Source organism: Streptosporangium becharense, from assembly GCF_014204985.1.
In the GTDB taxonomy this organism is placed as follows: Bacteria; Actinomycetota; Actinomycetes; order Streptosporangiales; family Streptosporangiaceae; genus Streptosporangium; species Streptosporangium becharense.
The window spans coordinates 4,639,244-4,754,586 of sequence record NZ_JACHMP010000001.1 but is presented as its reverse complement, the minus strand read 5'-3'; the positions used below and the strand labels follow the sequence as shown (position 1 = coordinate 4,754,586).

96 protein-coding genes (2 of these 96 running past the window's edge) are annotated in these 115,343 nt (G+C 71.6%); 47 read left to right on the top strand and 49 right to left on the bottom strand.

Annotation, left to right across the window (positions count from 1 at the left end):
- Both F4562_RS21000 and F4562_RS20995 read left to right on the top strand, forming a co-directional pair.
- Window positions 1–154, top strand: the final stretch of a protein-coding gene (locus tag F4562_RS21000; RefSeq protein ID WP_184544975.1) for a cysteine--tRNA ligase. 1,142 nt of this gene lie to the left of the window's left edge; only the last 154 of its 1,296 coding nucleotides appear in the window; the start codon falls outside the window, past its left edge; the stop codon is at window positions 152–154.
- 149 nt (window positions 155–303) lie between these two features.
- The gene (locus tag F4562_RS20995) at window positions 304–2,829 is read left to right on the top strand and encodes a penicillin acylase family protein (protein ID WP_184545148.1); all 2,526 of its coding nucleotides are present in this window, start codon (window positions 304–306) and stop codon (window positions 2,827–2,829) included.
- Window positions 2,830–3,058: 229 nt separating this feature from the next.
- On the opposite strand, the gene F4562_RS20990 is transcribed toward F4562_RS20995, so the two are convergent.
- The 4 genes from F4562_RS20990 to mshB all read right to left on the bottom strand — a co-directional run bounded on the left by F4562_RS20990 (window position 3,059) and on the right by mshB (window position 6,272).
- A complete protein-coding gene (locus tag F4562_RS20990; protein ID WP_221522790.1) occupies window positions 3,059–4,255 on the bottom strand; it encodes an MBL fold metallo-hydrolase in 1,197 nt (398 codons plus the stop codon).
- A gap of 48 nt (window positions 4,256–4,303) precedes the next feature.
- Window positions 4,304–4,759, bottom strand: a complete 456-nt coding sequence (locus F4562_RS20985) for a hypothetical protein (RefSeq protein WP_184544973.1) — start codon at window positions 4,757–4,759, stop codon at window positions 4,304–4,306.
- Between the two features lie 152 nt (window positions 4,760–4,911).
- Window positions 4,912–5,343, bottom strand: a complete 432-nt coding sequence (locus F4562_RS20980; RefSeq protein ID WP_184544971.1) for a DUF6113 family protein — start codon at window positions 5,341–5,343, stop codon at window positions 4,912–4,914.
- A 23-nt stretch (window positions 5,344–5,366) separates the two neighbouring features.
- Window positions 5,367–6,272 (bottom strand): N-acetyl-1-D-myo-inositol-2-amino-2-deoxy-alpha-D-glucopyranoside deacetylase, encoded by a 906-nt coding sequence (mshB, locus tag F4562_RS20975; RefSeq protein WP_184544969.1) that lies wholly within the window; start codon window positions 6,270–6,272, stop codon window positions 5,367–5,369.
- A gap of 172 nt (window positions 6,273–6,444) precedes the next feature.
- Between mshB and F4562_RS20970 the strand changes: the two genes are divergently transcribed.
- On the top strand, window positions 6,445–8,505 hold the full coding sequence (locus F4562_RS20970) for a S9 family peptidase (protein ID WP_184544967.1): 2,061 nt from the start codon (window positions 6,445–6,447) through the stop codon (window positions 8,503–8,505).
- Window positions 8,506–8,723: 218 nt separating this feature from the next.
- Here F4562_RS20970 and F4562_RS20965 read toward each other — a convergent pair whose 3' ends face one another.
- Both F4562_RS20965 and F4562_RS20960 read right to left on the bottom strand, forming a co-directional pair.
- Window positions 8,724–10,469 carry an ABC transporter ATP-binding protein gene (locus F4562_RS20965; protein WP_184544965.1) on the bottom strand — a complete coding sequence of 582 codons (1,746 nt, stop codon included), beginning with the start codon at window positions 10,467–10,469 and terminating at the stop codon, window positions 8,724–8,726.
- Window positions 10,470–10,533: 64 nt separating this feature from the next.
- On the bottom strand, window positions 10,534–12,225 hold the full coding sequence (locus tag F4562_RS20960; RefSeq protein WP_184544964.1) for an ABC transporter ATP-binding protein: 1,692 nt from the start codon (window positions 12,223–12,225) through the stop codon (window positions 10,534–10,536).
- 160 nt (window positions 12,226–12,385) lie between these two features.
- Here F4562_RS20960 and F4562_RS20955 point away from each other — a divergent pair, with 160 nt between their 5' ends.
- From F4562_RS20955 to F4562_RS20935, 5 genes are all read left to right on the top strand, one after another.
- Window positions 12,386–12,619 (top strand): RNA polymerase subunit sigma-70, encoded by a 234-nt coding sequence (locus F4562_RS20955; RefSeq protein ID WP_184544962.1) that lies wholly within the window; start codon window positions 12,386–12,388, stop codon window positions 12,617–12,619.
- 2 nt (window positions 12,620–12,621) lie between these two features.
- Window positions 12,622–13,179: a Clp protease N-terminal domain-containing protein gene (locus F4562_RS20950; protein ID WP_184544960.1), complete on the top strand. Its 558-nt coding sequence runs from the start codon at window positions 12,622–12,624 to the stop codon at window positions 13,177–13,179.
- A 158-nt stretch (window positions 13,180–13,337) separates the two neighbouring features.
- Window positions 13,338–14,246 carry a helix-turn-helix domain-containing protein gene (locus F4562_RS20945; protein WP_184544958.1) on the top strand — a complete coding sequence of 303 codons (909 nt, stop codon included), beginning with the start codon at window positions 13,338–13,340 and terminating at the stop codon, window positions 14,244–14,246.
- A 180-nt stretch (window positions 14,247–14,426) separates the two neighbouring features.
- Window positions 14,427–14,723: a nucleotidyltransferase family protein gene (locus F4562_RS20940; RefSeq protein ID WP_184544957.1), complete on the top strand. Its 297-nt coding sequence runs from the start codon at window positions 14,427–14,429 to the stop codon at window positions 14,721–14,723.
- Entirely contained in the window at window positions 14,713–15,147 is a 435-nt protein-coding gene (locus F4562_RS20935; RefSeq protein ID WP_184544956.1) for a HepT-like ribonuclease domain-containing protein, read from the top strand. The genes F4562_RS20940 and F4562_RS20935 overlap by 11 nt, the downstream gene beginning before the upstream one ends.
- Before the next feature lie 132 nt (window positions 15,148–15,279).
- Here the strand turns inward: F4562_RS20935 and F4562_RS20930 are convergent, their stop codons facing one another.
- The 3 genes from F4562_RS20930 to F4562_RS20920 form a co-directional block, all read right to left on the bottom strand.
- Window positions 15,280–16,017: a succinate dehydrogenase/fumarate reductase iron-sulfur subunit gene (locus F4562_RS20930; RefSeq protein WP_184545144.1), complete on the bottom strand. Its 738-nt coding sequence runs from the start codon at window positions 16,015–16,017 to the stop codon at window positions 15,280–15,282.
- A 103-nt stretch (window positions 16,018–16,120) separates the two neighbouring features.
- Entirely contained in the window at window positions 16,121–18,049 is a 1,929-nt protein-coding gene (locus tag F4562_RS20925) for a fumarate reductase/succinate dehydrogenase flavoprotein subunit (RefSeq protein WP_184544955.1), read from the bottom strand.
- A 94-nt stretch (window positions 18,050–18,143) separates the two neighbouring features.
- The gene (locus F4562_RS20920; protein WP_184544954.1) at window positions 18,144–18,905 is read right to left on the bottom strand and encodes a succinate dehydrogenase cytochrome b subunit; all 762 of its coding nucleotides are present in this window, start codon (window positions 18,903–18,905) and stop codon (window positions 18,144–18,146) included.
- A gap of 198 nt (window positions 18,906–19,103) precedes the next feature.
- Between F4562_RS20920 and F4562_RS20915 the strand changes: the two genes are divergently transcribed.
- The 7 genes from F4562_RS20915 (at window position 19,104) to F4562_RS20885 (ending at window position 27,459) form a co-directional block, all read left to right on the top strand.
- The gene (locus tag F4562_RS20915) at window positions 19,104–20,039 is read left to right on the top strand and encodes a LysR family transcriptional regulator (RefSeq protein WP_184544953.1); all 936 of its coding nucleotides are present in this window, start codon (window positions 19,104–19,106) and stop codon (window positions 20,037–20,039) included.
- A 186-nt stretch (window positions 20,040–20,225) separates the two neighbouring features.
- On the top strand, window positions 20,226–21,377 hold the full coding sequence (locus tag F4562_RS20910; RefSeq protein ID WP_184544952.1) for a PP2C family protein-serine/threonine phosphatase: 1,152 nt from the start codon (window positions 20,226–20,228) through the stop codon (window positions 21,375–21,377).
- Entirely contained in the window at window positions 21,377–23,107 is a 1,731-nt protein-coding gene (locus F4562_RS35105) for a sensor histidine kinase (RefSeq protein WP_246473495.1), read from the top strand. Before F4562_RS20910 ends, F4562_RS35105 begins: the two co-directional genes overlap by 1 nt.
- Window positions 23,100–23,549 (top strand): response regulator, encoded by a 450-nt coding sequence (locus tag F4562_RS20900; RefSeq protein ID WP_184544950.1) that lies wholly within the window; start codon window positions 23,100–23,102, stop codon window positions 23,547–23,549. Before F4562_RS35105 ends, F4562_RS20900 begins: the two co-directional genes overlap by 8 nt.
- A 458-nt stretch (window positions 23,550–24,007) precedes the next feature.
- Window positions 24,008–24,793, top strand: coding sequence for a succinate dehydrogenase subunit SdhC (gene sdhC, locus F4562_RS20895; RefSeq protein WP_184544948.1), 786 nt, complete (start codon window positions 24,008–24,010; stop codon window positions 24,791–24,793).
- 9 nt (window positions 24,794–24,802) lie between these two features.
- Complete coding sequence (locus tag F4562_RS20890) at window positions 24,803–26,695, top strand: fumarate reductase/succinate dehydrogenase flavoprotein subunit (protein ID WP_184544946.1); 1,893 nt, start codon at window positions 24,803–24,805, stop codon at window positions 26,693–26,695.
- Between the two features lie 2 nt (window positions 26,696–26,697).
- The gene (locus tag F4562_RS20885; protein ID WP_184544944.1) at window positions 26,698–27,459 is read left to right on the top strand and encodes a succinate dehydrogenase/fumarate reductase iron-sulfur subunit; all 762 of its coding nucleotides are present in this window, start codon (window positions 26,698–26,700) and stop codon (window positions 27,457–27,459) included.
- Between the two features lie 177 nt (window positions 27,460–27,636).
- On the opposite strand, the gene F4562_RS20880 is transcribed toward F4562_RS20885, so the two are convergent.
- The 11 genes from F4562_RS20880 to F4562_RS20830 all read right to left on the bottom strand — a co-directional run bounded on the left by F4562_RS20880 (window position 27,637) and on the right by F4562_RS20830 (window position 43,346).
- Window positions 27,637–29,397 carry a PAT1 family protein gene (locus F4562_RS20880; RefSeq protein WP_184544942.1) on the bottom strand — a complete coding sequence of 587 codons (1,761 nt, stop codon included), beginning with the start codon at window positions 29,395–29,397 and terminating at the stop codon, window positions 27,637–27,639.
- Window positions 29,398–29,515: 118 nt separating this feature from the next.
- A complete protein-coding gene (locus tag F4562_RS20875) occupies window positions 29,516–31,225 on the bottom strand; it encodes a hypothetical protein (protein ID WP_184854786.1) in 1,710 nt (569 codons plus the stop codon).
- Window positions 31,226–31,286: 61 nt separating this feature from the next.
- On the bottom strand, window positions 31,287–31,688 hold the full coding sequence (locus F4562_RS20870; RefSeq protein WP_184544938.1) for a (deoxy)nucleoside triphosphate pyrophosphohydrolase: 402 nt from the start codon (window positions 31,686–31,688) through the stop codon (window positions 31,287–31,289).
- Between the two features lie 14 nt (window positions 31,689–31,702).
- Entirely contained in the window at window positions 31,703–32,800 is a 1,098-nt protein-coding gene (locus tag F4562_RS20865) for a C40 family peptidase (RefSeq protein WP_184544936.1), read from the bottom strand.
- Window positions 32,801–32,813: 13 nt separating this feature from the next.
- Window positions 32,814–33,482 carry a hypothetical protein gene (locus F4562_RS20860; protein ID WP_184544934.1) on the bottom strand — a complete coding sequence of 223 codons (669 nt, stop codon included), beginning with the start codon at window positions 33,480–33,482 and terminating at the stop codon, window positions 32,814–32,816.
- A 2-nt stretch (window positions 33,483–33,484) separates the two neighbouring features.
- On the bottom strand, window positions 33,485–35,923 hold the full coding sequence (locus tag F4562_RS35915; RefSeq protein WP_184544932.1) for a type IV secretion system protein: 2,439 nt from the start codon (window positions 35,921–35,923) through the stop codon (window positions 33,485–33,487).
- Window positions 35,920–38,412 carry an ATP-binding protein gene (locus tag F4562_RS20850; RefSeq protein ID WP_184544930.1) on the bottom strand — a complete coding sequence of 831 codons (2,493 nt, stop codon included), beginning with the start codon at window positions 38,410–38,412 and terminating at the stop codon, window positions 35,920–35,922. Before F4562_RS20850 ends, F4562_RS35915 begins: the two co-directional genes overlap by 4 nt.
- 85 nt (window positions 38,413–38,497) lie before the next feature.
- The gene (locus tag F4562_RS20845; RefSeq protein WP_184544928.1) at window positions 38,498–41,221 is read right to left on the bottom strand and encodes a TcpE family conjugal transfer membrane protein; all 2,724 of its coding nucleotides are present in this window, start codon (window positions 41,219–41,221) and stop codon (window positions 38,498–38,500) included.
- Window positions 41,222–41,268: 47 nt separating this feature from the next.
- Window positions 41,269–41,544 carry a hypothetical protein gene (locus F4562_RS20840; RefSeq protein ID WP_311734170.1) on the bottom strand — a complete coding sequence of 92 codons (276 nt, stop codon included), beginning with the start codon at window positions 41,542–41,544 and terminating at the stop codon, window positions 41,269–41,271.
- Window positions 41,545–41,695: 151 nt separating this feature from the next.
- Window positions 41,696–42,724, bottom strand: a complete 1,029-nt coding sequence (locus F4562_RS20835; protein WP_184544924.1) for a conjugal transfer protein — start codon at window positions 42,722–42,724, stop codon at window positions 41,696–41,698.
- Between the two features lie 418 nt (window positions 42,725–43,142).
- A complete protein-coding gene (locus F4562_RS20830; RefSeq protein ID WP_184544922.1) occupies window positions 43,143–43,346 on the bottom strand; it encodes a hypothetical protein in 204 nt (67 codons plus the stop codon).
- A gap of 436 nt (window positions 43,347–43,782) precedes the next feature.
- Between F4562_RS20830 and F4562_RS20825 the strand changes: the two genes are divergently transcribed.
- Both F4562_RS20825 and F4562_RS20820 read left to right on the top strand, forming a co-directional pair.
- Entirely contained in the window at window positions 43,783–44,844 is a 1,062-nt protein-coding gene (locus F4562_RS20825; protein WP_184544920.1) for a TerC/Alx family metal homeostasis membrane protein, read from the top strand.
- 223 nt (window positions 44,845–45,067) lie between these two features.
- On the top strand, window positions 45,068–45,712 hold the full coding sequence (locus F4562_RS20820) for a hemerythrin domain-containing protein (protein ID WP_184544912.1): 645 nt from the start codon (window positions 45,068–45,070) through the stop codon (window positions 45,710–45,712).
- On the opposite strand, the gene F4562_RS20815 is transcribed toward F4562_RS20820, so the two are convergent.
- Entirely contained in the window at window positions 45,684–49,181 is a 3,498-nt protein-coding gene (locus F4562_RS20815) for an ATP-binding protein (protein ID WP_184544910.1), read from the bottom strand. The genes F4562_RS20820 and F4562_RS20815 overlap by 29 nt on opposite strands.
- A gap of 217 nt (window positions 49,182–49,398) precedes the next feature.
- Complete coding sequence (gene ychF / locus F4562_RS20810; protein WP_184544908.1) at window positions 49,399–50,487, bottom strand: redox-regulated ATPase YchF; 1,089 nt, start codon at window positions 50,485–50,487, stop codon at window positions 49,399–49,401.
- Between the two features lie 301 nt (window positions 50,488–50,788).
- Between ychF and F4562_RS20805 the strand changes: the two genes are divergently transcribed.
- A complete protein-coding gene (locus F4562_RS20805) occupies window positions 50,789–52,093 on the top strand; it encodes a DNA recombination protein RmuC (RefSeq protein WP_184545139.1) in 1,305 nt (434 codons plus the stop codon).
- A gap of 122 nt (window positions 52,094–52,215) precedes the next feature.
- The gene (locus F4562_RS20800; protein WP_184544906.1) at window positions 52,216–52,740 is read left to right on the top strand and encodes a DUF6542 domain-containing protein; all 525 of its coding nucleotides are present in this window, start codon (window positions 52,216–52,218) and stop codon (window positions 52,738–52,740) included.
- A gap of 182 nt (window positions 52,741–52,922) precedes the next feature.
- Here the strand turns inward: F4562_RS20800 and F4562_RS20795 are convergent, their stop codons facing one another.
- Complete coding sequence (locus F4562_RS20795) at window positions 52,923–53,894, bottom strand: 4-hydroxy-3-methylbut-2-enyl diphosphate reductase (RefSeq protein ID WP_184544904.1); 972 nt, start codon at window positions 53,892–53,894, stop codon at window positions 52,923–52,925.
- A gap of 110 nt (window positions 53,895–54,004) precedes the next feature.
- Between F4562_RS20795 and F4562_RS20790 the strand changes: the two genes are divergently transcribed.
- From F4562_RS20790 to F4562_RS20780, 3 genes are all read left to right on the top strand, one after another.
- A complete protein-coding gene (locus F4562_RS20790) occupies window positions 54,005–55,036 on the top strand; it encodes a hypothetical protein (protein WP_184544902.1) in 1,032 nt (343 codons plus the stop codon).
- 179 nt (window positions 55,037–55,215) lie between these two features.
- The gene (gene xseA / locus F4562_RS20785) at window positions 55,216–56,424 is read left to right on the top strand and encodes an exodeoxyribonuclease VII large subunit (protein WP_184544900.1); all 1,209 of its coding nucleotides are present in this window, start codon (window positions 55,216–55,218) and stop codon (window positions 56,422–56,424) included.
- Window positions 56,425–56,668: 244 nt separating this feature from the next.
- Window positions 56,669–56,899, top strand: a complete 231-nt coding sequence (locus F4562_RS20780) for an exodeoxyribonuclease VII small subunit (RefSeq protein ID WP_184544898.1) — start codon at window positions 56,669–56,671, stop codon at window positions 56,897–56,899.
- 156 nt (window positions 56,900–57,055) lie between these two features.
- On the opposite strand, the gene F4562_RS20775 is transcribed toward F4562_RS20780, so the two are convergent.
- Window positions 57,056–57,604, bottom strand: a complete 549-nt coding sequence (locus F4562_RS20775; RefSeq protein WP_184544896.1) for a DUF4245 domain-containing protein — start codon at window positions 57,602–57,604, stop codon at window positions 57,056–57,058.
- Window positions 57,605–57,805: 201 nt separating this feature from the next.
- Window positions 57,806–58,411: a TetR/AcrR family transcriptional regulator gene (locus F4562_RS20770; RefSeq protein WP_184544894.1), complete on the bottom strand. Its 606-nt coding sequence runs from the start codon at window positions 58,409–58,411 to the stop codon at window positions 57,806–57,808.
- An 83-nt stretch (window positions 58,412–58,494) separates the two neighbouring features.
- Between F4562_RS20770 and glpX the strand changes: the two genes are divergently transcribed.
- Window positions 58,495–59,529, top strand: a complete 1,035-nt coding sequence (gene glpX, locus F4562_RS20765; protein ID WP_184544892.1) for a class II fructose-bisphosphatase — start codon at window positions 58,495–58,497, stop codon at window positions 59,527–59,529.
- Between the two features lie 66 nt (window positions 59,530–59,595).
- On the opposite strand, the gene F4562_RS20760 is transcribed toward glpX, so the two are convergent.
- Window positions 59,596–60,198 carry a DUF1707 SHOCT-like domain-containing protein gene (locus tag F4562_RS20760; protein ID WP_184544890.1) on the bottom strand — a complete coding sequence of 201 codons (603 nt, stop codon included), beginning with the start codon at window positions 60,196–60,198 and terminating at the stop codon, window positions 59,596–59,598.
- 358 nt (window positions 60,199–60,556) lie between these two features.
- On the opposite strand from F4562_RS20760, the gene F4562_RS20755 reads away from it, so the two are divergent.
- On the top strand, window positions 60,557–61,795 hold the full coding sequence (locus tag F4562_RS20755) for an MFS transporter (RefSeq protein WP_184544888.1): 1,239 nt from the start codon (window positions 60,557–60,559) through the stop codon (window positions 61,793–61,795).
- A gap of 86 nt (window positions 61,796–61,881) precedes the next feature.
- On the opposite strand, the gene iolB is transcribed toward F4562_RS20755, so the two are convergent.
- Both iolB and F4562_RS36815 read right to left on the bottom strand, forming a co-directional pair.
- Window positions 61,882–62,700 carry a 5-deoxy-glucuronate isomerase gene (gene iolB / locus F4562_RS20750; RefSeq protein WP_184544887.1) on the bottom strand — a complete coding sequence of 273 codons (819 nt, stop codon included), beginning with the start codon at window positions 62,698–62,700 and terminating at the stop codon, window positions 61,882–61,884.
- Between the two features lie 67 nt (window positions 62,701–62,767).
- Complete coding sequence (locus F4562_RS36815; protein ID WP_446459029.1) at window positions 62,768–63,001, bottom strand: Cgl0159 family (beta/alpha)8-fold protein; 234 nt, start codon at window positions 62,999–63,001, stop codon at window positions 62,768–62,770.
- Between the two features lie 145 nt (window positions 63,002–63,146).
- Between F4562_RS36815 and F4562_RS20745 the strand changes: the two genes are divergently transcribed.
- Complete coding sequence (locus tag F4562_RS20745) at window positions 63,147–64,820, top strand: fumarate hydratase (protein ID WP_184544885.1); 1,674 nt, start codon at window positions 63,147–63,149, stop codon at window positions 64,818–64,820.
- 152 nt (window positions 64,821–64,972) lie between these two features.
- Here the strand turns inward: F4562_RS20745 and F4562_RS20740 are convergent, their stop codons facing one another.
- The gene (locus F4562_RS20740) at window positions 64,973–65,497 is read right to left on the bottom strand and encodes a hypothetical protein (RefSeq protein ID WP_184544883.1); all 525 of its coding nucleotides are present in this window, start codon (window positions 65,495–65,497) and stop codon (window positions 64,973–64,975) included.
- Window positions 65,498–65,708: 211 nt separating this feature from the next.
- Window positions 65,709–66,251, bottom strand: a complete 543-nt coding sequence (locus F4562_RS20735; RefSeq protein ID WP_184544881.1) for a GNAT family N-acetyltransferase — start codon at window positions 66,249–66,251, stop codon at window positions 65,709–65,711.
- Between the two features lie 148 nt (window positions 66,252–66,399).
- Here F4562_RS20735 and F4562_RS20730 point away from each other — a divergent pair, with 148 nt between their 5' ends.
- From F4562_RS20730 to F4562_RS20690, 9 genes are all read left to right on the top strand, one after another.
- Window positions 66,400–67,008 carry a superoxide dismutase gene (locus F4562_RS20730; protein WP_184544879.1) on the top strand — a complete coding sequence of 203 codons (609 nt, stop codon included), beginning with the start codon at window positions 66,400–66,402 and terminating at the stop codon, window positions 67,006–67,008.
- A 69-nt stretch (window positions 67,009–67,077) separates the two neighbouring features.
- Complete coding sequence (locus tag F4562_RS35090) at window positions 67,078–69,267, top strand: serine/threonine protein kinase (RefSeq protein ID WP_246473494.1); 2,190 nt, start codon at window positions 67,078–67,080, stop codon at window positions 69,265–69,267.
- 35 nt (window positions 69,268–69,302) lie between these two features.
- A complete protein-coding gene (locus F4562_RS20720; protein WP_184544877.1) occupies window positions 69,303–71,024 on the top strand; it encodes a serine/threonine-protein kinase in 1,722 nt (573 codons plus the stop codon).
- 110 nt (window positions 71,025–71,134) lie between these two features.
- A complete protein-coding gene (locus F4562_RS20715) occupies window positions 71,135–72,526 on the top strand; it encodes a class II fumarate hydratase (RefSeq protein WP_184544875.1) in 1,392 nt (463 codons plus the stop codon).
- A gap of 96 nt (window positions 72,527–72,622) precedes the next feature.
- Complete coding sequence (locus F4562_RS20710) at window positions 72,623–73,009, top strand: tautomerase family protein (protein WP_184544872.1); 387 nt, start codon at window positions 72,623–72,625, stop codon at window positions 73,007–73,009.
- Between the two features lie 154 nt (window positions 73,010–73,163).
- Window positions 73,164–73,910, top strand: coding sequence for a 3-hydroxybutyrate dehydrogenase (locus F4562_RS20705; protein WP_184544871.1), 747 nt, complete (start codon window positions 73,164–73,166; stop codon window positions 73,908–73,910).
- Between the two features lie 24 nt (window positions 73,911–73,934).
- Window positions 73,935–75,791, top strand: coding sequence for a helix-turn-helix domain-containing protein (locus F4562_RS20700; protein ID WP_246473493.1), 1,857 nt, complete (start codon window positions 73,935–73,937; stop codon window positions 75,789–75,791).
- Between the two features lie 288 nt (window positions 75,792–76,079).
- A complete protein-coding gene (locus tag F4562_RS20695; RefSeq protein ID WP_184544867.1) occupies window positions 76,080–77,399 on the top strand; it encodes an MFS transporter in 1,320 nt (439 codons plus the stop codon).
- Window positions 77,400–77,418: 19 nt separating this feature from the next.
- Window positions 77,419–78,450, top strand: a complete 1,032-nt coding sequence (locus F4562_RS20690) for an alpha/beta fold hydrolase (RefSeq protein WP_184544865.1) — start codon at window positions 77,419–77,421, stop codon at window positions 78,448–78,450.
- A 140-nt stretch (window positions 78,451–78,590) separates the two neighbouring features.
- Here F4562_RS20690 and F4562_RS20685 read toward each other — a convergent pair whose 3' ends face one another.
- Together F4562_RS20685 and F4562_RS20680 are read right to left on the bottom strand one after the other, a co-directional pair.
- Window positions 78,591–80,567: a glycosyltransferase family 2 protein gene (locus tag F4562_RS20685; protein WP_184544864.1), complete on the bottom strand. Its 1,977-nt coding sequence runs from the start codon at window positions 80,565–80,567 to the stop codon at window positions 78,591–78,593.
- A gap of 60 nt (window positions 80,568–80,627) precedes the next feature.
- Entirely contained in the window at window positions 80,628–81,359 is a 732-nt protein-coding gene (locus F4562_RS20680; protein ID WP_184544862.1) for an aggregation-promoting factor C-terminal-like domain-containing protein, read from the bottom strand.
- A 306-nt stretch (window positions 81,360–81,665) separates the two neighbouring features.
- Between F4562_RS20680 and F4562_RS20675 the strand changes: the two genes are divergently transcribed.
- From F4562_RS20675 to F4562_RS20665, 3 genes are all read left to right on the top strand, one after another.
- A complete protein-coding gene (locus F4562_RS20675) occupies window positions 81,666–82,340 on the top strand; it encodes a response regulator (RefSeq protein WP_184544860.1) in 675 nt (224 codons plus the stop codon).
- Window positions 82,341–82,426: 86 nt separating this feature from the next.
- Window positions 82,427–83,833, top strand: coding sequence for an ATP-binding protein (locus F4562_RS20670; RefSeq protein ID WP_184544858.1), 1,407 nt, complete (start codon window positions 82,427–82,429; stop codon window positions 83,831–83,833).
- Window positions 83,830–84,378 carry a hypothetical protein gene (locus F4562_RS20665; protein ID WP_184544857.1) on the top strand — a complete coding sequence of 183 codons (549 nt, stop codon included), beginning with the start codon at window positions 83,830–83,832 and terminating at the stop codon, window positions 84,376–84,378. The genes F4562_RS20670 and F4562_RS20665 overlap by 4 nt, the downstream gene beginning before the upstream one ends.
- 182 nt (window positions 84,379–84,560) lie before the next feature.
- On the opposite strand, the gene phoH2 is transcribed toward F4562_RS20665, so the two are convergent.
- From phoH2 to F4562_RS20605, 12 genes are all read right to left on the bottom strand, one after another.
- Entirely contained in the window at window positions 84,561–85,883 is a 1,323-nt protein-coding gene (phoH2, locus tag F4562_RS20660; RefSeq protein ID WP_184544855.1) for an RNA 5'-3' helicase PhoH2, read from the bottom strand.
- Between the two features lie 242 nt (window positions 85,884–86,125).
- Window positions 86,126–86,893, bottom strand: coding sequence for an isoprenyl transferase (locus F4562_RS20655; RefSeq protein ID WP_184544853.1), 768 nt, complete (start codon window positions 86,891–86,893; stop codon window positions 86,126–86,128).
- A gap of 168 nt (window positions 86,894–87,061) precedes the next feature.
- A complete protein-coding gene (locus F4562_RS20650; RefSeq protein ID WP_184544851.1) occupies window positions 87,062–88,030 on the bottom strand; it encodes a DUF7064 domain-containing protein in 969 nt (322 codons plus the stop codon).
- Between the two features lie 146 nt (window positions 88,031–88,176).
- On the bottom strand, window positions 88,177–88,950 hold the full coding sequence (locus F4562_RS20645) for a TIGR04222 domain-containing membrane protein (RefSeq protein WP_184544849.1): 774 nt from the start codon (window positions 88,948–88,950) through the stop codon (window positions 88,177–88,179).
- A 69-nt stretch (window positions 88,951–89,019) separates the two neighbouring features.
- On the bottom strand, window positions 89,020–89,427 hold the full coding sequence (locus F4562_RS20640; RefSeq protein WP_184544847.1) for an SCO6045 C-terminal-like domain-containing protein: 408 nt from the start codon (window positions 89,425–89,427) through the stop codon (window positions 89,020–89,022).
- Window positions 89,420–90,232 carry an MbnB/TglH/ChrH family RiPP precursor modification enzyme gene (locus F4562_RS20635; protein ID WP_184544846.1) on the bottom strand — a complete coding sequence of 271 codons (813 nt, stop codon included), beginning with the start codon at window positions 90,230–90,232 and terminating at the stop codon, window positions 89,420–89,422. Before F4562_RS20635 ends, F4562_RS20640 begins: the two co-directional genes overlap by 8 nt.
- On the bottom strand, window positions 90,225–91,202 hold the full coding sequence (locus F4562_RS20630; protein ID WP_184544844.1) for a TIGR04222 domain-containing membrane protein: 978 nt from the start codon (window positions 91,200–91,202) through the stop codon (window positions 90,225–90,227). The genes F4562_RS20635 and F4562_RS20630 overlap by 8 nt, the downstream gene beginning before the upstream one ends.
- A 409-nt stretch (window positions 91,203–91,611) precedes the next feature.
- Window positions 91,612–93,411, bottom strand: a complete 1,800-nt coding sequence (locus F4562_RS20625; RefSeq protein ID WP_184544842.1) for a phosphoenolpyruvate carboxykinase (GTP) — start codon at window positions 93,409–93,411, stop codon at window positions 91,612–91,614.
- Between the two features lie 292 nt (window positions 93,412–93,703).
- Entirely contained in the window at window positions 93,704–94,231 is a 528-nt protein-coding gene (gene abmR / locus F4562_RS20620) for an ATP-binding transcription factor AbmR (protein WP_184544840.1), read from the bottom strand.
- Window positions 94,232–94,397: 166 nt separating this feature from the next.
- Complete coding sequence (locus tag F4562_RS20615) at window positions 94,398–95,780, bottom strand: C40 family peptidase (RefSeq protein WP_311734154.1); 1,383 nt, start codon at window positions 95,778–95,780, stop codon at window positions 94,398–94,400.
- A 196-nt stretch (window positions 95,781–95,976) separates the two neighbouring features.
- Window positions 95,977–96,477: a transcription elongation factor GreA gene (gene greA, locus F4562_RS20610; RefSeq protein ID WP_184544838.1), complete on the bottom strand. Its 501-nt coding sequence runs from the start codon at window positions 96,475–96,477 to the stop codon at window positions 95,977–95,979.
- A 103-nt stretch (window positions 96,478–96,580) separates the two neighbouring features.
- Window positions 96,581–97,009 (bottom strand): DUF4307 domain-containing protein, encoded by a 429-nt coding sequence (locus F4562_RS20605; RefSeq protein ID WP_184544836.1) that lies wholly within the window; start codon window positions 97,007–97,009, stop codon window positions 96,581–96,583.
- Between the two features lie 227 nt (window positions 97,010–97,236).
- Between F4562_RS20605 and mca the strand changes: the two genes are divergently transcribed.
- The 3 genes from mca (at window position 97,237) to F4562_RS20590 (ending at window position 98,770) form a co-directional block, all read left to right on the top strand.
- Complete coding sequence (mca, locus tag F4562_RS20600; RefSeq protein WP_184544834.1) at window positions 97,237–98,121, top strand: mycothiol conjugate amidase Mca; 885 nt, start codon at window positions 97,237–97,239, stop codon at window positions 98,119–98,121.
- Window positions 98,122–98,155: 34 nt separating this feature from the next.
- Window positions 98,156–98,356 (top strand): hypothetical protein, encoded by a 201-nt coding sequence (locus F4562_RS20595; RefSeq protein ID WP_184544832.1) that lies wholly within the window; start codon window positions 98,156–98,158, stop codon window positions 98,354–98,356.
- Window positions 98,357–98,446: 90 nt separating this feature from the next.
- Window positions 98,447–98,770: a GNAT family N-acetyltransferase gene (locus F4562_RS20590; protein ID WP_184544830.1), complete on the top strand. Its 324-nt coding sequence runs from the start codon at window positions 98,447–98,449 to the stop codon at window positions 98,768–98,770.
- A 110-nt stretch (window positions 98,771–98,880) separates the two neighbouring features.
- Here F4562_RS20590 and F4562_RS20585 read toward each other — a convergent pair whose 3' ends face one another.
- On the bottom strand, window positions 98,881–100,035 hold the full coding sequence (locus tag F4562_RS20585) for a hypothetical protein (protein ID WP_184544828.1): 1,155 nt from the start codon (window positions 100,033–100,035) through the stop codon (window positions 98,881–98,883).
- Window positions 100,036–100,295: 260 nt separating this feature from the next.
- Here F4562_RS20585 and F4562_RS20580 point away from each other — a divergent pair, with 260 nt between their 5' ends.
- Complete coding sequence (locus tag F4562_RS20580) at window positions 100,296–102,353, top strand: thioredoxin domain-containing protein (RefSeq protein ID WP_184544826.1); 2,058 nt, start codon at window positions 100,296–100,298, stop codon at window positions 102,351–102,353.
- Between the two features lie 201 nt (window positions 102,354–102,554).
- Here F4562_RS20580 and F4562_RS20575 read toward each other — a convergent pair whose 3' ends face one another.
- Together F4562_RS20575 and F4562_RS20570 are read right to left on the bottom strand one after the other, a co-directional pair.
- Window positions 102,555–104,714, bottom strand: a complete 2,160-nt coding sequence (locus F4562_RS20575) for a transglycosylase domain-containing protein (RefSeq protein WP_184544824.1) — start codon at window positions 104,712–104,714, stop codon at window positions 102,555–102,557.
- 108 nt (window positions 104,715–104,822) lie between these two features.
- Window positions 104,823–105,302, bottom strand: a complete 480-nt coding sequence (locus F4562_RS20570; RefSeq protein WP_184544822.1) for an Lrp/AsnC family transcriptional regulator — start codon at window positions 105,300–105,302, stop codon at window positions 104,823–104,825.
- A gap of 102 nt (window positions 105,303–105,404) precedes the next feature.
- Here F4562_RS20570 and hppD point away from each other — a divergent pair, with 102 nt between their 5' ends.
- The 3 genes from hppD to F4562_RS20555 all read left to right on the top strand — a co-directional run bounded on the left by hppD (window position 105,405) and on the right by F4562_RS20555 (window position 108,851).
- Window positions 105,405–106,514 carry a 4-hydroxyphenylpyruvate dioxygenase gene (hppD, locus tag F4562_RS20565; RefSeq protein WP_184544820.1) on the top strand — a complete coding sequence of 370 codons (1,110 nt, stop codon included), beginning with the start codon at window positions 105,405–105,407 and terminating at the stop codon, window positions 106,512–106,514.
- Between the two features lie 391 nt (window positions 106,515–106,905).
- Window positions 106,906–107,325 (top strand): RDD family protein, encoded by a 420-nt coding sequence (locus tag F4562_RS20560; protein WP_184544818.1) that lies wholly within the window; start codon window positions 106,906–106,908, stop codon window positions 107,323–107,325.
- 80 nt (window positions 107,326–107,405) lie between these two features.
- Window positions 107,406–108,851 (top strand): M1 family metallopeptidase, encoded by a 1,446-nt coding sequence (locus F4562_RS20555; RefSeq protein WP_184544816.1) that lies wholly within the window; start codon window positions 107,406–107,408, stop codon window positions 108,849–108,851.
- A gap of 177 nt (window positions 108,852–109,028) precedes the next feature.
- On the opposite strand, the gene ilvA is transcribed toward F4562_RS20555, so the two are convergent.
- Window positions 109,029–110,237, bottom strand: coding sequence for a threonine ammonia-lyase (gene ilvA / locus F4562_RS20550; protein ID WP_184544814.1), 1,209 nt, complete (start codon window positions 110,235–110,237; stop codon window positions 109,029–109,031).
- Window positions 110,238–110,336: 99 nt separating this feature from the next.
- Between ilvA and F4562_RS20545 the strand changes: the two genes are divergently transcribed.
- Window positions 110,337–111,197, top strand: coding sequence for a neutral zinc metallopeptidase (locus F4562_RS20545; protein ID WP_184544812.1), 861 nt, complete (start codon window positions 110,337–110,339; stop codon window positions 111,195–111,197).
- Between the two features lie 81 nt (window positions 111,198–111,278).
- Here F4562_RS20545 and F4562_RS20540 read toward each other — a convergent pair whose 3' ends face one another.
- Window positions 111,279–112,460 (bottom strand): FIST signal transduction protein, encoded by a 1,182-nt coding sequence (locus F4562_RS20540; protein WP_184545136.1) that lies wholly within the window; start codon window positions 112,458–112,460, stop codon window positions 111,279–111,281.
- A 295-nt stretch (window positions 112,461–112,755) separates the two neighbouring features.
- On the opposite strand from F4562_RS20540, the gene F4562_RS20535 reads away from it, so the two are divergent.
- Complete coding sequence (locus F4562_RS20535) at window positions 112,756–114,153, top strand: sigma 54-interacting transcriptional regulator (RefSeq protein WP_184544810.1); 1,398 nt, start codon at window positions 112,756–112,758, stop codon at window positions 114,151–114,153.
- A 10-nt stretch (window positions 114,154–114,163) separates the two neighbouring features.
- Window positions 114,164–115,343, top strand: the 5' portion of a protein-coding gene (locus tag F4562_RS20530) for a vWA domain-containing protein (RefSeq protein ID WP_184544808.1). 791 nt of this gene lie beyond the right edge of the window; only the first 1,180 of its 1,971 coding nucleotides appear in the window; the start codon lies at window positions 114,164–114,166; its stop codon lies beyond the right edge, outside the window.

Sequence of the window (115,343 nt, the reverse complement as noted above, 5' to 3'; positions counted from 1 at the left end):
CGACACCCCGCTGGCGCTGCGGCTGCTGCGTGAGCTGGAACGCGACGGCTCCGTCGCGCCGGGGGCCCGCTTCGAGACGTTCCTCCATCTCGACCAGGTTCTCGGGCTCGACCTCTCCTGTGACATCGGCAGGGCCGGGAGCCTGCCCGGGTAGCCGCCGGAGCGGCGCCCGAGACGGCGATACGCGGCCCGGCGGGCGCGATGTCCTTGATGCCGGGCACTGCCGAACTCAGCCTCACTCGGCCACACTTGCGGGAGCATGTCGCCTAGGAGGTCTTCGTGAGGTTACGGCCGTACGCCTGGATGCCCCGTCCACTCGCCTGGCTCGCTCAGGCGATCACCCTTCTCGCGGTGTTCGGGCTGTCCCTCGCGGGAGGCGGCGTGTGGGGCGTGCGCGCCTCCTTCCCCCAGCTCGCCGGTGAGCTCACCGTGAAGGGACTGAAGGGAAAAGTCACCGTATATCGCGATAAAAACGGCATCCCGCATATCTACGCCGACTCCCCGGAGGACCTGTTCCTGGCCCAGGGGTACGTGCACGCGCAGGACCGCTTCTTCGAGATGGACTTCCGCCGCCACGTGACCGCCGGACGGCTGTCGGAGATGTTCGGTGCGGCGACCCTCACCGAGGACAAGGTGATCCGCACCATGGGCTGGCGCAGGGTGGCCGAGAAGGAACTGCCCCTGCTCGCCGAGCGAACCCGGCGCTACCTGGACGCCTACGCCGGCGGGGTGAACGCCTGGATGACGGAGAACGACGGTTTCGCCGGCCGGAGTCTCGAATACGTCCTGCTGAAGGCGACCGCCCCCGGATACGAACCCGAGCCGTGGAACCCGGTCGACTCGCTGGCCTGGCTCAAGGCGATGGCCTGGGACCTGCGCTCCAACATGTCCGACGAGATCGGCCGGGCGCTCGTGGCGAGCAGGCTGCCGCGCGACCGGGTGGAACAGCTCTGGCCCGGCTACCCCTATGCGACCCACCAGCCGATCGTCACCCGCGGCTCGGTCACCGGACGCGGGTTCGACCAGGACGAGGAGCCGGACAGCGGCCCCCGCGAGGTGGACACCCGGGCGCTCACCGGAGCGGCCGAGGCCATCCGCGCGGTGCCCGGCCTCATGGGCGACCCGGCGGGCGGCGGCGGCATCGGCTCGAACTCGTGGGTCGTCTCCGGCCGGCACACCACCACCGGCAAGCCGCTGCTCGCCAACGACCCCCACCTGTCGCCGAGCCTTCCCGGCGTCTGGTACCAGGCCGGGCTGCACTGCCTTACCAGGAGTGCCGAGTGCCCGTTCGACGTCACCGGCTTCACCTTCTCCGGCCTGCCGGGAGTGATCATCGGGCACAACGACAGGATCGCCTGGGGGTTCACCAACCTCGGCCCGGACGTCGCCGACCTCTACCTGGAACGGCTCAGGGACGACTCCTACCTGTTCACCGGCGAGTGGAGACCGCTCACCACCAGGACCGAGACGATCAAGGTGGCCGGCGGCGACCCCGTCCCGCTACGGGTCCGCGAGACCATGCACGGACCGGTCATCTCCGACGTCCTGCGGGACGCGCGGAACACGTTGCCCGGCTCGGCCGCGGTCTTCGGCGAACAGGCCGACGCGGTCGCGCTCAAGTGGACCGCCCTGGAACCGGGCCGGACCGCCGACGCGATCTTCGCCATGAACGCCGCGCAGGACTGGTCGCAGTTCCGGGCGGCGGCGAGCGGGTTCGAGGTGCCCGCGCAGAACCTCGTCTACGCCGACACCGAGGGCAACATCGGCTACCAGGCCCCCGGCCGGATCCCGGTCCGCACCCGGGGTGACGGAACCTGGCCGGTGCCCGGCTGGACCGGCGAGTACGCCTGGCGGTCGACGATCCCCTTCGACGAGCTGCCCAGCCTCTACAACCCGCCGGAGGGCTACATCGTGACCGCCAACAACGCGGTCGTCGACCCCGCGCGCTACCCGCACATGCTCACCAAGGACTGGGCGTACGGCTACCGCTCCCAGCGCATCGGCGACCGGCTCCGCGAGGCGCTGAAGAACGGCGGGAAGGTGGACGCGGCGGCGATGGGCACGCTGCAACTGGACACCGGCAACGGCCTCGCGCCGTTCCTGGTGCCCGCGCTGACGGCCCTCGACGTGACCGGCCCGGCCCGAGACGCCCTGGAACTGCTGCGCGGCTGGGACCGGTCCCAGGGGGCCGACTCGGCCCCGGCGGCGTACTTCAACGCCGTCTGGCGGCACCTGCTGGTCGAGACCTTCGACGACGATCTGCCGGAGGAGGCGCAGCCCACCGGCGGCGACCGCTGGTTCGAGGTCGTGCGCGTGATGCTCGGCAAGGCCGACGACCCGTTCTGGGACGACAGGAGCACCCCCGGGAAGGAGACCCGCGACGACATGCTGCGGCGGGCCCTGGCCATCGCGTACGACGAGCTGAGCGCCCGTCTCGGCCCGGACGTCGGGGGCTGGCGCTGGGGTGACCTCCACTCGCTGCGGCTGACCCACCAGAGCCTGGGCACCTCGGGCATCGCCCCGGTCGAGTGGCTGTTCAACCGGGGCCCGTTCCCCGTGGCGGGCAACGACGACGCGGTCAACGCCGCGGGATGGAACGTCCAGGAGGACTACGCGGTGAGCTGGCTGCCGTCCATGCGCATGGTGGTGGACCTCGCGGACCTGGACCGGTCGCGGTGGATCAACCTGACCGGCGCCTCCGGGCACGCCTTCCACGACAACTACTGGGACCAGGCGCCGCTGTGGGCGAGCGGCGGAACCCTCCCCATGCTCTCCCGCGAGGAGTCCGTCAGGAAGGCGGCCGTCCACACCCTGACGCTGAGCCCGTGAGACCGGCGCCGGAAGCGGGCCCCTTGGACCCCGGTGACCACCGTGAGAGGCCGAGGCACCCCGGACCCCGGTGACCACCGCGGGAAACCCGGCCGGCCCGGACCCCGGTGACCACCGCGGGAAACCCGGCCGGCCCGGACCCCGGTGACCACCGCGGGAAACCCGGCCGGCCCGGACCCGGGCGACCGCCGTGAGGGACCCGGGCACCTCGGACTCCGGCGACCGGCTCTCAGGTGCTCAGGACGCGGGACTCGCCGACGGCGAGGTCCCACAGGTCGGCGCGGTCCCGGCCGGCCGCCTCCCAGGCCGCGCGCGCCTGCTCCACCGGGGCCAGCAACGGCTCGCCGGACAGCACGAACGTGCCCCAGTGCATGGTCGCCATCCGCCGCGCACCCACGTCCCGGCACGCCTGCACGGCCTCCTCCGGGTCGACGTGCGAGGCCTTGGTGTACCAGCGGGGTTCGAAGGCGCCCACCGGCATCAGCGCCAGGTCGATGCCCTCCGGGTAGCGCGCCCCGATCTGGGCGAAGCGCTCGCCGTACCCGGTGTCACCGGCGAAGTAGATCGTCTGGTCGGCCGAGGCGACCACCCAGCCGCCCCACAAGGTCTTGCAGGTGTCCCACGGTGCCCGGCGGCTCCAGTGGTGGGCGGGCACGAAGTCGAAGCGCACGTCGCCGACGTACGCGCTCTCCCACCAGTCGAGTTCGACGACGTCGTGGAAGCCGCGCCGGGTGAACCACGACCGCAGTCCGGCCGGGACGAGGATCGGGGTGCTCCTCGGCAGCCGCCGGACGGTCGGCGCGTCCAGGTGGTCGTAGTGGTTGTGGCTGATCACCACGGCGTCGACCGGGGGCAGGTCGGCCCACTCGACGCCGGGCGGGGTGAGCCTCGGGCGGATCCCCGGGATCCTCCTGGACCAGACCGGGTCGGTGAGGACGGTCAGCCCCCCGATCTGGAGCACGTACGTGGCGTGACCCACCCAGGTGACGACCGCGTCGGTGCCCACCACCGGCGGGAGCGCGCCGCGTCGGACCGGGATCCGGCCGGCGTCCTCGATCCTCGGCCGCCGCAGCCCACCGTGCCAGAGCGTGGTCACCAGCTCCTGGAACGCCGGGAGCGGCGTGGTCAGCCGGTCCCGGAAACCTCCCGGCCAGGACCTCTCACCCGGCTCATCCGGTGGCGCGGGCCTTCTCGCGGGGCGGATCCGGCCCTGGGGCGGGAGGCCGGGTCCTGCGGGCGGGAGACCGGATCCGGAAGGAGAGGGGAGGGAGCCCGCCGGGACGCTGATCCGCTCGGGAGTGGGGACGCGTTCGAGGACGGAGACCCGCTCGGGAGTGGGGACGCGTTCGGGGGCGGGGATCCGCTCGGAGACGTCCGGGGTGCCGGGAACACTGATCGAGGTCTCTGGGTGGGATGTCTGCGACATCGGCGGCTCCCTTCGGTCAGCATTGACTCGCCCCTCTTTGATCCCCTTTCAGAGGAATTCATTCCTGTCGCTGGGGTTTTGCCTGCGAGCAGCGCGTGTCCACCGGGGAGAGCGGCGGGCGTAGTTGCCGTCCTCCAGGACGGCCAGCCGCTCGAAGACGTTCCACGCCGCCTGGTCGCCGCAGATCAGGATGGAGACGAGGACCGCGACGAGGTAGAGCGGGAGCATCGGCAGCCCCGCGCAGGCCGCGTACTGCCAGGCGTGCCGGTCTTCGTGCCGGAGCAGGGCACCGGTCAGGTAGCCCTCGTCGTGCCTGGTCAGCACCACGTTGCCGACGGTGAACGCGCCGGCGACGGGGAACGGGATGCGGTAGCCGTGCCCCAGGAGCAGCCCGCCGGGCCCGGCGCTCACCCGGGCCCGGCCGAGGCGTGCCAGCAGCAGCCCCAGCGGTGTGGAGAGGTTGACGTAGTTGAGAACCCGCCGTATCCGGTGCGATCGCCGCATATTCGGATTGTGCGTGATCGAATCGGATGCCGGCGGCGGCCCCGATCAGACGGCGCTACCGCGCGGACGACGAGGCGGCTACCGGGCGGCCGGCGACCAGCCGGTCACGCCACGAACGACGAGACGGTCACGGCACGAACGACGGCGGGCGGTCACGCCGCGGGCGGCCCGTCGGCGCGGGAGCCGAAGGTGTGCGGGGTGAGCAGCCACGACCGGTCCGACTGGGGCGAGAGCATGACCCCCGTCACGAGCGCCACGAGACCGCCGTAGAGGTAGACGTAGCCGGACAGGTCGTTGGCGATGACCAGGTCGCCCTCGGGCCGCCCGGCGATCCAGACCATGGTGACCAACGCCCAGCCCACGGTGAACGCCAGGGCGGTTCCCCTGCCTCGCATCGCCCGGCCCGCTCCGTAGCTGACCCCGAACAGCAGGGCCACGCAGACCAGAGCGGAGACCGGGACGGGCCGGATGTACCACGAGTGCTGGAAGGCGCCCAGAACGCCCGTCAGAAGGCCCAGAAGGGCCAGCACGGCGTACACCGCCGCGGTGACCACCGTGTTCGAGGGCGTTCGGAACGCAGGCACCTTCTCCGTCACGACCATCGAGGTTAGTTGATGCCGGCGAACAGGTCGTCCTCGCGGTCGTACGGCTCGCCGATGCCCCCCACCTCGACCGGCACCCCCGGACCCGCCGGGCCCGGCACCCCGGCGCGCAGGATGTAGTGCTCGACGCCCAGGATCTGCTGGCCGATGTTGTTGGACAGGGCGAACCAGGGGGCGTCCACACTGATCTGGGTGGCGTGTGCCCGCATCGCCTCGACCTTGCGCTCCACGTGGGCACGCGCGTCGATCTCGGTGGTGACGTCCCCGTCCGCGCAGCCGAACGACAGGTCGTCGGCCGACTCGGGGGCGAAGCGGGTGCGGCTCTCACGCATCGCCTCCTCGGCCCTGCGCATCACGGACTTCGGCATGGCGGTGTGGTACAGCTTGGCGATCCGCCACGGCTCGCCCTCGCCGAACCGGGGGTCGGCGGCCAGCTCGAAGGCACGCCAGGAGACGCGGTGGGCCTGGATGTGGTCGGGGTGGCCGTAGAAGCCGTTCTCGTCGTAGGTGACGAGGACCTGGGGACGCACCTCACGGATGATCTTCACCAGTTCTCCCGCCGCCTCGTCCGGGTCGGCCCGCCAGAAGGCGTTCGCCCGGTCGTTGGAGGCGACGCCCATCATGCCGGAGTCGCGCCAGCGGCCGGGGCCGCCCAGGAACCGGTGGTCGGTGACTCCGAGCGCCTTGCAGGCCGCGGCGAGCTCGCCGATGCGGTGCTCGCCCAGGGTGTCGTCCCGGTCGGCGGCCAGGTGGGCGAGCTCCGGCGGGATGACCTCGCCCTCCTCGCCGAGGGTGCAGGTCACCAGCGTGACGTGGGCTCCTTCGGCGGCGTATCTGGCCATGGTGGCCCCGCTGCCGATCGTCTCGTCGTCGGGGTGGGCGTGCACGAGCATGAGGCGCCGATCAGTCATGCGTCAGAGGGTATCCGCGCTCCGCACACCCGGCCCCGCCAGCCCGTGCCTCCGGGCGGAGCACGGGCGAGCGGCCCCGCCGACCGGTGTGCACCCCCGCCGCCCCGTCCCTCCGGGCGAAGCGCGGGCACGGGCGTGGGACACGGGGCGTGAGACTGGCAAGATGACTCGTATGAGTGAGAGTTTCCCTCGCCTGCACGCCAGGACCCGCCGGTTCAGCCTCGGGGTGCCCCGCGGCTTCACCATCGCCCCGGGCGGCGACCGCGTCGTCTTCCTGCGGACGAAGGGCGGCTCCGATCCGGTCACCTGCCTGTGGGAGTACGACGTCCTGAGCGGCACGGAACGGCTGATCGCCGACCCGCGCGTCCTGGCGGCGGACGAGGAGAACCTGCCGCCCGAGGAGCGCGCGCGTCGTGAGCGGAGCCGGGAGCAGGCCGGCGGCATCGTCGGCTACAGCACCGACGCGGCGGTGACGACCGCGGCGTTCGCGCTGGCCGGCGGCCTCTACGTGGTCGAGCTGGCCACCAGGCACGTGCGGCGGCTGAAGACCGCGGGGCCGGTGATCGACCCGCGGATGTCGCCCACCGGCGTGCACGTCGGCTACGTGTCCGGCGGCGCCTTCCACATCCAGGACCTGGAGGACGAGGTCGACCACACGCTGGCCCGTCCCGAGGGGCCGGGGGTCGCCTACGGCCTGGCGGAGTTCGTCGCCGCCGAGGAACTGGACCGGATGCGGGGCTACTGGTGGTCCCCGGCCGGTGACGCGCTCCTGGTCGAGCGGTACGACGAGTCGGGGGTCTGCACCTGGCACGTCGCCGACCCGGCCAATCCGGCCCGCCCGCCCGCCGAGCAGCGCTATCCCGCCGCCGGAACGCCGAACGCCGAGGTCGAGCTCTTCGTGCTGACCCTCGACGGCGGTCGCGTGCCCGTGCCCTTCGACGACGAATACCTCGTCAACGCCGTCTGGGACGCCCACGGACTGTCGATCGTCACCCTGACCCGCGACCAGCGGACCATGCGCCTGTTCGACGTCGCCCCGGCCACCGGCGCCTCCACGCTCGTGCGTGAGGACACCGACCCCGCCTGGGTCGACGTCGTCACCGGAATCCCCGGGCACCTGTCCGACGGCAGCCTGGTCTGGGTCGCCACCGCCGAGGGCGGCCGCCGCCTGTTCGTCGGAGACCGGCCCGTCACCCCGCCCGGCCTCCAGGTCCGCGAGGTCCTCGACGTCGACGGCGAGACCGTGCTGTTCCGGGCCGGCGGCGAGCCCACCGAGATCGCGCTGTGGGCCTACCGCAAGGGTCAGATCGCGCTGGTCAGCCCCACCGAGAGCGGCGTCTACAACGGTCACACGGCGGGCGGCACCCTCGTGGTCACCGGCCAGACTCTCGACAGCGAGGGCTCGGTCGCGCGCGTCCTGCACAACGGCAAGCCCTGCGGCCACATCGCCTCCCACGCCGAGCGGCCCGGCCTGGACCTGCGGGTCTCCCTGATTCGGGCGGGCGAGCGCGACCTGTCCACCGCGGTGATCCTCCCCTCCGGACACGTGCCGGGCTCGGCGAGGCTGCCGGTCCTGATGGACCCGTACGGCGGGCCGCACGCCCAGCGCGTCCTGGCGGCCTCCGGCGCCTACCTGACCAGCCAGTGGTTCGCCGACCAGGGCTTCGCGGTGGTCGTGGCCGACGGCCGCGGCACCCCGGGCCGCGGCCCCGAGTTCGAGCGGGCCATCCTGCACGACCTGGCCACCCCGGTCCTGGAGGACCAGATCGACGCCCTGCACGGCGCCGCCGCGCAGTTCCCCGACGACCTGGACCTGTCGCGGGTCGGCATCCGGGGCTGGTCCTTCGGCGGTTACCTGGCCGCACTGGCCGTGCTGCGCCGCCCGGACGTCTTCCACGCCGCCGTCGCGGGGGCACCGGTGACCGACTGGCGCCTGTACGACACCTGCTACACCGAGCGCTACCTGGGCCACCCCGACGAGGGCCACTACGAGGCGTCCTCGCTGTTCGCCGACGCCGACAAGCTGGAGCGCCCGCTGCTGCTGATCCACGGCCTGGCCGACGACAACGTGGTGGCCGCGCACACCCTCCGCCTGTCGTCCGCGTTGCTGGCCGCGGGCCGCCCGCACAGCGTGCTGCCACTGTCGGGCGTCACCCACATGACGCCGCAGGAGGTCGTCGCGGAGAACCTGCTGCTGCTCCAGGTCGAGTTCCTGAAGAAGGCCCTGTCCTGAGGCCGCCGTCCTGAGACAGTCGTCGTGAGGCGCCCCTCGCAAGGGGCGCCTCCCCGGGCCGCCGTCCTGAGGCCCTCCTCCGGGGCGGTCTGAGGCTTTCCTCCGGGGCGGCGCCTCGGTGCGGATCATCCCGTGCCGCGGTGTCAGGGCGGCGATCTCGCCGGCCCTCGACGGGCTCCCGCGTCACCTTCCGGTCACCAGGCTCCGGTCTCTTCGGTCTACTTCGACGTGCCGTGCCAGCTTCTCCACAGCGCGGCGTAGGAACCGTCGGCGGCGACGAGCTCGTCGTGGGAGCCCAGCTCGCTGATCCGGCCGTCCTCGACCACGGCGACACGGTCGGCGTCGTGCGCGGTGTACAGGCGGTGGGCGATCGCGATCACCGTGCGGTCTCGCAGGACGGCGGCCAGGGAGCGCTCCAGGTTCCGGGCGGCCCGGGGGTCGATCAGCGAGGTGGCCTCGTCCAGCACCAGGGTGTGCGGGTCGGCCAGGACCAGCCGGGCCAGCGCGAGCTGCTGCGCCTCGGCGGCGGAGACGCTCCGGCCGCCCGAGCCGACGGCGGTGTCGAGCCCTTCGGGCAGCGCCTCGACCCACTCCCAGGCGTGCACGGCCTCAAGCGCCTCGCGGACCCGGGCGTCGTCGGCGTCCGGCCGCGCGATCAGCACGTTGTCGCGCAGCGTGCCGCGGAAGACGTGGTGTTCCTGGGTCACCAGGGCGACGTGGCCGCGCAGGTCGTCCAGGGGCAGCTCGACCAGCGAGGCGCCGCCGACGGTGACGGTGCCCTCGCGGGGGCCGTGGACGCCGGCCAGCAGGCGCCCCAGCGTGGACTTGCCCGCGCCGGACGGGCCGACCATGGCCAGCCGTTCCCCCGGCCGGACCACCAGGTCGACGCCGTGCAGCACGTCGTGGCCGTCGCGGTAGGCGTAGTGGACGCCTGCGGCTTCCAGCTCCTCGCCGTCGGGCGTGCCGGAGCCGTTCCCCCGGTCGTCGGGCACTTCGGCGACGCCCAGCAGGCGGGCCATCGAGGCGCCGCCCACCTGGAGTTCGTCGATCCACATCAGCAGCCGGTCGAGCGGGTCGATGAGCTGCTGGACGTACAGGGTGGCCGTGGTGACCTGCTCCAGCGAGACCCAGCCCCGGATGTAGAAGACGCCGCCGATGACCAGTGTCGCCACGATGGGGATCACGTAGCCGAACTCGACCGCCGGGAACCAGACCGTGCGCAGCCCCAGCGTGTAGCGTTCGGCCGCCCACGAGCGGGCGATGTCGCCGTCGGTGCGGCGGTGGCGGCGCTCCTGCAGGCCCAGGGCCTCGACGGCGCGGGCCCCGTCGACGGTCTCGGCGAGGCCGTCGGTCATGTCCGCGTAGGCGGCGCTCTCGCGCAGGTAACCGTCCCTGGCCCGCTTGAGGTACCACCGGGTGGTGAACCACAGCAGCGGCGCGGCCAGCAGCGACGGCAGCATGAGCAGCGGGCCCACCACCAGCAGCGCGCCGACGCTGATCAGGCAGGTGACCAGGGCGATCAGGGTCTCGGGCACGGCGTGCCGCACGGTGCGCGACAGCGCGTCGACGTCGCGCGAGGTGCGGGTGATCAAGTCGCCGGACCCGGCGCGTTCGACCGTGGACAGGGGCAGCCCGAGCACCCGCTCCACGAACTCCTCGCGCAGCTCGGCGAGGACCTTCTCGCCGAGCCGGGAGGAGGCGTACACGGCGAACCTGACCAGCACCGCCTGGGCCGCGAGGAACCCGCCGATGGCCAGCGCCGCCGCGGTGACGTCGACGCCGCCTCCCTCGTCGACCCCCTGGACGAGCCGGCCCAGCAGCCACGGCGCCGCCAGGCCCGCGACGGCGGCCAGGCCGTGCAGGCCCAGCGCGAGGGCCAGCTCACGGGGATACTTCAGGGTGAGCCGGCGGGCGTACGCGCGGACCTGTGCCCGGTCGGCGACCGGCAGGATCTGCCTGCTCACGGGCTCTGCTCCCCCGGCTCGCGGTTCGCGCCCGCGAACCCCCCACGCCCGTCGGGCCGTTCGCTCACGTGTCTTCTCCCCGGGTGACGACGGCGGAGTACGCGGGGTGGGAGGCCAGCAGCTCCCGGTGGGCCCCCTGAGCGCGCACCACGCCTCCTTCGACGTAGATCACATGGTCGGTGCGGTCGAGGACCAGCGGGCTGGACGTGCAGACGAGCGTGGTCCTGCCCGCGCGGGCCTTGGCGAGGCGGTCGGCGATGCGCGCCTCGCTGTGGGCGTCGACGGCGCTGGTCGGCTCGACGAGGATGAGCACCTCGGGATCGAGGACCAGCGCTCTGGCCAGCCGGAGCCGCTGCCGCTGGCCGCCGGAGAACTCCCGGCCCGCCTCGGCGACCCGGCCGTCGAGGCCGTCGGGCAGTGCCTCGACGATGTCCTCGGCGCACGCGGCGTGCAGCGCGGCGGCGATCTCCTCGTCGCCGGCGCGGCCGGTGACGTCGAGCTCGTCGCGGAGCACCCCGGTGAACAGCTTGGCGTCGTTGTCGGCGACGAGGATACGGCGGCGGACCTCGGGGATCGGCAGGGCGTCGAGCGGCACGTCGCCGAAGTCGACGTCGCCGTCGGCGTAGCGGCCGAGCCGACCGGCGATCGCGGCGGCCTCCTCGGGCGTGGCGGTGACGAGGGCGGTGAACACGCCGGGCCGGACCGCCACCCCGGAGGCGACGTCGCGCAGCAGGCCGCCCGGCGAGGCGCCGGTGCCGCCCTCGACGTCGGGCCGCAGCGACAGGATCCGCACCACCCGGCCGGCGGCGACGTGCCCCTTGGTCAGCTTGTCGGCGGCCTCGGTGAGCGCCCGCATCGGGGCGATCAGGAAGGTGGCGTAGCCGTAGAAGGCGACGAGCTGCCCGGGGGTGATCTGCCCGCGCATCGCGAAGGTCGCGCCGAGCCAGGTCACCCCGGCGGTGAGCAGGCCCGGCAGGAGGATCTGCGCACCCTCCAGGGTCGACTCGACGGCGGCGACGCGCACGCCCGCGTGCCGCACACGCTGGGACTCCTCCCGGTAGCGGTCGGCGAAGACCTCCTCGCCGCCGACACCGCGCAGCACCCGCAGCCCGGCGACGATGTCGGCGGCGCGGGTGGACAGGTCGCCCTGCAGGTCACGGTGGGCGTGCTGGCGCCGGTGCAGCGGCCGGAGCAGGGGGGCGACGGCGAACGCCATGGCGGGCACGCCGACCAGCACCGCGAGGCCGAGCGGCAGCGAGGTGCCGATCAGGATGACGGTCACCGTGACGATGGCGACGACCGCGCCGGTACCGCGGAGCAGGATGTCCATCGCGTTGCCGATGTGGGCGATGTCGGAGTTGCCGACGCTGACGACCTCGCCGGTGGACACGCGCCGGGGCAGGGTCGCGCCGAGCCTGGTCGCCTGCCTGACGGTGACCTGGACGGTCCGGTAGGCGGCGGCCAGCCAGGTGTAGACCGCGATCCGGTGACGCAGGATGCCCGCGACGGCCTGCACGACGCCCAGGGCGAACACCACGCCGCCCCAGGTGAGCAGGCCAGGCATGTCCTTGGCCCTGACCGCGTCGATCCCCTTGCCGAGAGCGGCCGGGACGAGCGCCATGGCCAGCCACCAGACGACGGCGTAGGTGATGCCGAGGAGCAGTGTGCCCGCCTGTTTACGGGCCACCCAGCGCAGGTAGGCCGCCGCGCTGCGGGCGTCGGGAACGCCGGGATCGGCGACGGGTAAGGAGCGCATGACTCTGCAAGGTTCACAAACTCTGACCCGGCCCGGCAAACCATTTTCCACTCGGCGTGGCGCGGTCGCACCGGGCTCCGGTCCGCGGTTCCGCCCTTCCCCCACGGAGTTTCGTCAACAGAAGTTGACACAAGGATGCCGTCAACCTACATTGACATCCATGAGCGATACGGCACAGCTGGCCTCCGACGCCGGCAGCCGCGACCCCGCCGTCGGCCTGCGGGCCGTGCGGGCGCTGCGGATGCTGGTCGACCGCCTGGAGGCCCTTCAGGTGGAGAACGCACGCGAACAGGGCTGGTCCTGGCAGGAGATCGCCTACTGCCTGGAGGTCTCCCGGCAGGCGGTGCACAAGAAGTACGCAGGGGGCCGAGGGCTCCTGAGAAGGGAGAGGTAGGCATGTTCGAACGCTTCACCCGCGACGCCCGCCAGAGCGTCAAGCTCGCGCAGGAGAACGCCCGGCGGCTCAACCACCACTTCATCGGGAGCGAGCACGTGCTGCTGGGCCTGCTCGACCAGCCCGAGACCCCCTCCGCGCGGCTGCTGGCCCGGCACGGCCTCGACCACGGGCGGGCCTACCGGACCGTCTTCGACATGATCCCGCCCCGCCAGGGCGACCGGCTCGACGCCGACGCGCTGGAGTCGATCGGCATCGACCTGTCGGCCATCCGGGAACGGGTCGAGGCCGCCTTCGGCCCGGGTGCCCTCGACCGGCCGACGCAGCACACCCGGGGCCGCGTGGTCAGCGGCCGGCACATCCCCTTCACCCCGCCGGCGAAGAAGGCCCTGGAGCTGTCGCTGCGCGAGGCCATCGCGCTGAAGCACAAGCACATCGCCGGCGGCCACATCCTGCTGGGCATCCTGCGCGCGGGCCCCGGGCCCGCCCGGCGGGTCCTGTCACAGGTGGACGTCGACCTGGAGACCCTGCGTCGGGAGATCGTCGCCGAGCTCGGCTGAGACCTCCCCCTCCGCGGCCCGGAACCCGTCCGCCCCGGAACCCGTCCGGCCCGCGACCGGCACGGCTTCGGCCGGGAGCCGCGCGGGAAAACCCGGAAACGAGAAAACCTGGAAAAGGGGCTTGAAGCTCCAGCGACTGGAGGATCGAGACTCATCTCGTGAACGACCGCACCGAGCTGTTCACCATCGGACAGCTCTCCCGCCGCACCGGCCTGCCGGTGCGCACCATCCGCTTCTGGTCCGACATCGGCGTCCTGGAGCCGGCCTGCCGCTCGACCGGCGGCCACCGGCTCTACGACACCGAGGCGGTGGTCCGCCTCGACCTGGTCCGCACCCTGCGCGAGCTGGGGCTGGGCCTGGAAACGGTGCAGCGGGTGCTGCACCGGCAGGTCACGGTGGCCGACGTCGCCAGGACACACGCCGAAGCCCTGGACGCGGAGATCCGCATCCTGCGGCTGCGCCGCGCGGTGCTGCGGTCGGTCGCCCGCAGAGGAAGCACGACCGAGGAGATGAGACTCATGAACGAACTGGCCCGGCTCTCCGCGCAGGAGCGGCAGCGCCTCATCGACGACTTCGTCGAGCGCACCTTCGACGGCATCGACCCCGACGCCCCCGGAGCGCACATCGCGCAGGCGATGCGCACGATGCCCGCCGAGCTACCCGACGATCCGTCCTCCGAGCAGGTGGACGCCTGGATCGAGCTCGCCGGGCTCGTCGCGGACGAGGACTTCCAGCGGCGGGTGCGCCAGATGGCGCTGACGGGTGCGCAACCCGGCCCGCCGTCGCGGGAGTACGACCACCAGAAGGTCCTGGAGCACGCCGGCGGCGCGGTGGCGGCGGGTGTCGCCCCCGACTCCCCGGAGGGCAGGGCCGTGCTGGACCGGATTCTCGACCCGGCGACCCCCGCCGAAGAGCGCGCCAGGCTCGCCGACGACGTGGAGACGTTCACCGACCGGCGGGTGGAGCGTTACTGGCAGCTGATGGGCGTGCTCAGCGGCCGGCCGCCGTTCCCGTCCGCCACCCCCGCCTTCGAGTGGTTCATCGCGGCCCTGCGCGCGCACCGCTGACGGCAGCGGGCCGCACCCTCGTTCCGAAGGTGCGGCCCGCGTCGGCTCACGCCGGAGGCCGGGTCACTCACCGGCCGGGCAACGGGAAGCGGGAAGGAGGCATACGGAAGAAGTCACGCCCCCGAAGCCAACTCCTGCGAGTGGCACCGGGGACATGACAGCATGGAGTCGGGAGGAGCCATGAGCATTGACTTCACAACCATCCGCCCGCAACTGGTCAGGTTGTGCGAGAAGTACGGCATCGTCGAGCTGTCCGTCTTCGGCTCGGTCGCCCGTGACGAAGACCGGGATGGCAGCGACATCGACCTGCTCTACGTTCTGAAACCCGGCACCGACATCGGACTTGAGTTCTTCGCTTTCCAGGAGGAACTGGAAGAGCTGCTCGACCGGAAGGTCGACGTGGTCTCCAAGGAAGGTCTCCACTGGATCATCCGTGATCAGGTGCTCGGCGACGCCCGGGTGCTCTATGCAGCGTGACGGTCTCTACCTGGTGGACATCGTGGAAGCCGCCAAGAAGATCAGCTCCTATCTGGAAGGCGTCTCACCCGAGATGTGGGCCGTCGACTCGATGCGCCGTGACGCGGTCATATGGCAGCTCTCCATCATCGGCGAGGCCGTGGCGGGGATCTCGGAGGAGACCCGGGCGTCCGCTCCCGAGATTCCATGGAAGCTGATCAGGGGGCTTCGCAACAACGTCGTGCACCGCTACTTCAGTGTGGACTGGACGATCGTGCACAATGCCGCGACAACCAACGTTCCCGAACTGGCGCGGCAGGTGCGCGACCTGCTCCGGCGCTCCTACCCGGACATCTTTCAACGTCTCCGGGAAGAGGAGTCCCGCATTCCCGGCATCTCTCCGGGCGACCCGCGCACGGATGCTCCACGTGCCACGGATTCATAGCGGCCCTCACCGACCGTGTGGCCGTTCTCGACGGCCGCGGGCCGCACCCTCGTTCCGAGGGTGCGGCCCGCGTCGGCTCACGCCGGAGGCCGGGTCACTCACCGGCCGGGAGGAGGCGTACGCCCCGGGGTGTTACTTGGCCGCCTTGAGGTAGTCGCGGTTCATCTGGGCGATGGTGTCCAGCGGGATGCCCTTGGGGCAGACCGCGGTGCACTCGCCGGTGTTGGTGCAACCGCCGAAGCCCTCGGCGTCCATCTGCTCGACCATGGCCCTGGCACGCGAGGCGCGCTCGGGCTGACCCTGCGGCAGCAGGCTCAGGTGAGTGATCTTCGCCGCGGTGAACAGGGATGCCGAGCCGTTCGGGCAGGCGGCGACGCAGGCGCCGCAGCCGATGCAGGTGGCCGCGTCGAAGGCCGCGTCGGCGTCGACCTTCTTCACCGGGACGCTGTGCGCGTCGGGCGCCGATCCGGCGGGGACGGAGATGAACCCGCCCGCCTGGATGATCCGGTCGAACGCCGAGCGGTCCACGACCAGGTCCTTGACCACCGGGAACGGCGCGGCACGCCACGGCTCGATGGTGATGACCGCGTTGTCCTCGAAGTGCCGCATGTGCAGCTGGCAGGTGGTGGTGGCCACCTGCTCGCCGTGCGCGACACCGTTGATGACCATGCCGCACATGCCGCAGATGCCCTCGCGGCAGTCGTGGTCGAAGGCGATCGGGTCGTCGCCCTCCAGGATGAGCCGCTCGTTGAGCACGTCGAGCATCTCCAGGAAGGACATGTCGGGAGACACGTCCTCGACCCGGTAGGTGACCATCTTGCCCTTGTCTTCGGGGCCGTTCTGCCGCCAGACCTTGAGGGTGAGGTTCAGGCCCATGGTTCGCTTACCACTTCCTCGTTCGCCGTCCGCGAGCCCACCGGGCACGCCCGCCGCACGGCGTGCCGTGCCGCGTCGCCCGCCACGCGGGGTGCGCTCACTTGTAGCTCCGCTGGCTCATCTTGACGTATTCGTAGTTCAGGTCTTCCTTGTGCAGGATCGGGCCCTGCTCGCCGTACTCCCAGGCCGCGACGTAGGCGAAGTTCTCGTCGTCGCGCAGGGCCTCGCCGTCGGCGTCCTGCGACTCGGCGCGGAAGTGCCCGCCGCACGACTCGGTACGGTGCAGCGCGTCGATGCACATCAGCTCGGCCAGGTCGAAGAAGTCGGCCACCCGGCCGGCCCGCTCCAGCGCCTGGTTGAGCTCCTCGGCCTTGCCGGACACCTTGACGCGCTTCCAGAACTCCTCGCGGAGCTCGGGGATCCGCTCCAGGGCCTTGCGCAGCGACTCCTCGGTGCGCTCCATGCCGCAGTAGTCCCACATGATCTTGCCGAGCTCGCGGTGGAAGGAGTCGGCGGTGCGGTCGCCGTCGTTGGCCAGCAACTTTTCGATCTTGGAGCGGACCGCGGTCTCGGCCTCGGCGACGGCGTCCTCGTCGACCTCCCCGTAGGGGCCGTTCGCGAGGTAGTCGCCGATCGTCGTCGGCAGCACGAAGTAGCCGTCGGCCAGGCCCTGCATCAGCGCGGACGCGCCGAGGCGGTTGGCGCCGTGGTCGGAGAAGTTGGCCTCGCCGATCACGAACAGGCCCGGGATGGTCGACTGGAGGTCGTAGTCGACCCACAGGCCGCCCATCGTGTAGTGCACGGCGGGGTAGATGCGCATCGGCTGGGTGTAGGGGTCCTCACCGGTGATGCGCTCGTACATCTCGAACAGGTTGCCGTACTTCTTCTCCACGGCCTCGCGGCCCAGGCGCCGGATGGCGTCGGCGAAGTCGAGGTAGACGCCCAGCCCGCCGGGGCCGACGCCGCGGCCCTCGTCGCAGACGTTCTTGGCGGCGCGGGAGGCGATGTCACGCGGCACCAGGTTGCCGAACGCCGGGTAGATGCGCTCCAGGTAGTAGTCGCGCTCCGCTTCCGGGATCTCCGAGGCGGGGCGGGTGTCGCCGGCCTTGACCGGGACCCACACGCGGCCGTCGTTGCGCAGCGACTCCGACATCAGGGTCAGCTTCGACTGGTAGTCGCCGCTGACGGGGATGCAGGTGGGGTGGATCTGGGTGTAGCAGGGGTTGGCGAACATCGCGCCGCGCCGGTGTGCCCGCCAGATCGCCGTGGTGTTGCAGCCCTTGGCGTTGGTCGACAGGAAGAACACGTTGCCGTACCCGCCGCTGGCCAGCACGACCGCGTCCGCCGTGTGCCGCTCGATCTCACCGGTGACCATGTCGCGGACGATGACGCCGCGGGCCCGGCCGTCGGAGACGATCAGGTCGAGCATCTCGTGGCGGGTGTTCATCTTCACGGTGCCCGCCGCGATCTGCCGCTCCAGCGCCTGGTAGGCGCCGAGCAGGAGCTGCTGCCCCGTCTGGCCGCGGGCGTAGAAGGTACGGGAGACCTGCGCGCCGCCGAAGGAGCGGGTGTCGAGCAGACCGCCGTACTCGCGGGCGAACGGCACGCCCTGGGCCACGGCCTGGTCGATGATGTTCACGCTGACCTGGGCGAGCCGGTAGACGTTCGACTCGCGGGCGCGGAAGTCGCCGCCCTTGACCGTGTCGTAGAACAGCCGGTAGATCGAGTCGCCGTCGCCGCGGTAGTTCTTGGCCGCGTTGATGCCGCCCTGCGCCGCGATGGAGTGTGCCCGGCGGGGCGAGTCCTGGTAGCAGAACGACGTGACGTTGTAGCCCAGCTCGCCGAGGGTCGCGGCGGCGGAGCCGCCGGCCAGGCCGGTGCCCACCACGATGACGTGAAGCTTGCGCTTGTTGGCCGGGTTGACCAGCTTGGCGCTGAACTTCCGCTTCTCCCAGCGCTCCTCGATCGGGCCGTCGGGCGCCTTGGTGTCGCGGATCGGCTCACCCTCGGTGTACATCGTGGTCATCGCTCGCTCACCGTTCCTCGTTCACCGTGCGGAACCGCCGTGCGGAACCCCTGTCTCGCGGCGCCGGCCGCCGCGCTCACCGCGCCGGACCCGCTCACTTGATCACTCCGGCCATGACCGCGACCGGGACCACGAGGAACCCGATGACCAGCAGCGCCGACAGACCGGCGGCCACGATCTTCAGCGGGCGGTAGCTGCGTCCGCCGGCCAGGCCCAGCGTCTGGAACGCGCTCCACAGACCGTGGCGCAGGTGCAGGCCGACCATGACGACCGCGAGGACGTAGAAGACGGTGACCCACCAGCGGGACGGGGCGAAGCCCTCGACCAGGCGGTCGTACGGCGTGCTGCCGAAGCCCGCCGGGTTGACCACGCCGACCGTCAGGTCGAGCAGGTGGTAGACCACGAACAGCAGGATGATGACGCCGCCGTAGCGCATGGTGTGAACGGCGTACCCGGACGCCTGCGACTTGCGCTTGGCCGCGTACTTGACCGGCCGGGCCTTGCCCGCGCGGCGGGCCAGGGAGATCGCCGCCCACATGTGGAGCCCGACCGCCGCCACCAGGCCGACCTCGACGAGCGTCAGCGCGACCCGGTAGGTGAGGAGCGGCTCGCCCATCGTCCGCAGGAAGCTCGCGTACTCGTTGAAGGAGTCGGCGCCGAGGAACGCCTTCAGGTTCCCGACCATGTGGCCGATCAGGAAGAGCACCATGGCGGCGCCGGTGACGGCCATGACGGCCTTCTTACCGTTGGAGGAGCCCAGGAACCCGCCGGACCTCCTGGGCGCAGGCTTCGCGGGGGTGTCCGCGGAGGTCTTAATCGGCGCGGTGGCGGAACCGCGCTCAATCGTGGCAGTCACACCCGTGACGCTAGGTAGGGAGATTTGACCCCGTCCAAGTCATCGTGGATGTGGTTTCCATAGCCTGCGGCTATCATCTCTGCGTCCACGCCGCTTGCGGCGCGGCGGCCGGGTGGGCAGTGCGAGCAATCTCACATCGTCACCCGCCGCGGGGGCCGTCCTGACTCCGGCACCGAGGGGTCCGTACGCTAAGGAAGCGTGCAGCTTCAGCAACTGGCCTATTTCGTGGCGGTCGCCGAGGCTCGGCATTTCACCCAGGCCGCCGAGCGGATGCGCGTCGCACAGCCGTCGCTGAGCAAACAGATCAAAGCCCTGGAAGCCGAGCTGGGCGCTCCGCTGCTCAGCCGTGCCCGGGGGAACGTCACGCTGACCCCCGCGGGCGAGGCGCTGCTGCCGCTGGCCCGCCGGATGCTCGCCGACGCCGAGACCGCGCGCAGCGAGGTCGGTGAGCTGGCCGGGCTGCGCCGGGGCCGGGTCCGGCTGGGCGCCACGCCCTCGCTGTGCGCCGGGCTGCTGGCCGACGCGCTGGCCAGGTTCCACGACGCCTATCCGGGCATCGAGCTGCTCGTCGAGGAGGGCGGCTCGCGCGACCTGGTCCGTACCCTGGCGCGCGGCCAGCTCGACCTGGCCTTGATCATCATGCCGCTGCACAGCGACGACCCCTCCCTGGTCACCGAGGACATCCTGCGCGAGAACCTGGTCGTCGCCTCGCCGTCCACCGCCTATGTCCGCAAGCCGTACGTGCGGATCGAGGAGCTCCGCGGGCAGCCGATGGTGATGTTCCGGCGCGGGTACGACCTGCGGGAGGCCACGATCAGCGCGTGCCGGCAGGCGGGGTTCGAGCCCAGGTTCGCGGTGGAGGGCGGGGAGATGGACGCCGTGCTGCGTTTCGTGGAGGCGGGGCTGGGGATCGCGCTGGTCCCTTCCATGGTGCTGGACGGGCGGCCGGGGCTGACGGGGACCCCGCTGGCGCCGCCGGGGCTGCGCCGTACCGTCGCCATCGCGCACCGCAAGGACGTCGAACCCACCCGCGCGGCTCAGGCGTTCCGGGCGACGCTGCTGTTCTTCCTCGCCGAGGCCGCCCACGACGGCAGCCTCCCCCAGGGACTGGAGCTGATCGGCCCGGAGACGTGACCCACCCGCCACACAGGGCGGGGACGGGCACGAGGGTGCGGGACGGGGCGGAGTGGGGGCGGGAGCGACCCGCACGGCAGGCGCCACGCGGCGGGCCGCGGGGATCGATCACGCCTGTAGGTCCTGGTGTCACACTATTCTGCATACCGATAAAGCAGGTGCCCCCGATCTCACGAAGAGGCGTCAGTGACCGCCCCTCCCAATGAAACGCTCACGCTCCTCCTGATCGAGGACGACGCGGGCGACGCCTTCCTCGTGGAGGAGCTGCTCGGCGAGACGGAGAACCCGCCGAAGATCATCTGGGTGCGGAGCCTCGCCGAGAGCCTGGAGCGGCTGACCGAGGACGTCCACTGCGTGCTCGTCGACCTCTCCCTGCCCGACGCGACCGGTCTGGAGGCGCTGGAGCAGGTGCTGTCCGCGGCACCGCACGCCGCCGTGCTCGTGCTGACCGGCCTGAACGACACCCACGTCGGGGTGGAGGCCGTCGCCGCGGGTGCCCAGGACTTCCTCGTCAAACAGGACGTGGAGGCCCGGCTGCTGGCGCGGGCGATCCGCTACGCGATCGAGCGCAAGCGCGCCGACCTGGCCCAGCGCAAACTGGTCGAGGTCGAGCTGCTCACCAAGGAGAACTCCCGGCTGGAGCGCGGGCTGCTGCCGGTCCCGCTGCTGACGACGGACTCCCTGGAACACCACGCCCGCTACCTGCCCGGCCGCAGGCGTGCCCTGCTCGCCGGCGACTTCTGGGACACCGTGCAGAGCCCCGACGGCGCCGTGCACGTCGTGGTCGGCGACGTGTGCGGACACGGCCCCGACGAGGCGGCGCTGGGGGTCTCCCTCAGGATCGCCTGGCGGACCCTGGTGCTGGCCGGGCACAGCGGCAACGACCTGCTCGGCACCCTCGACGCGGTGCTCCGCCTGGAACGCAAGTCCGCGGAGATCTTCACCACCCTGTGCATCGCCACGATCGACCCGGCGCTCGACGTCGCGCGGATGCACGTGGTCGGCCATCCGCCGCCGCTGCTGATCCGCGACGGCGAGCTCGGAGTGGTGCCGGGCACGCCCTCCGGCCCCCCGCTCGGGATCTTCAAGGGTGTGGAGTGGTCGGAGATCGAGGTACCGCTCGGCGACGACTGGTCGCTGCTGCTCTACACCGACGGCCTCATCGAGGCCACCGTCGGCGGCGGGCCCGACCTGCTCGGCACCGAAGGACTGCTGCGGATCATCCAGGAGCAGGGCGGGATCAACCTCGACCGCCTCATCGAGCGGGTCACCGAGCTGAACCGCGACGCGCTCAGCGACGACCTGGCCACCGTCCTCATCTCCCGGCGCGAACGGTGATGACCGGCGACCCCGGCACCGCTCCGACCTCCGGCGACGCTCCGGCTCCCGGCAGCGGCCCGGCCACCGGCGGCGGCCCGACCTCCAGTACCGCCCCGGCCTCCGGTGACGCCCCGGCTCCCGGCCCCGCTCCGGCCACCGGCAGTGCCCCGACCTCCGGCCTGCCGCCGCTGCCCAAGCCCGCACCCGCGACGGGATTCGGCAGGCTCCCGGTGGGACGCTGGTTCACGATCGCGGGAGCGGGCATCGCGCTCGCCTTCGTGATCGCGGCGGCCGTCACGATCTCCGTGATCGAGCAGACGCGCGAGACCCGGGAGACGGTGATCGACGTCATCGACCCCGCCGCGCTCCGCATCCTGGAGATCTCCAACGCGCTGACCTCGCAGGAGAGCTCGGTGCGGGCGTACGGCAGGACCAACGACGACGCCTCCCTGCGGGGCTACCGCGACGCGGTCGCCGCCGAGGCGGCCTCGCTGCGGGCACTCACCGGCCTGCTCCCCCGGATGCCGGAGCGGGAGACGGTCACCGCCGAGGTCGCACGGTTGCACCAGGCCGGGGAGTCGTGGCGGCGCGACTACGCCGAGAAGCTCATCGCCTCCGTCCCGACCATGAAGACCGACGCCACCAACAAGCAGAACGCCCCCGTCAACGCCGCCCGGTTCAACGAGATCCGGCAGTCGCTGGCCGCCCTCCAGGGTCACCTCAACGAGTTGCACGCGATGGGCGGCGCGCGGCTCGAACACGACTGGCGCGTCCTCTACCTCGCGCTCGCCGGAGTGGCCGGGGTGCTGCTCCTGGCCGGGGCCGTCGCGGTGGTCGTCGTCCGCTACGCGGTGCTCAACCCGCTGGCCCAGCTGAGCGGCCAGGTCCGCGCGGTCGCGCAGGGAGACTTCGACCACGTGCTCAAGGTCGAACGCCCCGCCGAGCTGGCCGAGCTCTCCGGCCACGTCGACGCCATGCGCCACCGCATGATCGCCGAATGGCACCGGGTCGCCGACACGCAGCGCAAGCTGGAGGAGCAGGCGGCCGAGCTGCGGCGTTCCAACGGAGAGCTGGAGCAGTTCGCCTACGTCGCCAGCCACGACCTGCAGGAGCCGCTGCGCAAGGTGGCCAGCTTCACCCAGATGCTGGAGCAGCGCTACGGCGAGCAGCTCGACGACCGGGCCCGGCAGTACATCGCCTTCGCCGTCGACGGCGCCAAGCGCATGCAGCTACTGATCAACGACCTGCTCGACTTCTCCCGGGTCGGCAGGATCGGCGGCGAGCGCAGTCCCATCGACGCCACCGTCCCCCTCAAGGCCGCGCTGAACAACCTCCAGGCACGGATCGAGGAGGCCGGGGCGGAGGTGACCTTCGACGAGCTGCCCGAGGTGCACGGCAACCGGTCGCAGCTCACCCAGCTGTTCCAGAACCTCATCAGCAACGCGATCAAGTTCCACTCCGGGGAGCCGCCCAGGGTTCACATCGGGGTGCGGCGCACCGGGGAGATGTGGGAGTTCTCCTGCACCGACAACGGCATCGGCATCGAGAGCAAGTACACTGACCGAATCTTCCTGATCTTCCAGCGCCTGCACGGACGGGACGCGTACGCCGGCACCGGCATCGGGCTGGCACTCTGCAAGAAGATCGTCGAATATCACGGTGGCCGGATCTGGGTCGACACCGAGGCTGCCGACGGACCCGGCACGACCTTCCGCTGGACCCTTCCTCCAGGAGAGACCAATGAATGACCTGCGCTGGATCGACGTCCTTCTGGTCGAGGACGACCCGGGCGACGTGCTGCTGACCCGTGAGGCGTTCGAGCTCAACAAGGTCCGCAACAAGTTGCACGTGGTCAACGACGGCGAACAGGCCATGGCCTTCCTCCGCAGGGAGGGCGAGTACGCCGACGCCCCCCGGCCCGACCTGATCCTCCTCGACCTCAACCTGCCCCGCAAGGACGGGCGGGAAGTGCTCCAGGACATCAAGGCCGACGAGAACCTCCGCAGGATCCCGGTGGTGGTGCTGACCACGTCGGAGTCCGAGGAGGACATCCTGCGCAGTTACAACCTGCACGCCAACGCCTACGTCTCCAAGCCGGTCGACTTCGACCAGTTCATCAACGTGGTCCGGCGGATCGACGACTTCTTCGTCACCGTGGTCAAGCTGCCCACCTCCGACCACGGCTACTGACGCCCCCGGGCCGCGGGCACCCTCTCCGTCGCCCCGGCCGGCCTGCCCACCTCCTCCGCCCTCGGCCACCGACGCCTCCGGGCCGCGGCACCTTCACCGTCACCGCGGCCGGACCGCCCGCCTCGGCCACCGGCGCCTTCGGCTCACGACACCCTCCTCGTCACCGCGGCCGGACCGCCCGCCCCGGCCGGCGCCTCCGGCCCGGGCCCGCGGCGCTTCTCACCTGGTGAGACGTCGCGGGCCCGTGACCTCCCCCTGACCAACGTGACAGGAATCACACTTGGCCAGCGAAAATGTGAGTGACCCTTCTCACACAACCCCGGGGGTCAGGCGTAACGTAGCCCCACCAACATGCGCGCGCACGTGTGAGCCGGCGCGACCATGGCCCCGCGTGCCGCCCAACTGAAGCGACCCGGACCCCCTGGCGAGCAGGGTCCGCGGGAGGTGGAGAGGTCTCGATGACCCAGACAGCGGCCGAGAGCCCGGCCAGAAGGCAGCGTGCGCAGATCAAAGAGCGCACTTTGCGTACCGACCAGTGGTGGCGCTATCCACTGGTGACGTTCATCATCTTCACAGCGTTCCTCGTCTACGCCACGTGGGCGATCTTCGATACCAGCTACTTCGTGTCCCCCTACCACGCGCCGTTCGCGTCGCCCTGCCTCGCGACGAGCTGCCCGGAGGAGGCGCGGCTGTTCGGGTTCGCCCCGTTCGGCGACTGGTACACCCTGCCGCCTGGCCTGCTGATCCTCGGCCTGCCCGCGGGGTTCCGCTTCACCTGCTACTACTACCGCAAGGCCTACTACCGCGGGTTCTGGCTGTCGCCGCCCGCGTGCGCGGTGGGCGAGCCGCACAAGAAGTACACCGGTGAGTCGCGCTTCCCGCTCATCCTGCAGAACATCCACCGCTACTTCTTCTACGCGGCGATCGTCATCGGCCTCGTCCTCGCCTACGACGCGGTCAAAGCCCTCATCGCGAAGCCGGCGGGCCTCGGCACCTGGATCCTGATCGTCAACGCGATCCTCATCAACCTGTACACGCTGTCGTGCCACTCCTGCCGCCACATCACCGCCGGGCGCCTGAACCACTTCTCCAAGCACCCGGTCCGGTACCGCGCATGGGGCTTCGTCTCCAAGCTCAACGCCAAGCACCAGGAACTCGCCCTGGTCTCGATGTTCACCGTCATGGGCGCCGACCTCTACGTCCGCCTGGTCGCCAAGGGCATCGTCGCCTTCCCGTTCGCGTAAGGATCACCCGTGGAAATCGAGCGTCACGAATACGACGTCGTCGTCATCGGTGCCGGCGGCGCAGGGCTACGGGCCGCCATCGAGGCCCGCCAGCAGGGCAAACGGACCGCGATCGTCTGCAAGTCGTTGTTCGGCAAGGCGCACACGGTCATGGCCGAGGGCGGTGCCGCCGCGGCCATGGGCAACGTCAACCCCGACGACAACTGGATGGTGCACTTCCGCGACACGATGCGCGGCGGCAAGTTCCTCAACAACTGGCGGATGGCCGAGCTGCACGCCAAGGAGGCCCCCGACCGGGTCTGGGAGCTGGAGGCGTGGGGTGCCCTGTTCGACCGCACCAAGGACGGCAAGATCAGCCAGCGTAACTTCGGCGGGCACGAGTACCCGCGGCTGGCCCACGTCGGCGACCGCACCGGCCTGGAGATGATCCGTACCCTGCAGCAGCGCGTGGTCGCGCTCCAGCAGGAGGACGAGAAGCAGCACGGCGACGCCGAGGCGTTCATCAAGGTCTTCCAGGAGTGCACGATCACCCGCCTGCTGAAGGACGACGGCGTCATCGCCGGGGCCTTCGGCTACTGGCGGGAGAACGGCCGGCTCATCGTGTTCGACGCCCCGGCGGTCGTGCTGGCCACCGGCGGCATCGGCAAGTCGTACGTGGTCACGTCCAACTCCTGGGAGTACACCGGAGACGGGCACGCCCTCGCCCTACTGGCCGGGGCGAAGCTCATCAACATGGAGTTCATCCAGTTCCACCCCACCGGGATGGTCTGGCCCCCGTCCGTCCGCGGCATCCTCGTCACCGAGTCCGTCCGCGGCGACGGCGGGGTGCTGAAGAACTCCGAGGGCCGGCGTTTCATGTTCGACTACATCCCCGAGGTGTTCAAGGACAAGTACGCCACCACCGAGGAGGAGGCCGACCGGTGGTACACCGACCAGGCCAACAACCGGCGACCGCCGGAGCTGTTGCCCCGTGACGAGGTCGCGCGGGCCATCAACTCCGAGGTGAAGGCCGGTCGCGGGTCGCCGCAGGGCGGCGTCTACCTGGACGTCTCCACCCGGCTCCCGGCCGCCGAGATCACCCGGCGGCTGCCGTCGATGTACCACCAGTTCAAGGAGCTGGCCGACGTCGACATCACCAAGGAGGCCATGCAGGTCGGGCCGACCTGCCACTACATCATGGGCGGCGTCGAGGTCGACGCCGACACCGGCGAGGCGGACGTGCCCGGCCTGTTCGCGGCCGGCGAGGTCTCCGGCGGCATGCACGGCTCCAACCGGCTGGGTGGCAACTCGCTGTCCGACCTGCTGGTGTTCGGCCGCCGCGCGGGCGCCGGGGCGGCGGCGTACGTGGACGGGCTGGCCGCCCGTCCCAAGGTCGCCGAGCAGTCGGTGGCCGAGGCGCGGGCCGAGGCGCTGGCCCCGCTGGAGCGTTCGGGCGAGAACCCCTACGAGGTCCACCAAGAGTTGCAGCGGACCATGAACGAGCTGGTCGGCATCATCCGTAAGGCGGAGGAGGTCACCGAGGCGCTGGAGGCGGTGGAGAAGCTCAAGGAACGTGCCCGGGGCGTCGGCGCCGCCGGCACCCGCATCTACAACCCCGGCTGGCACCTCGCGCTCGACCTGCGCAACATGCTCCTGGTCTCCGAGTGCGTGGCCAGGGCCGCGCTGCTCCGCGAGGAGAGCCGTGGCGGTCACACCCGCGACGACTTCCCCTCCATGTCGGCCGAGTGGCGGACCAGGCTCCTGGTCTGCGCGCTCGCACCGGACGGTTCCGGAGTTACCGTCGAAGAGAAGGTCCAGCAGCCGATGCGCGACGACCTGATCAGGCTGTTCGAGCGCGACGAGCTGAAGAAGTACATCACCGACGAAGAGCTGGCCGCCTTCGACGCGCTGGCCGGGGAGTAGCCATGGGTTACAAGGCGAAGTTCCGCGTGTGGCGGGGCGAGGGCGGCGAGGGCAAGCTGGAGGACTTCACCGTGGAGGTGAACGAGGGCGAGGTCGTCCTCGACATCATTCACCGGCTCCAGGCCACCCAGGCCCCCGACCTCGCCGTCCGCTGGAACTGCAAGGCGGGCAAGTGCGGCTCCTGCTCCATGGAGATCAACGGCAAGCCGCGGCTCGGGTGCATGACCCGCATGTCCACCTTCACCGAGGACGAGACGATCACCGTGACGCCCATGCGGGCGTTCCCAGTGATCAAGGACCTGGTCACGGACGTCTCGTTCAACTACCAGAAGGCGAGAGAGATCCCGTCCTTCACCCCTCCGGCCGACGTCAAGCCGGGCGAGTTCCGCATGCAGCAGATCGACGTCGAGCGGTCCCAGGAGTTCCGCAAGTGCATCGAGTGTTTCATGTGCAACAACGTCTGCCACGTGATCCGCGACCACGAGGAGAACAAGACGAACTTCGCCGGCCCGCGTTTCCTCATGCGGATCGCCGAGCTGGACATGCACCCGTACGACGTCGCCGACCGCAAGGACGCGGCGCAGGAGGAGCACGGCCTGGGCTACTGCAACATCACCAAGTGCTGCACCGAGGTCTGCCCCGAACACATCAAGATCACTGACAACGCGCTGATCCCGTTGAAGGAGCGCGTCGTCGACCGCAGGTACGACCCGCTGGTCTGGCTGGGCAACAAGATCTTCAAGCGCTCCCGTACGAAGAGCTGACGCCCCGCACCCGTGCCCCGGCGCCGCCCCGCACCCGCGGGGCGGCGCCGGGGCGTCTCACCGGCCGGTGCACGTGTGCCACAGCGGGTGACCCCGCGGGTCACCCTCCCGGAGAACGGCGCGGCGCCACCGCCCCTTCGCCCCGCCTCACCCGGTCACGTGGAACGGCGGAATCGGTCACTTGGAGCGGCGGAAGAGGCCGCGCTTCTTCTTGTCGATGTCCTGGCCGGGGAGCGGGTAGGTGGCCGTCTGACCCGGCTCCTCGGGAAGACCGGGGCCGCCGGGAGGCTGCGGACCGCCGGGCGGGTAGGGGCCCGGACCGCCGAACGGCTGGGCACCCGGGGCACCGGGTGGGTATGGGCCCGGAGCACCGGGCGGCTGGGGACCCGGGGCACCGGGTGCCCACGGGCCGCCCTGCCCCGGCTCCTGCGGGAACGGTGCACCGGCGAACTCGGTCGTCCCCCGCGCGGGGTGCCCCTCACCCGGCTCCGGGCCGAAGGGACGGAACTCCACACCCGGGCCCGGTGGCGGCGGCACACCCGGACCGCCCTGTTCGGGACCGGGCTGCCCGGAGCCGCCCTGTTCAGGGCCGGCCTGGGGACCATACTGTCCGGGGCCGTGCTGGCCGGGGCCGTGCTGCGGATCCGGCCCGGACGGCTGCGGTCCTTCGGCCGGACGCCCCTGCCACGGCTCCTGAGGCCGGCCGCCCTCGTGCGGCACCGGGCCGGACGGCGAGACGCCGGAATCGTGGAAGGCCGCCGAGGGGCCGCCCTGTCCCGGCTGCCCGGGATGGACCTCATGCCCGGCCTGCTCACCCGGGCCGTACGGGACCTGCCCTGGCTGACCCATGGGGCCATGAGGGGCCTGGCCGGGCTGATCCACGGGAGCGTACGGCACCTGGCCGGGCTGACCCGCCTGACCGTACGGCGCCTGACCGGGATGTCCCATCGGGCCATGCGGAGCCTGACCGTACGCGCCAGGCTGCTGTTCCTGACCGGGCTGAGGCACGAACCCCGTCGTCTGCTGCTCGTATGCGTACTGTGCCGTCTGCTGCCCGTACGGATACTGGGCGGTCGCCTGATCGTACGGGTACTGGAACTGCTCCGGCGGATAGCTCTCCGGATAGACCGGGGAGTACATCTGCATGGGCACCAGGCTGATGATCGGCGCGTAGGCCGTACCGGTCTGGTAGGGCATGCTCGGCCCGTAGGCGGGAGCGGCCGGATACCCGGCGGGAGGCATCGGGTCCGCGTGGTAACCCGTAGGCCGGGGACCGGCGCGCCGGACGGCCGCGGCGTGGGCCAGACGACGAAGCCTGCCCTCGAAGATCAGCACGGCGAACAGCACCAGCAACACCAGGATCAGCGCCGGGAGGGCGAGCTGGCGGCTGAGCGTGGCGCCGTCGAACTCGGACCCCGCGTTGCGCATCTCCAGCGTCGCGCTGGAGGCACCCTCCGGGGACACCGGGCCGAGACTCGGTGTGGTCTCGGCGCTGGGGATGCCCTGGTCCGGTGTGGAGTTGGGGAACTGAGGGTCGCTCTCCGGCGGCGGGGTCACCGGCGGGGTCGCGGTCGGGATGACCGGAGCCTGCGTCGGCTGCACCACCGGGGGCGGAGGCGCGACCGTCTCCTGCGGCGGCGGAGTCTGCGGCGGCGGAGCCTGGGTCGTGGGTGTCTTCGTCTTCGGCGGGACGATGACCGTGGTCGTCACGGTCTGCTGCGGCGCGGGGGTCTCCGTACCGCCTTCCGGGGGCACGGTCGTCGTGACGGTGACGACCGGCGTGGGCTCTTCCGTGTCACAGGGCCCCGCCGGATCGACGTCACACCCGGGAATCTCGGTGAGCTGCGCGACCGCGACCCTCGCGACCGAGTCGGCCTGGGAGAGACCGGCGAACGGCGCCACGGCCAGCAGCACGGCACCGCTGAGACCCAGGGACATGGCAACTGCGGAGACAGCTGCCGCACGTCGTGCACGCGCCACCGATGCCCTCCGCTGTATCCCGCATGAAACACGTCGAGGAAATTCTAGTTGGGCAAAAGTAACAGTAAATCACGTTTTACAAAACGGATCGCGAACGGCTTCGCCGACGGTGCCTGTCCTGTAGCCAGAGGAGGACCAACAGGGCTCCCACCGCACCCGCGACGGCCGGAAGGCCCTGCGCTCCTGTCAGCACCGGACTTGACTGGGCGACCGGTGCGGCGTCCCTCCTCGGTCCGTCGACGTCCCGGGGAAGCGGCGCGCCGGGTGCTCCGGAATCCCGCGCCGGGGCATACGGCTGTGCCGCGGCGTACGGCTGCGCCGTGACGGGGGCGGGCGCCGCCTGAGGCAGCCGCACTCCCGAGCCGCCCCACCTGCCCGGCCCGGTCCCGGACGCCGTGGCGGGCACCTGGTCCGGCATCACCACCTCGGCCCGCACCTCGCCCTGCCCCCCGGCCCACGCCTGCCCCTCCACCTGCGCCGGCGAAGCCATCGCCCCCGCCTGCGCCGGCGGAGCCATCACGCCCGCCTGCGCCGGCGGCTGCGGCACCGCCGCGGTCGCCTGCGCCGGAAGCGACCGCCCGACGGCTTCGTGCCGAGGCCCCCACCGGTCGCCGGCCTGCCCGCCGGAGACCCGGTCGCCGGCCTGCCCGATCAGGGCCCGGTGGGCGGCCGGTCGGTGGGCGGCCCGAGGTGCGGCCACCTGCGGACCCCTGTGGCGCGGCTGGGAAGCGGGCCCGACCCGGGGCCTGGAAGCCGACATCGCGGATGGCCCGGATATGCCGAACGTCCCAGACATCGTGGGCGGCTCGGACACCGCGCTCGGCTGCCCGGCACCGGGAACGGCCGACGGCCCCGATACGGAACCCGGCCCCCGGGAGCCGGGCACGACATCCGGGTGCCCGGAATCGGGAACGGTGGAGGCCGCCCGCGACCCGGTGCCGGGTGCCTCCGACGCCCCGGACGCGGTGGCGGGGGGAGGACCGGCGGGACGGCTGCCCGGAACCTCCGTGTCGCCGCCCGGAACCGCCGCCACCTCCCGCGGGTCCGCGTGCGACCGGACGCCCGGCACACCGGTACCCACAGCGCCTACCCCCGGAACACCGGCACCCGGAACACCGACACCTGCGCCGGAAGCCGCCGGCTCCCCGGGCGGTCGCGCCACCGACGGCGTGAAGGAACGTTCGAGGACCTCCAGCAGGAAGTCGTGGACGGCCTCGCCGGCCCTCCCCCCGGCGGCCGGCCGGACGGGTTCCGCGGCGGCCCCGGCCCGCGCACCGCGGATCGCGCCGCGGGCCTGTTGGGTCACCGTCCGGCCGCCGGGCCCGCGCATCGTGGCCACCGTGGTCACCGTGATGTCGCGTGACCCGTCCGGGACGGTGAGGAGCACGTCGACCGCCCCGCCCTGTGCGGGGAGGTCGCCGACCTCGCACACCGCGGTCCCCTTCGGCGGCAGGACGGCGGGCTCGGTCCTCACCGGGCATTCGACGCCCCGCAGTGCCCCGGCGGGCGTCGTCATGAGCGCCAGACGCACTCCCGTGCCCGGCCCGTCCAGCCGCACCCGGAAGCGGATCGCCTCACCGGGACGGCTCCACGTCGACCACACGCCGTCCCTGACGGCGGCGACCAGATCCAGGGGTGACGGGACGGGCTCGTCGGCCCCGACGGCGTACACCGCCGAGCCCCCGCCGAGGATCAACACCCCCGCCCCGCACACCGACACGATCCGGGCACCACGCCACCACACGGCCACCGCATCTCTCCGTTCCCCGATACGGACACGCGACATCGCTACGCAGAGTAGCAGTTATGTCACGTCGCGGAGTCGATCGCCCCGCGTCGCGACGGCCTCACCCCTCGTTGAGGGCCTTCTGCACGGCCCGCACGATCGGCAGGTCCGCGGGCAGCCACGGTACGTCGTACAGCTCGCCGTCGCTCAGCCAGCGCAGTTCCAGGTGCTCGCGGGCCTCCAGGCTGCCCCCGACGATCTCCGCCAGCCAGACCCGGAGCACGTACCCGCCGTTCAGCGGCCAGTCACCGCCGACCCGGTCACCGACTTTGATCACGACGCCGAGCTCCTCCTGGCATTCGCGGAGCAGCGCTGTGTACTCGTCCTCCCCCGGATCGACCTTCCCGCCGGGCAGTTCCCAGCCGCCGGCCAGCTCGGGCGGCTCGGCGCGCTGGGCGGCGAGCAGCCTCCCGTCACCGTCGACGATGGCGGCACCCACAACGATCGTGTCCACGGGATTCATGGCATGCGATTCTGTCAGCCCTGCTCCTTCAGTTTCAGTTGTTCCAGCACCTGCGGGTTCTGCAGGGGCCGGGTGAACCCCACGATGCCGGTGCGGTCGCGGTAGGTGGTGACCTTGATCGGCCCGCACAGGCGGCACCGGGCCTCGACCATCTTGCCCGGTGAGACCACCATGCCCACGTGCCCGGGATTGTTGAGGCTGGTTCCGGGGCCGGAGTTGAAGAACACGAGGTCTCCCGCCTGCTCCTGACCCGCCTCGATCCGCTCGCCGAACGGCCACTGGCCGAACGTGGTGCGCGGGATGGACAGGCCGGCGTTCCGGTAGGCCATGTAGACGATCCCGGAGCAGTCGTACCCGGCCGGTCCGGTGCCGCCCCAGATGTAGGGCTTGCCGCGCTGGGCGAGGGCGTACTCCAGGATCTCGGCGACCGTGTCGCTGGGCGCCTCCGCCACCAGCGGCTCGTCGCACGTCTCCTCCGACTCCGGCGGGGTGTCGACGTCTCCGTCCTCGGCGTACTTGCCGGCGATCTCCATGACCTGGTCCACGTACCACCAGGCCCGGTTGTAGACGAACAGCGAGCGGCGCACGTTCTCCGGCGCGCCGTTGCGCTTGAGCATCTTCGCCGCGCCGAGGATGGCGTCCGCCGGGTTGTACACGTCGGCCCAGCCGTCCCCGTCGCCGTCGGAGGCGTAGCCGTTGAACGTGGACGGAATCTTGATCTTGGGCTTGCCGCCCCAGGTGCTGATCAGGAACTGCATGGGCCCGGCGGCGCCCGCGTAGTTGGTGCCGCTGCGCACGCCGGGGAGCGTGGAGCGCCCGTGGTCGGTCTCCCGCTTGCCCACCCCGGCGAGCACGTTCCACTGCACGCCGATCTTCTTGCCGTGCTCGCGGTAGAGCTTCAGGTACTCCTCGGGGATGTCCGAGGTCGCGGTCTCCGACTGGTCGTCCGCCGCCTGCGCGAGCCGCTCGCAGTCGGGCAGCCCCGCTCCGGTGATGGACGGGAAGGACGGGAAGCTCCCGACCATCAGCATCGGCGCCATGATCAAGGTGATCAGGCAGGCCGCGGCGACCCCGAGGATCAACGCGAGACGCAGATGCCTGCCGTTCCTCATCCGGTCACGCCGTTCATCCGGTGACACCCTCCTGCGGCTGGTCGTCGCCCTCCTGGCCGGAGTCCGCCGGTTGGAGGTCGTGGACCCGCCACTCGGTTCCGGCCTGGATGAGCGTGACGGCGTACTCGGCGGTCCGCCGGGCCGTCCCGCTCCGGGCCGTGACGTCCTGTGTGCCGACGACCACGAACACCACGGAGGCGCTGTCGATCTGCCGGATCTCGCTGACCTTCGCCGACCCGACCGAGACGATCTCGTCCGCCTTGTTGGCCTCGATCGTCCCGGCCGAGGTGACGGTGCGCAGCAGCACCGCGGCGAACTCCTCGGTGGTGTAGCCCTTCAGGCGGTCGCCGTAGACCGCCGGGTCCTCGTCGTGGCGGAAGGTGCCGTACTCGGCGGTGAAGCGCTGCGCGTAGTCTGCGGCGGCGGCCAGTTCCTGCTTGGTCATCGGCAGGTAGGAGTAGACGTCGAAGGGGGCGTTGCTCGCCGTCGCCGCGGGACGCGCGGGTTCGGCGGGCGGAGCCTGCGCGGACCCGGCCACGGTGCGGTCGGCGCCGGTCGGCCCGGCCCCGGTCCGCGGGTCGTCGCCGGGTCCGGACCACACGGTCAGGTAGATCCCGACCGCGGCGAGCATCGCGACCAGCACCGCGAAGACGGCGCCCCGCCGGGTGCCTCCTTCGGTCATCGTCAGTCCTTGTCCGAGCTCGACGGGCGCAGCCAGAACGGGGCGGCCGTGTCACCGGCCTCCCGGCCCCGGTCGGAGCGCCTGGTGATCCAGAGCGGGGGTGCCTCGGACGACCGGCCGGAGTGCCCGGTGTCGCGGCCCCTCGACCCGCCGGTTCCCCTGGAGGAGCCGCCGGAGGAGCCTCCCGAGCCGCCGAAGACGCCGCCGCCGGAACCGGACGAACTCCGGGAGCCGCCGCGCGAACCGCCGCCCGCCCCCGGGGAGCCGCGCCATGATCCCGAGGAGCCCGAGGAGCCCGAGGTCGAGGACGGCCGGGAGCCGCCGCCGAAGAGGCCGCCACCGCCACCGCCCGAACGGCCACCGCCGCCGCCACCGCCCGACGGGGCCGGTGCGCGGCCGGAGGACGACCGGCCGCCCGCGGAGGACCCGCCGCCCTGCGGGGCCCAGCCGCCACCGGAACGACCGCCGAACCAGCCGCCCGAGCCGCCCGCCGCGGAACCCCCGGACCTGGCCGGGGCCGATCCCGTGCCGCCTGTGCTCCCCGAGCCTCCGGTGCCCGCTGTGCCGCCGGCGCCCCCCGTGCCCGTACGGGAGAGGTTGAGCGGCGGCGCGGCACCGGGACGGGTCGCGACCACCGGGCGGCCCGCCCCCCGCCGCCGCCCGTTGGCCTGCGCGTCGGTGTCGAGCGGCGCGGGCTGCGCGCCGGCCGGGACGCGGGCACCCGAGGGCGTGGCCGCCGCGGCACCCTCCTCCCCGCGGAGCTTGCCCTGGGCGACCGCCGCGGCGGTCGTCGCGGCGGAGACGCCGCCGGCCATCGCGGCCGCCTGCAGCACCGGCTCGGCCTTGCGCATGCCCCAGCGGCCCACCCTGGCCGCCGCGACCGGCGGCAGCACGGACGCGGCCCGTTGCAGGGTCGGCGCGGTGGCCGCCTCGCCGAGCATCCTCGTGGCGATCGTGTGCCCGTCCATGGACGCGAACAGGTGCTGGAACGGCCGCCGGTAGAAGAACACCGCGATCGTCAGCAGTGCCATGAACATGACCTGCATCCCCCACGGCATCGCCGTCGAGATGATCAACGCGTAGCCGTACACGAGCACGCCGAGGACCAACGCCAGCACCGCCTGCCTGAGCAGCGTGCCGATCAGCATCTCCACCCAGCGCATGGCGATGATCCGCCCCGACCCGGGATGGACGCCGATCAGCAGGAAGACCGGCGCCATGATCAGCAACAGCAGGAACCCGACCTTGAGCACCAGCAGCGAGACCGCCACCAGGAAGATCAACAACCCGGCGACCATCGCCGCCATGAAGGCGCCGATCGCGACTCCCAGGCGGTTGGTCCAGTCCTTGCCCTGGAAGAGAAAGAAAAACGGCGTGTTCTGCAGCTTGTCGGCGACCTCTTTCTCGTATCGTTCCTGGTGCGCGCTCGTACTGGCCGTCTGATCCGCCCTCAGCTCGGCTGCGTCGATCGTCTGGATCTCCAGCAGTTTCCGGCCGAAGTCCCTGACCACCGGGGTGTTGGAGTCGGCCAGGCCGAACTGACCCATCAGCCACGGCTTGCAGACCAGCGTCGACCACAGTGCCTCGGAGTTCTGCTCGACGCCGGGCACGCCGTACTGGCCGTACCCGCCGCCCTTGACCTGAGGGTTGGGGTCGTCCTTGCTCGGCAGGCAGGAGGTGCCGCCCGCGCCGGGCAGGCCGGCGAAGGCGGAGTTGACCACCTCGCCGGTCTTGTCGGTGACGACCTTGCCCAGGCTGGTGAAGTCACCCGGCCGGCTGAAGAACCAGACCGCCACCGTGACCGCGAGGACCATCCAGATGACACCCTCGGCGGTGGTGGTGGCACGCTTGCGGATCAGCCCGTACCAGGCCAGCCAGACGGCACCGAGGATGACGATCGGACGCAGGTAGGGCCAGTACATCGCGTTGGCGAGGCTGGTCACGATGTCGTCGACGACGTTCTTGATCGCGTCCAGCGGGCCCTCGGTGGCCGCGGCCTGGTAGGTCGTGATGGTCAGCCGGTCCAGCGCCTTGGCCCAGGTGAAGATCGTGTTTGCCATGGCGTTGCCCATCACGGCCACCACGTCATCACAGCCGAGCTGGTGGGTGTGCCAGAACTGGCCGCTCATGCCGTAGGTGGCGTAACTGCCCTTCGGCGCGGTCGCCGGCCCCGCCTCCGTGACGGCCGCCTGTAGCGCGGTGGGCGTCGCCGGCCTGATCAGGCCGTCCAGGCCGCCGTCCACGACCTCCGGCGACAGGTCCGGGGACAGGTCGCAGGGAGCCGCGGCGACGGCGGTGGACGTCTCCGCCGGGAACACCAGCGGCAGTGCGAGGAAGGCGGCCAGTGCCACCAACGAGATGGCGATCCGCCTGCGTAGTCGTCCCCTGCGGGGAGTCCTCGCGTTGCGGGAACCCTTCAGCCCCTTGCGGGAGCCCTTCATGACCGCACCTCCAGCGCCGCAGTCCCCGGCCTACTTCCTCTGTCTCCCCCGGAAAGATCACGCACGTTCTCGTCGGGCTTGTCGTGCGTCGGATTCGTGTCGAGCCACCGCAGGAGCTCGTCCGAGATCAGGTCCACCCCGATACGGCCCGCCCGGCCGTCCAGATCCCGGAAGACGCACTCGCCGTTGCCCAGCGAGCGCAGCACCGCCTTGTGCTCCTCGGAGGGCTCCACCCCGAGCAGCGCCATCACGTGCTCCACCTCGACCCGTTCGGTGGAGCGGAACGCGAACACCGACGACAGGCAGTTCGTCACCTGCTCGTTCAGCAGGTCGCCCGCGTTCTGCGAGACCAGCACCAGCGCCGTGTTCCTGGAGCGGCCCATCCGGCTGACCTCGGGCACCAGCTTGGCGCCCTCCGGCGTGGAAGTGATCGCCCACGCCTCGTCCAGGAAGATCGCCTTGGGCGCCCTCCGGTCGAGGCCGTTCATCAGCCCCCGCGCGAACTGGGCGACCAGGTAGAGCAGCGCCACCGACAGCCGCTGCTCGTAGGAGTAGTCGTCGCGGCCGGTGGAGGCGTCCGGCAGGGTCAGACCGCCCAGGGTGAAGACCGTGGTCCACCCCTCAGTGTCGATCTTGTCACCGCCCGACGGGTCGAAGCAGAGCCGGGCCAGATGCATGTCCGACATCGAGCGGAGCACCGCACCCAGGTTCTTGGACGCGGCGTCGTCGGCCTGCTCCAGGAACTCCACGACCTTGCCCAGCGACGGGTCCTCGCCGTTGGCGACCGCCGCGACCGCCTGGATCATCGCCGACTCCCGCTCCTCCGACATGCGCGGGAGCAGCAGGCGCAGGGTCTCGGTGGCCATGGTCTTCCTGGCCGCGATGTCGTCGCCGAACGAGAACGGGTCGAGCAGGCCCGGCGCCGCCGAGCCCAGCGGGATGATCCGCGCCTTCCTGCCCCGCTTCCGCAGGAGCTGGACCAGCGAGTCGGCGTCCCCCTTCGGGTCGATCACCGCGACCGTCACGCCGCGCAACGCCATCTGGTAGATCATCAGCAGCGCCAGCGTGGTCTTGCCGCCACCCGGCTCACCGGTGATCGCGATGGCCGTCGGCCGGTTGCGCATCGCCGCCACCAGCGGGTCGAAGTGCACGATGCTGCGGGCACGGCCCAGGGTCTCCCCGATGTACGGGCCCATCCAGCCGGAACCGCCCTCGGCCATGCGGTCGCCCAGGTCGACGGTGGCCGTGGCCATGCCCCCCGCGATGGTGCGCAGCGGCTGCCGCTGCGCGTAGGCGTTGACCCGGACCCGCTCGCCCGGCAGCGTCTCGCAGAACAGCGAGAACTGGTCCCCGGTGGAGTTGACGACGTCGATGCCCATGTCACGGTAGTGCTCGACGACCGCCTCGACCCGCTGCACGCAGATCTCCTCGGTCGGGGCGGACACCATCAGCCGGTGCCAGCCGTAGACGAACGGCAGCCGTTCCTTGGTGATGCCGTGTTCGAGCATCCGGGCCGCGTCGATCTGCTCGGCCAGCGCCAGCGGCGCCTCCGCGCCGGCCTCGCGGATGTGGATGTCCATGTCGCGTGCGTGGGCGAGCTTGCGCGCCACGTCCTTGCTGGCCTTGACCGGGGGGATCAGCCGCATCCTGGAACTGATCTCCACGGGGAAGGGGAGCTGGTCGGCGAAGTGCATCCAGGGCTCGCCGTCCGGGAAGGGCATCAGGTCGGGGAAGCGGGCGAAGGACAGGTACGCCACGTAGGAGTCGCCCTGCGGCTGCTCGATCCGCAGCAGCGACCTGCCGTTGTGGATCTGTCCCTCGACCAGTGACTCGATCTCTCCCCTGCCCCACCGTCGCTTGGGACTGGCCGAGGGCGGCGGGTCGCCGAGCGAGCCGGTCGCCGCGTGCTGGAACAGCCAGGCGATCTCGGTGGAGGTGGCGTGCCTGGCGTACAGGGCACTGGCGGCCAGTGCCCTGCCCAGCCGCTCCGCCTGCTCGGACCACTTGGCGATCTCGGCTTTGGGGACGTGGTCGTCCTCGACGCCCAGGGCCTTCTCACTGCGCTGGTAGATCCCGAAGAGCTGGGAGAGGACCCCGGTGCCCAGCTGACGCCCCCGCGCGCCGAGCCGTACGCCGAGGTAGACCTCCTTGGTCCAGAAGTCCTTGGCCCAGACGTGCCGGTACATCTCCTCCAGGTAGTCGCGCCAGCCGGGCCCCTCGTCGGAGGTGGCGTTCAGCGCCATCGCCCACTCGGCGGCCGGGTAGGTGCGGTGCGCCACCCGCAGGTGCACCTCGGCGTCGGGCATCCGGATCGCGGCCAGCGCGATCGTGATGTTGGTGGCCAGCGCCTCCCGCTCCTCGGGGGTGATGAACTCGTAGCTCACGGTGGGGAGCCGGAAGTAGGCCCAGACCGACGAGTCGGTCAGCAGGATCCGGTCGTCGAAGTATCGGACGGCGAGGCGGCTGCGCGCCCGCGACGAGCGGCTCACCGGCCCTCCCCGACCGGTCGCACGGCCCGGCCGCTCACCCGCACCTCGTCACGCCCGTTCACCACGTCTTCTCGCGCCCGGGGGATCACTGGGCCAGTTCCTCCTCGCTGGGTAGACCCGACTGCACCGTTCCGAAACCCGCCACCACGACTCCGGCCAGCGCCAGGTAGGCCCGGCGACCGGGTGCCCTCAGATGTGACGGCTCCACCCGGCCGGCCCTGCCGGGGGCCAGCTCGTCCTCCCAGGGGATCCGCACGATCGCCCGGCACCTGCCCCGCGCGACCGCCTCGGCCTGCTCGACGTCGGCCATGCTGCGGCGGCTGACCCCGTTGACGACCATGATCGCCCGCTGTCGGAGGTCGGCACAGCCGTGCCCGTCGAGCCACTCGTAGGTCATGGCCACCGCGTCCGGTCCGTCCTCGCTGGCCGGGACGACCAGGACCAGCTGGTCGGCGTAGGGAAGGACCCGCGCGGCCAGTTCCGCCGCCGGGTCCATGACGACCAGCTTGTAGTACCGGTCGAGCACGTCCATCGCCTGGGTGAGCCGCCGGTCGGAGAAGAGCGTGCGGTCGGACAGGCGCTGCTCGGCTCCGGCGTCGCTGTCTCCGGCGAGGACCTCCAGACCGGAGGCGCAGCGGCTGGTGTAGGAACGCATGCCCAGGTAACCGGTGACCCCGTCGAGACCGGCGAGCAGGGAGCTCAGCGTCTCGGGCGACTCGCCCTTGACCCGTCGCGACAGCGCGTGGGCGCCGGTGCTGGCGTCCACCGCGAGCACCCGGTCCTCCCGGTAACGGGCCAGGGTGTGGCCGAGCATGAGCGCCGTCGTGGTCTGCCCGGCGCCTCCGGTGCAGCCGAGCACCACCACCCGGCGGCTGCCACTGAAGACCGCCCTGGTCCTCGTCTCGTCGATCTCCGAGCCGCTCGTCCGGCTTCCGCCGCCCGGTCCGATGACCACCTGGGCCAGCCGCCGCCAGCCGCCGGAGGAATCACGCCCGACGACCGACTCCACCCGGCGGACCCTGGCCTCGTCGGGGGAAGGGGTCTGGGACGGTCTGGGCACCGGCACCGCGGGCACCACGGGATCGGCCTTGGCCGCCCCCGAGGGGACCGCGCGGATGGACATGCCGGTCGGCAGTCCTCCGTTGCCGGAGCCGGCGGTGCCACGCGGGGCCCCCGCCGGCCGCTCGGGCGGCCGCGTCGTCTTCGGCGTGTCGGCCGGCCGCCCGACCGGCGCGGGACGCCCCTTGCGATGCCTGCTCCGTGTGCTCTCGTCCGCCTCCGCCGGCGACTCGGCCGGCAGCTCCGCCGCCTCCGTGCCCCGCCGACCGGCGGGAGCCGGTCCGACGAACCTGGGCACGAAGGAGGGCACGGCCGGGGTCGAGGGCCTCGCCACCGGATCGGGTACGACCTCCGGCCTGCTCGCGGGGGCGATCCGGATCGGCGCGACCGGCTCCCGCTCCGGGGACGCGACCGGCTCCCGGGATGCGACCGCTTCTCGGGGCGGGACCGGCTCCCGAGGCGGGACCGCCTCCCGGGGAGCGACCGCCTCCCGGGGAGCGACCGGCTCCCGGGGAGCGACCGGCTCCGCTTTCCGGAGCGGGATCGGCTCCGGCTCCCGGGGAGCGACCGGCTCCCGAGGCTCGGGGGACGGCACGGCAGGCGCAGCGGGCCCGGGCACGGCGGAGGCCGCGGCACGCTGGGCCTCGGCGGAGGCGGCGAGCCTGCGCAGACGTCGCAGCGCCTCGGTGTCGATGGGGGTGTCCGGCGCGCCGGTCGTCGGCGCCTGCTCCCGCGCGGCGGTGGACCCGGCCCCGTTGCCGGCCGCCGCGGCCTGCTTCCGGCCGGGCGGAACGTCTCCCCGCGCCGGAGCGGACGCGGAACCGCCGGGCGCCGAGACGGTCGACGCGGGATCAGACGTGGGATCACCGTGGGCGGAGGCCGTCGGCGCGGGACCACCGGACACGGAGGCCGCGGCGGCATCGCGGTGCGTGGAGGTCCTCGACGCGGAACCGGCGGCATCACCGTTGCGCGCGGAGGCCGCGGACGCGGCACTTCCGGCGGCGGGGACGGCGGCCGGGGGCCAGATCTGGACATCGGTGGGAACCGCCGGGGCGACGGCCGCCGGAGGCGCCGCGGGGACCGCCTTCGGAGGCATGGCGGGAACGGCGGTGACGGGAACGGCGGTGACGGGCGGCACGGGAGCCGTGACCCGGGGGTCGGCCGCGGGGATGGTGTGGGCGAGGGCCGGAGCAGTGCCCTGCCGGGAGGCCCGGACCCGGTTCCAGGTGGCACGCCCGCGGGCGACCGGGGCGGCGGCGACGGCCGCCGCCGCGGCGGCCACCGCCGGACGGACCTGACGGGTGGGCGAGGAGCCGCGCCGAGGCTGGGCGTGACGGGCCTTGCGGGACGACTTGACCCGTACCCCCGAGGTCTCGGGCTGCGGCGCCGCCCGCCAGACCCGGGCGGTCAGCGTGATCTCGGAAGGCTCGGAGACGGGGGCCATCCGGCACCAGGTGCGCGGCTCGCCCACATAACGCCCCTGCGACTGCAGCAGCTCGGTCAGCCGTTTGCTCTCGATCACCGGCCGGGTGGAGAGCCAGGTGACGACGCCCGGCGGCACGAGGTAGATCACGTGCCAGGGAGCCTCGAACGGCAGGCCGAGCAGGTAGAGCAAGAGCGACCACGGGGCCAGCACTCCCACGAACCCGCCGATCCAGACGATCGGGAGCGGCATCGGCAGCCGTAGGTCGTACAGCTTGTAGAGCCGCTTCTCGATCCTCCAGATATTGGTATACGTGGGCAGATCCACGTGATCCTCCTCTCAGCCTCTCTTAGCTTGACCGTCCGGACGCGGTCTCAACCTCCTGAGATTCCCAGTGCCCCGGCGATCGCCTTGGCGGTCACCTCGATGATGTTCGGCACGTAGAAGATCACTCCGATGGCGATCGCGAGGATGATGAACTGGACGAACCGGGTGATCTCACGGGTGAAGAGGAAGAAGAGCGCCACCACCGAGACGATGACGAGGAAGAGCGGGGCGAAGAAGCTGCGGAGGAAGTCGGCCAGACCTTCGGTGTTGACACCTGACGGAGGGACTGTGGGCTGAGCGAGCTCGACCGCGCTCAGCAGTATGGTCTTGAGAATCACTTCTTGTCCTCCGTACTCACGATCGTGCTCGCCCGACGGCGACGGGCCCGCGGCGCGCACGTGGACGGCCGCGCGTCGACGGCTCGTCGATCAAGGGGGGTCTGCCCACTGTGGACCGGCACCATTCGATCATGTGTTACCCCGCAGACCGGTGTGCGCCGCGAATGTCCTTGACGAACCACTTGTCGCCTTGTTTGACCATGGTGAGCAGGTATGCCTGCTCCAGCTTGCCCCCGACCTGACCGGGGTCCGCCGGAGTGGCGTCGGGTGCCGGCGTCGCCCCCGAGGGAACTCCCCACACGACGGTCGCGGTCACCTCACGGGTGGCTCCCGCGGGGAGCGGCACGAGGAGGTCCTTGAGCTCCACGAAGGTGAAGGCGCCGTCGAAGCCTTCGAGGGTGACCCCCGCGTCGGCGTACCGCTGCAGGGAGGCGGTGTCACCGGCGGCGTAGGCCTTGAAGAAGTCTTCCAGGGGGGTGCGGAGCTCCCGCTCGGCGGCGCCGTCGCGGTCGGGGGCGGCCTTGGCCGGCAGGTTGGCCGGCGCCGGCGCCGGCAGGATGCCCGGACGGCCGGCGACCACGAACTTCTCTGCGGCCCTGTCGTAGTAGACGGGCACCGAGAGCAGCTGCCTGCGGTCCGAGGACTGGTAGGTGAGGGTGATGACGGCGTTGTCCGCGTCGACCACCTCGACCCCGTACGGTTGCACCGCTCCGGCGCTCATCCGGCCGAGGCCGTCCCAGCCGAACTGCGACTCGGCGCCCTCCGGGAGGTAGGGGGCGAGCCTGCCGGCCCTCTCCTGGGGGCGGGCGCCGTCGAAGTTGAGGTAGACGGCGGCGAACTGGATGGCGAAGGACGTGCCCTGCGTGGTGGGGAATCCATCGGCGGAGACCGGAGCGGCGCCCGCGGGGGTGTTCTGCCGGGTGAAGCGTTCGAAGGGGGCACGGACCCCGTTCACCACGATGACGATGATCAGCGCCCAGAGGACGGCCCGGCCGACCCACACCAGCCAGCGACCGCCGCCGCCGGACCACCGGCCGCGCGACGCGCTCCGCTCGCGGGAGGTCTCCTGGCCGGAATCGGGTTCGTCGGGGAAGTCGGAGTACGCCGACAGCTCGGGGTCTCCAGCGATCCGAGGATCATGCTGGACCGTCGACCTTCGAGCCATCACGCCTCCGCTCGCGCCAATCCCCCGACTGGCGCGGTGTCGTATTGCTGCCGATCCCGTTAGCCATGGTGAAGACTTACTCTAGCCGCCCCACCGATTCTTCCAGGAAAGCCACGCCTATGCTGCAAGCATCGTGGTGACTGAGCAAACCGAGTCTGGATCCCCGGCGGGGCCGCCGGTGCCGTCGCCGAGCGGCGAAAAACGCGTTATCCCTGGCCAGCGCGTGGGCTCGTTACTGAAACGCCACCCATTGCTAACTAAAGGGCCCCCACACTGTCGCGACCTGCGCATTTATCTGAAATGCACACATAGCATCACAAGGCGTTAAGACGGACCGGCCCGCCACCCGGTGCCGGCCCCACACCGGCCCCGCACCTGCCCCGTGTCACGCTCGCGGCAGCCCCGTGTCATCCCCGTGTCATCCCCGCGGCGACACCGGCCGACCCCGTCCCGGCGGCTCGCGCCGGTCCACGGGAGGGGGTGTGGGAAGGACGGTCGGGCGGCGGGGACCACGGAGACGCGGCGGGTGCGGCGGGTGCGGCCACAGGACGGCGGCGGTGACGACCGCGGAGAACGTCAGCAGGATGCCCAGCAGGATTTCGAGGAGCATGGCGGTCGACATGTGACCCTCCCTCGGCCTCGGCGCGGACGTGTGGCCACGAGGACGAAGGTCTTCCCGCACCCCCACCGGGCGGACCGGGCGAAGGGCCACCCCGCCGGGCCCTTCGCGCCTGAGGACCGTGATGACGACCGGGTGTCGGACGGCGGGTACTCCCCTCCGTACTCCCTCCACTATCCGCCTCGGTGAAAGCCCTGGTCAACCGCCTACGGTGAGCCGCTCCCGCCGCCGTGCCGCCCGCAGCGACCCGCCTGCCGCCCCCTCCTCCGACCGGGGTGGAGTGGCATCGAACGGGTGGTTTACCCTGGGACGGCGAGGGGAGTACTTCCCAAGTGCCGTTCCCGGTCAGTACGGACGTCCCAGAACGTCCCCGGGCGGTCGCCTGCCTGGCGGCGGGTGAAGGAGACCTCGAACGACTGAGCGCGTTCGAGGAGGTTTCATGTCCGCCGGGACAACTCTGCTCGCCGCAGAGTTCGAGACAATCGGTTCACCCCAGATGTGGACGATCGCCACCGCCGCACTGATCGTTCTGCTGGGGCTGGACCTCATGCTGACCAGGCGCCCGCACGAGGTGCGGATGGGCGAGGCGGTCGGCTGGTCGGTCTTCTATCTGGTGCTGCCCGTCCTCTTCGGCGTCTACCTGTGGGGGGCCTACGACTCCACCGTGGCCGTGGAGTTCTTCACCGGCTACGTGGTGGAGAAGTCGCTGTCGGTGGACAACCTCTTCGTGTTCATGCTGCTGCTGGCCGCCTTCGCGGTCCCGGCCGCGCTGGCCAAGCAGGTCCTGCTGTACGGCATCGTCGGGGCGCTGGTGCTCCGTGTTATCTTCATCGCGCTCGGGGCCGCCGCGCTGCAGAGCGGCACGTGGGCCTTCCTGCTGTTCGGCGTGATCCTGATCGTCACCGCCGGAAAGATCCTCAAGGACGCGCTGGGCGGCCATGAGCAGGAGGTCGACATCTCCTCCATGCGCACGGTCCGGCTGCTGCGGCGCTTCGTACCGGTCACCGACGACTACCGCGGGTCTCGCATGGTCGTCCGCGAGGGGGGCCGTCTCGCGCTGACCCCCCTGGCGCTGGCCGCCGTGGCCATCTTCGCCACCGACATCGTCTTCGCCGTCGACTCGGTGCCCGCGGTGTACGGGGTGACCGACGACCCGTTCCTCGTCTTCGCCACCAACGCCTTCGCGCTGATGGGCCTGCGGGCGCTCTACTTCGTGCTCCAGAACGTCCTGACGAAGCTGAGGCACCTCAACCACGGGCTCAGCGTCATCCTGGCCTTCATCGGGATCAAGCTCATCCTGCACTGGGCACACGGTGTCTGGACGTGGGTTCCGCAGATCCCCACGCTCGCCTCGCTGGGGGTCATCGTCACCGTCCTGACCACCGTCACGATCACGAGCCTGCACGCCAACCGCCGCGACCGGCGGCAGGCCGCCGAACCGGCCGGGCCCTCCGCCGAACCGGCCGCGGAGGAACCGGCCGGGCTGCCCGCCGAACGCTGACCCCGGCCGGACGCCCGCGCGTCCGTCACGGGCGCCGGGCCGAGCCCGGCGAGACCTGTGCGAGCCGGTCGGCGGCGTCATCCGCCCCCGCCGGCTCCGGGCCTCGTCGTGAGCCGCCCGGCACGTGGGCTGTCGAACCACCAAGAAGCCACCAAGTAGGTCATAAGAGGAGAGCCGCATCGTGGTCGGGTAAGCCAACGCCCCGACCGAGGAGAGAACCGGGATGGCCACCCCCGAAACGCTGGGATTCCAGATCGCCCACCGGAGCATGCGCGGCGAGGTCCGCCGCCTGGCCGACCTGACCGCCCAGCTGGCCGACGGCCGCCAGTCGGCCGATCCCGCCCGCGCGCGGGCCATCGTCGAGTACATCGCGGCGATGTGCACCACCATCCACCACCATCACAAGACAGAGGACGAGGTCCTGTGGCCCGTCATCGAACGGTCCGCCGGAGCCGAGGTGGACCTGCGTGACCTGAGCGACGACCACGCCGAGCTGGACCCGCTGCTGGACACGATCAGAAGCGGGTCGGAGGAGTTCCTGCGCACCTCGGACGCCCGCCGGCTCGCCGTCTGCCTCACCCGGCTCGCCGACATGCTCGACGAGCACATCGAGGAGGAGGAGCGGCTGCTCTTCCCGATCATCAGGAAGTACGTGTCCGTGGCCGACTGGAAGCGGGTCGAGGACGTGGCCCGCAAGGGCTCGAACGTCATGGTCGAGCTGCCCAGGATCGAGCAGTACGCCAGACCCGACGAGCTGGCCACGCTGCGCAGGCTCGCCGGTCCCGTGCTCACGGTGATGTTCACCGTGCTCCGCGGCGGCCACCGGCGCCGTCAGCGCCTCATCTTCGGCCCGCTCGCCGACGTCTGACACCGGCCTGCGCCTCGGCCGCCCGGCGGGCCCAGTGCGGGGAGCCGACCTGTTCGGCGACCCGTACCGCCTTGGCGTAGTGGGCCGCCCCGTCGCGTCCCAGGAACTCGGCGAGGTCGCCGAGGACGTGCGCCACCGGTCCGAGGGTGACCGAGCCTGAAGACAGCCCGGCCAGCTCGCCGTCCCAGGGCAGCAGGCCCCGGTAGCACCGCTCGCCGACCTCCCGGTCGCCCAGGGCGATGGCGTTCTCCGCCCGCAGCGCGAGCCTGATCAGCCAGTAGTAGTCCTGGCGGGCCTCCCAGCCGGGCTCCCAGAACGTCCTGGCCTCCTCGTGCCGCCCCTCGGCGACCAGGGCCCGGACCAGCAGCTCGGAGAGGTCCTTGGGGATGGACTCGTACGCCGCCGTCATCTCCGGGATGTCCTGCGGCAGCCCGCCCGCCAACCGGGCCACGAAGCGCCCGACCATCCCGATGCTGAACGCGTTGGCTCCGCCCGCCGCGGCGATCTGCTCCGCCGCCGCCGAGTAGCGCTGTGCCGCCCGCTCGAACTCGCCCCCGATCAGCATGATCAGCGTGTCGAGCATCGACAGCACGCCGAGCGCCAGGCCGAGCTGGCCGGTGGTGGAGTGCTCCAGGGCCCGGTCGGCGTGGTACCGGGCGGCGGCGAGGTCGTTGCGGCCGAGGCTGACCATGAAGAGGGCATGGTGGCCCTGCATCTGGTAGCCGGGCAGCCCGGCGGCGGCGCCCAGCTCCACCAGTTCCCGCCCCACCGCCTCCAGTTCGTCGCGCCGGTACGGGGTCAGCAGGACGAAGTAGCGTGCGTTGAGGGCCAGGCAGACGAGCTCGGGCCTGCCCAGCCTCCGGGCCAGCCGCAGCGCCTCGGCGCTGATCGCCACGCATTCCTCGTCGTCGTGCCCCTCCAGCTCGAAGGTGAGCGTGGCCAGCAGCCTGCATCGGACCTCGTCCCGCGCGTCCGCATCCGCGGCGCCCCCGCCGGTGGCGCCCCCGCCCGGGGTGGTCCCGGGCGACGCCGCCCCGCCGGCCGCCCCGCCACCGGGGGTCCCGCCCGGTCCCGTGCCGGCCAGCGCCTCGCGGAGCGCGGCGACGAACGGCTCGTCGATCCGGCGGTCCGGCTGGATCGACCAGGTCACCGGGGCGTCGTACGCGGTCAGTGCCCTGGTGACCCCTGTCCCGAGCCGCCGGGCCACCGCGAGCGCCCGCTCCCGGTTCCGCCGCGCGGCCACCACATTGCCCTCGTGCGCCTGTACGCGCACCAGGCGGCAGAGCAGGTCGAGCCGCTGCCGGTCGTCCTCCACGAGGTCGAGGGCCCCGGCGTAGAAGGTCGCCGCCTCGCGGTACGCGTGCAGGCCGGCCGCCCTCTCCCCCGCCGCCACCGCGTACGGCACCGCCCGGCCGGCCGTGTTCGCGGTGACCGCGGCGAGGGCGTGGTAGCCCAACGCCGAGACGTCCGCGGACCGGACGCGCTCCAGCGCGCCGAAGACCCGGCCGTGCAGCCGGGTACGGCGGATGCGGGGGGTGTCCTCGTAGAGGGTCTCGCGGACGAGTACGTGGGCGAAGCGCACCCGGCCCGGAGCGGGCTCGGTCAGCAGGCCGGTCAGCACGCCGGCCTCCAGCCCGTCCAGCACCGTGTCCTCGTCCGCGCCGTCCAGCGCGAGCAGTACGTCCACGTCGACGTCACGGCCGACGATCGCCGCGTCCCGCAGCGTCGTCCGCGCCGCGGCGGGCAGCCGGGCGATCCGGCGGCGGATCAGGTCGCGGACGCCGGGCGGCAACGCCCTGGCCGCGGACGTGCCCTCCGTGGCGATCAGCCGCGCGGTCTCGGACACGAAGAGCGGGTTGCCCCCGGTCCGCTCCGCCACCGTGCGGGCGGTCACCGGGTCGACGTCACGGCCGGAGCGTTCCCGCAACAGCCGGGCCACGTCGTCGTCGTCGAGTCCGCGCAGGTCGACCCGGTGGGTGTCGTGCCCGGCCAGCGCGGCCCACGTCGCGCCGAGGTGGTCGGCGGCCTCGACGGGACGGTAGGTGGCGACGATCATGATCCTGGACGTCGTGAGCCGCGTCGCCAGGTGGCGCAGCAGTTGCAGGGTCTCGCCGTCGGCGCGGTGCACGTCCTCCAGAACGATCAGCAGGGGGGTGCTCCCCCGCACGATCCGCGACAGGTAGTCCTCCGTCGCCCTGGCCAGCAGGAACGACGCGACGGCCGGAACGTCGTCGGCGAGCAGCGGCGCGAGCCGCGCGGCGACGGCGTCCTCCGGCGGCCGTTCGGCGGCCAGGTGGCGCACCACCTCGCTCCACGCCCAGGCGGGAGGCGCTCCGCCGTCGGTCTCCGGGCACTGGCCGGTCGCGGTCAGCCACCCGCGGTCCGCGAGCCGCCGCGCGAAGGCCGCGACCAGCGTGCTCTTGCCTGCCCCGGCGTCCCCGCCCACCCAGACGGTGCGCACCCCCGGAGCGCCGGCGAGGGCATGGAGCGTCTCCAGCTCCGCCGTACGTCCCACCAGCTCACCGGCCCGCTCCGACGCCTCCCGCGGCGAGACCGGTTCCGTCCCGGAAACGACCGCCCGCTCGGCCTCCGCCCCGGAAACCACCATCCGCCCGGCCTCCGCCCCGGAAACGACCGCCCGCTCGGCCCGGTAGGCCGGCATCCGCCCCGGCCCGGCGGTCGAGGCCGGGACGCCGGAGATCGGAGGCTCCTCCCGCCCGAGGGACCCGGCGTGCGCCAGGATGTCTGCCTCCAGGGCACGCAGCGCAGGCCCCGGGTCCACTCCCAGCTCGTCGGCGAGGGTCTCACGGGCCTTCCTGATCGTGGCGAGCGCGTCGGCCTGCCGCCCGGCCCGGTAGTACGCCAGGGCGAGCAGCCGCACGGCGTTCTCCCTGAGCGGGTGAGCGCGTACGTGCTGCTCAAGCTCGATCTCGGCGTTGCCGCCCAGCGCCAGCAGCGCCTCCGCCCGGTACTCCACGGCGACCAGTCGCAGCTCCTCCAGCCGTGTGGCCTCGGACTCGGCCCACCCGTCGTCGGCGAACTCCGCGTAGGCGGGCCCCTGCCACAGCGCGAGCGCCTGATCGACCGTCTCCAGCGCCCGTACCCCGTCACCGGCGGCGAGCGCCGCCCCGGCGGCGTCGACCAGGCGGGGGAACAGCCACGCGTCCACCCGTTCGGGCTCCAGCCGCAGGCGGTAGCCGGGGGCGGCGCTGACCAGCACGGTGGCCGGGGCCCGGGGTGGTCTCCCGGGTTCGAGCACCCGCCGCAGGTTGGACACGTACACCTGGAGGGCGGCCAGCGCCTTGGGCGGTGGCTGCCCGTGCCACAGATCGTCGATGAAACGATCGGTGGAGACCACGTGCCCGCCCGCGACCACGAGCCTGGCCACCACCGCTCGCTGCCGGTGGGTGCCCAGGTCCACCGTACGGCCCTTGATTTCCGCCTGGAGCGGACCGAGAACGCGCAACATAACAAAAGGCAGAGTATGCGCATCCGATCGCCTTTCACCGAAGCCGACCGGCGAGGGCGTTGCGAAGATCCCTGACGGCATGGGTGTTCGCGGCCGCGGCGTCGGGCATGCACGACGCGGCCGTCCTGCCGGTCGGGAGGCCGAGGGCCGCGGACCCGGGCCACCTGCGGAGCGAGGAGGCGGCAGGCGCCTCCTCGGCTACGCTCACACAACCCGCTCAGACGTTGAAGCGGAACTCCACCACGTCGCCGTCGCGCATCACGTAGTCCTTGCCCTCGATGCGGGCCTTGCCCGCCTGACGGGCGGCGGCGATGGAACCGGCCTCCACCAGGTCGTCGAAGGAGACGATCTCGGCCTTGATGAAGCCGCGCTGGAAGTCGGTGTGGATGACGCCGGCCGCCTCCGGAGCGGTGGCACCCTTGCGGATCGTCCAGGCCCGGGTCTCCTTGGGACCGGCGGTGAGATAGGTCTGCAGGCCGAGGGTCTCGAACCCGACCCGGGCGAGCTGCGACAGCCCGGACTCCTCCTGGCCGACGGACTGCAGGAGCTCCAGCGCCTCCTCGTCGGACAGCTCGACCAGCTCAGACTCGATCTTGGCGTCCAGGAAGACGGCCTCGGCGGGGGCGACGAGGGCGGACAGCCTGGCCCGCAGCTCCTCGTCGACCAGCTCGTCGGCGTCGAGGTTGAAGACGTACAGGAACGGCTTCGCCGTCAGCAGGTGCAGGTCACGCAGGTCCTCGGGGTCGATCCCCGCCCCCTTGGCCCCGGCGTACAGGGTGGTGCCCCCGTCGAGGAGCTTGACGGCGGCCTCCGCCGCGTCGAGCACCGCCTTGCGGTCCTTGTTAGTCCTGGCCTCCTTCTGGAGACGCGGAATCGCCTTCTCCAGCGTCTGCAGGTCGGCCAGGATCAGTTCCGTGTTGATCGTCTCGATGTCACGCTCGGGGGAGACGCCGCCGTCGACGTGGGTCACGTCGGGGTCGGTGAAGACCCGGATGACCTGGCAGACGGCGTCGGTCTCGCGGATGTTGGCGAGGAACTGGTTGCCCCGCCCCTGTCCTTCCGAGGCGCCGCGGACCAGCCCGGCGATGTCGACGAACTCGACCTTCGCCGGCAGGATCTTCGCCGATCCGAAGATCTCGGCCAGTTTCTCAAGACGCGGGTCGGGAACGCCGACGATGCCCACGTTGGGCTCGATGGTGGCGAACGGGTAGTTCGCCGCCAGGGCGTTGGCGGTCTTCGTCAGCGCGTTGAAAAGCGTTGACTTGCCGACGTTGGGCAGTCCGACGATGCCGATGCTCAAGCTCACGTGAGCCGAGTTTACGCGGAATGACCCACTGCTACCCGCCGCAGGCAGATCATCGGGCGGCGCATCCGTGTCCGGCCGGGCCGCCCGGAGTTCCGCCCCGAGGTCTCGTGCCCACACGCCAGGCCGGACCGCCCGAAGTCCCACGTCCACACGCCAGGCCGGACCACCCGAGGTCTCGTGCCCACGTGCCAGGCCGGACCACCCGGAGTCCCGCGTCCGCGCGGCCGGCCGGGGCCGGTGAGGGAAGGCGTGTCGGCGCGCCAAGAGCGGCCGGGCCTGGAATCATGCCGGGGTGGATGTCATGGCACTCGCCTTCCAGCTCGCCGTGGGGCTCGCCGCCGGGCTCGTGATCGGGTTCCTGCTCGGCCGGGTGCGTGCCTCCTCCGGGGCCGCGGACGTCACCGCGCGTCTGGCCGACGCCGAGGCCCGCGCGAAGATCGCCGAGGAGAAGGCCGCCTACATCGAGGGGCAGCTCTCCGAGCGGTTCCAGGCCCTGTCGACCAAGGCGCTCGACGTCAACAACCTGCGTTTCCTGGAACTGGCCGAGACGAGGCTGGCCGCGGGCCGGGCCGAGGCCGCCGGTGAGCTGGAGCAGCGCAAGCAGGCCGTCGAACACCTGCTGGAGCCGCTGAAGGACACGCTGGCCCGCGTCGAGACGCAGCTGCGCGACACGCAACTCGGGCAGCGGGCCGCCCACGCCGAGCTGGCCAAGCACATCGACATCGTCCGTGAGAGCAACGAGCAGCTCCGCACGCAGACCGACGCGCTGGTACGGGCCCTGCAACGGCCGGAGGCCCGTGGCAGGTGGGGGGAGCTCCAGCTGCGCAGGGTCGCCGAGATCGCCGGCATGCAGCGGTTCTGCGACTTCGACGAGCAGGCGAGCGCCGCCACCGTCGATGGTGCCCTGCGGCCCGACATGGTCGTGCGGCTCGCCGGCGGCAAGAACATCGTGGTCGACTCCAAGGTCTCCCTGGCCGCGTACCTGGAGGCCGCCGAGTCCGGTGATCCCGGCCACCGGTCGGCCCGGCTCGACTCCCACTCCCGGCACGTGCGCGAGCATGTGGACCGGCTGGCCGCCAAGTCCTACTGGCAGGCGTTCAGCCCGTCGCCGGAGTTCGTGGTGCTGTTCATCCCCGGCGAGGCGTTCCTCGCCCCGGCGCTGGAGCGTGACCCCGGCCTGCTGGAGTACGCCATGCGGCGGCGGGTCCACATCGCCACGCCCACCACGTTGATCACCATGCTCCGCACCGCGCAGTACGCCTGGCAGCAGGCCGCGCTCAGCGAGAACGCGCGGGCGGTCTTCGAGGTGGGCAAGGAACTCTACGAGCGGCTGGGCAGCATGGGCCGGAACATGGAGGCGATGGGCCGCTCACTCGGCCGGGCGGTGGAGGCCTACAACAGGACCGTCGGCTCGTTGGAGACACGGGTCCTGGTGAGCGCCCGCAAGCTGAACGACCTGGGACTCGTCGACGCCGACCTCGACAGGCCGCAGACCGTCGAGGACCTGCCCCGGGCCCTCACCTCGCCCGAACTGCTGGCGGAAGAGGGGACAAGCTCGCCTCTCGTGCCACGGCAGAACGGTAAGTTGGCCAACGACCTGCCCTAGATACTGTTCCCTGCGGACGCCGCCGGCCGGACACTGGAGGCGGAGGGCGTTGGCGACGAGCGTGCCGGGGGGCGACTGGTGGACGAGCGGACCGGCGGGAAGCCGGTTGGCGAGGTGATCGCGTGAATGGGCAGGATCGGGGCGCCGGCGTCCGGCTGACCGTCCGAGGCGCGCTGGCTCTCGTACTGGCTGCCACGCTGCTGGGTTACGTCCTGCAGGCGGTGTTCGGGCCCGCGACGCTGGTCGGGCTGGCGTTCGCGGCCGGCTGCGTGGCCGCGACGGTGCTCGTGAACCGCCGCGACCTGCTCTCGCTGGTGGTCTCCCCGCCGCTGACCTTCTTCGTGATCACCGTGGTCGTCCAGGCGGTCCGTTCCCTGTTCTCGCCCACTCCGATCCAGGCTTTCGGCCTGGGCATGTTCACCATGCTGTCCGGTCAGGCCCCGTGGCTGTTCGGCGGCTCGCTGCTGGTGCTGGTCATCGCATGGCGCCGGGGGCTGACCCGGTGTGTGCGCGAGCTGCGCGACGAGCTGCGGGTGGGCAAAACCCGGATCCCCCGCCCCAGGAGCGGTGACAGCGCCGCGTTCGCCCCCGAGCCGGAGGGTTACTTCGAGCCCAAGGTGTACGGCACGCCGCGCGAAGGCCAGTAGGCTCCGGCGCCCGTCCCCCACGGACCGGGCCCGTCCGCCCGGCCGCCGTCGTCCGGGCCCGGACGACGGCGGCCGGGCGGTGCCGGTCAGACCGCAGCCGCCGTGCGGTCCCGGTCAGACGGCGGGCCAGGCCGTGCCATCCGGACGGCGCCGGTCGGACAGCGGCGGACGGACGGTACCGGTCAGGCGGTGGCGGCGCGCAGGTCCTTGCGCAGCTCGTGCGGGAGGGCGAAGCGGACGCTCTCCTGGACGGACTCGACCTCCTCGACGTCCTCGAAGCCGTGCCGGGCCAACCGGGCGAGGACTCCGGCGACGAGTTCCTCGGGCACCGAGGCGCCGCTGGTCACGCCGACCGTGGTGACACCGTCGAGCCACTCGTCCTTGATGAGTGAGGCGTCGTCGACCAGGTAGGAGGCGTCGGCCCCGTGGTCGAGGGCGACCTCGACCAACCGCTTGGAGTTGGAGGAGTTCTCCGAGCCGACGACGATGACGAGCTGCGCCTGGGCGGCGATCTCCTTGACGGCGACCTGGCGGTTCTGGGTGGCGTAGCAGATGTCGTCGCTCGGCGGGTCGATCAGGTTGGGGAAGCGCGCCTTGAGCCGGGAGACCGTCTCGGTGGTCTCGTCCACCGAGAGCGTGGTCTGCGACAACCACACCAGCCGCTCGGGATCCCTGACCTGGACGGTGTCGACCGACTCCAGGCCGTCGACGAGCTGGACGTGGTCGGGCGCCTCACCCGCGGTGCCCTCGACCTCCTCATGGCCTTCGTGGCCGATGAGCAGGATGTCGTAATCCTGTGAGGCGAAGCGCCTGGCCTCGTTGTGCACCTTGGTGACGAGGGGGCAGGTGGCGTCGATCGTCCGCAGGCCGCGGCCGGCGGCCTCCTGGTGGACCGCCGGGGAGACCCCGTGGGCGGAGAAGACCACGATGGCGCCCTCCGGCACCTGCTCGGTCTCCTCTACGAAGATCGCCCCGCGCTCTTCCAGCGTCTTGACCACGTGGGTGTTGTGAACGATCTGCTTGCGGACGTAGATCGGGGCACCGTACTGCTCCAGGGCCTTCTCCACCGCCTGAACCGCACGGTCGACCCCCGCGCAGTAGCCACGGGGCTTCGCCACAAGTACTCGCCGGGTCGCGGGGGTCTTCGAAGTCATGCTCTTATGCTACGTGGAACGCTTACCGGGCCCACCCACATGCCCTGTGAGCTGATACGGCTCAGCCCTGTCACACCAGCCTTCCCATACAGACCTCCCAGGGAGACGACATGTCAGTCCCCGACATGATCCGCAACGTCACACAAAAGGCGAAGGACCTACCGCTTCACATGCTGCAGACCGCGTTGAGCGGGGTCGGCCAGGCCCTGGCGTTCGGCGGCCTGGTACGGAACAAGATCAAGGACCTCGCCGGCCAGGAGGAGGACCTGGAGGAGTCCCGTGAGAAGGCGGCCGGCGGGCCGGCGGAGGCGGCGGAGAAGGTCGGGGAAGAGCGCGAGGAGAAGCCCGCCCGGCGCGAGCCGATCATTTTCGCGCCGCGTCCGGAGAAGGCCGCGGGCATGACGTCCACCACCGAGGGCAACGGCACCAAGACCACTCCCGAGCCGGTCATCTTCCGCCCCGCCAAGCCCAGGCCGGCCGCGTCCGAGACCGAGGCCCGGCCCGAGACCGAGAGCAAGACCGTCGCGACCCCGGCCGCCGAACCCGCGGCCAAGACCGAGCCGGAGGCCCAGTCCGAGGCCAAGCCCGAACCCGAAGCCGTCGCGACCCCGGCCGCCGTGCGGCCTGAGCCCAAGGCCGAGCCTGAGCCTGAGCCCAAGACCGCGACCGAGGCCGGGGCCGGGGCCGAGCCTGAGCCTGAGCCCAAGACCGAACCCGAAGCTGAAGCCGTCGCGACCCCGGTCGCCGCCGAGCCTGCGGCCGAGACCGTCGCGTCCCCGGCCGCGGAACTCAAGGCCGAGCCCGAGACCGCCCCAGGCACCCCGGAGATCGAGGTGCCCGCGGGAGTCAGGGTGGAGGTCGCGGAGGTCGAGGTGGCGAAGCCGGAGACGGCGGACGCCGCGGCGGTCGAGGTGACCGCGACCAGGGCGGCCGGGCCCGAAGAGGTACGGCCCGCCGACGTCCCCGCCGAGCCGATGCCCGGTTACGCGGGGCTGACGGTGGCCTCTCTGCGCGCCCGGATGCGCGGCAGGTCGGCCGAGCAGATCCGGGAGCTTCTGGCCTACGAGCGGGCCACCCTCGCCCGGGACACCGTCGTGCGGATGTACGAGAACCGTCTGGCCAAGCTGGAGGCCGCCGAGTAGAGAGCAGGACAGGCCCGGAGCAGGGACGAGGAGGCCCGGAACAGGTTCGGAACAGGCACGGGACAAGCGCGGGACGGGCACCGGACAGACGCGGCATGGGCACGGCATGAGCACGGCATGGGCACGGCACAGTCACGGCATGACGCGGGACGACCGTGTCCGGCGCGTAGGCTCCGGCCATGACCTCGAAGACCACCCCTGAGCAGCCCCTCCCCGTCCGCACGGTGTTGCAGATGGTCGGCGGCTGGATCGGCAAACTCGGCACCGTCTGGGTGGAAGGACAGATCACCGAACTGACCGCCCGCGGCGGCACGGTGTTCCTGACGTTGCGCGACCCGGTGGCCAACGTGTCGGCCAGGGTCACATGCCCGCGCGGCGTCTACGAGGCGACCGTCCCACGCCCCGTGGACGGGGCTCGCGTCGTGATGCACCTGAAGCCGGACTTCTGGGTCAACAAGGGTTCGTTCGCCTTCACCGCACTGGAGATGCGGCCCGTCGGAGTCGGTGAGCTGCTGGCGCGGCTGGAACGGCTGCGCCGGCTTCTCGCGTCCGAGGGCCTGTTCGGCGTCGACCGGAAGCGGCGGCTGCCGTTCCTGCCGAGCACGGTCGGGCTGATCTGCGGACGCGACTCGGCAGCCGAACGCGACGTGCTGGAGAACTCGCGGCGCCGCTGGCCCGCGGTGCGTTTCAAGGTCGAGCAGGTGGCCGTGCAGGGCCCGTACGCGGTCGGCGAGGTCGTCGAGGCGTTGCGGAAGTTCGACGCGGACGGCGAGGTCGACGTGATCGTGATCGCCCGGGGCGGCGGCTCGATGGAGGACCTGCTGCCCTTCTCCGACGAGGCGCTGGTTCGGGCGGTGGCGGCGTGCCGCACGCCCGTGGTCAGCGCGATCGGCCACGAGCAGGACAACCCGCTGCTGGACCTGGTCGCCGACGTACGGGCGTCGACGCCCACGGACGCGGCCAAGAAGGTGGTGCCGGATGTCGGCGAGCAGCTGACGCTGGTCCGGCAGCTCCGTGACCGGGGCCGCAGGGTCGTCGGCGGCTGGCTGGACCGCGAGACGGCCTGGCTGGCCGCGGCCCGATCCCGGCCCGCCCTCGCCGACCCGGTCCGTGAGGTCGAACGCCGGGCGGAGCAGGCCGAGCAGCTCAGGGACCGGGCCAGGCGCGCTCTCACCGGTTCCCTCGACCGGGCTCAGGATTCGCTGGGTCACCTGCGTGCCCGCCTGGTGTCGCTGTCGCCCGCCGCGACCCTGGAACGTGGGTACGCGATCGTGCAGCGTCCGTCGGGCGAGGTCGTACGGCTGGCGGGCGAGGTCGCCCCGGGCGACGAGCTGACGGTGCGCTTCGCCGACGACCGGATCACCGTCAGGCGCGATCCCGCCACGTGAGCTCAGGGTAGCCGGGGTCGCCGAAGCCGAGCGTCCGGTAGAGCGGTTCCCCGTCGGAGGTCGTGTGCAGGTGCCTTGCGGACCTCCTTGTCCCGGTACCACTCCAGCAGGGCCAGCAGGATGGCCCTGCTGTGCCCCCGGCGCCGGTACCGGGGGCGGTGGTCATGCCCTGCACATAGCCGAAGCGGCCGTCGGGCAGGCGTGGGCCGGGTCACCGCCGGGCGGGCGGCCCTAGGGTGGTGACGTGGCCGATGAGAAGACACCTTCATACGAGCAGGCGCGTGAGGAACTGGCCGAGGTGGTCCGCCGGTTGGAGACGGGCGGGCTGACCCTGGAGCAGTCGATCGAGCTGTGGGAACGCGGTGAGAAGCTGGCGGCGCTGTGCGAGGAATGGCTCCAGGGTGCCCGGGTGAAGCTCGCTGCCGCGATGGCCCAGCGCAGGCAGCCCGACGTGCCGGGTGACAGCCCGTTCTGAGCCGGGCGTTCCAGGGGCGAGCCGAGTAATCCGGGGTGAGCCGGGCGGTCCGTACTGAGCCGAGGACAGCCTCGCTGCGACCCGGGCACCGGGACGGCCGGGCGGCGGCGTTCCGAACCGCTCCCGGAGCGGGACCGGGCGGAGTGCGGTGAGGGCCTAGGAAGTGATCTTTTCCTGCTGTTTGAGGGAACCGGCCAGGGTGGACAGCTCCTCCCAGGAGGCGGTGCCGGTGACGACGATCGTCACATCGGGCAGGACGCGGACGAGGGAGCGCTGGTCCTTGTCCTCGCGGACGCGCTGCTCCCAGCTCACCCCGCCGACCTGTACGGTGCCGGTGACCTGGGAGGTGTTGGCCAGGCGGCTGGCGAACCCGGCGGCCGGCTGCTCGTTGCTCTGGGCGAGCATGGCGTGCGAGCGGTCGGCGTCGGGACGCTTGGCCGTGGCGAAGCCGAGCCGCCAGGTGGCCGTGCCCTTCTCCTTGGTCGCCTTGGAACTGGTGGGCACCCACCCCTCGGGGACCCGTTCGGGCGCCCACACCTGGTAAGGCGCGGTGCGGCGGAGGTCGGCGAGGGCGAAGGAGTAGTCGACCGCGGGGATGCGTTCCGTCCTGCTCTGCGGCGTGATCAGCAGGAAGACGCCGACGCCGGCCAGGCAGACGGCCATGGCGAACGCGTAGGCGTAGAACCCCTCGGTGAACTTCCTCACGACTGTCGAGACTATCCGTTCGGGGAGGCGGTCCGGTCCGGGGGCCGGTACGGGGGTATGGAACGTCGAGGCCGGCGCGCAGCGACCGGGCGACGCCGAGGACGGCGCACGGCGACCGGACGGGCCGGCGCTCCGGTCCAGGGCCCGGCGCCAGAGCTGCGCTGCCGGGGCTACGAGCCGGGCTACGGTGCCGGGGCGCCTTCAGGGGCGGTGGATCTGTCCGATGATGGCCAGCACGTCCTCGACGAGCGCACGGGAAGCGGTCTCGTCCTCCGACAGGGCGACCTCGGAGACGGCGGCGGCCAGCGCACCGGTGAGAACCACGACCAGGGCGCCCTCGTCGTCCGCGAAGAGGGCCGCGTTGCGCTTGGCCCACTGGCGCAGCCGCTCACGCATGACGACCTCGAAGCCGGGGGGCCCGTCACCCCGCAGGAACAGGGCCGAGATCTCCCGTTCGGTCAGACACCCCTCCAGGTAGGCGCGGGCTCCGGCGACGAACAGCCGCATCGGGTCGTTCTCGCCCTGGCCCCGGGCCTCCTGGACGGCCTGTTTGGTCCGCTGGGCCTGCCGGGCCTGGAACTCCTCGAAGAGCGTGAGGTAGAGGTCGGCCTTGCCGGAGAAGTGGTGGTAGAGGCTGCCGACGCTCGCCCCGGCCCGGGCGACCACGTCGGTGACGCCCGCCTCGGCGAAGCCGCTCGTGACGAAGACCTCCCTCGCCGCCGCCAGGAGCGCGACCCTGGTGGCGGCGCCTCGCTCGGAGGTTCGTGCGGTCACGCCTCTCACCAGCCGTTCCGTGTCGCTGCCCATGGTGGGGACATTATCCTCCGCCGACCGGTCATCAGGGGGACAACTACGATCGTTGCATTAATCCACGAGAGGGGTTTCCCGACATGTCCGATCAGACGTCCGTTCCCGCCGCCCTCGCCACGGGCGAGCACGCACCTGATCGCAACCTCGCCCTCGAACTGGTCCGGGTCACCGAGGCGGCCGCGATGGCCGCGGCCCGCTGGGTCGGACGCGGCGACAAGAACGGCGCGGACGGCGCCGCGGTGCACGCGATGCGCCAGTTGATCAACACGGTGTCGATGAACGGCGTGGTGGTCATCGGTGAGGGTGAGAAGGACAACGCGCCGATGCTGTACAACGGCGAGCACGTCGGCGACGGCAGCGGCGCCGAGTGCGACGTGGCCGTGGACCCGATCGACGGCACCCGGCTCACCGCGCTGGGCATGCCGAACGGCATCTCGGTCATCGCGGTCAGCGAGCGCGGCTCGATGTACGACCCGTCCGCCGTCTTCTACATGGACAAGCTGGTCACCGGCCCCGAGGCGGCGTCCGCCGTCGACATCAACGCGCCGGTGGCCGACAACATCGCCGCGGTGGCACGCGCCAAGGGCTGCTCGTCCTCGGACGTGACCGTGGTCATCCTCGACCGGCCCCGCCACGAGAAGATCATCCGGGAGGTTCGGGAGGCCGGGGCACGGATCAAGCTCATCACCGACGGCGACGTGGCCGGCGCCATCATGGCGGCCCGCGCGGGCACCGGCATCGACCTGATGCTCGGCATCGGCGGCACCCCGGAGGGCATCATCGCGGCCTGCGCGCTCAAGTGCCTGGGCGGTGTCATCCAGGGCAGGCTCTGGCCGCGGGACGACGCCGAGCGGCGCCGGGCGCTGGACGCGGGCCTCGATCTCGACGCGACGCTCAGCACCGACGACCTGGTCAGGTCGGACGACGTGTTCTTCGCGGCCAGCGGGATCACCGACGGCGAGCTCATGCAGGGCGTCCGCTACCGGGGCGGCCGGGCCGTCACGAACTCCCTGGTCATGCGCGGCCGTTCCGGGACGATCCGGAAGATCGAGAGCGAGCACCAGCTCTGGAAGCTGCGCGCCTACAGCGCGATCAACTTCGACAGCGCCGGCTGAGCCGGCAGCGCCGGCCGGGCCGGCTGGATGGCCGCTGGCCCGCCCCGAGGGCCGGGCCGGCGGTCGTCAGCGGCGGAACCAGGAACGGCGGGGACGCTTGGGCACCTTGGCGACGATGCTGCCCAACGTGACCAGACCGGTGATCTCGATCACCGGCCCGTCCGGCGAGGCCGGCACCTGGTTCTTCTTACCGCTCATGACGGCCGAGACGGGCATCTCGATACGGACGCCCTCCGGGACGACGAGCGTGAGCGTTCCGGCCAGCACGGTGACCTGGAGGGTCACGTGGCGCGACTGCAGAAGCGCCTCGCGCAAGTCGAGCGTGACGTTGGCGCAGACGGCGGTGGCGGTGAACCGGGTGGGCACCACCCAGCGGCCCGAACGCTCCTCGGAGCCGAAGAACGCCGCGACCGGCCGCACATCGGTGCGCAACGGCCTGGCCTCCGGCGGCAGCAGGTCGACGATGAGCGCTTCGAGCTCGCCGAACGTGCGGGCCCGGTAGAGGGCGTCGGTGCGTTCCCCGTGCTCGGCGTGGTCCAGCCGCCCGTCGGCGAGCGCGTCGCCCAGCACGGCGGCCACCTGCTCACGGTCGGAGTCTCCGGCCCGTAGGTCGGCCGGACGGGGCTCGGCGGAGTTGCGGCGGACGGCGGGGGGACGAGGACTCTCCACGCTTCGACAATAATCGCCGTCGGCGTGCCGGTGGCGCGACGAGACTGTCACACGTCCGTGGAGACCGCGGTCGCACCGGCCGGTTCGAGACCGGGTGGAGGGGATGTTCGGGACCGGACGGCGAACCTGTTCGAGACCGGGTGGAGGGGGCGTTCGGGACCGGACGGCGAACCTGTTCGAAGCCGGACACGGGACCCCGTTCGAAACCGGCTGGAAAGCCCATTCGGGACCGGACGGTGAACCTGTCGAAGCCGGACGTGGAACCTGGCGGAACGATGAGTGATCACCCATTGACCCCCGGGAACACCACCCGTACCCTGACGGAAACTTGAACCTCCCTCATGTTCCGGAGGTCGTCGTGCCGACTCCGCGTGACCGGCGGGCGCGGGTGGCCACCTGGGCGGCGTTCTTCGTCCAGGGCCTCTGCTTCGCCACCCTGCTCACCCATGTGATCGACCTCCAGCACAAGTTCGGACTGAGCGACGGCGACCTCACCCTGGTCCTGCTCCTGGTACCGGTGATCGCCGGTATCGGGAGCGGTGTCGCGGGCCCGCTCGCGGCCAGGTACGGCAGCGCCGCAGTCCTGCGGGTCTCCCAACCGGGCGTCTGCGCCGTCGTCATCCTGATCGGCTGGAACGACCTGCTCACCGGTCTCTACGCGCTCAGCGCCGCGTTCGGGCTGCTGGTGGGGGCGGTCGACGCCGCGATGAACATGCAGGCGGTCGCGGTCGAACGCCGGTACGGCATGAGCGTCCTGACCGGTTTCCACGCCGTGTGGAGCGTCGGCTCGATGCTGGGGGCCGGGGTCAACTCGGCTTTCAGCGCGCTCGGTGCGGGACAGGGCTGGTCCTTCACCGTCCCGGTGGCGATCGGCGCGGCCGTCTCGGTGGCCATGCTCCCCCGCCTGTACGAACGGACCGAGGAGGCCACCGGGCAGGCCGGGGAGACCACCGGAGGGGCCGGAGAAGCCGCCGGGCAGGCCGGGGGAACCGCCGGAGGGGACGCCGCAGCGGCCCGGGTGCCGTGGCGGCCGATCGTCCCGCTCTGCCTGGCGATGGCCTTCCTGTACGTCGGCGACGCGGCGATCTCCAACTACGGCACGGTCTACATGGAGAAGGCACTGCACGCCGGCGGCTGGCTGGTGCCGTTCGCCTACCTCATCTACCAGGCGGCCATGCTGCTGGCCCGGGTCCCCGGTGACCTGGCCGTGCGCAGGTACGGCCCGGTACCCGTGGTCCGCGCCGGCGCGGTGATCGCGGCGGTGGGCATGGCGGGCATCGTCGTCGCCCCGGGCGTCCCGGTGGCCGTGGCGGCGTTCGGGATCGCCGGCATCGGGCTGTCGATCATCGCCCCGCAGTCGTTCTCGGCCGCGGGCCGCCTCGGAGCCGGGGCGGAGACCGCGATAGCGCGGGTCAACATGTTCAACTACGTGGGCTTCCTCGTCGGCGCCGCCGTGGTGGGCGTCCTCAACGACACCGTGAACGCGCGTGTGGCGTTCGTCCCCGCCGCGGTCATGGTCGGCCTGATCCTCTTCCTCGCCAGAGGCTTCCGGCCCACCGGAGAGCCCGCCGGCCGCGAGGTCGCCCACCGGGTCTGAGCCGGGGGACCGCGGCCTCTCCCCCGGAGCACGCCCGCCGGTTCTCCACGGGGAGGCGGCGGGCACCCGTTCCGCGGCGACCCCGTTCACGGCGCCTTCGTCATCGGCACCCTGGGGTCGATCGGCTGCTCGGCCCAGGAGGAGCGGACCCACGCGTGCCGGGGGTCGTCGCAGGAGGCCATGGACCGCTGTCCGGCGGGCCCGGCCAGCACGTTCAGGTAGTACAGGTCGTAGCCGGGGGCGGCCATCGACGGGCCGTGGTAGCCGTGCGGGACGAGGACGACGTCGCCGCCGCTCACCTCGGCGAGGACGTCGTGGGTGCCGTAGACCCGCTGGTAGCCGGGGCCGCCCTCGAAGTAGTAGATCTCCTCCAGCACGGCCTCGTGCCCAGAGGCGGTGTCGTGCTTGTGCGGCGGGTAGGACGACCAGTTGCCGCCCGGGGTGAGCACCTCCACCGCGACGAGCTTGTCGCAGTCGAAGGTGTCCGGCGCGCAGAAGTTGTTGACCTGCCGGGTGGCCCGGCCCGCGCCGCGCACCTCGACGGGCACGTCCCTGGCCGGGCCGTACCGGGCGGGCAGGCGCCGGGTCGCGCGCGCCGCGGGGAGCGCGAAGCGGCCCTCGCCGGTCATCCGGACGGTCGCGCCGACCGGCAGGTACGCGAAGTCGGTCACCGCGTGGAAGACCGAGGTCCTGCCGTCCAGCACGAACCGCACGCCGTCGCACTCGATCACGCACGTACCGGAGAGCGGCAGGACGAGCATCTCCTCGTCCCCGGTGGCGAACTCGACGCTCTCGCCCGACAGGCAGAGCAGACGGAGCCCGGTATAGGTCCATCCGGCGGTCTCAGGAGTGATCGACAGCGCCCACGGCGCCCGAGCGGTACTCCCTGCCGGGATGAAGGTCATGACTGCTCCTCGCATGGCGGCTCACCATGACATGACCCGCCGGCGCCGTACCGGCCTGCTCGCTCGGTCATGTCACCTTCAGCACGGCCGCGGCGGTGTCGACGGCCGTGGCCACGTCGTCATCGGAGGCGTACAACAACGCGCGGCCGATCACAAGGCCCCGGACGCGGGAAGTCCCGGATCCCCCCGCCGGACGGTGCGTGCCTTCTCCGGCGTGTCGCCGGAGAAGGCACGCCGGGAGCGGCGCGCAGCGGGGCGGCGGGAGGCGCGGCGGCCGAACGGCGGGAGGAACGGAAGGCACAGCGGCGGGACGGCAGCAGGACGGCGGGAGGAACGGGAGTGGAACGGTGCCGGGCCTGACAGGTGCATCCGCGCCGGGACGCGGCGGCGGGAGGCCGTACCCTCTAGGAGGACTGGAGAAGCCCCCGCACGGAGGATCGACGACGATGCCCGAGTTCGACTACACCGACCTGCTTCCCATGGGACCGGACGAGACGGAGTACCGCCTGGTCACCGCCGAGGGGGTGCGCGTCGTCGAGGCGGCGGGGCGCCGGTTCCTGGAGGTCGAGCCCGAGGCCCTGCGGTTGCTGACCGAGACGGCGATCCACGACATCTCCCACTATCTCCGGTCGTCCCACCTCGCCCAGCTGCGAAAGATCATCGACGACCCCGAGGCCAGCGGGAACGACCGCTTCGTCGCCCTCGACCTGCTGAAGAACGCCTCGATCTCGGCCGGCGGCGTGCTGCCGATGTGCCAGGACACGGGTACGGCCATCGTCATGGGCAAGCGCGGCCGGCACGTGCTCACCGACGGCGCCGACGCCGAGCACATCTCCCGCGGCGTCTACGACGCCTACACCAGGCTGAACCTGCGCTACTCCCAGATGGCCCCCATCACCATGTGGGAGGAGAAGAACACCGGCTCCAACCTCCCCGCGCAGATCGAGCTCTACGCCGAGGACCCGGGCGGCCACCCCGACGAGTACAAGCTGCTGTTCATGGCCAAGGGCGGTGGCAGCGCCAACAAGTCGTTCCTGTACCAGGAGACCAAGGCGGTGCTGAACGAGAAGCGGATGCTCCAGTTCCTGGAGGAGAAGATCCGCTCTCTCGGCACCGCGGCCTGCCCGCCGTACCACCTGGCGATCGTCGTCGGCGGCACGTCCGCCGAGTTCGCCCTGAAGACGGCGAAGTACGCCAGCGCCCGTTACCTGGACGGCATCCCGACCGAGGGCTCCCCGTCGGGCCACGGTTTCCGTGACGTCGAGATGGAGGCCAAGGTCTTCGAGCTCACCCAGAAGCTCGGCATCGGGGCCCAGTTCGGCGGCAAGTACTTCTGCCACGACGTCCGCGTCATCCGCCTCCCCCGGCACGGCGCCTCCTGCCCCGTCGCCATCGCGGTCTCCTGCAGCGCCGACCGGCAGGCGCTGGCCAAGATCACCCCTGAGGGCGTCTTCCTGGAGCGGCTGGAGACCGACCCGGCGAGGTTCCTTCCGGAGACCACCGACGAGCATCTGTCGGACGACGTGATCAAGATCGACCTCAACCGCCCGATGCGGGAGATCCTCGCCGAGCTGACCAAGTACCCCGTCAAGACCCGCCTGTCGCTGACCGGTCCGCTCGTGGTCGCCCGCGACATCGCCCACGCCAAGATCGGCGAGCTTCTCGACGCCGGCGGCGAGATGCCGCAGTACCTCAAGGATCACGCGGTCTACTACGCGGGCCCGGCCAAGACTCCCGAGGGCTACGCCTCCGGATCCTTCGGCCCGACGACCGCCGGCCGCATGGACTCCTACGTCGAGCGCTTCCAGGCCGCCGGCGGCTCCATGATCATGCTCGCCAAGGGCAACCGCTCCAAGCAGGTCACGGACGCCTGCAAGACGTACGGCGGCTTCTACCTCGGCTCCATCGGCGGCCCCGCCGCTCGGCTCGCGCAGGACTGCATCAGGAAGGTGGAGGTCCTGGAGTATCCGGAACTGGGCATGGAGGCGGTCTGGAAGATCGAGGTCGAGGACTTCCCGGCCTTCATCGTTGTGGACGACAAGGGCGAGGACTTCTTCGACCAGCGGCAGCAGGACGGCGGAGCCACCTTCGTCGGCATCCCGGCACGGGGCCGCGGTTAGCCGGCACCGAACGGGGAGCCCCGCCTGCCAGGAGAGACTCCGGGCGGGGCTCCGGTGTCGCGACTCCCGCCGCACCCGGCGTAGGGGAGGTCCCGCCCGCTCGGGCGGGACCTCCCCGTGCGGGCACGGGTCCCCCGGTGCGGGGGACGTGTTCAGGGGACGTGGATCTCCTGGACCTTGACGATGACCCCCCGGTAGATGGTGATCAGCGCGGGCCTGCGGTCGCCCTTCGAGCGGATCTTCTTCGCGCGGTCCAGCAGCACCTTGTCGGAGCAGCGCTTGACCCCCAGGCTGGTCCTCCTGTTCACGGTCACCTCCTTGCCGACCGGGCCGCAGCCGGAGACGCTGAGGTAGACGATGTCCTCCTCGATCGCCGAGGCGTGCAGGGAGACGCTGCCCGGCAGGGGCCCTACGAAGCGGCCTCCGCCGGCGCCGTTCCTCTTCCACCTGATCGGCTCGTACTCCAGCCGGTAGGCGTCCGCCCGGGTGATCCAGCCACGCAGGATGCCGTCCGAGTGGGGGCTGTACACCGCGGTGGCGCCGCTGGAGTCCTTCTGGAACGAGGTGCCGAAGACCTCGGGCACCGGGAAGTCGGGGACGGCCGCCGCCTCGGCGGTGGCCGTACCGGCCGTCGCGAGGGTGAACACGATGGCTGCCGCGGCCAGGGAACGCTTCATGCCTGTTGTGACACCACCGGCACGGACGCGGTTCCGCGAAGCCGGAGTGATCCGTGTCACGGACGACCGCGGGCGACGGTTCTCCCCAGCCGGGCGTGAAGAGTCCCGGCAGACATGTGAAGAGCCCCGGCGGGTGCGTGAAGAATCCTCTCGCGCGACCGTGACGAGCCGCCCGCGGGCCGCGGAGACCCCTCGGGGAGCCACATGCCTCTCAGGGAGCCACGCAGGCCCCTGGGGAAGCCGGAGAGAGGTAGACGCGGAAGATCCGCAGTCTCTCCCGGGGGACTTCAAACTCGCACGCCTGCGACCAGCCCAGGCGCTCGTAGAGCCGGACCGCGGCATCCGCCTCGGGCGAGGTGACCAGCCAGGAGGGGCCGGCGGCGGTGAAGCGCTCCACCAGGGCGGCGCCGACGCCCCGGCGGGTGAAACGGGGGTCGACCGCGAGTTCGTGCAGCTCGGAACGGCCGGTCAGGATCGGCAGCCTCTCTCCGAGCGCGTCGGCGATGTGCCCGTAGAGGCGGTCGGCGGGCCAGGGATCGGGGCAGGCGAATCCGCAGGTGAACCCGGCGGGTTCACCGTCGACACGCGCGATCACACAGCGGAAGCCGGGCTTGCCCGCCAACTGGGGCAGGCGCCGTACGAAGCCCTCGATCTGGTCGGGCGTCTCGTGCCACGGCGGCGGCGTGAAGGCCGCCGCATAGATCGACCTCAACGCTGCGGCGGTCGGCTCGACGTCGTCGAACGTCAGTGACACGAGACCCCCTGGACCGAACTGACACTCGCCATCCTGATGCAGTTGCGAGTAATTTGCAATAGCGCGGGACCTAGGTCGCAAGACCGATGTGGACGCGAGGTCCGCGCGAGTAGCTTTCGAACCCGTTGATCTACGAGGAGGCACACCCGTGAGCGAGTACACCCTGCCCGACATGCCGTACGACTACGCGGCCCTGGAGCCCGCCATCACCGGCGAGATCCTGGAGCTGCACCACGCCAAGCACCACGCCGCCTACGTCAAGGGGGCCAACGACACCCTGGAGCGGCTGGCCGAGGCCCGCGACAAGGGTGAGTTCGGCGGGCTGGTCGGACTGGAGAAGACCTTCGCCTTCAACCTCTCCGGCCACGTGCTGCACTCGATCTTCTGGCAGAACCTCTCCCCGGACGGCGGCGACCGCCCCGACGGCGAACTCGGCGACGCCATCACCGAGCACTTCGGGTCCTTCGAGGCGTTCAGGAAGCAGCTCACCACCGCCACCGCGACCGTGCAGGGCTCCGGGTGGGGCGTGCTGGCCTGGGAACCGCTCGGCCGTCGCCTGGTGGTCGAGCAGGTCTACGACCACCACGGCAACGTGGGGGCGAACACCACCCCGCTGCTGGTCTTCGACGCCTGGGAGCACGCCTACTACCTGCAGTACCGCAACGTGCGACCCGACTACGTCGAGAAGCTGTGGGATCTGGTCAACTGGAACGACGTGACGGAGCGTTTCTCAACTGTCACAGGCACAGAAATCTGACAGAAGATCGCAAGAAGATTCGGCCCGGTCTCTACTGGTCTCATTACGCAAATCGGTAAGCTGCACCACATGCGTGCTCCGCCCGGATACCTCCTTGCAGCGCGCTACCGGCTGGCGGAGCAGGTTGGGCGCGGCGGCATGGGCACCGTATGGCGAGCGCACGACGAGTTGCTCGACCGTGAGGTGGCGGTCAAGGAGGTACGCCTTCCCCTGGTCCTCGACGAGGACCTCCGTGCCGAACTCTGTGCCCGGACCGAACGCGAGGGCCGGGCCACCGCCATGGTGGCCCACCCCTCGGTCATCACCGTCTTCGACGTCGTCACCGAGGACGAGCGCCCCTGGATCGTGATGGAGCTGCTCCGCGCCAGGTCCGTGGAGCAGCTCCTGCGGGACCGCGGCCCGCTCCCGCCGCGCGAGGTGGCGGAGATCGGGCGGCAGGTCCTCGACGCGCTGCGCGCCGTGCACGCGAAGGGGATCCTCCACCGCGACGTGAAGCCCAGCAACGTGCTCGTGACCGACGACCGCGTGGTGCTCACCGACTTCGGCCTGGCCGCCCTGGAGGGCGACGTGTCGATCACGCAGGCGGGCATCGTGCTCGGTTCGGCCGGATACATCGCCCCGGAACGGGTGATGGGTGCCAAGGCCAACCCGTCCGCCGACCTGTGGTCACTCGGTGCGACCCTCTACACCGCCGTCGAGGGCCGCGGCCTGCACGGACGTCGTACGGCCGCCGCCGCGCTGGCCGCGCTGGCCAGCGGCGAGCCGATCCTGATGGAACGTGCCGGACCGCTGACCCCGGTGCTCCGCGGGCTGCTCACGATCGACCCGGCCAAGCGGCTGGACACGCCTCGGGCCGCGCTGATGCTCGCCCGGGTGGCGGCGGGCGGCACGGTCGACGACATGCTCGCCGCGCCGGAGACCCGCCCCAGGGACGGCGGAGGGCAGGCACGCCCCGGCGAGCCCCAGGACGGGCCCGGCAGGTCCCGGGACGACTCCGGCCCCGGACGGCCACGCAAGGGTGAGGGCGGATTCGGCAGGAACCTGCTGCGCCGTGCCCAGGGTGTGTCCGGCGTCCCCCGGAGCGGGCTCGATACCGACCGGTCGCGTGACGGTGGAAGCGGGCCGGTGCCCGAGTCGTCGCGCGGGCCCCGGTCCGGCTCCGGCGTGCCCTCCGGTGGGTCCGGCGCGGGCTCGTCCCGCCCCGCCGGCAGCCGGTCGCACGAGAACCCGGAACACCGGCCCCAGGGGACGTCCGTCGAGCCCCGGCAGAACAGCTCACAGGAGGGAGGCCGGCGGCAGCGACCCCAGGCCGGCGGCCGGCAGAACAGGTCCCAGGACGAGGGCCGGCAGAACACCTCACAGGGCAGCGGCCGGCAGAACACCTCACAGGACGAAACCTGGCAGCACACGTCCCAGAGCGGCGGCCGGCAGAACAGGTTCCAGGATGGCCCGGCCGGGGCCTGGCAGCACGGCTCTCAGGGCTCCTTCGACACGACCTCCCCCCGTCGAGCCCAGGACCCCTCGGCGGGAGCCTGGCAGAACAGGTCCCAGGACGGCGGCTGGCAGGCCACCTCCCAGGGCAGCGGCTGGCAGAACGAGTCGCAGGACGGCGGCTGGCAGAACAGGTCGCAGGACGGGGGTTGGCAGAACACGTCCCAGAGCGGCGACTGGCAGAACCAATCCCAGGGCAGCGGCCGACAGCCGCGGTCACAGGACGGAACCTGGCAGAACACGTCCCAGGGCAGCGGCCGGCAGAACGGTTCCCAGGACGGCGGCTGGCAGAACAGGTCGCAGGACGAGAGCCCTTCGGGCAGGTCCGGCGTCGATCAGCCGCGCAGACCCGAGGGCAGGACCGGCAGGGGCTCCCGGAACACCGGGAACATCACCGTGCCCTCCTTCGGCCGCCGCCCGCAGCACCGCGGAGTGCACCGGATCGGCTCCGTCCCGTCACCGGGAACGGCGCCGCGTCCCTCGGCTCCCAGTACGCCCACTCCCCCGCCGCGACCGACCCAGGCACACGCCCAGACGCACTCCCACGCCCATGTCCACCCCCACCCCCACCCCCAGGGTCAGGGCCACGCCCAGGCACCGGTGACCACGCCCGAACCCCGGACGCAGCGACGTCCGGGGGAGGGCGTGCACCGGAAACCGACACGTGTTCCACCGCCCTATCGCCCATTTGTCCGTTTTATGGCACCCTTCATCAGGATGCTGCTTCCCCGCCGCCTGTGGCCGAGGGAGCTTCGCAAGCGCGGGTAAAGCGCTTCACAAGGTGGAATGGCTATCTTCTTCTCATGCCGGAACAGCAGATGCGCGTGCTCGCGGACCGTTACGAGCTGATCGCGCCTCTCGGCCGGGGCACGATGGGCACGGTCTGGCGTGCCCATGATCGTTCCCTCGGCCGTGAGGTCGCGATCAAAGAGATCCGCCAGGAGCCCGGGCTCACCGAGAGCCAACGCGCCGAACTTCGGGAGCGCATGATCCGTGAGGGTCGTACGGCCGCCCGTATCAGCCACCCGTCGGTCGCCACCGTCCACGACGCGATCGTCGAGGACGACAGCCCGTGGATCATCATGGAGCTCGTACAGGCCCGATCCCTGGAGCAGGTGATCGAGGAGGAGGGGCCGCTCCCGCCCCGCCTGGTCGCCGAGATCGGGGTCGACCTGCTGGGGGCGCTCCGCGCGGCCCACGCCCAGGGGGTGCTCCACCGCGACGTCAAACCCGGCAACGTGCTGATCACCGAGAGCGGCCGGGTGGTCCTCACCGACTTCGGCATCGCCAAGGCCGAGGGCGACACGAGCCTCACCAAGACCGGCATGGTGATCGGCTCCCCCGGTTACACCGCGCCCGAGCGGGCGCGGGGCGAGCACTACGGGCCCGAGTCCGACCTCTGGTCGCTCGGCGCGACGTTGTACTTCGCGGTGGAGGGCCGCCCCGCCTACGAACGGGCGTCGGTGGCGGCGACGCTGGCCGCCCTGATGAGCGAGCAGGTCGACCCGCCGACCCAGGCCGGGCCGCTCCGCCCGGTGCTCGAACAACTCCTGGAGAAGGACTACCGGCAGCGGCTGACCGCCGCCCAGGCGAACGTGATGCTCCGCGCCGTCGCCGAGACCCCCTCGCACCTGGCCGACTCGTTGCCGGCCGAGCCTCCGCCCGCGTCCGACCCGCCCGCCGAGGCCGCGTCGCCCGCCGCCACCGCCCCGGCGGCACCGGTGCGGTCGGCGGACCCGCTGACCACGAATCCGGTCGCCGTGAAGACCGACCCGGCGGAGGACGGCGCGGGCGACGACGAGGAGTTCGACGCCAACCGCACCGTGGTCGTCATCCGCCCGAAGGGCGGCCTGCGCATCCCCGCCGGGCCCGCATCCACCGCCGGTTCCTCCCCGGAGGTCTCCGCCGCGCCGGACGCCCCTCCCGCCGCGGAGGCCGAGGCCCCGGCCGCCGCGGAGCCCGGCTCGCCGGTCGTGAGACGGCAGGGCCCGCCCGGCCTCGGCACCCCGGTCGCGCGACGGCCGGATTCACCCGGCACCCCCTGGACGGACACCCCGGCGGGCGAGTCGTCGGCCGCGCCGTCCCCCGGTTTCCCGGCGGACGGTCGCCCCAGCCCGTCGGACACGCCGCCGCACGGATTCGGCGCGGCGCCGCACGGATTCGGCGCGCCGGCCGCCGGAGGCGGTGACCAGGCGGGCCCGGACACCTCCGCCGGTCCGTACGGGGCCTCCCCCGCGGGCGCCTTCGCGGCGACCGGCCTCGGCCCGGCGGGCGGTCCCGGCGGTCCGGGGTCGCCGGAACCCTGGCGGCAGCCGGGCCCGGAGTACGGCGACGGGAGCTTCGGCCGGCCCCCGGGCCTGGGCACCGACCTGTTCGCCATCGCGGGCCAGGGCGGTTCGGCGGCCCAGGCGGCTCCCGGGCAGAAGTCCTCCTCCAAGAGCAGGATCGGCATCCTGGTCCTCATGGGCATCGCCGCCGTCGCCCTCGTGGTGATCATCATTCTGGCGGTGGCGGTCTTCGCCTGACGCGACCGGACCGCGGCCGTGACCGCCCGGACGGCCACGGGGCCGGGCGGCCACGGCCGGGGCGGAAGTGCCTCCGGCCCGTTCCGCCCCGCAGGACGCAGACTGGAACCATGAGCGAGTATCGGATCGAGCATGACTCGATGGGCGAGGTACGGGTTCCGGCGGACGCGAAGTGGCGGGCGCAGACCCAGCGGGCGGTGGAGAACTTCCCGGTGTCCGGACGCGGCCTGGAGAGCGCGCACATCGCCGCGATCGGCCTGATCAAGGCGCTCGCCGCCGAGGTCAACGCCGAGCTGGGGGTGCTCGACAAGGAGCTGGCGCAGGCGATCGCCGAGGCCGCGACCGACGTCGCGGAGAACGAGTGGGACGCGGAGTTCCCCGTCGACGTCTTCCAGACCGGCTCCGGCACCTCGTCCAACATGAACGCCAACGAGGTGATCGCCACGCTGGCCGAGGAGCGGCTGGGACGCCCCGTCCACCCCAACGACCACGTCAACGCCTCACAGTCGTCCAACGACGTCTTCCCCACCTCCATCCACGTGGCGGCCATGACCGAGGTGACCTACCACCTGATCCCCTCCCTGCGGCACCTGGCCACCGCGCTGCGGGCCAAGTCCGCGGAGTTCGAGGAGGTGGTCAAGGCGGGCCGTACGCACCTGATGGACGCCACCCCGGTCACGCTGGGCCAGGAGTTCGGCGGGTACGCCACGCAGGTCGACAACGCCATCGCCCGGGTGCGCTCCGCGCTCCCCCACCTGGCGCAGCTGCCGCTGGGCGGCACCGCGGTCGGCACCGGCGTCAACACCCCGCCGGGTTTCGCCCCCAAGGTCATCGAGAAGCTGCGCGAGGCCACCGGGCTGCCGTTCTCGGAGGCCCCCGACCACTTCGAGGCGCAGGGCGCCCGGGACGCGGTCGTGGAGCTGTCCGGCCAGCTCCGCACGATCGCGGTCTCACTCAACAAGATCGCCAACGACCTGCGCTGGATGGGGTCGGGCCCGCGCGCAGGGCTGGGCGAGATCAACCTGCCCGACCTGCAGCCCGGCTCGTCGATCATGCCGGGCAAGGTCAACCCCGTCGTCCCGGAGGCGGTGACCATGGTGGCCGCCCAGGTCATCGGGAACGACGCGGCGATCGCCTTCGCCGGCGCCTCCGGCAGCTTCGAGCTGAACGTCATGCTTCCGGTCATCGCGCGCAACATCCTGGAGTCCGTGCGGCTGCTCGCCAACGCCTCCCGGCTGCTGGCCGACCGCTGCGTGCACGGCGTCACCGCCAACACCGGCCGTCTGCGCGAGTACGCCGAATCGTCGCCGTCGATCGTGACGCCGCTCAACAGATACGTCGGGTACGAGGAGGCGGCCAGGATCGCCAAGCAGGCCCTGGCGGAGCGCAAGACGATCAGGGAGGTCGTGATCGAACGCGGCCACGTCGCCAACGGCACGCTCACCGAGGAGCGTCTCGACGCGCTGCTCGACGTGCTGTCGATGACCCGGCCGCCGGCGTAGCCCGTCCGCCCGCGCCTGTCCGCCCGGCGGCCCTTCCGGTGCCCTCCGCAAGGGCCGCCGGAGGGCACCGGAAGGAGACCTGGAAGACTCTGCGGCATGCCTCAGATCAAGTTCTACGGCCGCCGCGACGTCTGGTCGGACCGGCGGCAGGAGCTCTCCGACACCGTCCACGGCTGCCTGGTCGACGTATGGCGGCTCCCCCAGGACAAGCGGTTCCACCGGTTCCTGCTGCTGGACCCGGAGGACATGATCTGCTCACAGCGCGGTGAGCGGTACGTCATCGTGGAGATCCTCGGTTTCACCGGCCGGTCGGACGAGGCCAAGCGGGAGCTGATCCGCGCTCTGTTCGCCCGCGCGGAGAAGGACCTGGGCCTGTCGGTCGACGACCTGGAGGTGGTGATCCTGGAGTCTCCCAAGGTCAACTGGGGCATCCGCGGCGTGCCGGGCGACGAGCTGGAGCTGGCCTACCCGGTCACCGTCTGAGCGCGCCGCGGCGCCACCGCACGCCGGCATGCGGTCTCGCCGCGCACGCCGGTGTGCGCGGTGTCGCGCGCGGCACCGCGCACACAGGAAGTGCCGGGAGTATGTGGCCGGGCGACATGTGCCGGTGCCGGAGCCATTGCCTAGATTCGGCGGCATGATTGATCTGGCGGGCCGGCGGGCCGTGGTGACCGGGGCGGGCAGCGGGATCGGACGCGCCTGCGCGCTCCGGCTGGCCGCCGCCGGAGCGCATGTGGTGGTGGTCGACGTCGACGGGGAGTCCGCGGCGAAGGTGGCGGCCGAGGTCTCGGGCACGCCCCTCGTCGCGGACCTGTCCGCACCCGGCTTCGTCCGGGACATCCCGTCCGGGATCGACATCGTGGTGAACAACGCCGGGTTCCAGCACGTCGCCCCGGTCGAGGAGTTCCCGCCCGAAGTGTTCTCGAAGATCCTCAAAGTCATGGTGGAGGCCCCGTTCCTGCTGATCCGGGCGGCGCTGCCCGGCATGTACGAGCGCGGTTGGGGGCGGGTCGTCAACATCTCCTCCATCCACGGGCTCCGCGCCTCGCCGTACAAGTCGGCGTACGTGACGGCCAAGCACGCCCTCGAAGGGCTGTCGAAGGTCGTCGCCCTGGAAGGCGCGGCGCATGGGGTGACCTCCAACTGCGTCTGCCCCGCCTACGTCCGCACGCCCCTGGTGGAGAAGCAGATCGACGCGCAGGCCGAGACGCACGGCATCGGCCGGGACGAGGTGGTCGAGCAGGTCATGCTGGCCCCCGCCGCGATCAAACGGTTGATCGAACCGGAGGAGGTCGCCGAGTTGGTCGCCTACCTGTGCGGGCCGCACGGCTCCTTCATCACCGGCGCCTCGCTGCCCGTGGACGGCGGCTGGACGGCCCGCTGAGCGGAGCTGAGCAGAATGGACGCCATGAGCGGCGCACAGGTCTTCCTCGAACTGCTGGCCAGAGAGGCGTCGGCGGTGGAGTTCGAGGGGCCCGTGCTGGCTGCACGGACCGCCGGGGCCGACCCGGCGACCCTGGCGGAACTGGAGGAGGCCAAACTCGCCGCGCTGAAGGTGCGGGCACTGCTGCGGCGCAGGGCCAGGCGTGAGGCGGAGCTGTCGGCGCTGTTCGACACGGCGCGCGACCTGGCCGGGCTGCGCGACCTGGACGCCGTCCTGGAGGCCATCGTGCACCGGGCCAGGCAGTTGCTCGGCACCGACGCGGCCTACATGACCCTGCACGATCCCGAGCGCGGTGACACCTGGATGCGGGTGACCGACGGCTCGGTGTCGGCCAAGTTCCGCGCGCTGCGGCTGGGCATGGGCTCCGGTCTCGGCGGGCTGGTGGCGCAGACCGCCACCCCGTACGCGACCGCCGACTACTTCGCCGACGAGCGCTTCCGTCACAAGAGCGACATCGACGACGCCGTGCTGGAGGAGGGGCTGGTCGCCATCCTCGGCGTGCCGCTGAAGCTGGGGGCCAGGGTGATCGGGGTGCTGTTCGCGGCCAACCGGAGCGTGCGGCCCTTCACCCAGGACGAGGTGGTGCTGCTCGGTTCGCTGGCGGCGCACGCGGCGGTCGCGATCGACAACGCCCGGCTGCTCCAGGAGACCAGGAACGCGCTGGAGGAGCTGAGCGAGGCCAACCGGCAGGTGAACGCGCACAGCGAGGCCGTGGAGCGCGCCGCGCTCGCGCACGACCGGATGGCCGGGCTGGTGCTGCGCGGCGGCGGGGTCGAGGACGTGGCCGCGGTGGTGACGGAGGTGCTGGGCGGCTCGCTCGCCGTCCTCGACGACGCCGGGCGGCCGATCGCCGGTGACGCGGGCGTGCTGGACGAGGAGATGATCGCGGAGGCCGCGCGGTCGTCCAGGGCCCTGGGACGCACGGTGCGCCGGGGAAACCTGCTGGTCGCGTCGGTGGACGTGGGAGCCGAGCCGCTGTGCACGCTGGTGCTGCGCAACGGCGGCCAGGTGTCGGACACCGACCAGCGCATCCTGGAGCGCGCCTCGCTGGTCACCGCGCTGCTGCTGCTCTTCCGGCGCACGGTGGCCGAGGCGGAGGGCCGGGTCAGGGGCGAACTGCTCGACGACCTGATCTCCCGTCCCGGCCTGGACGGCCTGGCCGAGCGGGCCCGGCGGGTCGGGGTGGACCTGGACGCCGACCACGTAGTGGTCGTGGTCCGCCACGGCGGCGGACGCGAGCGCGCCGCGTTCTGGGCGTCCTCCCATGCCGCGCTGCACCACGGTCTCGCCGCCCAGCGCGGCGACGAGGTGGTGCTGCTGCTCCCCGGCGACCGGCCGGGGCCGGTCGCCAAGCGGCTGGCGGCCGAGCTGAGCGTCTCCCTGGGCCACCCGGCCACCGCGGGGGGTGGCGGTCCCGTGCGCGGTTCCTCACAGGTGGGTGCGGCCCACCGGGAGGCCCAGCGCTGCGCCGACGCGCTGGTGGCCCTGGGACGGACCGGAGAAGGCGCGAGCGCCGCCGAGCTGGGCTTCGTCGGGCTGCTGGTGGGCGAGGGACGCGACATCGGGGCGTTCGTCGCCTCGGCGATCGGCCCGGTGGTCGACTACGACGCCCGCCGGGGCACCACCCTTGTGCGGACGCTCACCGTCTACTTCGGCACGGGCGGCTCGCTGGCCCGGACGAGCGAGGCGCTGCACATCCACGTCAACACCGTCACCCAGCGCCTGGACCGGATCGGCCGGCTCCTCGGCGACGACTGGCAGGCACCCGAGCGTGCCCTGGAGATCCAGCTCGCCCTGCGCCTGCACCGTCTGCGCGGCTGACCCGCCAGGTCCCCGCCAGGCCGGCCACCGCCGGGCCCACCATGCTCTCGGGGCTCTCGGGGCTCTCGGGGCTCTCGGGCATCGTCATGCGTGCTCCTGGAGCTCCCCCTCTCCCCGGGAGGAAGACCGTTCACCGGTCCGCACAGTGTCAACCTGGCCGACGGTCACCGGGTATCCCCGCCACACATGGTGACCGGCAGGTGTGGGGGTCCGGCCCATAGGAGTGACGTCCGTCACTCCGTACGGTTGCCGAAATCCCCCCAACAGCGACCCTGTGTGGTGAGTGAGATGGCAGAGACAACCCGCACCCCCATCGGAAAGATCGTCGGCGCCAGCCTGATCGGCACGACGATCGAGTGGTACGACTTCTTCCTGTACGGTTCCGCCGCCGCGCTGATCTTCCCCAAGTTGTTCTTCCCCGAGTCGGAACCCCTCACCGGCACCTTGCTGGCGTTCCTGACCTACGCGGTGGGCTTCGTCGCCCGCCCGCTGGGTGCTCTGGTCTTCGGGCACTACGGTGACCGGCTGGGCCGCAAGAAACTGCTGGTCGTCAGCCTGCTGATGATGGGCGGGGCGACTTTCCTGATCGGCTGCCTGCCCACCCACGCGGCGATCGGCGCGGCGGCCCCGCTGCTGCTGACCGTGCTCCGGCTCGTCCAGGGCTTCGCCCTCGGCGGCGAGTGGGGCGGCGCGGTGCTCATCGTCTCCGAGCACGGCGATGCCCGGCGACGCGGCTACTGGGCCTCCTGGCCACAGGCGGGTGCCCCGGGCGGCAACCTGCTGGCCACCGCGGTCCTGGCGGTGCTGGCCGCGGTCCAGACGGACGAGGCGTTCCAGAGCTGGGGCTGGCGCGTCCCGTTCCTGCTCTCCGGCGTTCTGGTCCTGGTCGGCATGTGGATCCGGCTCTCCATCAGCGAGTCGCCGATCTTCCAGCAGGCGGTCGCCGGCCGCGAGCCCGCCCCCTCCCTGCCGATCGTGGACGTGATCAAGTACCACTGGCGGGACGTGCTCATCGCGATCGGCGCCCGCTTCGCGGAGAACGTCTCCTACTACGTGATCACCGCGTTCGTGCTGGTCTACGCGACGACCTCGGCCGGGCTGAGCAAGCCCGTCGTCCTCAACGCCGTGCTGATCGGGTCGGCCGTGCACTTCGTGTCGATCCCGCTGTGGGGAGCGCTGTCCGACCGGCTCGGCCGCCGGCCCGTCTACCTGCTCGGCGCGGCCGGGGTGGGTCTGTGGGCCTTCGCGTTCTTCCCGCTGATCGACACCGGCAACTTCGCCGCGATCACCCTGGCGGTGACGGTCGGGCTGGTGCTGCACGGCGCGATGTACGGTCCGCAGGCGGCGTTCTTCTCGGAGCTGTTCGCCACCCGGATGCGCTACTCGGGCGTGTCGATCGGCTCCCAGCTCGCTTCCATCGTCGCCGGCGGCCTGGCCCCGCTGATCGCGGTGGCCCTGCTGGACGCCTACGGGTCGGCGCTGCCGGTCATGCTCTACGTGCTCGGCGCCGCCGTGCTCACCCTGATAACCATGTACGTCGCACGTGAGACCCGGGGGCGTGACCTGGTCACCCTCGGCGGCGTCGACGAGGCCACGACCCCCCGTTGAACCCTACGGAGAACATCTGATGCACATCGAGAGCCGGCGGACGCCCACCGCCCGCGTCACCCAGAACGTCCTGTCGGTCGCCGGCGGCGGGGACGCGGGCGGGGAGACGGTGGTGCTGGTGCACGGCAACGTGTCGAGCGCCGTCTTCTGGCGGGGCACGATGCTCGCCCTGGCCGAGGCCGGTCACCGGCCGCTCGCCGTCGACCTGCGGGGCTTCGGCGACACCGACCCCGCCCCGGTCGACGCCACCCGCGGTCTGCGAGACTACTCCGACGACCTGCTCGCCCTCCTCGACTCCCTCGGACTCGACGGGGTGCACCTGGTCGGCTGGAGCATGGGCGGCGGCGTGGTGCTCCAGGCGCTGCGCGACCGGCCGGCCGCGGTGCGGAGCGTGACGCTGGTCAACCCCATCTCGCCGTACGGTTTCGGCGGCACGCACGGTGCCGACGGGGCGTTGAACCACCCCGACGGCACCGGCGGCGGCGCGGGCGGCGCCAACCCGGAGTTCGTCAAGCGCTTGGCGGCCGGTGACACCTCGGCCGACTCGCCGGTCTCGCCGCGGAGCGTCCTGCGCTCCTCGTACGTCAAGCCCGGCACGAAAATCGAGGATGAGGACGAGGACGCGTTCGTCGCGTCGATGCTCTCCACCAGGACCGGTGACGACCACTACCCGGGCGACACCGTCGCCTCCGGCGAGTGGCCCGGGGTGGCTCCCGGCACGCGGGGGGTGCTGAACGCGTTCGCGCCGACGCACTTCCGCCTGGACGACCTGCACACGATCGACCCGAAGCCGCCGATCCTGTGGATCAGGGGTGAGGACGACGTGATCGTCTCCGACACCTCGCTGTTCGACCTGGCCCATCTGGGAGCCCTGGGGGTCGTCCCCGGTTCGCCGGGCACCCCGGCGCAGCCGATGATCACCCAGACCAGGGCCGCCCTGGAGCGGTACGGCTCCTACACCGAGGTCGTCCTCGACTGCGGTCACAGCCCGCACATCGAGCGGCCGGCGGAGTTCCGTGCCGCCCTCACCGGCCACCTGAAGCGGAGCTGACCCCCGCATGCCCGGACGGGTCCCGGAGGGGGCCCGTCCGGGTCGTGGACACCGGAGCCGCCCCGGTCGTGGACACCGGGCCCGTCCGGATCGTGGAAACCGGCCCGTCCGGGCCCGCGCGGCGAGGACCGGCCGGGCCGTCAGCCGGTCAGGTAGCGGCGGCGCACCGCGCGGGTGGCCCGGACGGCGCCGCGGGCACCGGGGACGCGCAGGGCGATCCGCTTGAGCAGCGGGTACCAGGGCTCGGGCGGCCGGGCGGCGGCGGCCCCGCGGACCTCCACCCGCCCGCCGCGGCTCATCTCGATCCGGAAGCGGAGTCCCACGTCCACGCCGTCCACCCTCAGGTACGGCGCCCAGGAGCCGGGTGACAGGTAGCCGTCGCGGTGCAGCAGCCGGGTCGGGATCTTGGCGATCAACCGCCCGGCCAGTTCCCCGGGCACCCCCGGTTCGACCAGCGCGGGCGCGGAGACCTCACGCTCCCCGCCCGAGGTCTGGCACAGCACCAGCTCCGCGGGCGGTCCTCCGCTCGGCGGCACGTACGGCACCGGTACGACGACGAAGACGTGCTTGCGCTGCCGGGTGACCGTCGTCCCCGGTGAGACGAGGACGATCGACTCGGGGAAGGAACGCGGCTCCACGCAGACCCCGAGCTCCCCCCGGTCCGACCACCAGGGGACGATCAGCCGCCGGGAGTGGCCGGCGAGCGTTCCGGTGCAGTTCAGCGGCATCCCCGTCACCCGGGTACGTGCCTGGTGGGGGCCGCTGAGCATGCGCACGTGGATCTCCCACAGGCCCGCGGGCAGCGGCCCGCCCAGGGCCGCCGAGTCGGCGTCCAGCCGGGCCGTCCCGGTGACCTGGAGCCGGACCCCGTTGCGGTGCCTGCACCGGACCACCGAGCACCGCACCGGCAGGAAGTGGATGAGCCCGCTCTCCTCGTGCCTGACGTAGACCTCGAAGCGTGCGCGCGCGGCGACCTGGCTGATGTCCGCGAGCTCCGGCGGCAGGCGGAGTCCGTCCAGGGGGACCGGCGGCTCCCACAGCAGGCCGTCCTGACCGTACGGGACAAAACGGATCGGGCTGCCGTCGGCGCGCATGATCTCCACGGTGAGCCCCATGGTGAACGCGCCGTCCTCCCAGACGACCTCCCTGAGGTCGGCCTGCAGGTGGACGCCGCGCATGGCGGCGGCGAGCACGATGAGCTGGTCGAGCCTTCCCGCGCGCAGCAGCGCCGCGCGGGCCCGCAGGTGGACCGGCAGGTGGACGTCGAGGCGCGGGGGGAAGCGCCGGACGACCAGTTCGCGCAGGGTCGTGAAGGTCGCCGCCCGGTCCGCGGACGAGGTGGCGAACCCGGTTCCGCCGAGCCTGCGCAGCACCGCGGTGCGGAACCAGTGGGCGTACATCCGGTCCCGCTGGCGTCCCTCGGGAACCTCGTCGTCGATGATGTCGAGCAGCTCGCGCAGCTCCGCGACCCAGTCGTACGGGTCGCACGGCGGCTCGGGCACCTCCTCGACGTGGCAACAGATCTGGCCGGCCAGGATAGAGATGATCTTCGCCCGGAGGTAGGCGCGGACGACGAACGCCTGCTCGGCCAGGAGGCCGCCGGGGTCGGTGAAGTTGAGCGCCTCGGCGTCCAGGAACGCCCGGCGGTAGAGCTTGTGCGGGGTGAGCAGCCCGAGCAGGCGGTCCTTGACGACGTCGGCGCGCTCGCGGTCGGCCTCGAAGGCCGGCGCGGGCGGCCGGCGGTCCCCGGCCAGGCGCCCGACGAGGATGTCGGCCTCGGTCTCCACCGCCCGCCGGTACATGGCCGCGAGCGCCGTCCGCTCCAGGCGGTCCGTCTGGTTCATCAGGTAGACGTACTCGCCCCTGGCGACCATCAGCCCGACGTTGCGGCCCCGCATCGGCGAGCCGGTCGGTGTCAGATGGAGGACCTTGACGTTGGACCGTACCGCGGCGATGGCGTCGAGCCGTTGCTGGATGCCGTCATCGGAGCCGTCGTCGGCGAAGATGACCTCGTACTCCTCCGGGGCCATGGACTGATCCAGCACCGACCGGATACAGGCGTCGGCGCCCTCGCCGGGATTGCGCACCGGCACCACCACGCTGACCTTCACGTCCATGCGGCCAAGGGTGCGGCGCCCGAGGCCGGCAGGAGGCCAGACTTGCCGACTCCTGGTCTCTCAGTACCAGCCCTTGGCCTGGGAATGGGCCCAGGCGCCGCAGGGGGTGCCGTAGCGGCCCTTGATGTAGGTGAGCCCCCACTCGATCTGGGTGGCCGGGTTGGTCTGCCAGTCGCCGCCGGCGCTGGCCATCTTGTGGCCGGGCAGGGACTGCGGGATGCCGTAGGCGCCGCTGGAGGTGTTCATCGCGCGCTCGTTCCAGCCGCTCTCCTTGGTCCAGAGCTTCTCCAGGCAGCCCCACTGGTCACCCCAGCCGCGGGCCTCCAGCATCTGCTTGCCGATGGCCTTGTTGCCGGTCGGGTTGGCGGTGCCCGGCGGGAGGCTCTTGGGGTCGAAGCCGCCGCCGCCCGGGGCCTCCTCAACGATCTTGATCTGGCTGAGCGGCCGGCGGTTCTCACGTTCGGCGGCGAGCTCGTCGGCCCGCAGCGCCTGCGCCGCCTGGGCCTTGAGGATGTCGGACTGCAGGTCGGCGCCGAACGGGTCGTCGCTGAGGACCTGGGCCATCTCGTCGAGGGTGAGCGGGCTGGCGGTGGCCGCGGCGTTCTTCATCGCGGTCTGCACGGTGAAGGCGCCCCCGCCGACCACGACCAGGAAGGCGGTTCCAAGGATCATGACGCGCTTGGGGGTCAGCCACCCCTGCCCGGCGGACTTCGTCCTGGCCTTGGCCGACTGGCGGCCCGCGCGGCGACCGCGGGGGGCCTGGGGCTCCGAGTGCGGTGATCCTGAACTCACGACCTATGAGCTTGCCGTGCACAGGGGGGTGGTCCGCAACCGAAACGAAGGAGTTGGTTGACGTTCCGGCTACCTCCCCGAGCCCTTTCGCCCAGCTCACTGCCGGATTAGTGGCTGTTTCCTTACACATATTATACTAATGTGATTTTGGTCACATTGTCGGGATAAGGCGGGCGGGGTGCGGACTCCGGCGACGAAGACAGGGCCACTTGTCATGCCCCCAGCGCGTCTTTCAGCTAATGTTCGCCTTATGTCACGGTTTCGTGACGCAGTAGGCACTATCCCCCTTGGAAGAATGATCACCTGGTGGCTGGCATCCTCCTCGTAGAAGACGACCCCTCGGTCCGCACCGGGCTCGAACTCGCGCTGTCCCGGCAGGGCCATTCCGTGACCGCGTACGCCACCGGTGAGGAGGCCCTCGAACACATCAGGACCCGGCGGCCCGAGATCGCCGTCCTGGACGTGATGCTGCCCGGAATCGACGGGGTCGAAGTGTGCCGCCGCATCCGCCGGATGGACCAGCTGCCGGTGATCCTGCTGACCGCCCGCGGCGACGACCTCGACGTGGTCGTGGGCCTGGAGGCGGGAGCCGACGACTACGTGGTCAAGCCGGTCGAGCCCCGCGTGCTGGACGCCCGCATCCGCGCCGTCCTGCGCCGGGTGGAGTCGGTCGCCTCCGATCGCATCACCTTCGGCGACCTGGTCATCGACCGCGGCGCGCTGAAGGTGTCGCTGGGCGGACGCGAGGTCCACCTGACCCCCACGGAGCTGCGGCTGTTGCTGGAGCTCGTCCGTCACCCCGGCCAGGTCCTCAACCGCAGATACCTGCTGCGGGCCGTCTGGGACCACACCCACGTCGCCGACTCCCGGCTGGTGGACGCGTGCGTGCAGCGGGTGCGCGCCAAGATCGAGCGGGTGCCCGCCGAGCCCGAGTTCATCCACACGGTCCGCGGATTCGGCTACCGCTTCAGCCCGCCGTGAGGCTCCGGTTCACCCCGAGGCTCCGGTTCCCCATGAGACTCCGGTCCGCCACGAGACTCCGGCCCGTCGCGCGGATCCGGCCCGTCGTGAAGCGCGCCTACACCGGCCTGCGAGGACGCCTGGTGATCACGTTCACGGTGATCGCCTTCGCGGCCTCCTCGCTGGTCGCGGGGATCGGCTACGAGCTCGTCAAGCGGAACGTGATCAACCGCGCCGAGCAGGTCGCGGTGAACGACGTGCGTGACACCCTCGAAGGCACCAGGGCTCCTCTCGGCGCGCTCTGGCCCGGTGACAGCCCGCCCACCAACGAGGAGATCGGCGCGTTGCAGCGCGGCCTGCGTCCGCAGGGCGGCAGGGTGGTGGTCCGCTACGAGGAGTACCTCTACCCGGACGGCGACTTCAGCGTGCGGGACGTCCCCGCCGACCTCGGCGCCCGCGCCACCCAGCGGATGGTCGCCAAGCGGCAGGTCATGCACGGGAGCATGTGGTTGATCATCGGCACCCCGGTCTGGCGGATCGAGCCCATCCACACCGCCCAGCCCACCGGGATGAGCGTCTTCGTCTTCGTCCCCCTCGCCGACGAGGAACGGCTGCTGACGGGGCTGCGGCGACCGCTGGCCGGTGTGGGGGCCTTCATGCTCGTCGTCGCGCTCGCCCTGGGACTGGTGTCGGCCCGGCGGGTCCTGCTGCCCGTCCGGCAGCTCGGCTCCGCCGCGCGCGCGCTCGGCGCCGGCCATCTGGACACCCGGTTGCCGGTCCGCGGCCAGGACGAGCTGGCCGAGCTGACCGCCACCTTCAACGACACCGCCGCCGCCCTGGAGAAGAGCGTCTCGGAGCTGCGTGCCCTGGAAGCCATGTCGCGCCGTTTCGTGGCCGACGTCTCCCACGAACTGCGGACCCCGCTGACCGCGATGACCGCGGTCACCGACATGCTCTCCGAGGAGGCCGAGCGGCTGCCGCACGAGCCCGCGGCGGCCGTGCGGCTGGTGCTGCGGGAGATCGAGCGGCTGCGTACCCTGGTGGAGCAGCTCATCGAGGCGAGCCGGTTCGACTCGGGGACGGCCCGGCTGAACCTCGACACCGTGCACGTCGTCGACACGGTCTGGGACTGCCTGGAGGTGCGCGGCTGGTCGGACAAGGTCCGGGTGAACGTGCCGCAGGGGCTGACCTTCTCCCTCGACCCCAGACGCTTCGACGTCATCGTGGCCAACCTGGTGGGCAACGCCCTGCGCCACGGTGAGCCCCCGGTCATCGTGACCGCCCGCAGCACCACGGACGGCCTGGAGGTGAAGGTGCGGGACCACGGCAAGGGCATTCCGGAAAAGGATCTACCGTACGTGTTCAACCGCTTCTACAAGGCCAGCGCCAGCAGCGACGGCAGCGGACTGGGCCTGTCCATCGCACGGGCCAACGCCCAGCTGCACGGGGGGACGATCTCGGTCAGCGCCGAGCGGCCGGGCACCCTCTTCACCGTCCGGCTCCCGAACCCATGAGGCGGCTCACCCGGGTGCTCGCCGCCGTCCTGCTGATCGGCGGATGTGGCATCTCCCCCACGGAGGTGCAGGACCACGGCCGCCCACCGGTGATCAGCTACAGCCCGACGTGGGTGACGGTCTACCTGATCCGGGACGGCCGGCTGGAACCGGTCAAGATCCCGGTGATCTCCGACTCGGCCAAGCACGTCGTCGACACCCTGTTCCGGGCCGGCAAGCAGCCGCCGGAGCCGGGACTGACGAGCATGCTCAACGACTTCACCCACTACGACACCAAGACGACCCGCTACTCCGACGCCACCCTGCAGCGCAACGACCCGGACGACAGCCTGGGCTACCGGCTGAACGTGATCATCACCGGCGAGGGCAAGATCCCCCGGGCGGGCCTGGCGCAGATCACCTGCACCATCAGGCAGAACAAGCAGGAGAGCATCTGGAGTGTCGAGATCACCCGGCTGTTCCCGGGCACCCCGGAGTCGATGGGCGAGCACACCTGCTTCGAGTTCCGCGACCTCGCCGCCAAGGGGGTACGCCTGCCTCCGTGAGACCTCGGACCCGCACGGGTCGGCGATCGCGGAGAACGGGCCGGCGGGCACGGGAAATGAAGGCGGGCACGGGCAACGGACCGGCGGGCACGGATAACAGGCCGGCGGTCACGGGGAAATGAAGGCGGGCACGGCCGCGGCGACCGTACCCGCCTCCGTCTCGTCCCGGGCGGCGCCCGGGGTCAGAACGTGACGTCCTCCAGCATCTCGGTGACCAGGGCCGCGATCGGCGAGCGCTCCGAACGGGTCAGCGTGACGTGCGCGAACAGCGGATGCCCCTTGAGCTTCTCCACCACCGCGACCACGCCGTCATGCCGGCCGACCCGCAGGTTGTCGCGCTGGGCGATGTCGTGGGTGAGCACGACCCGGGAGTTGGCGCCGATCCGGCTGAGCACCGTGAGAAGCACCCCGCGCTCCAGCGACTGCGCCTCGTCCACGATCACGAAGGCGTCGTGCAGGGAACGGCCGCGGATGTGGGTGAGCGGAAGCACCTCCAGCATGCCCCGGTCGATGACCTCCTCGATCACCTCCGGCGTGGTGACCGCGCCGAGGGTGTCGTAGACGGCCTGCCCCCAGGGGCCCATCTTCTCGTTCTCGGTGCCGGGCAGGTAGCCCAGCTCCTGGCCGCCGACGGCGTACAGCGGGCGGAAGACGATGACCTTGCGGTGCTGGCGGCGCTCCAGGACCGCCTCCAGGCCCGCGCAGAGGGCCAGCGCGGACTTTCCGGTGCCCGCCCGGCCGCCCATCGAGACGATGCCGACCTCCGCGTCCATCAGCAGGTCGAGCGCGATGCGCTGCTCGGCGGAGCGGCCGTGCAGGCCGAACACCTCGCGGTCGCCGCGCACCAGGCGCACCGACTTGTCGGGCAGCACCCGGCCGAGCGCGGACCCCCTGCTGGACAGCAGCCGCAGACCCGTGTGGGTGGGCAGGTCACGCGCCTCGACCAGGTCGGCGGTGCCGTGCTCGAAGAGCGTCTCGACGTCCTCCGTGGTGACCTGGAGCTCCGCCATGCCGGTCCAGCCCGACTCCGTCACGAGCTCGGCGCGGTATTCGTCCGCGGTGAGACCGATGGAGGCGGCCTTCACCCGCAGCGGCAGGTCCTTGGAGACCAGCACCACGTTCTTCCCCTCGGCGGCCAGGGTCCGGGCCACCGTCAGGATGCGGGTGTCGTTGTCGCCGAGCCGGAAACCGACGGGCAGGATCGACGGGTCGCTGTGGTTGAGCTCGACCCGGATGGTGCCCTCGCCGATCGGCATGGGCTCGTCCAGCCGTCCGTGCGTCACCCGGAGGTCGTCGAGGTACCTCAGCGCCTTGCGCGCGAAGTAACCGAGCTCTGGATGATGGCGCTTGCCCTCCAACTCGGTGATGACGACGATCGGGAGGACGACCTCATGCTCGGCGAAGCGGCTCATCGCCGCCGGATCCGCCAGGAGCACCGAGGTGTCCAGGACGTACGTGCGCCGGTTAGCGGCCGGCGACGTGGGTGAGGACGAAGGGTTTGCCACGCGTTCTCCCCCGGGCGCCTTGAACGGCACCCTGCCATGAGCTGGGATGCGGACCGGACCCGGGCCCACTGACGCGACCGTCGGCGGAGCACCGGTGACCGGCCCCCCTCAGCTGGTCGTGACGCAAAGGCGGGCCCTCTCCGGAGTAGGCGAGCTGTGCTCTCCTACTTCTTACGGTACGTCCTGAATACCCGCCTTCCAATGGCACAAGCCTGACCGAAAGGGGGTGTTCATGTGGAGTTTCAGGAGCCGTACCGGCGGTGCCGCGCGGCATACGAGCGGAGTGCCCGCAAGAAGTCGACCCTGCGGAAGTCAGGCCAGTAGGCCTCGCAGAAGTAGAACTCGGAGTGGGCGCTCTGCCAGAGCAGGAAGCCGGAGAGCCGCTGCTCTCCCGAGGTCCGGATGACCAGGTCCGGGTCGGGCTGGCCGCGCGTGTAGAGATGCTCCGCGATGTGCTCCACATCGAGGACCTCGACGAGTTCCTCGATCGTCGCGCCCTTGCTGGCGTGCTCCTGGAGAAGGGAGCGCACCGCATCAGCGATCTCACGCCTTCCTCCATACCCAACGGCAACGTTCACAATCAATCCCGGACGATGCGATGTCGCTTCTTTTGCATCTTTCAGGACACGAGCCGTGTGATCCGGCAAAAGATCAAGCGCACCCATGGGCTTGATGTGCCAGCCGTCCTCGACGAGCTCCTGGACCACGTCCTCGATGATCTTCATCAACGGCTCCAGCTCGTCCTTGGACCGGTTGATGTTGTCGCTGGACAGCAGCCACACGGTGACGACCTCGACGCCCGCCTCGCGGCACCAGCCGAGCAGCTCGGAGATCTTGTCGGCACCCTTGCGGTGACCGCGGCTCACGTCGGAGATGCCCATCGAACGTGCCCAGCGCCGGTTGCCGTCGACGATGACGCCGACGTGCCGGGGAGCCATCTCCTTCTGACGGGACAGCTTCGCCTCCAGCCGGCGTTCGTACAGCCGATAGACGAGATCGCGCAGGCCCATAGGAGTCCCTCCCCTCAGCGCCCGCCCCTATTTGAGGCGCTGACAGGCAATTATCGCCGCCTCACGGACCTGTCCGCCCCGTCTTCGGGGCTCGCAGGGTGTGCCTCTCCCCCGCCGCCCGGGGCGTCCGCCGGCCTCCGGGAGGCGAGCACGGTGAGGACACCCAGCTCAGCCCCATGCGTGCCCGCGCCACCCGGGCGGCTGGTGCCACTCGGTCCAGCCGTGTCCCGAACGCCCGTCCTCGGTCTCGAAGCGGCACAACGCCCGCGGGAAGCGGGCGGTCCGCCCGTCCGGCGACGTCATGGCGACCGGGGCGAAGGCCACCGGGACGGCGGACATCGCGAGCCCCGGCACCAGCAGGCGCGACCCGGCGGGCAGCCCGTCCGCGCCGAACACGCTCGACGCGGTGAACCCCGCGCGGTGGCCGACCTCCCCGCCCGGGGGCACCGTGAAGCACGGCCAGGGCAGCTCGACCCCGGCGTTGGCCCGCATACCGTGGAAGAACGTCCCGTCGTCGAGCCGCCCCGAGCTCCACAACCACGAGGTCTGCCACCAGTCGCGTTCACCCCAGCTGTGGTCACGCTCACCGTGCCCGGAGAAGGCGATCTCCTCGCCGCCCGCCCTGATCGTCCCGGCGACCTCGCAGGGGATCTCGTAGCGCGGCAGGAAACCGTACGGATACACCCCGCCCACGGTCGTCCACTCCAGGTCGAACCCCAGCAAGGTCGTCTCCGCCCCGCCCGGGTCGTCGTACGCCCGCGCCGGGTCGTCCACGACGGGCACCGCCGCGGCGTCCAGGGTGAGCCGGAACGACCGCATGGGCACGGTGACCTCGTGGGTGGCCCGGTAGGCGGCCCGGTGACCCTCGCCCCGCACGGTGAGATCCGGTCCGGGCAGCGGGGCGTGGTCGTCGGCCAGCAGCACCGTGGGCCGGTCCCGGCCGACCAGGCACGCCCAGTACCAGGCGCGGTTCCAGTTGGGATACAGGCCCAGGCGAACGTAGCCGGCGACCGAGCCGTCGTCGGCCGTGAAGTCGAGGTAGACGGACTCGTTCCACAGCGGTTCGGCGCCCGCGGGGTGGCACCCCTCGTCCTCCTCGCGCGGAATCCACGTTCCATGATCGACGATCTTCACCATGGCCGCTCCGATGCAGGACTTGATCAGATACCCGCCCAACCTAACCCGGCGGCCTCCCGCCGGACAGGGCCGGGGAACACGGTCTCCGCCGTCGATCGGTGGCCCGGGAAGCCGGGTTTCCCCCGCCGGACAGAGGTCCGGAGAACTCAGCTTCCGCCGCCGCAACCACCACCGCAGCCGCCCGGCCCGCCGTCGCTCCCCGAGGAGCCGCACCCCGAGGAGGAGCCGGAGGCCGCCGAGGAGGACCTGGAGCGGCGGGAGCCACGCCGGCGGAGCCGCGCGGCCGGCCGGGCCCCGGCCGGCCGTGGCTCCTCCGCGCACAGCACCGCCCGCAGTTCCTCGTCTCCCAGCTGGTGCAGCCCGTACAGAGCGATCCCGAAGAGGTTCAGCGCGTCGACGGCGACGTGGTCGCGGGGGCGGGCCGGCAACGACTTCTCCTCCCGGTGGCGCAGACGGTAGTGCGCCAGCGCGGCCTGCCCGGTCCGGTTGGGGTGGGTGGGGTCGGCCCGGCCCGAGCCCGGAGGGTCGATCAACCCCAGGTCCCGCAACCGCGCGGCCAGCGCGGCCATCGCGGGCGTGCCGGCGGCCTCCCTCCGCAGTTCCCAGACCGGCATGCCGCCGGACCGTGCCCCGATCAGGGCCAGCGTCTCCTGCGCCACCGGGTGGAGCGACCCGGTGGGTTCGGAGCGCACCCGGGTCAGCCACCCGTCGCGCCGTGCCCTGGCCGCCTTTCCCTCGGTCAGCGCGGCCATCGCGGTGTCGGCCACCCGGGGCGGCCCGCCCGCGAGCATGGCGAGGTCGTACGGCGTCAACTCGGGCCCGTCGTAGGCGCGGGTGGAGTGCCGAGCCAGGCGAAGGGCGAACAGGACGGTCACCGCCACGAGCGCGACGATCGGGATGAGGATCTGGACGATGTCCACAGCGGCCTCCGGGAGAGAACCCCGCGCGGGGTCCACTACCCCCTGAACGGACGGGAAAGGTCGAAGGTTTCAGCGGCGCCGGAGGAACCGCCTCCACCAGGGGGACCCGGGACCGGGCTCGGGACCGGCCGGTGGCTCCTCCGGCAGGCGGCCCGCGGCACGGAGCCAGTCGGCGAAGTCCCGGACGTCGGCGTGGGTGCCGCCGGGCGGCCTGGGCCGGCCCCGCGCGTAGCCGGCGAACTCCCGGGCGAAGTCACCGCCGAGCACCACCACCAGGTCGGGCCGGTGCCTGGCCACCGACCGGCGGCGCTTGGCGATCAGGCTGCGCTCCTGGACCCGCAGCCGGTCCCGGTCGAAGCCGGCCGGCGCCTCCCGGCCCGCCACCAGGGAGGCCAGCAGTGCGGCCTGGGCGTCGGCCAGGGCCGCACGGGCGGCGTCCCCGGAGAGGGGGCCGGAAACGGGCCGTTCCTCAGACACGGGCCATCGCGCCGCGGATCCGGCCGAGCTCGGCGGCGAGGGCGTCGTCGCTGGGGTAGTCGTCGTCCCATTCGAGGAGGACGCCGGGCGGGTCGACCCTGGCGCACAGCTCCGACAGGACATCCAGGATGTCGTCGGGAACGTGAGCGGTGTGGGTGTCGTGCCACAGGCCGTCACGTGAGTGACCGCCGGCGACGTGGACGTAGGCCAGCGCGGACAACGGCAGGTCGTCGAGCGCCTCGGTGGCCGACAGGCCCAGGTTGACCTGGTTGGTGTAGAGGTTGGCCACATCCACCAGGAGCCCCACGCCGGTCGCCTCGACCAGTTCGCCGAGGAACTGCGCCTCGGTCATCTCGTCCTCCGGCCAGCCGAACAGGGCCGCCACGTTCTCCAGCGCCAGCGGGACGGGCAGCGCGTCCTGTGCCCGCCGGACGTTCTCGACGACGACGGAGAGCGCGGCCCCGGTGCGGGGGATCGGCAGCAGATGACCCGCCTCCAGGCCGCCCGCCCGGACGAAGGCGAGGTGTTCGCTGACCAGGGGGGCGTCCAGGGCCCGCGCGCAGGCCGCCAGGTGCGCCAGCCGCCCGGGGTCGGGGGGTTCGGCGCCTCCGATGCCCAGTCCCACGCCGTGCGGGATCACCGGCACCCCGCGTCCGCGCAGCACGCGCAGCGACTCGGGAAGCCGGTCGGGTCGCACGTTCTCCGCGATGACCTCCACGAAGTCGACTCCGGGCAGCCGTTCCACGCTCAGGTCGATCTCCGGTCGCCAGCCGATGCCCACACCCAGTGCCCGGGGCTCAGCCACCGCCGCACCCGCCACCGCACCCGCCGCCGCAGCTCGAACCACCGCCGGAGTCACCCGAGCCGCCGCCCGAGTCTCCCGAGCCGCCGCCGGAGTCGCCCCACCCGCCGGACCCGAAGTCTCCGCCCCCGCCGAAGGAGGAGTCGCTCCCGCCCCCGCAGGCGCCCGCGGCGCATCCGGCCGAGCCGCCCCCACTGTCACGTTCCAACTCCTCCTGCAGATAGGGGTCGCCGAGCTCTCCCAGCCCGTACAGGGCGACGGGGATGCCCACGGCGAGGACCGGGTCAGGGGTGAGGGAGCGGGCGCCCCGCAGGTGGGTCCGGCGGGCGGAGCCGAGCACCTCGTTCCCGGTCTTGCTCAGCACGCCGCGCAGGAGCCGCCGGTGGCGGAAGTAGGTGGAGAGCCCGGAGAGCCCCGTCATCAGGATCACCAGCAGCGCGAAGCCCCCGAAGAAACCGAAGGGGACACCGGAGACGACGATGACCGGCGGCACGGCCAGCACGATGATCGAGACGGCCAGGAGCCGGTTCAGCAGCGTCCTCGCCCGCCCCGTCGCCCCGTCGGGAATGATCAACCCCAGGCCCAGCAGGTGGTATCGCAGGCCCTCCATCGCCTGCCCCTCGGCCACCGCGCGGCGCAGCTCCCCCAGGTCCGTGGAGCCGCCGCGGAGGTGGAGGGCCTCCATGACCGCGTACTCGATCGGGTCGGGGGAAGGCGGCGCCCCGGCGACCAGGCTGACGTGACCGCCCCGCGACACCCGGACGGCCCCGCCCCTCGACAGCAGGCCGATCGCGGTGTTGACCACGCGGCGCGGGCCGCCGGACAGGTAGGCCAGCTCGTACGGGGTCAGCGGCCCGCCTCGGTAACCGGTCACAGTCGAGCGGATCCGGTCGTGCTCTCGGGTCAGGGCTCCGCTCGCGAGGCCGACGACCACGCCGAGGACCACCGCGAGGGCGAACAGGGCGAATTGCATATCCGCCTCCTGGGAAAGGGGGGAGCGAACCGCGGGGGCACGGCTCGGGTAATGGGTAGACGCGCGGAGCCGGGGAGAAGTTTCCACCTTCCCGGTCCGGCCCGCCGGGTCAGGCCCGGTGGGTCGTGTGTCGGGCCCGACCCGCCGTGGGTGTCAGGCCCGGCCCGCCGGATCCGTCCCGGGCCGCCCACCCTAACCTGCGCCGGTCACGCGGGAAGCGGCCACCCTGACCCGCGCCGGACACCCGGGAAGCGACCCCCCGGTCATCCGGATTGCGGTCCGCGCGGATACGGGCACCTCGACGTCCAGGCCCGCCCGGGGTCCGCCCGCGCGGAGCGGAGAACATGATCCGCGGCGCCGGTCCGGGTACCGGCGCCGCGGTGGAAGGGGCTCCCTTCGGGGAGGCGGCTCAGCCGAGACGGGCGACGAGCGCCTCGTACTCGTCCCAGAGTTCCTTGGGCAGGTGGTCGCCGAAGGTCCGGAAGAAGTCGGGGATCAGCGCCGCCTCCTGCTTCCAGATCTCCGGGTCGACGCTGAGCAGGGTCCGCAGGTCCTCCTCGGAGATGTCGAGGCCCTCGGTGTCGAGCTCGGCGGGGAGCAGGCCGATCGGGGTGCGCACCGCGTCCGCCTCGCCGTTGAGGCGGTCGACGATCCACTTCAGGACCCGGCTGTTCTCCCCGAAGCCGGGCCAGATGAACTCGCCCTTCTCGTTCTTGCGGAACCAGTTCACGTAGTAGACGCGCGGCAGCCGGGCACCCTCACGCTGCCCGATCCTGATCCAGTGGGCGAAGTAGTCGCCCATGTTGTAGCCGCAGAAGGGCAGCATCGCGAACGGGTCGCGGCGCAGCTCTCCGACCTTGCCCTCGGCGGCGGCGGTCTTCTCCGAGGCGATGTTGGCCCCGATGAAGACACCGTGCTGCCAGCTCAGCGACTCGGTCACCAGCGGCACCGCGCTGGCGCGGCGCCCGCCGAACAGGATCGCGGAGATCGGCACCCCCTTGGGGTCCTGCCACTCGCGGGCGATCGTCGGGCACTGCGCGGCCGGGACGGTGAAGCGGGCGTTGGGATGGGCGGCGGGCTCCGGGCTGTCCGGGGTCCAGTCGCGGCCCTTCCAGTCGGTCAGGTGCGCCGGGGGCTCGTCGGTGAGGCCCTCCCACCACACGTCGCCGTCGTCGGTGAGCGCGACGTTGGTGAAGATGCTGTTGCCCCAGAGCGTCCTGATCGCGTTGGCGTTGGTGGACTCGCCGGTGCCCGGGGCGACGCCGAAGAAGCCCGCCTCGGGGTTGATGGCGTACAGGCGGCCGTCGTCACCGAAGCGCATCCAGGCGATGTCGTCACCGACCGTCTCGACCTTCCAGCCCGGAATGGTCGGCTGGAGCATGGCCAGGTTCGTCTTGCCGCAGGCGCTCGGGAAGGCCGCGGCGACGTAACGGGTCTCCCCGGAAGGCGGGGTGAGTTTGAGGATGAGCATGTGCTCGGCCAGCCAGCCCTCGTCGCGGGCCATCGTGCTGGCGATGCGCAGCGCGTAGCACTTCTTGCCGAGCAGCGCGTTGCCGCCGTACCCGGAGCCGTACGACCAGATCTCCCGGGTCTCGGGGAAGTGGCTGATGTACTTGGTGGTGCTGCACGGCCAGGGCACGTCGGCCTGACCGGGCTCCAGCGGAGCGCCGACCGAGTGCACGGCCTTGACGTAGTCGCCGCGCCGCTCGATGAGCCGCAGGGCGTCCTCGCCCATGCGGGTCATGATCCGCATGGACACGACGACGTACGGCGAGTCGGTGATCTCGACGCCGAGCTGGGAGATCTCCCCGCCCAGCGGGCCCATGCAGAACGGCACGACGTACATGGTCCGGCCGCGCATGCAGCCCCGGAAGATCTCGCCGAAGGTCCGGCGCATCTCGGCGGGGGCGATCCAGTTGTTGTTCGGGCCGGCGTCCTCCTCGCGTTCGGAGCAGATGTAGGTCCTGTCCTCGACGCGGGCGACGTCGCTGGGGTCGGAGGCGGCGTAGAAGCTGTTCTGCCGCTTCGCCAGGCGCTTGAAGGTGCCCTTGTCGACCAGCAGGTTCGTCAGGCGGGTCCACTCGGCTTCGGAACCGTCGCACCATTCGACCCGGTCCGGCTGCGTCAGCTCGGCGATCTCCTTGACCCATTCGACCAGTTCGGCATGGGTGGTGGGACTGGAGGCGGTTACGTCCACGGTAACGGACACTGATTGGGCTCCTTTACACTTCTCCGGGCCAAAGCATCATCAACGACGAAAGTGCACCGAATCCAATTGGCGTAGACCAGTGAATTAGTGCGACCTGGTGTCGCCGCGTCCCCTGACTCAACCGAATCCGGCGATATATGACCTGGCAGGAGTCGCGTCGTCTCGGTTGCCCTACCCAAAAGAAGTGAGATTAAAGAAGCTCTTTCCGGCAGTGGTATAGGCCATTGGCAGAGGTCTACACCAATTCGCCGACAGGTTCAGACCAATTCCTCGACGGTTTTCCCTGCCAGGCTCAGGAATTGACGTCGGGGCCCGTGGCCCTGACCCGGTCGACGTGCTGGAGCGCGTCTCTCAGATCGGCCAGCCAGGTGTCGGTGTGCCTGCCCACCAGACGCACGCACCAGGCGAGCGCGTCGCTCCGGCTGCGGGCCACCCCCGCGGCGACAAGAGTGTCGAGCACCTGGCGCTCTCCCTGGCGGAGCCTGGTCATCACGGGCACCGAAAGTGTGGTGAACATCACCGTCTCGTCGCCCACGGCGACCCCCCACGAGACCTTCCTCCGGAAGCGGTGCTCGGCCTCCAGTGCGATCTCGACCCGTAGTTCGCGGGTCTCCTCGCGGAAGCGCTGGACACCGCCCTCGACGGCGGCGACCCGCTCGACCGCGGAGACGTCGTCGCCGAACACGGGGACCGGCAGCCTGCCGATCACCGTGATCTCCTCGCGGTCCAGCACGATCTCCGGCTGACCCTCGAACCACTCCGCGGGAAGCCGGCCGGAGAACCATCCGCGCAGCTTTTCCGCCGCTTCCTTGTTATCCATGTAATCGAGATTACAACTCGTTCTCGGCGCGGGCCAGAGGCGGACGCCGAGGTCGCGGACGCCTTCGCCGGCCGGGCCGGACGGGGACGGGGACGGACGGTGTCCGTCCTGTCCGGGTGGAGCCGAGTCCCGCCCGAACCTGACGGAGCCGAGTCCCGCTCCGGGCTCAGGGGACGCGGGCGGCGACCGCCGGGCTGACCCGGACTGCCCCGGCGAAGTTGCGGGTGCTGACGGGGACCAGTTTGACCACGTCCCCGGTGCGGGGGGCGTGCAGCATCTTGCCGTCGCCCCAGTAGATCGCCACGTGTGAGACGTAGCCGGGGTTGGTCGGGTCGTGCCGCCAGAACAGCAGGTCACCGGGCTGGGCCTCGGCGAGCGGGATCTGCGGCCCCGAGACGAACTGCTGGTGCGTCACCCGGGGGACCTTGACCCCCGCCTGGGCGTAGGCCCACTGGACCAGGCCGGAGCAGTCGAAGGTGTCGGGCCCCTCGGCACCCCAGACGTACGGGCGGCCGAGCTTGCCGATCGCGGCGGTGAGGGCGGTGCGGATCTGGTCGGCGGTCATGAAGGAGGAACCGGACCACGTGGTGCGGCGCGGGGTGACCAGCACCGGGTTGATCACCACGACCTGGCCGTCGTCGGGCAGCAGGCGGAGCAGGGTACGGCGCAGCTTGACCGAGTCGACCTCGGGAGCGCTCACCACGAGCGCGTTGTCCTGCGGGATGCCCAGCGCGCGGGCGGTGTCACGGGAGACCACGGCGTCGACGGTGCCCATGCCCATCGTCGCGTAGGCGCCCACCCGCAGGCTCCGTCCACCGGAGACGACGGTCTTGCCCAGCGACATGCCGCCGTCGTTACCGAGGACGAAGGAGACGGCCACCTCTCCGCCCGCGATGTTGCGCCACAGGCGGTCGGAGCGCGCGGTGCGCTCGGGCGTGTAGGCGCGGAAGGTCGAGGGGTCCACCCCCAGCGTCTGCACCCGCTTGCCGTCCAGGACCACCTCGGCGGCGTCGGCACGCTCCACCGCCCGCACCCCGGAGACACGGGAGATCCGCGCCACGACCTCCTGGCTGAGCGGTCTCTGCGCGACCACGAACAGGTGCGGCTGCCGTATCGAGGTCAGCGGTGCCACCTGGGGGGACGCGGCGGGCGGGGCGTCACCCTGGACCTGCCCACCCTGGACCTGCCCGCTCTGCCCCGCACCGCCCTGAACCTGCCCGCCCTGGACCTGCCCGCTCTGCCCCGCACCGCCCTGAACCTGCCCGCCCTGGACCTGCCCGCTCTGGGCCCGGTCGGCGGGCGCCGGCTCCAAGACCGGGCCCGTGGCGACGGACGTGCGGAGGGAGACCTCCTCCGGCTCCTGCTCCGTCATCCGCACCAGGAGCGCCAGGTCGGTGGTGAGCACGATGACGAGGAGGAAGGCGATGACCGGGACGGAACGCCTCATCATCTGGACGGTGCGACGGCTGTACCGGATCCGGGGGCGGTAGGCGAGGTCCATACGGGCCTCACGGATCACGTCGGAGAAGCGCGTCCGCCGCTCGAACACGACATCTCCCCTTCCCCACCGGAGCCAGCCCTACGAGAGTGCCGCACGCGGCACCATGATGCACGCGAACGCCATAAAACACGACTGATCACGCCATCACGACCGCCGTCAGGAGGATCTCCGGCCCCGAAGGTCCTCCCTGACGCAGCGATCCGCCGGGACGGGCGTCCCGGCGGATCGGCGAAGTCGGGTGAGGTCAGTTGCCGATGTACGGCACGGCCTCGATGATCTCGACCGTGTTGGAGCGGCCGTTCGGCATGGTGTAGGTGGCCTTCTCACCGATCTTCTTGCCGTTGATGGCCGCACCCAGGGGCGACTTTGGGGAGTACACGTCGATCGGGGCGCCGCTCTCCTCGCGGGAGGCCAGCAGGAAGGCGACCTCCTCGTCCTCGCCCTCGAACCGGACGGTGACCGTCATACCGGGACCGACCACCCCCTCGGTGCGGGGGGCCTCGCCGACCTTGGCCGTGTCGAGAATCTGGCGGAGGTGGAAGATGCGGGCCTCCATCTTGCCCTGCTCGTCCTTGGCGGCGTGGTAGCCACCGTTCTCCTTCAGGTCACCCTCTTCACGGGCGGCCTCGATCTTCTTGGCGATGTCGACGCGCCCGGGCCCCGAGAGGTACTCAAACTCCGCCTTCAGGCGGTCGTACGCCTCCTGAGTGAGCCAGGTGACGCTCTCGTTGTGGGAGTCGGCCACGGGTTCTCCTTGCTTCCTCTTGGGGCTTCCTACGTGGGGAGCGCACAGTCGAATCTCGAAAGGCTAACAAGTCAGCCCCTCGAACGCTTCCCCAAATGTCTCACTATACGAGATAGCAGTATTGGACGTGAGCCGAAGTGGCCTGAGCACTGGTCTCTAGCCGTTCGGTAAGGCGAACATACCGCTCGCCAGCTGGGATGTTGACCTCCTTGCTGCCGACCTCGGCGTGGTCGACGTCCAGCGCCCGCAACCGGCAGAGCGCCGCCCGATCGGAGGGCTTGTTCACCTCGAATGTGATCTGCGCAGAATCGCCGTTCTTGACGTCGAAAGCGATGACCTGGTCGATGACCTCGGTGTCCCCCTTCGCCGCCCACATCACGTAGCCCCATCCTCCGGCGCAGACGGCGCAGAGGATCGCGATCACCACGTGGACGACGAGCCGCCCCCTGCGCTCCGGGCGGTCGGGGAAATCACCCGGGGTGCCGAGGACCGGACCGTCCATGCGGCCCTTCCCGGCCTCGCTGGTGGCCATGACGGAATCTCCCTGCACTACCTCGGCGTTGTCCGAGACAATTGTCCCCTGCGGGGGCCTTGCCCTCGTGACCGCCCAGGAGAAACTAACCTCTCCCTAGAGTGACTCAGACCAAGGGAGCGCGCGGCACCCCGGCGGGCCCGGCAGGCGGCACGATGAGGCAGGCCGTCCGCCGGACCGGCGACGACGGACCGCAGCGCGACCGACATAGAGGAGAAACCGAGCCCGTGAGTGCACCGCTCAGGCTGATGGCCGTTCACGCGCACCCAGACGACGAGTCGAGCAAGGGCGCCGCCACGATGGCGCGCTACGTCGCAGAGGGTGTGGACGTGCTGGTCTGTACCCTCACCGGGGGAGAACGCGGGTCGATCCTGAACCCGAAGATGGACCGTCCCGACATCCTGGAGAACATCGGCGAGGTCCGACGGCTGGAGATGGAGCGCGCACGCGAGATCCTCGGCGTGCGGCAGCGCTTCATGGGATTCGTCGACTCGGGCCTGCCGGAGGACGAGAGCGAGCCGCTGCCCGAGGGCTGCTTCGCCCTGCAGCCGCTCGAGGTCGCCTCGGCACCGCTGGTCGCCGCGGTCCGGGAGTTCAGGCCGCACGTGATCCTGACCTACGACGACGACGGCGGCTACCCGCACCCCGACCACATCATGACCAACCGCGTCTCGGTCGAGGCGTTCGAGGCGGCCGGCGACCCCGACCGTTACCCGGGCACCGGCGAGCCCTGGCAGCCCCTCAAGCTCTACTACCACATGGGTTTCACCAAGGACCGGTTCGAGGCGTTGCACGAGGCGATGACCGCCCGCGGCATCGGTTCCCCGTACGCCGACTGGATCGCCCGCTGGGAGGACCGCCCGCAGAAGTGGCCGGTGACGACCCGCGTGCCGTGCGGCGACCACTTCGAGACCCGCGACAGGGCGCTGCTCGCGCACGCCACCCAGGTCGACCCGGACGGCTTCTGGTTCGTCTGCCCGCGTGAGCTCCAGCGTGAGATCTGGCCGACCGAGGACTACCACCTGGCCCGCTCACTCGTCGACGTCGAGCTTCCCGAGGACGACCTGTTCACCGGCATCCACGCGGACGAGGTCTCACCCGCCTGCCACTGACACGACCGCGGGGTGGCGGTGGCAGACTTGACACGTGACCGCACTCGACACCGCCACCCAGCTCGAAGTCAGCCCGGGTCTCGTGGGCTTCCTCGTCGTCGCCGGGCTCGGGCTCGCCCTCTATCTCCTCGTCAAGTCGATGAGGAAGCAACTCTCCAGGATCGAGGTCCCGTCCGAGGCCGAGGTCCGTGACGAGCTGAAGAAGCAGAACGGCAGCACCGCCGCCGCCTCGTAGGCTCCCCGGGGCACCTCCCCGATCTCCCCGCCGCCGCGGTCGTCGCAGCCGCCTCCCGCCGCGTCACCCCTCCCACCTTCGAGGACGTCAATGGCCGACAACGACATCAAGGTCTCCGACGACCCCGGGGCCTCCCGTTTCGAGATCCTGGTGGACGGCGGGCTCGCCGGGTTCGCCGAGTACCGCCTCCGGGCCGGGAAGATCATTTTCACCCACACCGAGATCGACCCCGCGTTCGAGGGCAGAGGGCTGGGCAGCCGCCTGGCCTCCGGTGCCCTGGACGCGAGCCGCTCGGCGGGCCGGTCGGTCGTGCCGCTCTGCCCGTTCATCGCCGGATACATCCGGCGTCATCCCGAGTACCGCGACCTGGTGCCCGACAACTACGCCGACCTCCTTCAGGAGGAGGCCTCCTGAAAGGGCCTTCCAGGTCCTTGAGCTCCTGAAGGTCCTTCCCGCTTCCGCACGCGTCACTCCTGCCCGCACGCGGCCCCTCCGGCGCCCGCGCGCTCCCCTGGGCCCGGAGCTCAGTCGTCGGACGGGTGGGACCAGGCCCGCTCCAGCGCCTTGGGCAGCCCCCAGCGGCCCAGCGGGGTGAGCACCTCGGTCCGGTCGACGATCCCCAGACACGCCCACAGCGGCGTCACCGAGCTGAAGAGCGTCTCGGCGGTCTCCAGGTCCTCCGGTTCGTCCAGGTCGACGTCGATGTCCTCCGACTCGGCGATGAGCCGGGCGATCCGCTCGGGCGAGGCCAGCACCCCCGGTCCGCGCCTGGCCAGCGCGGCGACCACCGCCAGCCAGTCGGCGTGGTGGATGGCGCACAGCGCGGCCAGCACCGCGTCCTCGTGGCTGAGCTCATGGTCCAGGTCGGCGAAGACCTCCACCCGGTCGTCCTCCTCGGACAGGTCGGAGATCGGCCCCGCGATGCCCGCCGTGACGCTCAGCCAGAGCTCCTCGTCGTCGACCGGCAGCGGCTCGTCGTCGTACCCGGCGCAGGCCCGCAGGACGTTGCCCGGGTAACCGGGCCGGGCGAGCACCTCGCGCAGCCGGGTCGCCGCGGCCCGCAGCTCCCTGACCGGCCGTTCCGGCACGGGCAGCTCGGCCAGGATGCGGCGCAGCTCGCCGAGCGCGAACGCCTCCTCCTCGTCCCAGGCGGAGAAGAGCTCCTCGTCCTGTTCCTCGTTGACCACGTCCATGGGCACCCGGCCGTCGGGCAGCGGGTCGTTCAGCCAGCGTTCCTGAAGGTCGACGTACCGTTCCCTGGCCGCCTCGTCACCCCGGGCGAGCGCGTCGGGGTCGATCTCCCCGGCGGCGACCCGCTCCTCCAGGTAGGCGACCAGCCGGGCGTACATCTCCCGGCCGACCGGACCGCGCTCGTCCTCCTCGGGCCAGACGAAGAAGCTGCGGGTGAGCAGGATCGGCTCGGTGCCCGTGGACTCCGTCCAGCGCTGCACGTCCCCCACCGTCGCGACACCGGACTCGATCGCGCCGAGCGTCGCCTTGGCCGACTCCCAGAAGGACGGCGAGAGCGGGTTGCCCGCCGCCGTCAGCGCCCGGCGCAGGTCGGGGAGGGCCACCAGCGCCACCCCGGACGGCACGGCGAGCAGTGCGCGGGCCACGTCACGCCGGGTCAGCTCGGAGGCCGGCCTGTCGGCGTGCGCGCATACGTAGTCGAGATCCACGTGCAGTGAGCCTACGCCCGAAGCCTCATGAGCACATCTCCCCTCTCCCCGGGGGCCCGCCGGATCTCCCCCGGAGGCCCGCCGGCCGCGGGGCGCCCGCCCGGTCCACGAGCACGGTGGCGACGGAGCGGGGGCACGGTGGCGGTGGGTGCCGCCCCGCGGTTTAGGGGGCGGGAGAGTGCGCAGGTAGAGCGTGATGCGCGTCCCGCGCGCGCCGTGCGCGGGACAATGGGCGGACCGCGGACGCAGGGGAGATCACGATGAACCGTTTGAAGGACGCCACGAGTCCCTACCTGCTCCAGCACGCCGACAACCCCGTCGAGTGGTTCGAGTGGGGTGAGGAGGCGTTCGCCGAGGCCCGGCGGCGGGACGTACCGCTGCTGATCTCCGTCGGCTACTCGGCCTGTCACTGGTGTCACGTGATGGCCCACGAGTCGTTCGAGGACGAGGGCACGGCCGCGCTGATGAATGCGCACTTCGTCAACGTGAAGGTCGACCGCGAGGAGCGTCCCGACGTCGACGCGGTCTACATGGCCGCGACCCAGGCCATGACCGGCCACGGCGGGTGGCCGATGACGGTCTTCGCCACCCCCGGGGGACACCCGTTCTACACCGGTACGTACTTCCCCCGGCCACAGTTCCAGCGGCTGCTGGCCGGCGTGTCCAACGCCTGGAACGGTGACCGGCAGGCGGTCCTGGAGCAGGGCTCCAAGATCGTGGAGGCGTTGACGGAGCGCGCGGCGCTGCCGTCCGGGCCGGTGCCCACGCCGGACACGCTCGCGCGGGCGGTACGGGGCCTGTCGGAGTCCTTCGATCCGGTGCGCGGCGGTTTCGGCGGAGCACCCAAGTTCCCGCCGTCGATGGCGCTGGAGTTCCTGCTGAGGCACGCCGCCGCCGGGGCTGGTGCCCGCGACGGCGACGGCCGGGAAGGGCGGACGACCGTGGCCACGGCGACGACGATGGCGGAGCGGACGCTGGAGGCCATGGCCAGGGGCGGCCTGTACGACCAGCTCGGCGGCGGTTTCGCCCGCTACAGCGTGGACGCGGACTGGGTGGTGCCGCACTTCGAGAAGATGCTCTACGACAACGCGCTGCTGCTGCGGGTCTACGCGCACTGGTGGCGGGCCACCGGCTCCGTCCTGGCCCGCCGGATCGCGCTGGAGACGGCCGACTGGCTGCTGGCCGAGATGCGCACCCCCGAGGGGGGCTTCGCCTCGGCTCTGGACGCCGACAGCGAGGGCGTGGAGGGCAAGTTCTACGTCTGGACCCCCGAGGAGGTCCGCGAGGTCCTCGGCGAGGAGGACGGCGCCTGGGCGGTCTCCCTGTTCGAGGTGACCGGGACGTTCGAGCACGGCACGTCGGTGCTCCAGCTCCTGGACGACCCGGACGAGGCCGAGCGGTTCGCCCGGGTGCGCTCGGCGCTGCTGGCGGCGCGTGCCCGGCGGGTGCGTCCCGGCCGTGACGACAAGGTGGTGGCCGCCTGGAACGGCCTGGCCGTCGCCGCCCTCGCCGAGACGGGTGCCCTGTTCGACCGGCCCGACCTGGTGGCGGCCGCGCGGGCGGCGGCGGTGCTGCTGGAGGAGGTCCACCTGGACGGTGACCGGCTGCTGCGCACGTCCCGCGACGGCCGGGCCGGCTCCAACGCGGGCGTCCTGGAAGACTACGCCGACCTGGCGGAGGGCCTGCTCGCCCTCTACGGGGTGACGGGCGAGGTTCGCTGGTTCCACCGGGCCGGGGCACTGCTGGAGACCGTGCTGACCCGCTTCGCCGACGGCTCGGGCGGGTTCTTCGACACCGCGGACGACGCCGAGCGGCTCTTCCAGCGCCCGCAGGACCCCACCGACAACGCCACCCCCTCGGGCCAGTTCGCCGCCGCGGGGGCACTGCTGTCGTACGCGGCGCTGACCGGCTCGGCCCGGCACCGGGAGGCGGCCGAGGCCGCCCTCGGCACGGTGACGGTCCTGGCCGACAAGCACGCGCGGTTCGCCGGATGGGGCCTGGCCGTCGCCCAGGCCGCCGTCTCCGGCCCGGTCGAGGTCGCGGTGGTGGGCCCGGCGGGCGATCCCGCGACGGCGGCCCTGCACCGGGCCGCACTGCTCTCTCCGGTCCCCGGCCTGGTCGTGGCGCTCGGCGAGCCCGGCGCGGAGGAGGTGCCGCTGCTGGCCGGACGCGGCCTGGTGGGCGGCGAGCCGGCCGCGTACGTCTGCCGCGGTTTCACCTGCAGGATGCCCGTCACCACCCCCGCCGCGTTGAAGGCCGAACTGGCCGGTTCCGGGACGTCCGGAGAGGGTTCCGGGACGTCCGGAGAGAGCGCCTGACGCGCGAATCCTTCCGACACCACCCCGGTGCCCGGGACTTCTCGGCCCGGGGCCGGGTGCCCGGGTGGTGTGGGGAACGCTCGCGAAGCGGTGCACGCCGGTTCGATTCCGGTCACGGCCTCTCGCCGTGTCGTTCCCCGGGGTTCAGCCGTTCGGTGTCGTTTTCCGGGGGCTCAGCCGTTCGGTGTCGTTCCCGGGGGCTCAGCCGTTCGGCGAGAGCAGACCGGGGCCGCCGAGGCGACGGCCCGGCCCGGTGTCGTCGCCCGGGTCGTCCGGCGGGCCGTCGCCGCCGTCGCCCTCTCCGCCGCCCCCCTCCGTACCCGCACCGTCACCGTCGTCCGGGGCCGCGGTCGGATCGGGGCCGGGGGTCCGCCCGTCGGGGCCGGTGCTCGTGCCGGGGTCCGGGGCCCCCGTGCCGGCGGGGATCGGCGGCTGCGTGCCGGTGTCCTGGTCGCCGTCCTCGTCGCCCGGGTGGCCGAGGTCGTCACCCGGGTAGCCGTAGTCGCGGTAGCCGTAGCTGGACGGCTCCCCGAACTCCTTGACCGGCTTGCCGTCCATCGCCTCGGTCATGAAGGCACGCCAGATCTGGGCCGGGTAGGTGCCGCCGTACAGGGCACTGCCGTTCACGGTGACCGGCTTGTTGTCGTCGCGGAACATGTTGACCGCCACGGACAGCTGCGGGGTGAACCCGGCGAACCACACCGCCGCCGACTCGTCGGTGGTGCCGGTCTTGCCCGCCACCGGGCGGTCGTAGAGGCGGGCCGCCGAACCGGTGCCGGCCTGGACGACCTGGGTCAGCGCGTACGTGGCGTCGACCGCGGTCTGCTCGCTGAAGGCGCGTTCCCCCCTGGTGGAGCTCCTGGTGGTCCGGCCCTCGGCGTCGGTGATCGAGCGGATCACGTGTGCCTCGCGGTGGACGCCCTCGGCGGCGAAGGTGGCGAAGCCCGAGGCGTTCTGCACGGCGCTCACCGAGGCGACGCCGAGCGGGAGGGTGGCGGCGCCCCGGTGCGGGGCCAACTGCTCAGCCGGGATGCCGGAGTCTTCGGCGACCTCGACCACCCTGTCGAGGCCGACCCGCTGCCCGAGATCGACGAAGGCGGTGTTGACCGAGCTCTGGGTCGCCTTGACCAGGTCGATCTGACCGTAGGACTGGCCGCCGGAGTTGGGGATGTCGGCCGAGGCGATGTGCAGCGGCGAGTTGCCGTCGACCCGGGTGTCGAGACCGAGGCCGCTCTCCAGGGCCGCGGCCAGCGCGTACGCCTTGAAGGTGGACCCGGCCTGCACCTTCGCCGAGAAGGAGTTGTCGAACTTGTTGGCCGCGTAGCTGCGTCCGCCGTAGAAGGCCAGGACCTCGCCGGTCGCGGGGTCGACGGCGGCCAGGCCGGTGCGCACCTGCTTCGGGGTGCCCTCCGGCAGGGTCGAGGTGACCGCGCGCTCGGCGGCGGCCATCAGGTTCTCGTCGAAGGTCGAGACGATCTTCAGACCACCCTGGTTGATGATCTCGTCGGTGTAGCCGCGGCGCTTGAGCTCGGTGGTGACCTGGTCGAGCATGTAGCCCTCCTGGCCCCGGGGAGTGAAGATCGCCTTGGGCTTCCTGAGGGTGGGGAAGGTCACCTGGGCGGCCTCCTCGGGAGTGATCGCCCCGGTCTCCACCATCCCGTCGACGACCGACCGCCAGCGTGCCCTGGCCGCGTCGAGGTCGGCGCCCCGCGGGTCGGCAAACCGCGACGGCTGCTGGATCACGGCCGCCAGGTACGCGCTCTCGGCGAGGGTCAGCCTGTCGACGTCCTTGCGGAAGTAGGCTTCCGCCGCCGCCTGGACGCCGTTGGCGCCCCGGCCGAAGTAGATCGTGTTGAGGTAGCGCTCCAGGACCCAGTCCTTGGACTGCGACTGGTCCACCTTCAAGGAGATCATGACTTCCTTGAGCTTGCGGACGATGGAACGTTCCTGGCTGAGGCCGCTGTAGTAGTTGCGGACCAACTGCTGGGTGATCGTCGAGCCGCCCTGCACCTGGTTGCCGGTGAGCGTGGACCACATGGCCCGGAAGGTGCCGCGCAGGGAGACACCCCGGTCCTCGTAGAAGGAGCGGTTCTCCGCGGCGATGACGGCGTTCTCGAGGCTCTCCGGCACCTTGTCCAGCGTCACGCTCTTGCGGTTGACGCCCTGCCTGGCGAGCACGCTCCTGCCGTCGCGGTAGTAGATGACCGAACCCTGCGCGGTGGCCTTGGGCTGCGTGCTGTCGGGGATGGGGGTCAGCGCCCACACCACCCCGAACAGGACGACCGCCGACACGACGGCGACGCCGAAGACGATGAGCGTGATCCGCAGGAACTTCCTCCTGGGACTTCCCGTCCCGCCCATGAGCACGCGTGACCCCCGATCGCAACCGCCGCAGACCCCTGTGGGCTGCGGGAATCGTTAAGGGTAAACGATGGATAACGGTGCGTGGTTCTTACTTGAAGGGTACGACTACCCCTTCGTCTTGCGCGGGACATCGGCCACCAAAGGCAGAACCCGGTATGGCACGGGAGTGTCCAGGGCGATCACCGAGGAGGTTCTGACCACCCCTCGGACGTCAACGATCAGGTCAATTACCCGCTGGAGATCCGCATTGCTGCGCGCCACGACCCGGCAGTGCATGTCGTCGCCGCCGGTGATCGTGTGCACCTCCAGCACCTCGGGGATCGCGGCCAGTTGGTCGGCCACCGGGTCGTGCCCGCTGACCTGGCGGATCTGCAGGGTCACGAACGCGGTCACGTCGTAGCCCAGCGCGGCCGGGGCGACGTCGGGGCCGAACCCGGTGATCACCCCCCGGGCGAGCAGCCGGTCGAGCCTCGCCTGCACGGTCCCTCTGGCCACACCCAGCCGCCGTGAGCACTCCAGCACCCCCAGCCGGGGCTCGGCCGCCAGCAGCGCGATCAGCCGGGCGTCGAGTTGATCAATCGTCATGATGTACAGAAACTCCGCTCCAGCCGGTGGATGGATGGGCATATTGTCCACTACATCAAGTGACTGTTGCACAACCAGCTCACCAAAACGGACAGTTATCGCATGAGCGACAACTTCCCTGTGAACGGCATGGACGCCGTGGTCTTCGCCGTGGGCAACGCCAAGCAGGCCGCCCACTACTACTCCAGCGCGTTCGGCATGCGTCTTGTGGCCTACCGGGGCCCGGAGAACGGCAGCCGTGACGAGGTGGCGTATGTCCTCACCTCCGGAAGCGCCAGGTTCGAGTTCCGCGCCTCGGTGCGGCCGGGCACCGACATCGCCCGGCACGTGGCCGAGCACGGCGACGGTGTGATCGACCTCGCCCTCGACGTCCCCGACGTGGAGGCGGCCTACACCCACGCGCTCGCCCAGGGTGCGCGCGGCCTGGCGGAGCCGCACGTGATCGAGGACGACCACGGCAAGGTGGTCGTCGCGGCGATCGCGACCTACGGCGAGACCCGGCACACCCTTGTCGACCGCTCCAACTACGCGGGCCCGTACCTGCCCGGCTATGTGGCGGCGGAGCCCATCGTGGCACCCCCGGACGTGCGCAACGGCCGCCTGTTCCAGGCGATCGACCACTGCGTCGGCAACGTCGAGCTCGGCAAGATGGACGAGTGGGTGGAGTTCTACCGGCGGGTCATGGGCTTCACCAACATGGCGGAGTTCATCGGCGACGACATCGCCACCGAGTACTCGGCGCTGATGTCCAAGGTGGTCGCGGACGGCACCCGCAAGGTGAAGTTCCCGCTCAACGAGCCGGCGATCTCGAAGAAGAAGTCACAGATCGACGAGTATCTCGAGTTCTACGGCGGCCCCGGTGTGCAGCACGTCGCGCTGGCCACCAACGACATCCTCAGCACGGTGGACTACATGCGCGCGGCCGGCGTGCAGTTCCTCGACACCCCGGACTCCTACTACGACGACCCCGAGCTGCGTGCCCGGATCGGCGAGGTCCGCGCGCCGATCGAGGAGCTGAAGAAGCGCAAGATCCTGGTCGACCGGGACGAGGACGGCTACCTGCTGCAGATCTTCACCAAGCCGGTGCAGGACCGTCCCACGGTCTTCTTCGAGTTCATCGAGCGTCACGGCTCGCTCGGTTTCGGCAAGGGCAACTTCAAGGCGCTGTTCGAGGCGATCGAGCGCGAGCAGGAGCGCCGGGGCAACCTCTGAGCCTCGTCCCGGGCCCGGCCGGGGACTCCCCGGCCGGGCCCGGGGACAACCGGTAACGGTCTTTGGTTTGTCATGGCCCTCCTGGGGCGACCAAGGTCTCATGGGTTCAACACCGACACCGCCGCCGGACGAACCGGGCCGGGAACCGGACTCCTCGTCCGGTCCCGGACAGGGCCACGGACCGGGGCAAGGCTACGGACAGGGTTACGGCCCCGGGCAGGGTTACGGCCCCGGACAGGGTTACGGCCCCGGACAGGGTTACGGCCCCGGACAGGGTTACGGACAGGGTTACGGCCCCAGGCAGGGCTACGGTCCCGGAGCGGAGTCCGGTTTCGACTACGGTCAGGCCCCCTTCGGCGTGCCACCCGGCGGGTATCCCGGACCGGGCCCCATGCGGCTGGGCGGGCGCTGGCGCCGCCTGTTCGCGGGGTTGCTGGACCTCCTCGTCATCGGCCTCGTCTCCTCGCCGTTCACCTACCGGACCGTCACCACCGTCACGGACTCCGGCCTGTCGATCGAGGTGCCGTACACCCAGACCCTGTTGGTCGGGTTCATCGGTTTCCTGTACTACTGGTTGCTGACCGCCTTCTGGAACGGGCAGACGCTCGGTAAGAAGATCTTCCACCTGCGGGTGGCCGACCTCGGCGGGCAGAGGGTCGGCGTCGGCCAGGCCGCGCTCCGTCAGGTCGTGGCCTGGGTCATGTATGTCACATGCTGCCTGGGATGGGTGGATCTGGCCTTCATCCTCTTCCAGTCGCGCAAGCAGGCCGTGCACGACATCGCGGCCAAGACGCTCGTCGTGGATTCCTGACGCCCCAGGTCACGAGCGGTAGTGTGCCCTGTACGGGGGCCCGGCCTTCAAGCCGGGTCAAAACAGAGGGGCTTTGAGGCATGGTTTCCAGCCGGCTGGTCGTTGCGGCGACGGCCACCGTTCTCAGCACGCTCGGCATGACCTCCTGCGTGCCCTCGAACGGCGACAGCGCGACCGCCCCGCCCACGAAGTCCGAGCCGGCTTCCATCCCGTCCGCCGAGAGCGTCGGCGCGCCGGGGATCGGCGACCCCGACTTCCCGCTGGACGGCAACGGCGGCTACGACGTCGGCCGCTACCGGCTCAAGCTCGGCTACGACCCCGGGACCAAACACCTCACCGGAGTGGCGACGATCGAGGCCAAGGCCACCCAGCAGCTGGCCAGGTTCAACCTCGACCTGTCCGGGTTCACGATCAACAGGATCACCGTCGACGGCCGCCCCGCCCGGTACGAACGGTCCGGGGGCGAGCTCACCGTCATCCCGGCCACGCCCGTGGCGGACCGGGCGTCCTTCGCCGTGGAGGTCGCCTACGCCGGGGAGCCCAAGCCGGTCAGAGACTCCTCCAACCTGGGCACGTACGGCTTCATCCCGACCCCGGACGGCGCGTTCGTCACCTGCCAGCCCAACGGCGCCCGGACCTGGTTCCCGGGCAACGACCATCCGCTCGACAAGGCGCGCTACGACTTCGAGATCACCGTGCCCAAGGGCGTGACCGCGCTGGCCAACGGCGAGCTCGTCGGCGAGCCGAAGACCACCGGAGGCAGGACGACCTTCGTCTGGCGTGAGGACGACCCGATGGCCAGCTACCTGGCCACCATGACCCTGGGCAAGTTCGAGATGCGTCAGGGCAAGACCAGGACGGGCATCAGGAACCTGGCGGCCGTCGACCCGAAGTTCCGCGGCTCGCTGGACAACCTGTACAAGCTGTCGGCGGAGATGACCGACTACTGGAGCACCGTCTTCGGCCCCTACCCGTTCGACTCCACCGGGGGCATCGTCGACGACTTCCCCGCGGGGTACGCGCTGGAGAACCAGACCAAGCCCGTCTACGGGGGGTTCGACCCGGACGAGGACATCATCAGCCACGAGCTGGCCCACCAGTGGTTCGGCAACAGCCTGACCATCAAGCGGTGGCGGGAGCTCTGGCTCAACGAGGGCTTTGCGACCTACGCCGAGTGGCTCTGGTCGGAGCACCGGGGGCTCGCGACCGCCGAGCAGCTCTTCCGCAGAAACTACTCCGCCCCCGCCGACGCCCCCATCTGGAGCTACCCGGCGGGCGAGGCCAGGCCGGACGACCTGTTCAACAGCTCGGTCTACGTCCGCGGCGGCATGACGCTCCACGCGCTCAGGCAGCGCATCGGGGAAGAGGCGTTCTTCAGGCTGCTGAAAGACTGGAACACCCAGCACCGGTACGGCCACGTCACGACCGCGGAGTTCATCGCGCTGGCGGAGAAGATCTCCGGCAAGGATCTCGACGCGCTCTTCGACGCCTGGCTGTTCACCCCGGAGAAGCCGACCACCTGGTGAGATCCGCCGCCGCACCGCGGCGGCGGACCGCCCCGTAACGGTCACCGCGGGCCGCCCCGTCACGGCGGGCCCACCGGACCACGGCGGGTGCCGCCGGGGCCGCCACCGCCCCGTCACGGCCCGGCGTGCCCCGTGCCGGCGGTCACGGTCGCGGCGGCGGCCCCGCGGTCCTGCGGCTCAGCTGATGACGATCTTGTACCCGTCCGCCCGGAGGGCGTCCAGCACCTCCTCCGCGTGGGCGGGGCCCCGGGTCTCCGACTGGAGCTGGACCTCGACGTCCCCCGGGTGCATGCCCAGCCGCTCGTGCACGATGTCGACCACGTTCGCGCCGAGCTCCCCCATCCTGGCCAGCATCGCCGCCAGCACGCCCGGCCGGTCGGGGAGCCGCACCCGGAGGGTGAGGTAGCGTCCGGCGGCGGCCAGGCCGTGCCGCAGGACCTTCGCCAGCAGCAGCGGGTCGATGTTGCCCCCGGAGAGCACGGCGACCACCGGCGGCTCGAAGATCTGCGGCCGGGCCAGGATCGCCGCCACCCCCGCCACCCCGGCGGGCTCGACGACCTGCTTCGCACGCTCCAGGCAGAGCACCAGCGCCCGGGAGATCTCGCTCTCGCTGACCGTGACGACGTGGTCGACCAGGTAGTGGATCAGCTCGAAGGGCAGCTCCCCCGGACGGCCCACCGCGATGCCGTCGGCCATCGTGGAGGCGGGCTCCACGCCGACGGGTTGTCCCGCGGCCAGCGAGGCCGGGTAGGCGGCGGCCCGTTCGGCCTGCACACCGACGATCCGCACACCCGGCCGGAGCGACTTGGCCGCGAGCGCGACCCCCGCGGCCAGCCCGCCGCCGCCCAGCGACATCACGATCGTCCCGACCTCGGGGAGCTGCTCCACGATCTCCAGCCCGATCGTGCCCTGCCCGGCGATCACGTCCGGGTGGTCGAAGGGATGGATGAACACCGCCCCGGTCCGCTCGGCGTGCTCCCGCGCGGCGGCCAGCGCGACGTCCACGGTATGACCGGCGAAGACGACCTCGGCCCCGTAGGAGCGTGTCGCGGCGACCTTGGGCAGCGGCGCCCCCTGCGGCATGTAGACCGTCGCGGCGGCTCCGACCAGCCCCGACCCGAGCGCCACGCCCTGCGCGTGGTTGCCCGCGCTGGCCGCGACCACTCCCCGCCGCCGCTCCTCCTCGCTCAGGTGGGCGATCCTGACATAGGCCCCGCGCACCTTGAACGACCCCGACCGTTGCAGGTTCTCGCACTTGAGGTGGACGGGCCCGCCGACGACGCCGGAGAGCACGTGTGAGTGGATCACCGGGGTGCGCAGGGCGACATCGGCCAGCGTCTCACGCGCGGCGACCACGTCCTCGAAGGTCACCTGAGAGTCGGGCATGCGGGCCATCGTACGGGGAGGAACGGGGGTCCCGGCCGGACGGGACGCGCCGGTGGTGGCGGCCGACCGGACGGGCCGGGGGTTCTAAGCTGTCCGGTCATGCGTTTCCTCCCGTTCGGCGGCGGTCTCCGGGGACCCGCCCGGCGGCGCCCGGCCGCCCTCGTCCCGTGGGCCCTCCTGGGGGCCGCCTGCCTCGCCGTCCTACCGCCCGGGGCCGCGCAGGCGGCCTCCCCCGGCTCGCCCGGCTCTCCCCGGGCCGCGCAGGCCGGCTTCCCCGGCTCTCCCGGGAGCCCGTTGCTCAGGAGCGGCAGACTGGCGGCCACGTCCTGCCCGGAGCCGCCGATCGTCGATCGCGGCATCCCCCGGACGGGTGAGTATCTGACGGCGGCCATGAGGTGTCTCAACAGGTCATGGTCCGATCACTTCGCCCGGGCCGGGCTGAGGTTCCGCAAGCCCACGGTCCGTCTCTACGAGCAGCCCGAGAAGCGGGTGTGCGGGGTCCGCTGGCCCGCCGGCGCGGCGGCCTTCTACTGCACGGAGCGGGCCACGCTGGTGTTCCCGCTCACCGGTGGCTGGATCGAGGACCGGACCGACCTCTACCCGCTCAAGGTGGCGGCCCACGAGTACGGCCACCATCTGCAGAGCCTCACCGGCGTCAGGGACCACTACGAGGCCCGCGCCCGGTCCGACCGCGCGCGCCGGGCCGAGCTCGGCCGCCGCTACGAGCTGCAGGCCGACTGCCTGTCAGGGGTGTTCCTGGGCAGCGTACGGCACTCCCTGGCGCGTACCGGGCAGGACTGGGAGGCGTTGTCCGAGGCGATCCGCGCCAGCGGCGACGACGGCGACCACCGCACCCACGGCTCCGGCCCCAACCGGGTCCGCTGGTTCGAGCGCGGCTACGACGCGGTCTCCCCCTCCGCCTGCGACACCTGGACCGCCGCGCCGTCCCGGGTGTCCTGAACCGCGTGCCCCGCGGACGGGCCGCCCGGCCGGGGACCGGTGAGCGCGTCAGGGCCGGTCGGCCGGAGACCGGTGAGCACGTCAGGGCCGGTCGGCGGGCGGGTGAGCGGAGAAGACCAGCACCGAGGCGGTGAACCCGTGCACGTGGTTGCGTCCGCCGACCGGGCCGATCTCGCCGGCGGCGAAGAAGCCGGCCACGCCGATGGGCCCCAGGATGTCACGGACGGCGACGGCGTCGTGGTCGGAGGTGCCGAACATGGCGGAGCCGCGGCCGTTGCAGGAGAACAGCAGGGCGCCGTCGACCCGGCCGAACTGCTCGCGGTGGGAGTCGAGCACCTCGTACAGGTCCTCGTCGGCGGTGGCGGCGTCGCGGACCTGGAAGCGGACGGTGCGGCCGATCTCGACGACGTCGCCGATGGCGACGGCCTCCCGCTCGGGGTCGATGCCGAGCACGCCCCGGATCAGGAAGTCGCCCTGCTCGTGCCGTTCGGCGTACTCGTCCATGGCGACACCGATCTGCAGGCCCGAGGCGACCAGATCGCGGTCGTCCTCGTCCAGAGCGCTGACGATCTCCTCCAGCCGGGCCAGGGCGGGCTGGCCGGCGAGTTCGAGGAGGATGTTGTCCTCGGCCTCGGTGACGGCCATCGTGGGGCCGATCGGGCGGCACCCCTGGCTGACCACGGTGCTGACGTTGACCGGGCCGCTGAGCAGCACCCCGACGGCACCCTCCGTGTGGACCTCCCCGTCGGCGAAGAGCCGCACCGCACCGCGGCCCTGGACGGCGTTGGCCAGGCCGCCGGCCAGCGGAAGGTCACCGAGGACCTCCGCGGAGCGCTCGACGAAGCCGTCGGTGGGGAAGGTGTAGGGGTCGGCGAACATGATGGCGGCCCGGTCGTCGGACCCGCGTTCCGGCAGGCCGACCACGACGAAGCGGTCGTCGGTCCGGAAGGTGTCGAGCGCGAAGGTCGTCAGCCGGGCCCCCTCCAGGCTGGCGGCCCAGGCGCTCACCGACGGGGTGGCCTCCACCCCCTGTCCGTCGCCGATGACCCCGGTGGCGCTGCACCCGAGAACGGCGGCGCCGGGGGCGATGCTCATCGCGCGCAGCCCGGCCCGGGAGACGTCGTCGGGGTCGTCCCCGCAGATGAAGAAACAGATCAGGTCCGCCGGGCCGGACAGCCCGGACAGGGCCTGGCGCACGGCGGTCTCGGCTGCGGCGACCAGGTCGGGTCCCACCGCGAGGCCATCGGCGAAACGGCTCGTCATCAGCGCCACTCGTCTCGCCTCTCCCTCATGTATGACGGCTCGCCGCCGGGGGCGTCCCTGACCCCGCCCGGGGTGTCGGCCGTGGGTTCGTTGTGAAACCGGCTGTGAAATTCCGTTAACGGGCCTTCCTGGAACCCTCCGTGACGTCATGCCCCGGCAACTTTCCGAAGCCCTGTCTTGGAGCGATTCTCCCCACTGCGCGGACAAGCACTCGCACGGATCGGCACACAATGGTCAAGATCCGAAGGACGGAGGAGAGTGTCGGATCGGACCTCGGGGACGTAGTCTCGGTCCTGTGCCTCACATCCCAGAGCCACGCACTCTGCGCGAGCTTCGCGCGAGCGGCCATATCCACCGTACGGTAAAGGCCGAGATCCGTGAGAATCTCCTGGCCAGGCTCAGGGCGGGGGAGCCGCGGTTCCCCGGCATCGTGGGCTTCGACGACACCGTCCTCCCGCACCTGGAACGCGCGCTGCTCGCCGGGCACGACCTGGTCCTGCTGGGTGAGCGCGGCCAGGGCAAGACCCGGCTCATCCGCACCGTGACGGGTCTTCTCGACGAGTGGACGCCCGTCGTCGAGGGCTGTGAGATCAACGACCACCCCTACGTGCCCTCGTGCGTGCGCTGCCGCCGTCTGGCCGCGGACGCGGGCGAGGAGCTGCCGATCTCCTGGAAGCACCGGGACGACCGGTACGGCGAGAAGCTCGCCACCCCCGACACGTCCGTCGGCGACCTGATCGGCGACGTCGATCCGATCAAGATCGCGGAGGGGCGGACGCTCGGCGACCCGGAGACCGTCCACTACGGCCTGGTGCCTCGGAGCAACCGGGGCGTCTTCTCCGTCAACGAGCTGCCCGACCTGGCCGAGCGGATCCAGGTGTCGCTGCTGAACGTGCTGGAGGAGCGCGACATCCAGGTCAGGGGCTACAACCTGCGGCTGCCCCTGGACGTCCTGCTGATCGCCAGCGCCAACCCCGAGGACTACACCAACCGCGGCCGGATCATCACCCCGCTGAAGGACCGCTTCGGCGCCGAGATCCGCACCCACTACCCGCTGTCGATCGACACCGAGCTGGTCCTCATCCGGCAGGAGGCCGCGCTCGGCCAGGTGGGTGCCGACCTGCCCGAGCACCTCGTCGAGACGATCGCCCGCTTCACCCGGCTGGTCCGCGAGTCGACGGCCGTGGACGCGCGTTCCGGGGTGTCGGCCCGTTTCTCCATCGCCGCCGCCGAGACCGCCGCCGCCTCCGCCGTCCGGCGTGCCGCGCTGACCGGCGAGGAGCGGGCGGTGGCCCGGGTCGCCGACCTGCCGGGGATCGTGCACACGCTCCGCGGCAAGGTGGAGTTCGAGGTCAGCGAGGAGGGCCGGGAGATCGAGATCCTCGGTCACCTGCTCCGCAGAGCCGTGGCCGAGACGTTCCGGCGCACGCTCGGCGGCACGGATCTCAACCCGCTGCTGGAGCGGTTCTCCGACGGCGTCCAGGTCGAGTCGGGGTCGCTCGTCCCCGCCGCCGAGTTGCTGCGCGGGGTCGGTCCCGTCCCCGGGCTGGCCAAGATCATGTCTCAGCTCGGCATCGGCGACGAGTCCCCGGGGCACGCCGCCGCCGCACTGGAGTTCGCCCTGGAGGGGCTCTATCTCCTCCGCCGGCTGTCCAAGGACGAGGTGGACGGCACGACGGTATACCGCACCTGAAGGGGGTGGCATGAGCTACCGCTACGGCGAGTACCGGGACGGGCCCGACCCCCTCGCTCCCCCGTACGATGTCCGTTCGGCGCTCGACCGGATGGGCGACGCCATCCTGTCCGGCGCCAACCCCGGCCACGCGCTGCGTGACCTGCTGCGGGAGGGCCTGCCGGGTGCGCCGGACCGGCGCGGGCTCGACGAGCTGCTGCGCGAGGTGCGCCGCCGCCGCCGCGAACTGCGCGAGCGCGGCCGCCTGGACGGCACGCTGGAGCGGGCCAGGGCACTGCTGGACAAGGCGATCGGCCAGGAGCGGGCCGAACTGTTCCCCGACCCCTCCGACGCGGCCCGGATGCGCGAGGCGGAACTGGACGCCCTGCCCGACGACACCGCGAGCGCCATCCGGGAGCTGGGCGACTACCAGTGGTACTCGGCCGCCGCCCGGCAGACCTTCGAGGAGCTGCGCGACCTGCTGCGCGGCGAGGTGCTCGACAGCCAGTTCCGGGGCATGCGGCAGGCGTTGGCCGACCCCGACCCGGCCGCCATGGAGCAGGTCAGGCGGATGATGTCCGACCTGAACGACATGCTCGACCGGGATGCCCGCGGTGAGCACACCCAGGAGGACTTCGAGGAGTTCATGGCGAAATACGGGGAGATGTTCCCCGAGTCGCCGCGGAACCTGGAAGAGCTGGTCGACACCCTCGCCCGCCGGGCGGCGGCCACCCAGCGCCTGCTGGCCTCGCTGACCCCCGCCCAGCGCGAGGAGCTCAGCCGGCTCATCGACCAGACCCTGGAACAGGCCGGGCTGGCGGAGCAGATGCGCCGGCTGGGCGAGTCCCTGTACTCCCGCCGGCCCGATCTGGCCTGGAACACCCCCGAGCGGATGGGCGGGGACGAGCCCATGGGGATGTCCGACGCGGTGAGCGCGCTGGACGAGCTGGCCGACCTCACCCAGCTGGAGGCCGCGCTCCGCCAGGACTACCCCGGGGCCGGCATGGACGACGTCGACGAGGCCGCGATCCGGCGTGCCCTGGGCCGTGCGGCGGTCGACGACCTGGAGGCGCTGAAACAGGTGGAGCGCGAGCTGGAGCGGCAGGGCTACCTGAGCCGCCGGCGCGGGAAGCTGGAGCTCACCCCCAAGGCCGTCCGCCGCCTGGGCGAGACCGCGCTGCGCCGCGTCTTCTCCTCCCTGGAGGCCGGCC

Excerpts from the sequence above, each read along its gene's own strand:
- F4562_RS20995 (WP_184545148.1), top strand. The coding sequence starts at position 304 with ATGCCCCGTCCACTCGCCTGGCTCGCTCAGGCGATCACCCTTCTCGCG.
- F4562_RS20990 (WP_221522790.1), bottom strand. The coding sequence starts at position 4,255 with ATGTCGCAGACATCCCACCCAGAGACCTCGATCAGTGTTCCCGGCACC.
- F4562_RS20985 (WP_184544973.1), bottom strand. The coding sequence starts at position 4,759 with ATGCGGCGATCGCACCGGATACGGCGGGTTCTCAACTACGTCAACCTC.
- mshB (WP_184544969.1), bottom strand. The coding sequence starts at position 6,272 with ATGACTGATCGGCGCCTCATGCTCGTGCACGCCCACCCCGACGACGAG.
- F4562_RS20970 (WP_184544967.1), top strand. The coding sequence starts at position 6,445 with ATGAGTGAGAGTTTCCCTCGCCTGCACGCCAGGACCCGCCGGTTCAGC.
- F4562_RS20960 (WP_184544964.1), bottom strand. The coding sequence starts at position 12,225 with ATGCGCTCCTTACCCGTCGCCGATCCCGGCGTTCCCGACGCCCGCAGC.
- F4562_RS20955 (WP_184544962.1), top strand. The coding sequence starts at position 12,386 with ATGAGCGATACGGCACAGCTGGCCTCCGACGCCGGCAGCCGCGACCCC.
- F4562_RS20950 (WP_184544960.1), top strand. The coding sequence starts at position 12,622 with ATGTTCGAACGCTTCACCCGCGACGCCCGCCAGAGCGTCAAGCTCGCG.
- F4562_RS20940 (WP_184544957.1), top strand. The coding sequence starts at position 14,427 with ATGAGCATTGACTTCACAACCATCCGCCCGCAACTGGTCAGGTTGTGC.
- F4562_RS20935 (WP_184544956.1), top strand. The coding sequence starts at position 14,713 with ATGCAGCGTGACGGTCTCTACCTGGTGGACATCGTGGAAGCCGCCAAG.
- F4562_RS20925 (WP_184544955.1), bottom strand. The coding sequence starts at position 18,049 with ATGACCACGATGTACACCGAGGGTGAGCCGATCCGCGACACCAAGGCG.
- F4562_RS35105 (WP_246473495.1), top strand. The coding sequence starts at position 21,377 with ATGACCGGCGACCCCGGCACCGCTCCGACCTCCGGCGACGCTCCGGCT.
- F4562_RS20900 (WP_184544950.1), top strand. The coding sequence starts at position 23,100 with ATGAATGACCTGCGCTGGATCGACGTCCTTCTGGTCGAGGACGACCCG.
- sdhC (WP_184544948.1), top strand. The coding sequence starts at position 24,008 with ATGACCCAGACAGCGGCCGAGAGCCCGGCCAGAAGGCAGCGTGCGCAG.
- F4562_RS20885 (WP_184544944.1), top strand. The coding sequence starts at position 26,698 with ATGGGTTACAAGGCGAAGTTCCGCGTGTGGCGGGGCGAGGGCGGCGAG.
- F4562_RS20880 (WP_184544942.1), bottom strand. The coding sequence starts at position 29,397 with ATGTCCCTGGGTCTCAGCGGTGCCGTGCTGCTGGCCGTGGCGCCGTTC.
- F4562_RS20875 (WP_184854786.1), bottom strand. The coding sequence starts at position 31,225 with ATGTCGCGTGTCCGTATCGGGGAACGGAGAGATGCGGTGGCCGTGTGG.
- F4562_RS20870 (WP_184544938.1), bottom strand. The coding sequence starts at position 31,688 with ATGAATCCCGTGGACACGATCGTTGTGGGTGCCGCCATCGTCGACGGT.
- F4562_RS20865 (WP_184544936.1), bottom strand. The coding sequence starts at position 32,800 with ATGAGGAACGGCAGGCATCTGCGTCTCGCGTTGATCCTCGGGGTCGCC.
- F4562_RS20860 (WP_184544934.1), bottom strand. The coding sequence starts at position 33,482 with ATGACCGAAGGAGGCACCCGGCGGGGCGCCGTCTTCGCGGTGCTGGTC.
- F4562_RS35915 (WP_184544932.1), bottom strand. The coding sequence starts at position 35,923 with ATGAAGGGCTCCCGCAAGGGGCTGAAGGGTTCCCGCAACGCGAGGACT.
- F4562_RS20835 (WP_184544924.1), bottom strand. The coding sequence starts at position 42,724 with ATGGCTCGAAGGTCGACGGTCCAGCATGATCCTCGGATCGCTGGAGAC.
- F4562_RS20830 (WP_184544922.1), bottom strand. The coding sequence starts at position 43,346 with ATGTCGACCGCCATGCTCCTCGAAATCCTGCTGGGCATCCTGCTGACG.
- F4562_RS20825 (WP_184544920.1), top strand. The coding sequence starts at position 43,783 with ATGTCCGCCGGGACAACTCTGCTCGCCGCAGAGTTCGAGACAATCGGT.
- F4562_RS20820 (WP_184544912.1), top strand. The coding sequence starts at position 45,068 with ATGGCCACCCCCGAAACGCTGGGATTCCAGATCGCCCACCGGAGCATG.
- F4562_RS20815 (WP_184544910.1), bottom strand. The coding sequence starts at position 49,181 with ATGTTGCGCGTTCTCGGTCCGCTCCAGGCGGAAATCAAGGGCCGTACG.
- F4562_RS20805 (WP_184545139.1), top strand. The coding sequence starts at position 50,789 with ATGGCACTCGCCTTCCAGCTCGCCGTGGGGCTCGCCGCCGGGCTCGTG.
- F4562_RS20795 (WP_184544904.1), bottom strand. The coding sequence starts at position 53,894 with ATGACTTCGAAGACCCCCGCGACCCGGCGAGTACTTGTGGCGAAGCCC.
- F4562_RS20790 (WP_184544902.1), top strand. The coding sequence starts at position 54,005 with ATGTCAGTCCCCGACATGATCCGCAACGTCACACAAAAGGCGAAGGAC.
- xseA (WP_184544900.1), top strand. The coding sequence starts at position 55,216 with ATGACCTCGAAGACCACCCCTGAGCAGCCCCTCCCCGTCCGCACGGTG.
- F4562_RS20770 (WP_184544894.1), bottom strand. The coding sequence starts at position 58,411 with ATGGGCAGCGACACGGAACGGCTGGTGAGAGGCGTGACCGCACGAACC.
- glpX (WP_184544892.1), top strand. The coding sequence starts at position 58,495 with ATGTCCGATCAGACGTCCGTTCCCGCCGCCCTCGCCACGGGCGAGCAC.
- iolB (WP_184544887.1), bottom strand. The coding sequence starts at position 62,700 with ATGACCTTCATCCCGGCAGGGAGTACCGCTCGGGCGCCGTGGGCGCTG.
- F4562_RS20745 (WP_184544885.1), top strand. The coding sequence starts at position 63,147 with ATGCCCGAGTTCGACTACACCGACCTGCTTCCCATGGGACCGGACGAG.
- F4562_RS20740 (WP_184544883.1), bottom strand. The coding sequence starts at position 65,497 with ATGAAGCGTTCCCTGGCCGCGGCAGCCATCGTGTTCACCCTCGCGACG.
- F4562_RS35090 (WP_246473494.1), top strand. The coding sequence starts at position 67,078 with ATGCGTGCTCCGCCCGGATACCTCCTTGCAGCGCGCTACCGGCTGGCG.
- F4562_RS20720 (WP_184544877.1), top strand. The coding sequence starts at position 69,303 with ATGCCGGAACAGCAGATGCGCGTGCTCGCGGACCGTTACGAGCTGATC.
- F4562_RS20715 (WP_184544875.1), top strand. The coding sequence starts at position 71,135 with ATGAGCGAGTATCGGATCGAGCATGACTCGATGGGCGAGGTACGGGTT.
- F4562_RS20710 (WP_184544872.1), top strand. The coding sequence starts at position 72,623 with ATGCCTCAGATCAAGTTCTACGGCCGCCGCGACGTCTGGTCGGACCGG.
- F4562_RS20705 (WP_184544871.1), top strand. The coding sequence starts at position 73,164 with ATGATTGATCTGGCGGGCCGGCGGGCCGTGGTGACCGGGGCGGGCAGC.
- F4562_RS20700 (WP_246473493.1), top strand. The coding sequence starts at position 73,935 with ATGAGCGGCGCACAGGTCTTCCTCGAACTGCTGGCCAGAGAGGCGTCG.
- F4562_RS20695 (WP_184544867.1), top strand. The coding sequence starts at position 76,080 with ATGGCAGAGACAACCCGCACCCCCATCGGAAAGATCGTCGGCGCCAGC.
- F4562_RS20690 (WP_184544865.1), top strand. The coding sequence starts at position 77,419 with ATGCACATCGAGAGCCGGCGGACGCCCACCGCCCGCGTCACCCAGAAC.
- F4562_RS20685 (WP_184544864.1), bottom strand. The coding sequence starts at position 80,567 with ATGGACGTGAAGGTCAGCGTGGTGGTGCCGGTGCGCAATCCCGGCGAG.
- F4562_RS20665 (WP_184544857.1), top strand. The coding sequence starts at position 83,830 with ATGAGGCGGCTCACCCGGGTGCTCGCCGCCGTCCTGCTGATCGGCGGA.
- F4562_RS20655 (WP_184544853.1), bottom strand. The coding sequence starts at position 86,893 with ATGGGCCTGCGCGATCTCGTCTATCGGCTGTACGAACGCCGGCTGGAG.
- F4562_RS20650 (WP_184544851.1), bottom strand. The coding sequence starts at position 88,030 with ATGGTGAAGATCGTCGATCATGGAACGTGGATTCCGCGCGAGGAGGAC.
- F4562_RS20630 (WP_184544844.1), bottom strand. The coding sequence starts at position 91,202 with ATGCAATTCGCCCTGTTCGCCCTCGCGGTGGTCCTCGGCGTGGTCGTC.
- abmR (WP_184544840.1), bottom strand. The coding sequence starts at position 94,231 with ATGGATAACAAGGAAGCGGCGGAAAAGCTGCGCGGATGGTTCTCCGGC.
- F4562_RS20605 (WP_184544836.1), bottom strand. The coding sequence starts at position 97,009 with ATGGCCACCAGCGAGGCCGGGAAGGGCCGCATGGACGGTCCGGTCCTC.
- F4562_RS20590 (WP_184544830.1), top strand. The coding sequence starts at position 98,447 with ATGGCCGACAACGACATCAAGGTCTCCGACGACCCCGGGGCCTCCCGT.
- F4562_RS20580 (WP_184544826.1), top strand. The coding sequence starts at position 100,296 with ATGAACCGTTTGAAGGACGCCACGAGTCCCTACCTGCTCCAGCACGCC.
- F4562_RS20575 (WP_184544824.1), bottom strand. The coding sequence starts at position 104,714 with ATGGGCGGGACGGGAAGTCCCAGGAGGAAGTTCCTGCGGATCACGCTC.
- F4562_RS20570 (WP_184544822.1), bottom strand. The coding sequence starts at position 105,302 with ATGACGATTGATCAACTCGACGCCCGGCTGATCGCGCTGCTGGCGGCC.
- hppD (WP_184544820.1), top strand. The coding sequence starts at position 105,405 with ATGAGCGACAACTTCCCTGTGAACGGCATGGACGCCGTGGTCTTCGCC.
- F4562_RS20560 (WP_184544818.1), top strand. The coding sequence starts at position 106,906 with ATGCGGCTGGGCGGGCGCTGGCGCCGCCTGTTCGCGGGGTTGCTGGAC.
- F4562_RS20555 (WP_184544816.1), top strand. The coding sequence starts at position 107,406 with ATGGTTTCCAGCCGGCTGGTCGTTGCGGCGACGGCCACCGTTCTCAGC.
- ilvA (WP_184544814.1), bottom strand. The coding sequence starts at position 110,237 with ATGCCCGACTCTCAGGTGACCTTCGAGGACGTGGTCGCCGCGCGTGAG.
- F4562_RS20545 (WP_184544812.1), top strand. The coding sequence starts at position 110,337 with ATGCGTTTCCTCCCGTTCGGCGGCGGTCTCCGGGGACCCGCCCGGCGG.
- F4562_RS20540 (WP_184545136.1), bottom strand. The coding sequence starts at position 112,460 with ATGACGAGCCGTTTCGCCGATGGCCTCGCGGTGGGACCCGACCTGGTC.